The organism is Pseudoxanthomonas spadix BD-a59, assembly GCF_000233915.3.
Lineage (GTDB): Bacteria > Pseudomonadota > Gammaproteobacteria > Xanthomonadales > Xanthomonadaceae > Pseudoxanthomonas_A > Pseudoxanthomonas_A spadix.
On sequence record NC_016147.2, the window covers coordinates 2,384,073 to 2,499,415 of the forward strand.

94 protein-coding genes, 12 tRNA genes, 1 other RNA gene and 1 pseudogene (2 of these 108 cut by a window edge) are annotated in these 115,343 nt (G+C 66.5%); 36 read left to right on the forward strand and 72 right to left on the reverse strand.

Translation table 11 applies throughout. The annotated features are described in order from the left end of the window. The 3 genes in view from DSC_RS16165 to DSC_RS10765 are tightly spaced (each overlapping or abutting the next) and all read right to left on the reverse strand, a layout consistent with a single transcriptional unit that may run on beyond the window. Positions 1-1,197, reverse strand: the 5' portion of a protein-coding gene (locus DSC_RS16165) for a J domain-containing protein (RefSeq protein ID WP_083833546.1). 321 nt of this gene lie to the left of the window's left edge; 1,197 of the gene's 1,518 nt are visible here — the first part of the coding sequence; its start codon is at positions 1,195-1,197; the stop codon falls past the left edge of the window. Next, positions 1,181-2,659, reverse strand: coding sequence for a DUF2779 domain-containing protein (locus DSC_RS10760; protein WP_014161199.1), 1,479 nt, complete (start codon positions 2,657-2,659; stop codon positions 1,181-1,183). The genes DSC_RS16165 and DSC_RS10760 overlap by 17 nt, the downstream gene beginning before the upstream one ends. Further along, complete coding sequence (locus tag DSC_RS10765; RefSeq protein WP_014161200.1) at positions 2,656-3,471, reverse strand: hypothetical protein; 816 nt, start codon at positions 3,469-3,471, stop codon at positions 2,656-2,658. Before DSC_RS10765 ends, DSC_RS10760 begins: the two co-directional genes overlap by 4 nt. A gap of 868 nt (positions 3,472-4,339) precedes the next feature. Between DSC_RS10765 and DSC_RS16675 the strand changes: the two genes are divergently transcribed. Beyond that, entirely contained in the window at positions 4,340-7,492 is a 3,153-nt protein-coding gene (locus tag DSC_RS16675) for a hypothetical protein (protein ID WP_158308237.1), read from the forward strand. Between the two features lie 1,283 nt (positions 7,493-8,775). Further along, positions 8,776-8,851 (forward strand) — tRNA-Ile (locus DSC_RS10780). 368 nt (positions 8,852-9,219) lie between these two features. Here the strand turns inward: DSC_RS10780 and DSC_RS10785 are convergent. The 3 genes from DSC_RS10785 to DSC_RS10795 all read right to left on the reverse strand — a co-directional run bounded on the left by DSC_RS10785 (position 9,220) and on the right by DSC_RS10795 (position 12,602). Next, on the reverse strand, positions 9,220-10,044 hold the full coding sequence (locus DSC_RS10785; protein WP_014161203.1) for a Tle-like phospholipase domain-containing protein: 825 nt from the start codon (positions 10,042-10,044) through the stop codon (positions 9,220-9,222). Positions 10,045-10,198: 154 nt separating this feature from the next. Continuing rightward, on the reverse strand, positions 10,199-11,314 hold the full coding sequence (locus tag DSC_RS10790; RefSeq protein WP_238527737.1) for a hypothetical protein: 1,116 nt from the start codon (positions 11,312-11,314) through the stop codon (positions 10,199-10,201). A gap of 34 nt (positions 11,315-11,348) precedes the next feature. Then, complete coding sequence (locus tag DSC_RS10795; protein WP_014161205.1) at positions 11,349-12,602, reverse strand: tyrosine-type recombinase/integrase; 1,254 nt, start codon at positions 12,600-12,602, stop codon at positions 11,349-11,351. 418 nt (positions 12,603-13,020) lie between these two features. Between DSC_RS10795 and ffs the strand changes: the two genes are divergently transcribed. Then, positions 13,021-13,117: signal recognition particle sRNA small type (gene ffs, locus DSC_RS16170), an RNA gene on the forward strand. Positions 13,118-13,380: 263 nt separating this feature from the next. On the opposite strand, the gene DSC_RS10800 is transcribed toward ffs, so the two are convergent. Genes DSC_RS10800 through DSC_RS10825 form a run of 6 tightly spaced genes read right to left on the reverse strand, consistent with a single transcriptional unit; the run spans position 13,381 to position 17,082 of the window. Further along, on the reverse strand, positions 13,381-13,812 hold the full coding sequence (locus tag DSC_RS10800) for a molybdenum cofactor biosynthesis protein MoaE (protein WP_014161206.1): 432 nt from the start codon (positions 13,810-13,812) through the stop codon (positions 13,381-13,383). Then, positions 13,813-14,055, reverse strand: a complete 243-nt coding sequence (locus tag DSC_RS10805; protein ID WP_014161207.1) for a MoaD/ThiS family protein — start codon at positions 14,053-14,055, stop codon at positions 13,813-13,815. Next, positions 14,052-14,555 (reverse strand): cyclic pyranopterin monophosphate synthase MoaC, encoded by a 504-nt coding sequence (gene moaC, locus DSC_RS10810; protein ID WP_014161208.1) that lies wholly within the window; start codon positions 14,553-14,555, stop codon positions 14,052-14,054. Before moaC ends, DSC_RS10805 begins: the two co-directional genes overlap by 4 nt. Beyond that, positions 14,556-15,581: a GTP 3',8-cyclase MoaA gene (gene moaA, locus DSC_RS10815; protein ID WP_014161209.1), complete on the reverse strand. Its 1,026-nt coding sequence runs from the start codon at positions 15,579-15,581 to the stop codon at positions 14,556-14,558. Further along, positions 15,581-16,336, reverse strand: coding sequence for an MBL fold metallo-hydrolase (locus DSC_RS10820; RefSeq protein ID WP_014161210.1), 756 nt, complete (start codon positions 16,334-16,336; stop codon positions 15,581-15,583). The genes moaA and DSC_RS10820 overlap by 1 nt, the downstream gene beginning before the upstream one ends. Further along, positions 16,333-17,082, reverse strand: a complete 750-nt coding sequence (locus DSC_RS10825) for a 3-deoxy-D-manno-octulosonic acid kinase (RefSeq protein ID WP_014161211.1) — start codon at positions 17,080-17,082, stop codon at positions 16,333-16,335. The genes DSC_RS10820 and DSC_RS10825 overlap by 4 nt, the downstream gene beginning before the upstream one ends. A gap of 18 nt (positions 17,083-17,100) precedes the next feature. On the opposite strand from DSC_RS10825, the gene DSC_RS10830 reads away from it, so the two are divergent. Beyond that, positions 17,101-18,153, forward strand: coding sequence for a glycosyltransferase family 9 protein (locus DSC_RS10830; protein ID WP_014161212.1), 1,053 nt, complete (start codon positions 17,101-17,103; stop codon positions 18,151-18,153). Positions 18,154-18,211: 58 nt separating this feature from the next. On the opposite strand, the gene DSC_RS10835 is transcribed toward DSC_RS10830, so the two are convergent. From DSC_RS10835 to DSC_RS10845, 3 genes are all read right to left on the reverse strand, one after another. Then, entirely contained in the window at positions 18,212-18,622 is a 411-nt protein-coding gene (locus tag DSC_RS10835) for a DUF6165 family protein (RefSeq protein ID WP_014161213.1), read from the reverse strand. Positions 18,623-18,685: 63 nt separating this feature from the next. Continuing rightward, on the reverse strand, positions 18,686-19,498 hold the full coding sequence (locus tag DSC_RS10840) for an SDR family NAD(P)-dependent oxidoreductase (protein WP_014161214.1): 813 nt from the start codon (positions 19,496-19,498) through the stop codon (positions 18,686-18,688). After that, positions 19,495-20,481 carry an aldo/keto reductase gene (locus tag DSC_RS10845; RefSeq protein ID WP_043291267.1) on the reverse strand — a complete coding sequence of 329 codons (987 nt, stop codon included), beginning with the start codon at positions 20,479-20,481 and terminating at the stop codon, positions 19,495-19,497. The genes DSC_RS10840 and DSC_RS10845 overlap by 4 nt, the downstream gene beginning before the upstream one ends. Positions 20,482-20,864: 383 nt before the next feature. Here DSC_RS10845 and DSC_RS10850 point away from each other — a divergent pair, with 383 nt between their 5' ends. After that, positions 20,865-23,279, forward strand: coding sequence for a phosphoketolase family protein (locus DSC_RS10850; RefSeq protein WP_014161216.1), 2,415 nt, complete (start codon positions 20,865-20,867; stop codon positions 23,277-23,279). 138 nt (positions 23,280-23,417) lie between these two features. On the opposite strand, the gene DSC_RS10855 is transcribed toward DSC_RS10850, so the two are convergent. Beyond that, a tRNA-Ser gene (locus DSC_RS10855) sits at positions 23,418-23,507 on the reverse strand. A 253-nt stretch (positions 23,508-23,760) separates the two neighbouring features. Between DSC_RS10855 and DSC_RS10860 the strand changes: the two genes are divergently transcribed. Then, a complete protein-coding gene (locus DSC_RS10860; RefSeq protein WP_014161217.1) occupies positions 23,761-24,465 on the forward strand; it encodes a PP2C family protein-serine/threonine phosphatase in 705 nt (234 codons plus the stop codon). Between the two features lie 22 nt (positions 24,466-24,487). On the opposite strand, the gene dnaQ is transcribed toward DSC_RS10860, so the two are convergent. From dnaQ to DSC_RS10875, 3 genes are all read right to left on the reverse strand, one after another. After that, positions 24,488-25,237: a DNA polymerase III subunit epsilon gene (dnaQ, locus tag DSC_RS10865; RefSeq protein WP_014161218.1), complete on the reverse strand. Its 750-nt coding sequence runs from the start codon at positions 25,235-25,237 to the stop codon at positions 24,488-24,490. Positions 25,238-25,463: 226 nt separating this feature from the next. Continuing rightward, a complete protein-coding gene (gene rnhA, locus DSC_RS10870) occupies positions 25,464-25,922 on the reverse strand; it encodes a ribonuclease HI (protein WP_014161219.1) in 459 nt (152 codons plus the stop codon). A gap of 16 nt (positions 25,923-25,938) precedes the next feature. After that, entirely contained in the window at positions 25,939-26,577 is a 639-nt protein-coding gene (locus tag DSC_RS10875; protein ID WP_014161220.1) for a class I SAM-dependent methyltransferase, read from the reverse strand. Positions 26,578-26,623: 46 nt separating this feature from the next. Between DSC_RS10875 and gloB the strand changes: the two genes are divergently transcribed. Both gloB and DSC_RS10885 read left to right on the forward strand, forming a co-directional pair. Further along, on the forward strand, positions 26,624-27,400 hold the full coding sequence (gene gloB / locus DSC_RS10880) for a hydroxyacylglutathione hydrolase (RefSeq protein ID WP_014161221.1): 777 nt from the start codon (positions 26,624-26,626) through the stop codon (positions 27,398-27,400). After that, entirely contained in the window at positions 27,397-28,611 is a 1,215-nt protein-coding gene (locus tag DSC_RS10885; RefSeq protein ID WP_014161222.1) for a lytic transglycosylase domain-containing protein, read from the forward strand. Before gloB ends, DSC_RS10885 begins: the two co-directional genes overlap by 4 nt. Positions 28,612-28,986: 375 nt before the next feature. Here the strand turns inward: DSC_RS10885 and DSC_RS10890 are convergent, their stop codons facing one another. The 9 genes from DSC_RS10890 to tig form a co-directional block, all read right to left on the reverse strand. Next, positions 28,987-30,954, reverse strand: a complete 1,968-nt coding sequence (locus DSC_RS10890) for a SurA N-terminal domain-containing protein (RefSeq protein WP_014161224.1) — start codon at positions 30,952-30,954, stop codon at positions 28,987-28,989. Positions 30,955-31,095: 141 nt separating this feature from the next. Further along, positions 31,096-31,172: transfer RNA gene (locus DSC_RS10895), tRNA-Asp, on the reverse strand. 83 nt (positions 31,173-31,255) lie between these two features. Beyond that, a tRNA-Asp gene (locus DSC_RS10900) sits at positions 31,256-31,332 on the reverse strand. A gap of 24 nt (positions 31,333-31,356) precedes the next feature. Next, positions 31,357-31,431 (reverse strand) — tRNA-Val (locus DSC_RS10905). A gap of 11 nt (positions 31,432-31,442) precedes the next feature. Continuing rightward, positions 31,443-31,859 carry an HU family DNA-binding protein gene (locus DSC_RS10910; RefSeq protein WP_158308238.1) on the reverse strand — a complete coding sequence of 139 codons (417 nt, stop codon included), beginning with the start codon at positions 31,857-31,859 and terminating at the stop codon, positions 31,443-31,445. Between the two features lie 65 nt (positions 31,860-31,924). Then, positions 31,925-34,369, reverse strand: coding sequence for an endopeptidase La (gene lon / locus DSC_RS10915; protein ID WP_014161226.1), 2,445 nt, complete (start codon positions 34,367-34,369; stop codon positions 31,925-31,927). A gap of 141 nt (positions 34,370-34,510) precedes the next feature. Beyond that, complete coding sequence (clpX, locus tag DSC_RS10920; RefSeq protein ID WP_014161227.1) at positions 34,511-35,797, reverse strand: ATP-dependent Clp protease ATP-binding subunit ClpX; 1,287 nt, start codon at positions 35,795-35,797, stop codon at positions 34,511-34,513. A gap of 246 nt (positions 35,798-36,043) precedes the next feature. Beyond that, positions 36,044-36,670, reverse strand: a complete 627-nt coding sequence (gene clpP / locus DSC_RS10925) for an ATP-dependent Clp endopeptidase proteolytic subunit ClpP (RefSeq protein WP_014161228.1) — start codon at positions 36,668-36,670, stop codon at positions 36,044-36,046. 124 nt (positions 36,671-36,794) lie between these two features. Continuing rightward, complete coding sequence (tig, locus tag DSC_RS10930; RefSeq protein ID WP_014161229.1) at positions 36,795-38,087, reverse strand: trigger factor; 1,293 nt, start codon at positions 38,085-38,087, stop codon at positions 36,795-36,797. 250 nt (positions 38,088-38,337) lie between these two features. Between tig and DSC_RS10935 the strand changes: the two genes are divergently transcribed. The 4 genes from DSC_RS10935 (at position 38,338) to DSC_RS10950 (ending at position 38,803) form a co-directional block, all read left to right on the forward strand. After that, positions 38,338-38,414 (forward strand) — tRNA-Pro (locus tag DSC_RS10935). Between the two features lie 49 nt (positions 38,415-38,463). Beyond that, a tRNA-Arg gene (locus DSC_RS10940) sits at positions 38,464-38,540 on the forward strand. Between the two features lie 38 nt (positions 38,541-38,578). Next, positions 38,579-38,655 (forward strand) — tRNA-His (locus tag DSC_RS10945). Between the two features lie 72 nt (positions 38,656-38,727). Beyond that, positions 38,728-38,803: transfer RNA gene (locus DSC_RS10950), tRNA-Lys, on the forward strand. A 107-nt stretch (positions 38,804-38,910) separates the two neighbouring features. Here DSC_RS10950 and DSC_RS10955 read toward each other — a convergent pair. The 10 genes from DSC_RS10955 to DSC_RS11000 form a co-directional block, all read right to left on the reverse strand. Continuing rightward, the gene (locus tag DSC_RS10955) at positions 38,911-39,687 is read right to left on the reverse strand and encodes a Bax inhibitor-1/YccA family protein (RefSeq protein ID WP_014161230.1); all 777 of its coding nucleotides are present in this window, start codon (positions 39,685-39,687) and stop codon (positions 38,911-38,913) included. 27 nt (positions 39,688-39,714) lie between these two features. Then, positions 39,715-39,801, reverse strand: a tRNA-Leu gene (locus DSC_RS10960). Between the two features lie 71 nt (positions 39,802-39,872). Next, positions 39,873-41,705, reverse strand: a complete 1,833-nt coding sequence (locus DSC_RS10965; protein ID WP_014161231.1) for a hypothetical protein — start codon at positions 41,703-41,705, stop codon at positions 39,873-39,875. Then, positions 41,702-43,867, reverse strand: a complete 2,166-nt coding sequence (locus DSC_RS10970; RefSeq protein ID WP_014161232.1) for a hypothetical protein — start codon at positions 43,865-43,867, stop codon at positions 41,702-41,704. The genes DSC_RS10965 and DSC_RS10970 overlap by 4 nt, the downstream gene beginning before the upstream one ends. Beyond that, a complete protein-coding gene (locus DSC_RS10975) occupies positions 43,864-45,030 on the reverse strand; it encodes a BatA domain-containing protein (protein ID WP_014161233.1) in 1,167 nt (388 codons plus the stop codon). Before DSC_RS10975 ends, DSC_RS10970 begins: the two co-directional genes overlap by 4 nt. Further along, complete coding sequence (locus DSC_RS10980; protein ID WP_014161234.1) at positions 45,027-45,923, reverse strand: DUF58 domain-containing protein; 897 nt, start codon at positions 45,921-45,923, stop codon at positions 45,027-45,029. Before DSC_RS10980 ends, DSC_RS10975 begins: the two co-directional genes overlap by 4 nt. A 12-nt stretch (positions 45,924-45,935) precedes the next feature. Beyond that, positions 45,936-46,928, reverse strand: coding sequence for an AAA family ATPase (locus DSC_RS10985; RefSeq protein WP_014161235.1), 993 nt, complete (start codon positions 46,926-46,928; stop codon positions 45,936-45,938). Positions 46,929-47,049: 121 nt separating this feature from the next. Beyond that, entirely contained in the window at positions 47,050-47,754 is a 705-nt protein-coding gene (locus tag DSC_RS10990; protein WP_014161236.1) for a DUF4159 domain-containing protein, read from the reverse strand. Positions 47,755-47,809: 55 nt separating this feature from the next. Then, complete coding sequence (locus DSC_RS10995; RefSeq protein WP_014161237.1) at positions 47,810-49,144, reverse strand: TldD/PmbA family protein; 1,335 nt, start codon at positions 49,142-49,144, stop codon at positions 47,810-47,812. A gap of 18 nt (positions 49,145-49,162) precedes the next feature. Continuing rightward, the gene (locus DSC_RS11000) at positions 49,163-50,797 is read right to left on the reverse strand and encodes a TldD/PmbA family protein (protein ID WP_014161238.1); all 1,635 of its coding nucleotides are present in this window, start codon (positions 50,795-50,797) and stop codon (positions 49,163-49,165) included. Positions 50,798-51,313: 516 nt separating this feature from the next. On the opposite strand from DSC_RS11000, the pseudogene DSC_RS16175 reads away from it, so the two are divergent. Next, positions 51,314-51,493, forward strand: a pseudogene (locus tag DSC_RS16175) (IS4 family transposase); the annotation flags it as partial. Between the two features lie 143 nt (positions 51,494-51,636). On the opposite strand, the gene DSC_RS11010 reads toward DSC_RS16175, so the two are convergent. From DSC_RS11010 to grxC, 3 genes are all read right to left on the reverse strand, one after another. Next, on the reverse strand, positions 51,637-52,644 hold the full coding sequence (locus DSC_RS11010) for an isocitrate dehydrogenase (protein WP_014161240.1): 1,008 nt from the start codon (positions 52,642-52,644) through the stop codon (positions 51,637-51,639). Positions 52,645-52,886: 242 nt separating this feature from the next. Next, positions 52,887-53,285 carry a carboxymuconolactone decarboxylase family protein gene (locus DSC_RS11015; protein ID WP_014161241.1) on the reverse strand — a complete coding sequence of 133 codons (399 nt, stop codon included), beginning with the start codon at positions 53,283-53,285 and terminating at the stop codon, positions 52,887-52,889. Beyond that, positions 53,282-53,551 carry a glutaredoxin 3 gene (grxC, locus tag DSC_RS11020; protein ID WP_014161242.1) on the reverse strand — a complete coding sequence of 90 codons (270 nt, stop codon included), beginning with the start codon at positions 53,549-53,551 and terminating at the stop codon, positions 53,282-53,284. Before grxC ends, DSC_RS11015 begins: the two co-directional genes overlap by 4 nt. A gap of 167 nt (positions 53,552-53,718) precedes the next feature. On the opposite strand from grxC, the gene DSC_RS11025 reads away from it, so the two are divergent. The 7 genes from DSC_RS11025 (at position 53,719) to DSC_RS11055 (ending at position 63,199) form a co-directional block, all read left to right on the forward strand. Further along, positions 53,719-55,362, forward strand: coding sequence for a tetratricopeptide repeat protein (locus tag DSC_RS11025; protein ID WP_043291272.1), 1,644 nt, complete (start codon positions 53,719-53,721; stop codon positions 55,360-55,362). An 82-nt stretch (positions 55,363-55,444) separates the two neighbouring features. Continuing rightward, positions 55,445-56,134 carry a phosphate regulon transcriptional regulator PhoB gene (gene phoB, locus DSC_RS11030; protein ID WP_014161244.1) on the forward strand — a complete coding sequence of 230 codons (690 nt, stop codon included), beginning with the start codon at positions 55,445-55,447 and terminating at the stop codon, positions 56,132-56,134. A gap of 149 nt (positions 56,135-56,283) precedes the next feature. Next, on the forward strand, positions 56,284-57,618 hold the full coding sequence (gene phoR / locus DSC_RS11035; RefSeq protein WP_014161245.1) for a phosphate regulon sensor histidine kinase PhoR: 1,335 nt from the start codon (positions 56,284-56,286) through the stop codon (positions 57,616-57,618). Continuing rightward, positions 57,615-59,696: a polyphosphate kinase 1 gene (ppk1, locus tag DSC_RS11040; RefSeq protein WP_014161246.1), complete on the forward strand. Its 2,082-nt coding sequence runs from the start codon at positions 57,615-57,617 to the stop codon at positions 59,694-59,696. The genes phoR and ppk1 overlap by 4 nt, the downstream gene beginning before the upstream one ends. A gap of 62 nt (positions 59,697-59,758) precedes the next feature. Further along, a complete protein-coding gene (gene ppx / locus DSC_RS11045; RefSeq protein ID WP_014161247.1) occupies positions 59,759-61,279 on the forward strand; it encodes an exopolyphosphatase in 1,521 nt (506 codons plus the stop codon). Positions 61,280-61,521: 242 nt separating this feature from the next. Continuing rightward, on the forward strand, positions 61,522-62,670 hold the full coding sequence (locus tag DSC_RS11050; RefSeq protein WP_043291273.1) for a glycosyltransferase family 4 protein: 1,149 nt from the start codon (positions 61,522-61,524) through the stop codon (positions 62,668-62,670). Continuing rightward, positions 62,654-63,199: a phosphatase PAP2 family protein gene (locus tag DSC_RS11055; protein WP_014161249.1), complete on the forward strand. Its 546-nt coding sequence runs from the start codon at positions 62,654-62,656 to the stop codon at positions 63,197-63,199. The genes DSC_RS11050 and DSC_RS11055 overlap by 17 nt, the downstream gene beginning before the upstream one ends. Before the next feature lie 28 nt (positions 63,200-63,227). On the opposite strand, the gene DSC_RS11060 is transcribed toward DSC_RS11055, so the two are convergent. Both DSC_RS11060 and creD read right to left on the reverse strand, forming a co-directional pair. Beyond that, the gene (locus DSC_RS11060; RefSeq protein ID WP_014161250.1) at positions 63,228-64,811 is read right to left on the reverse strand and encodes a M20/M25/M40 family metallo-hydrolase; all 1,584 of its coding nucleotides are present in this window, start codon (positions 64,809-64,811) and stop codon (positions 63,228-63,230) included. Positions 64,812-65,060: 249 nt separating this feature from the next. Then, a complete protein-coding gene (creD, locus tag DSC_RS11065) occupies positions 65,061-66,383 on the reverse strand; it encodes a cell envelope integrity protein CreD (RefSeq protein ID WP_014161251.1) in 1,323 nt (440 codons plus the stop codon). Between the two features lie 133 nt (positions 66,384-66,516). Between creD and DSC_RS11070 the strand changes: the two genes are divergently transcribed. The 3 genes from DSC_RS11070 to pyrC all read left to right on the forward strand — a co-directional run bounded on the left by DSC_RS11070 (position 66,517) and on the right by pyrC (position 72,034). Next, entirely contained in the window at positions 66,517-67,812 is a 1,296-nt protein-coding gene (locus tag DSC_RS11070) for a DUF445 domain-containing protein (RefSeq protein ID WP_014161252.1), read from the forward strand. Between the two features lie 119 nt (positions 67,813-67,931). Continuing rightward, positions 67,932-70,604: a M1 family metallopeptidase gene (locus DSC_RS11075; RefSeq protein ID WP_014161253.1), complete on the forward strand. Its 2,673-nt coding sequence runs from the start codon at positions 67,932-67,934 to the stop codon at positions 70,602-70,604. A gap of 380 nt (positions 70,605-70,984) precedes the next feature. Then, positions 70,985-72,034 (forward strand): dihydroorotase, encoded by a 1,050-nt coding sequence (gene pyrC / locus DSC_RS11080; protein ID WP_014161254.1) that lies wholly within the window; start codon positions 70,985-70,987, stop codon positions 72,032-72,034. 235 nt (positions 72,035-72,269) lie between these two features. On the opposite strand, the gene DSC_RS11085 is transcribed toward pyrC, so the two are convergent. The 5 genes from DSC_RS11085 to DSC_RS11105 all read right to left on the reverse strand — a co-directional run bounded on the left by DSC_RS11085 (position 72,270) and on the right by DSC_RS11105 (position 78,735). Continuing rightward, entirely contained in the window at positions 72,270-72,725 is a 456-nt protein-coding gene (locus DSC_RS11085; protein ID WP_014161255.1) for a helix-turn-helix domain-containing protein, read from the reverse strand. 181 nt (positions 72,726-72,906) lie between these two features. Then, a complete protein-coding gene (locus DSC_RS11090; RefSeq protein ID WP_014161256.1) occupies positions 72,907-74,964 on the reverse strand; it encodes a DUF262 domain-containing protein in 2,058 nt (685 codons plus the stop codon). 530 nt (positions 74,965-75,494) lie between these two features. Continuing rightward, a complete protein-coding gene (gene rlmKL, locus DSC_RS11095) occupies positions 75,495-77,636 on the reverse strand; it encodes a bifunctional 23S rRNA (guanine(2069)-N(7))-methyltransferase RlmK/23S rRNA (guanine(2445)-N(2))-methyltransferase RlmL (protein WP_014161258.1) in 2,142 nt (713 codons plus the stop codon). An 83-nt stretch (positions 77,637-77,719) separates the two neighbouring features. Next, the gene (locus tag DSC_RS11100) at positions 77,720-78,247 is read right to left on the reverse strand and encodes an alpha/beta hydrolase (protein WP_014161259.1); all 528 of its coding nucleotides are present in this window, start codon (positions 78,245-78,247) and stop codon (positions 77,720-77,722) included. Next, on the reverse strand, positions 78,244-78,735 hold the full coding sequence (locus tag DSC_RS11105; RefSeq protein WP_014161260.1) for an MOSC domain-containing protein: 492 nt from the start codon (positions 78,733-78,735) through the stop codon (positions 78,244-78,246). The genes DSC_RS11100 and DSC_RS11105 overlap by 4 nt, the downstream gene beginning before the upstream one ends. Positions 78,736-78,835: 100 nt before the next feature. Between DSC_RS11105 and DSC_RS11110 the strand changes: the two genes are divergently transcribed. Further along, complete coding sequence (locus DSC_RS11110) at positions 78,836-79,423, forward strand: N-acetylmuramoyl-L-alanine amidase (RefSeq protein ID WP_014161261.1); 588 nt, start codon at positions 78,836-78,838, stop codon at positions 79,421-79,423. A gap of 150 nt (positions 79,424-79,573) precedes the next feature. Here the strand turns inward: DSC_RS11110 and hflX are convergent, their stop codons facing one another. The 4 genes from hflX to DSC_RS11130 all read right to left on the reverse strand — a co-directional run bounded on the left by hflX (position 79,574) and on the right by DSC_RS11130 (position 83,931). Then, a complete protein-coding gene (hflX, locus tag DSC_RS11115; RefSeq protein WP_014161262.1) occupies positions 79,574-80,932 on the reverse strand; it encodes a ribosome rescue GTPase HflX in 1,359 nt (452 codons plus the stop codon). A gap of 128 nt (positions 80,933-81,060) precedes the next feature. Further along, entirely contained in the window at positions 81,061-81,345 is a 285-nt protein-coding gene (gene hfq / locus DSC_RS11120) for an RNA chaperone Hfq (protein ID WP_014161263.1), read from the reverse strand. A gap of 133 nt (positions 81,346-81,478) precedes the next feature. Further along, positions 81,479-82,432, reverse strand: a complete 954-nt coding sequence (gene miaA, locus DSC_RS11125; RefSeq protein WP_014161264.1) for a tRNA (adenosine(37)-N6)-dimethylallyltransferase MiaA — start codon at positions 82,430-82,432, stop codon at positions 81,479-81,481. A 47-nt stretch (positions 82,433-82,479) separates the two neighbouring features. Then, the gene (locus tag DSC_RS11130) at positions 82,480-83,931 is read right to left on the reverse strand and encodes a bifunctional 2-methylcitrate dehydratase/aconitate hydratase (protein ID WP_014161265.1); all 1,452 of its coding nucleotides are present in this window, start codon (positions 83,929-83,931) and stop codon (positions 82,480-82,482) included. Between the two features lie 153 nt (positions 83,932-84,084). On the opposite strand from DSC_RS11130, the gene DSC_RS11135 reads away from it, so the two are divergent. The 3 genes from DSC_RS11135 to DSC_RS11145 all read left to right on the forward strand — a co-directional run bounded on the left by DSC_RS11135 (position 84,085) and on the right by DSC_RS11145 (position 87,089). Beyond that, a complete protein-coding gene (locus DSC_RS11135) occupies positions 84,085-85,767 on the forward strand; it encodes an electron transfer flavoprotein-ubiquinone oxidoreductase (RefSeq protein ID WP_014161266.1) in 1,683 nt (560 codons plus the stop codon). A gap of 255 nt (positions 85,768-86,022) precedes the next feature. Beyond that, positions 86,023-86,745, forward strand: a complete 723-nt coding sequence (locus DSC_RS11140; RefSeq protein WP_014161267.1) for a glycosyltransferase family 2 protein — start codon at positions 86,023-86,025, stop codon at positions 86,743-86,745. Positions 86,746-86,747: 2 nt separating this feature from the next. Next, on the forward strand, positions 86,748-87,089 hold the full coding sequence (locus DSC_RS11145; RefSeq protein WP_014161268.1) for a lipid-A-disaccharide synthase N-terminal domain-containing protein: 342 nt from the start codon (positions 86,748-86,750) through the stop codon (positions 87,087-87,089). Between the two features lie 289 nt (positions 87,090-87,378). Here DSC_RS11145 and DSC_RS11150 read toward each other — a convergent pair. Together DSC_RS11150 and uvrB are read right to left on the reverse strand one after the other, a co-directional pair. Then, positions 87,379-87,453 (reverse strand) — tRNA-Val (locus DSC_RS11150). A 113-nt stretch (positions 87,454-87,566) separates the two neighbouring features. Next, the gene (uvrB, locus tag DSC_RS11155) at positions 87,567-89,585 is read right to left on the reverse strand and encodes an excinuclease ABC subunit UvrB (RefSeq protein WP_014161269.1); all 2,019 of its coding nucleotides are present in this window, start codon (positions 89,583-89,585) and stop codon (positions 87,567-87,569) included. Between the two features lie 156 nt (positions 89,586-89,741). Between uvrB and DSC_RS11160 the strand changes: the two genes are divergently transcribed. Beyond that, the gene (locus DSC_RS11160; RefSeq protein WP_014161270.1) at positions 89,742-90,305 is read left to right on the forward strand and encodes a GspH/FimT family pseudopilin; all 564 of its coding nucleotides are present in this window, start codon (positions 89,742-89,744) and stop codon (positions 90,303-90,305) included. Positions 90,306-90,397: 92 nt separating this feature from the next. Here DSC_RS11160 and DSC_RS11165 read toward each other — a convergent pair. Beyond that, positions 90,398-90,474 (reverse strand) — tRNA-Asn (locus DSC_RS11165). A gap of 255 nt (positions 90,475-90,729) precedes the next feature. On the opposite strand from DSC_RS11165, the gene DSC_RS11170 reads away from it, so the two are divergent. Next, positions 90,730-91,263, forward strand: coding sequence for a GspH/FimT family pseudopilin (locus DSC_RS11170; RefSeq protein ID WP_014161271.1), 534 nt, complete (start codon positions 90,730-90,732; stop codon positions 91,261-91,263). 155 nt (positions 91,264-91,418) lie between these two features. On the opposite strand, the gene DSC_RS11175 is transcribed toward DSC_RS11170, so the two are convergent. Genes DSC_RS11175 through DSC_RS16180 form a run of 6 tightly spaced genes read right to left on the reverse strand, consistent with a single transcriptional unit; the run spans position 91,419 to position 98,051 of the window. Beyond that, complete coding sequence (locus tag DSC_RS11175) at positions 91,419-91,829, reverse strand: type IV pilin protein (RefSeq protein ID WP_014161272.1); 411 nt, start codon at positions 91,827-91,829, stop codon at positions 91,419-91,421. 20 nt (positions 91,830-91,849) lie between these two features. Beyond that, complete coding sequence (locus DSC_RS11180; protein ID WP_148268134.1) at positions 91,850-95,455, reverse strand: pilus assembly protein; 3,606 nt, start codon at positions 95,453-95,455, stop codon at positions 91,850-91,852. An 11-nt stretch (positions 95,456-95,466) separates the two neighbouring features. Continuing rightward, complete coding sequence (locus DSC_RS11185; RefSeq protein ID WP_014161275.1) at positions 95,467-96,006, reverse strand: pilus assembly PilX family protein; 540 nt, start codon at positions 96,004-96,006, stop codon at positions 95,467-95,469. Then, on the reverse strand, positions 96,003-97,040 hold the full coding sequence (locus DSC_RS11190; RefSeq protein WP_014161276.1) for a prepilin-type N-terminal cleavage/methylation domain-containing protein: 1,038 nt from the start codon (positions 97,038-97,040) through the stop codon (positions 96,003-96,005). The genes DSC_RS11185 and DSC_RS11190 overlap by 4 nt, the downstream gene beginning before the upstream one ends. Continuing rightward, a complete protein-coding gene (gene pilV, locus DSC_RS11195) occupies positions 97,037-97,486 on the reverse strand; it encodes a type IV pilus modification protein PilV (RefSeq protein WP_014161277.1) in 450 nt (149 codons plus the stop codon). The genes DSC_RS11190 and pilV overlap by 4 nt, the downstream gene beginning before the upstream one ends. 1 nt (position 97,487) lies before the next feature. Further along, positions 97,488-98,051, reverse strand: coding sequence for a GspH/FimT family pseudopilin (locus tag DSC_RS16180; protein ID WP_043290576.1), 564 nt, complete (start codon positions 98,049-98,051; stop codon positions 97,488-97,490). A gap of 192 nt (positions 98,052-98,243) precedes the next feature. Here DSC_RS16180 and DSC_RS11205 point away from each other — a divergent pair, with 192 nt between their 5' ends. Next, positions 98,244-99,293 carry a sensor histidine kinase gene (locus tag DSC_RS11205; RefSeq protein WP_043291284.1) on the forward strand — a complete coding sequence of 350 codons (1,050 nt, stop codon included), beginning with the start codon at positions 98,244-98,246 and terminating at the stop codon, positions 99,291-99,293. On the opposite strand, the gene ppnN is transcribed toward DSC_RS11205, so the two are convergent. The 5 genes from ppnN to grxD form a co-directional block, all read right to left on the reverse strand. Then, positions 99,275-100,657 (reverse strand): nucleotide 5'-monophosphate nucleosidase PpnN, encoded by a 1,383-nt coding sequence (ppnN, locus tag DSC_RS11210; protein WP_014161280.1) that lies wholly within the window; start codon positions 100,655-100,657, stop codon positions 99,275-99,277. The two genes, DSC_RS11205 and ppnN, sit on opposite strands and share 19 nt — an antisense overlap. 141 nt (positions 100,658-100,798) lie before the next feature. Beyond that, positions 100,799-104,038, reverse strand: coding sequence for a TonB-dependent receptor (locus DSC_RS11215; RefSeq protein WP_014161281.1), 3,240 nt, complete (start codon positions 104,036-104,038; stop codon positions 100,799-100,801). A gap of 430 nt (positions 104,039-104,468) precedes the next feature. Continuing rightward, positions 104,469-105,074 (reverse strand): MarC family protein, encoded by a 606-nt coding sequence (locus DSC_RS11220; protein WP_014161282.1) that lies wholly within the window; start codon positions 105,072-105,074, stop codon positions 104,469-104,471. Beyond that, positions 105,071-105,817, reverse strand: coding sequence for an SDR family NAD(P)-dependent oxidoreductase (locus DSC_RS11225; protein WP_014161283.1), 747 nt, complete (start codon positions 105,815-105,817; stop codon positions 105,071-105,073). The genes DSC_RS11220 and DSC_RS11225 overlap by 4 nt, the downstream gene beginning before the upstream one ends. Then, positions 105,814-106,134 carry a Grx4 family monothiol glutaredoxin gene (grxD, locus tag DSC_RS11230; RefSeq protein WP_014161284.1) on the reverse strand — a complete coding sequence of 107 codons (321 nt, stop codon included), beginning with the start codon at positions 106,132-106,134 and terminating at the stop codon, positions 105,814-105,816. The genes DSC_RS11225 and grxD overlap by 4 nt, the downstream gene beginning before the upstream one ends. 141 nt (positions 106,135-106,275) lie before the next feature. Between grxD and DSC_RS11235 the strand changes: the two genes are divergently transcribed. Then, positions 106,276-106,854, forward strand: a complete 579-nt coding sequence (locus DSC_RS11235; protein ID WP_014161285.1) for a superoxide dismutase — start codon at positions 106,276-106,278, stop codon at positions 106,852-106,854. Positions 106,855-107,071: 217 nt separating this feature from the next. Continuing rightward, a complete protein-coding gene (locus DSC_RS11240; RefSeq protein ID WP_238527642.1) occupies positions 107,072-107,467 on the forward strand; it encodes a hypothetical protein in 396 nt (131 codons plus the stop codon). Between the two features lie 191 nt (positions 107,468-107,658). Here DSC_RS11240 and DSC_RS11245 read toward each other — a convergent pair whose 3' ends face one another. Beyond that, the gene (locus DSC_RS11245; protein WP_014161287.1) at positions 107,659-108,819 is read right to left on the reverse strand and encodes a 5-(carboxyamino)imidazole ribonucleotide synthase; all 1,161 of its coding nucleotides are present in this window, start codon (positions 108,817-108,819) and stop codon (positions 107,659-107,661) included. A gap of 214 nt (positions 108,820-109,033) precedes the next feature. Then, positions 109,034-109,537, reverse strand: a complete 504-nt coding sequence (gene purE / locus DSC_RS11250) for a 5-(carboxyamino)imidazole ribonucleotide mutase (protein ID WP_014161288.1) — start codon at positions 109,535-109,537, stop codon at positions 109,034-109,036. A gap of 58 nt (positions 109,538-109,595) precedes the next feature. Between purE and DSC_RS11255 the strand changes: the two genes are divergently transcribed. The 4 genes from DSC_RS11255 to DSC_RS11270 all read left to right on the forward strand — a co-directional run bounded on the left by DSC_RS11255 (position 109,596) and on the right by DSC_RS11270 (position 112,278). Beyond that, complete coding sequence (locus tag DSC_RS11255; protein ID WP_014161289.1) at positions 109,596-109,862, forward strand: Trm112 family protein; 267 nt, start codon at positions 109,596-109,598, stop codon at positions 109,860-109,862. Then, positions 109,859-110,713: a carboxylating nicotinate-nucleotide diphosphorylase gene (gene nadC / locus DSC_RS11260; RefSeq protein ID WP_014161290.1), complete on the forward strand. Its 855-nt coding sequence runs from the start codon at positions 109,859-109,861 to the stop codon at positions 110,711-110,713. The genes DSC_RS11255 and nadC overlap by 4 nt, the downstream gene beginning before the upstream one ends. Positions 110,714-110,783: 70 nt before the next feature. Continuing rightward, positions 110,784-111,899: a DUF2272 domain-containing protein gene (locus DSC_RS11265; protein ID WP_014161291.1), complete on the forward strand. Its 1,116-nt coding sequence runs from the start codon at positions 110,784-110,786 to the stop codon at positions 111,897-111,899. Between the two features lie 55 nt (positions 111,900-111,954). After that, complete coding sequence (locus DSC_RS11270; protein ID WP_014161292.1) at positions 111,955-112,278, forward strand: DUF3301 domain-containing protein; 324 nt, start codon at positions 111,955-111,957, stop codon at positions 112,276-112,278. 254 nt (positions 112,279-112,532) lie between these two features. On the opposite strand, the gene DSC_RS11275 is transcribed toward DSC_RS11270, so the two are convergent. The 4 genes from DSC_RS11275 to DSC_RS11290 form a co-directional block, all read right to left on the reverse strand. Beyond that, a complete protein-coding gene (locus DSC_RS11275; RefSeq protein ID WP_043290580.1) occupies positions 112,533-112,982 on the reverse strand; it encodes a ClpXP protease specificity-enhancing factor in 450 nt (149 codons plus the stop codon). 94 nt (positions 112,983-113,076) lie between these two features. Next, positions 113,077-113,694: a glutathione S-transferase N-terminal domain-containing protein gene (locus DSC_RS11280; protein ID WP_014161294.1), complete on the reverse strand. Its 618-nt coding sequence runs from the start codon at positions 113,692-113,694 to the stop codon at positions 113,077-113,079. 169 nt (positions 113,695-113,863) lie between these two features. Beyond that, positions 113,864-114,628: a cytochrome c1 gene (locus DSC_RS11285; RefSeq protein WP_043290581.1), complete on the reverse strand. Its 765-nt coding sequence runs from the start codon at positions 114,626-114,628 to the stop codon at positions 113,864-113,866. Then, positions 114,621-115,343, reverse strand: partial view of a cytochrome b gene (locus DSC_RS11290; RefSeq protein ID WP_014161296.1) — the 3' portion only. Its footprint extends 543 nt past the window's final position; only the last 723 of its 1,266 coding nucleotides appear in the window; its start codon lies beyond the right edge, outside the window — the gene reads right to left on this strand; it ends in the stop codon at positions 114,621-114,623. The genes DSC_RS11285 and DSC_RS11290 overlap by 8 nt, the downstream gene beginning before the upstream one ends.

Below are 115,343 nucleotides of genomic sequence, written 5' to 3' on the forward strand. Positions count from 1 at the left end.
CTCACCAATGCCTTCGATCTCGATGATGTACGAGAACAGCATGCCCAGCGCCGCCGGCATCACGATCTCGGTCACCTGTTCCTCTTCCAGTCCCGCTTCCGTCTCCAGCAGGTGCCCGGTGAGCGCCATGCCATAGGTGAGCAATTCGAGGCGCAGCATGTCGCTGGACAAGAACGCGCGCTGCGGACTGGAAAGCCCACCCCCGTTGCTTCTTGTCCGCTCCGCCAAAGCCTTCGACACGGGCAGCAGCCCGCTGATCACGGCCAACGGCACCCACGCTTCCCTGCTCTGCGCTTCCCGCAGATCGCGCTGGATTGTCTCGTCTACCTGCGCGTAGAAGCCGTGCCGCAGTCCGGCAAACAAGCGCCCACCGGCGGACGCGCCCGGATCCTGCTGTTCGTTGCGGTTGGCTTGCGCAGGCGCAGCGGCCCCGCACTGCTTCAGATACTTGTCGAACAAGGCGAAGAACGCGCGAACTTCCTTGCTCTCGGGGATGTTCAACTTGGCGATCTCGCGTCCGTTGATGCACACGCGATTGCCTTCCGAGGAGATGTCGTGGATGTGCTCGATCTTGTAGATATCAGGCGACATGAAGAGCGCCTTGAACCGGAGCTCCGTCTCGGTGATCAGGAATCCCTCTTTCGCGCCACCAAAGACGGTGTCGTCGATCAGCGCCACGATCTCCTTCCAGTGGAGTCCATCTCCGTAGCTTTCGATCGCGCCACTGACTTTCTTCATCGGGATGTCGGGCGCGACGAAGATTTTCTCGAACGGCGCACTCGTGGGCTTGCATCCTTGCAGGAACTGCTTCAAGGAGACCACGCTCGCCTGTGAGGGCGCTTGCGGCGGCGGCGGTTGCGGCGGCGGAGATGCAGGGCGCGTCGTGCTGCCGTTGCGGCCGTGGTCTAAGCGAGTGCGCTCCGCCTCGTCCGTCAGGACGGCATAGGCCTCGTTGACTTCTTGCATCTTGCTCGTCGTCCAAGCCTGCGTCTCCGCATCCGACTGCTGGTAGCGGTCCGGGTGGTACTGACTGCGGCGACCCTTGTACGCCAGTTCGATCTCTTCGCGCCCCGCGTTGGGTCGCACACCCAGGATGTCGTAATAATCCTTTGCGGACACGTCTTTCCCCTCAAACTTCCGTTGCCATGTCCATTGCCGCGCCAACTTCGGCGGGCGTTTTTCAGTCGTCAAACGCATGCGCCAACCGCACCATCGCCCAGGTATCGCGATGGCAGTACGCCAGCAACCCTTCCCTCAGGCGCTCCCTTTCCAACGCGTCAGTCGCAGGATCGATGGCTCGCAGATAGGCCATCTGCGCGTCTTCGCCGCCCGCGACGTCGAGCTGAGCGTAATCCAGTTCCGACGCCACTGTGGGCAGCACGGACTTGATGGACCACGAGCCGCGCTGGTCGCGGTGGTAGTAGTGCTTTCGATACAGCGGCAGAAGGTCCACCATCCTGGCGACGATGGCGTTCAATGCGTCCGCATGCTGCGGGAACATCTCCGCGAGCTCGCGGAGGCGCGTTGCCTCGAAGGCCTGGTTGTAGACGATGATCGATGCAGCACCGTCGACGGCCGGGATCAGCGCCTCGACGAACGCCTGGAGGCACGAGTTGCCCGAGACGTCCAGGAACTCCTGGTGCGCGAAGACTCCCGGTTGCAGTTCCATGTGACACGAGAACTGGAACGGCAGCTGCTGGAACGGACGTGTGCCGAGCCAGCGCGGCACGACGAAGGCGATGGATTCGAAATCCAGGTACGCACGCGGATACGGAATGTCGGCAAGCAGCGCTGGCAGCTCCGGCGAGACGTACGTCTTGCCAGTGCGCGTGACCTCGGCGACGCGTTGGTGCGTCGGCGACAGGAGCGCGGCATCGGGCACGTCACGCAGGTCCGTGTATCCGGCATCGGCCAAACGGCCCGCGAACTTGCCGGCGCGTGGCAACAAGGTCACCGGGTATTCCGGACCCGGCGGTTCGCCGGCGCTGCAATGCGACTGGAAGGGGCAGCCGTAGGGCGTCGTGCAGTGCTCGCCCCTTGCGATCGCAGGTTGCGTGTCCTGGACGACGCGCTTGAGCGTGTCGACGATGCCCCGGATCTTCGGCTGCAGTGCGTCGACATGGCGCGTGATGTCCACCAGCGACAACAGGCCCGTGTAGTCGCCCGGCAAGCGATAGACGAAGCTGGAATCCACGTGCCCGAGTTGGATCCGCGCCACGCGGCGCCCTGCCCCGCGCGCTACCCAAGTCTGGATTGCGCAATCCCAGAGATGTTCTTCCTTGACCGACGTGGTCGACTTGATTTCGATCAGCGCGTCGCCTGCGGGATCGCATTCGAAGGCATCCACGCGCACGCGCACGCCATTGTGTGCGAAGGCGGGTTCGAACAGCCGCGGATTGTCAGTGCGCGCGTCGCCCAGTAGCGCGTTCGTTTGTGCAAGCGCTTCGTCCGCATGCAGATGATCCGCCGCGATGAGGTGCCCGCCTCCGAGCAGATCACGTGCGAGGTCGCCGAAGCGCGTGCCTTCATCCAGCCGCGCCTGCGCAGCGCCCGACCACTGCAGCGCATCGCGCTGGTGGATCTCCAGCCAGAGGCGCTTGTGGCATTGACGACCGGATTGGATGCGGGACTTGGAGAGCCAATGGCGCGGCGGGGTCATGCCTCGACCTTGGGCGACGTGAAAGCCTGCACGGTGGCTGACCTAGTGGAGCGCGTGTCGGTCAGTAGCACGGCGCCGTAAACCGCTTGCCACGACAGCTTCTTCCAGCCCTTGGGCGAGGCCTTCTTGGCGTTGGAGACCAGGACGAACTTCGCTCCGTCGTATCCAAGAAGGTTCTGAAAGATGCGCTGCTGCAGTTCCATCTGGCGCATCGTGAACGTCGTCGCCCCGACGGCGCTGTACTTGCCTTCGGGCGACTCCAGCTTCGCCTCGATGCAGACAATGCGATCGCAGCCGAGGTCCAGCACGAGGTCGGGCTTGGCGTTGAAGGCCCACTTCAGGGCGCAGGCGAGTTCGGCGAAGTTCCGCCCCTTTGCTTCCCACGCGCTGAAACGCCGATCGCTCCATCGCGACGGCATCTGAATGTCCGTTTTCGAAGCCGCGCGAGGCCGATCGCCGACGAAGAAGCGGTTGAACGCCTCGCAGTCGACGTCGATGCCAGGCAGGAACGTCGCATCCCCGAGCAGAGAAATGATGGCCTCGCGAAGGCGCGCGTTGTGCGCTGCCCGATCGTGTTCGCCCCGCTTCGAAGCGACCGCCCATAGGTCGCGCAGGCAGGCGTACTCGAAGTAGACGCGCACGTCGGAGGCGTCGACGTTGTCCTCGTCGATCAGCGCGAGGAAGCGCGCGAGGCAGGCGTCGTCCAACAACAGGTGGTACAGCACGGCCGCGAAGTTGCGCTCTTCGCGGCAGTAGTGAACGTAGGGATCATCGACGCCGAGCAAGGCGCGGATGTTGTGGCGTTTGTCCATGGGTCAGTTGCCCCGGCGCGGACGGGCCGGCGCTTGATTGCTGCACGTGATCTCGGCCATTTGTTCCCTCCCCCAAGGGCGAATTGGCTAGTTTGGGGACTTTAGGGGCGGCGGCGACGGCGTGTCCATGCGATAAATTCTGACTTCCAGACACGCGGTCACGGATGAAATTTGGTAGCAGGCCTGGCGATCTCCTGCTTCGCGTTACTCTTGTGCAGGGGAAATTCAACAGTGTCATCAAATCTGCCGACGACCAGTCGGCCACGATCGCCGAGCTCGAGCGAATCGCTGCATCGAAAGCGCCGGAAGCCAAACGCGCCGCGGAGGAACTGCGCATCCGCCAGGCGGGCATCAGGGGCGAGCGCGAGTCGGCCTACCTCATCGACTTCGAGTTTGCTTATCGCGCGACTGGGCGGTCATCCACGACCTCCGGATCGAATACGAAGGCCGCACGGCGCAGATCGCACGGCGCAGATGGGCGTTCAACCGCTCCACCTCGGGAGCCTGTGATTAGGTTCGAAGTGCGAAGATGTGTGGCTTTTCCGGCGGACTCTATCGCTTAGCGCCACGCCATATCGGCCGCGATGCGGAGCCGCTGCGCGGTGCTCTTCTGCGCCACGTCGGTTACGAGCGAGCGAGGTGGCGCGTGTTCAACAGATTCGGCGTTTTAAGTCGGCGAGTTCAACTGGATGTCCGCTTTGGGTCGAAAGCGGTCACTCGGCCGCGGCGCGGCAAATGGGGAGGCGTTCCGCTATCGGCCAAGAGCAGGCGTTCGGGAAGACTTAACGCTTCAGTAACTAGCGAGGCTGGCCGATCACCTGTGGAAAGGCCGTAGCGTTAGGAGACCTTTGTCTGCCGGGTAGAGGGAATGCGCACCCTTGGACTAGCGTTGATCTTGGCGGCTCTGGGACAGGTCTTATGTGTTCATGAGGCCGTGGCTCTGGAGCAGAGCAAAGCGAAAGCTTCAGAGGTACTTCAAGAGGCAGTTTGGCGAGCTCATTTCGTCGAACGCCTCGGCCGCGATCCGGCGCTTCTCGCAGAGAGCGTTCTGAATCGAGAAAGTTCAACCGCGTTTAATCGCGGATCGGCCGCCATTCGCGATTGGTATCCGTCCAGCGGAACTCGAGCCGTCGATTCGCACTTCATGAATGCGGTTCGGAAAGAGCTTGCCATTATCCCGGCGAGCGCTTCGCTAGATCGAGGAGCTATCGGGGTGGCTGTCGAGGGTGCACTACTCCGAAACCCGGAGTTGCTACCAACCGCTGTGACAAGCGCATGGGAGTTGGCAAGGACCAAGCCTATGGAATCAGTGGATTCCATGATGGGGGTCTTGTCGCCCGAATCGAAAGCCATGTTTGAACGCCTGATACCCGCGGGTCAACGTTCCGAATTGGGCTACATAGCTGCACTCGCAGCTACCTCCTACGCATCTTTCTCGGGTCGCGCAAATACGGTACTAACAGACTCGGTGGGGGCTGCTACGGAACGCCTCACGGCGGGGCGCGAGGGAGCAATCAACCAAGCGCACCGCGACGTAACCTCGCTGTATACCGCGTTCCAAGTGACCGCGACGTTGGCGCGATTTGTGGACCCGAAGCTGGCCCAGAACATCGCGGCGATGAGCAAGCCCGTGATGACAATCTATACAGAAGGCGCCTCGATGATTGCCGCCGGTGCCATTTCGGCGACCGGAGTGGGTGCGATCGCGATTGCCGCGCTGTCAATCGCCGACTCTTTCGGAAAAAAGGACGACTCCAATGAGCAGTTGATGGCTTTCATGCAGGCGGTGCTCCAATCGCTATCCGAAGTCTTGAAGCAAGTTGCAGAGCTGCGATCCGAAGTGGCCTCAGTGCACGCGGAAGTGAGTGCCTTGCGCTACCAAGTCGATCTGCTGTCGCGAAGCCAGGCCGCAGGTTTCGAAAGCATTCTGTCCGAGATAACTAGGCTGAGCTCGCAAATAGAGCAATTGGCCAAAAGCCAACAAGCGGGATTGCAAGGGGTCCTTCGCTACGACTTGGATAAGGAGATTGCCTTGTTGGCTGACTACTCCAGCGATCGAGCTCGAGGCGAGAGTGTAGACAGACGAGCAGTCCGCGATCGTCTAGTTGCAATTAAAACGTTCGCAAGCACCACGGTAACTCAGCCACCATTCACTGGCTATCAGTCGTTGGACGAATCTTGGGAGGGGACAATTTCCACCGGCCGAACCCTTTCTAGCGAAGAAGCTTGGCTTCATCTTAATGCAGCGAAAGACGTTCGCTATCGAACGAAGAATCCGATTCACAGCGCGGCGTTCATCGATGGAGTATGGGGATTCGTAGATTCTGCCATCGCACTAAAAGAGTTCGCTGGGGATACCAGCGCGGAGATCGATGCTATGTGCTCCGTTGCTCGCAGCGTATGTAGTGACAGAGTCAGGATTCGTGTCGCAACCCCGGCAATTCTCCGCGAATACTCTCAAGTTGCAAGAGATCTCAATGACGCAATCAACAGATTTCTGACGCCGTACCGAGAGGTGACCGCGCAGACTGGTCATTACTCAGCGCACCCTGGCTACCAGGTGCCAGAGGGAAACGTCCAGTTCATCAAGATGCTAGGTGATCACACCCGAGATCTTGTCGTCGCGAACGAAATCTATCCAGTAGGCGCAAGTTCCCCCAATTGTATGATTTGGCGACGCGTGGTTCGTCCGAGAATCCAGACCGACGGTGGGATCGAGGCGCCACAGTATTCGATTGACCCCGTTTTCAATATTCCCATTGTCGACAAATCTGTGTCAGAGAACAGCCGCGATCGATTGACTCATGCAGTCCATCTCCAAGGATCTGAGCCACGCGCTATAGAGGTCATCGGTGCTAAGCGACGCTGCCTGGATGTCCCTGTTGGCGATGCAGATTTGCATACGTTCGTCGAGACACCTGCCGAGCGAGCTAAATGGTTCGTTGTTTCAGACGATGCGAAAATATGGAATCCCGACGAGGCCGGAAACCGCGCTGCTCGCAAGGCTTTGAGCGAGCAGCTATTCGATGAAAGGCGCACAGACGCATTTATTTTGGGGGTGTTGCCATGGGAAGGCGGCAAGTCTGAATTTACCGACACGGGGGGAGAAAAGGTATTTGTTCGCCACGTTTCCACGGGATTCGGATCGGAGGCGGAGTACAGATTCGGCGGATGCATTTTTTGGCGCCACGGCTTTGGATGGGGTGAAAAGGCACTCCAGATGTTTCCTGGGCTAAACCCGAAAAGCGTTGCCCTTGCAACGGAATTTCGAATGGCGTGTGCGGACTGGCCAGAGGTCATAAACGCCGAGGCAAACGGTGAAAGTATATTTAGCTACGTGGAAGGCCACTCTTTTCTGCGCGAAGAGCCGCTCTACCCGAGCACGGTATCGGAGCTGTGGGAGCAGGACTCAGGAGGCTGGCTTGGCAGGAGCGTGAGTTCGCCAGGGTGGCGAGAGCTTTCGACTGATTCGAACGAGGATCGACAGCCGGAGAGGCTGGGCGCATTTCGCAATGTATTGGCTTCCAGGAACAGGCAGCTTTCGGATGAAATGATTGTTGCGTGGGCCAATGCGATCAGGTCGAAGGATTCAGGGCTTAAGAGTCTTCTCGATAGGTTGGATCACTTGGCGCCGATCGCAGGCGCAGCTTATGCCGCGAATTATCAGCAATGTGAGAATCGTGTAGAGGTTGAGCACCTTACTTCGGACGATGCCGAGCTCTTGCGTGCACCGCAATCAAGATCGAACGTATGGTGGGCCTTGCCAGGGCACGCCTTAGAAATTGCTGCCTCGTCTGACGAGCTGCTTGAGCTTAACGAACGGTTAGTAGTTGCTCACAAGGAGAGTTCGAGACTTGCGTCGAGCGCCGACGCGTGGAAGTCGAGCTGCGCTTTTGAGTCAGGACTTGAGGTCGTGTTTCAGCTACTAAGCGGGGCCGCCGAAAGGGAAGGACTGGCACCTAGATCGTGTGAGTGTGAACTTGATGTTGCGCCCCGTTCTCTGCAGAGCGGATCTCACTGACAGTGGCAGTATCGAACTGGAGAATTCACATGATTCGAATTTCAGCAGGAATCGCAGCTATCTTCTTTGCGACGAGTGGCGTTGCCTCGGAGCAGCAGGAGTACGTTGTCCGCTATACCCCCTCGGATGGCATCTGCTCGGTCGTGCGAACTGATGCATTGAAGATAGGCCAGGAACTAGTTGGTGCCGCAAATCTCGCGACAGCCTGCGAGCAGGCTCGAAGAAAACACAAGCCTGAGAAAACGGAGCCGTGCTCGGGGTACCTGCCGGACTCCCACGCGATCTGCAAGACTGTGCAGATCGAACTGCCAACGAGATCGCCAGCCCCCTAGCGTGTCCGCAGCTTCTTGCACGGGCCAGACCTCAAGCGCCAGCCCCCTATCGCCAAGCCGACACCGCTTCGCAGTGCGGCTTACTCAGAGGGCTGGGCCCAAGTCCGCTTTGGGTCGTTGGCGGTCAGGCGGGACTACGCAAGCAAGGCCATGACCTAGTGATCGGTCTTCCGATCAAGTAACGCTCTCGCGGCGTCCTCTAGACTCTTCGCCCACGCCTTGATTTCTGAGTGAGGAATGATCCTGCCGGCTCGAACATCGTCCAGGCCCGCCTTGATTCGCAGGTGCCTGTCTTTCTCGGCCTCTGGTTGGAACACCTCGTTCATCGCGTCCCGTCTTATTTGTAGCGAGCAGCCTACATCCGGTGGACGTACGGAGCACTGGGTCCGCTTCCGGCCATCAGCGGACTCCTGAAAAAAGCCGATCTGTAAGCCGTAAGTTCGACGGCTAGCGCCTCAATTGGGCGATCAAAGCCTGAATCTCCTCCACTCGCCACATAGCGATCCCGCCGTGCTTGATAGCCTTCGGGAAGCGTCCCGATTTAACTCCGACGTACCAGGTTGCCCTGCTGACGGGGATAATTCCGGGGATAGCTGGCCGCCCTTTCGCGGCTTTTCGGCCAAGTATGTCCCAGATGCGTACGTAGCCGTCTGCGGGCAACCCACTAGTGACCGGGGCGGTGGGAGCAGGCGCGGGTACCTGTGGAGAGACTGCTGGCTGTAGCTGATTCGCATGTAGCCGCGCGCCAGCCTGCTGCAGAGCGGTGCCGAAGGCTACTAGGGCCGTTCCTAGGTCAATCAAGACGTCCCCGGGAGTGTTCCCTGCCTCCGTGGGCCCGCTTGGACTCAGTCGCGCGCTCCGCATCGCCATTCCCTTTTCTTGCCCTGTTTTTCAAATGGGAACGCAACTTCATTGCTCACACAAGGCCCGCACTCGCTAAACTTGCGGCGCGGGCCTATAGCTCAATGGTTAGAGCAGAGGACTCATAATCCTTTGGTTCCAGGTTCGAGTCCTGGTGGGCCCACCATCTGCTGTCCTTCTTCGCGCGTGACCTGTCGCGTAGTGTGTTCGAACGTTCCGGGGCTCGCCGCTTTCCGCGACTGGCTGTCCTACGAGCCAAGGAAGTGCCCCCCTGCGAACGAGTTTGTCGGGCGCGTTGGATAGGGGGCATTGCCCCTGCCAAAGCGCGAGGCCGAACATCTGCGTTTGCCGCGCCCGCGTTGGGTCGTGAGCGGACGCTTGGATCGTGGCATCGCCTATCTCGAGGTACTGCCGAACCCGCTCAATACAGCTGCGTCAGTCAACGCTTACTCGTCATGGCAAAGCTGCTCAGTTCTACAGCCGACCGGCAAGTCCAGGGACGCCGCCTCCCTGCGTTAAAGCGCTGTTGAGGTGTTACAGGACGAGAGTATGCGTCTGCGGATCGATCCGCCGGCGGGGCGTGAGGCGATTCAATTCCAGGCTCGTCTGCGCCTGCGCCGACTCCCATGCCGCCACATGCGTGAGGCATTCAGCGATGACGCGGATCGAATGCCTGCCGATCGCGCCGGCCTTGTGGCAGCCGAGCGTCGTGTACTCGCCAGGACCGTTCGGCAGGATCTTTCGCACGCCGGCAAGCACTTCCGCGTACTGGGAGATGCCGTTGACGGTTTCCACGGAGCCATACGGGCCGGACGTCGCCACGAGCGAGGGGTTGAACACGTACGCCACGACATCGGGCAGGCGCGTGGCTGCGTACTTGCTGATCCCGCCTCCCAGCGAATGTCCGACAAGCACGAATTTTCGGGTCGGGTACTTCTGCTGCAGACGCCTGAGAAGGGCCAGTCCCTGCCGCCCTTGCGTCTGGAAGGGATTAAAATTGCCGAAGACCCAGTCACCCAAGCCCTCGGTTCCAGCATAGGCGATGACGATGTACGGCGCGCCGGAAGGTGGCGCGACGTTGAAGGCCTGCGCCTTGAACCCCGACCAGAGGGTGATCGGGTCAGTCTCGGGCGTAACGTGGTCCGGCAGGGCGAACTTGCGCTCGTCGCCATAGGCGGTGCTGGCCAACTGTGCGTAGAGCCACATCTCTGAGGCCGCTTCCCGAATCTCGATGGATGCCCCGGAGGGATGTCCGTCGAACGTGACTTCACGCTGAGTGACTGTCGTGCACCCTGCGACGGCTACGAGCGCGAGACCCAACGCGAGCCGCTCTATCGAACCTTTGAAACCGATATCCATGCCTGGCCCCTTTTATTAGCAGGGCGATCAAACCATCCCTGCCGTAGATAATCAACGCTCGGCAAGCGGGGCCGACCGGCCGATGTCCGCTTCGGGTCGGACGCCGACATCGCAAGCACGCTACCGATATCGGCATCAGAACGCGCGACTGCCTTTAGCTTCTGTCCCCACGAGCATCCCTAAAGTCGGTATCAGGCGGCCTTCTTGGGACTAGCTCGCCCACAATAAAGTAGACCATTCTCTGCACCGGATCATTTTCATCGGCGTCACGGAACCCGAGACCCCGAAGGAGATCTACAAGCTTCATCGGGTCTTGCCCAAGCAAGGGCTCCTTACGATCACCCCAACAACAGGCAGCATACAAAAGCTTCTTAAGCCCCTCATTGATAAAATCCTGGTCAAGAAACTTGTCTGGCTGAATCGTCACAGGCTCCGGAAGGGGTTCCCTCAACTTTGGAGGTTTCTTCAAGTACGCATAGGTTGGGTTGGCGAGATTCGCCGCGAAGTCATGTCGCCCGTTGTTGAATGGCATGGGATTCTTCGCGTACTTGTAATTCAGTTGCTTGAACTCCGCAGCAAGCATCGAAGCTTCAATCTCCTTTTTAGGCTTACCTCGATTTTGATAGGCCTTGCAGAGGATCTCGTATACCAGGGGCGACGACTCTTTCAGTCCATGGGGGTCATCCGGCAGATCTTCACGGACTGACACAGGCACAGCCTTAGCCGCCCGCATCCTGTCCAATACCTCATCCAGCGCAGATTCTTCAACGAAAATATCCTTGAAGCTGACTCCGTGGAGAACGTACGAATGCTGGCTTCTGTTGCGATTCAACGTCTTCACGACCATTGGAACACCTGAGCTGGCATCGAACTCGCTCGGCACCCTGTCGGCGATGGCTCTTTCGGTGGGCAACAGCGCACCGGGCAAGCCCCTTCGATAGGTGAAGTCGATTGGAAGAAGGCCTTCGCGCTGCAACGCAGACTCCAGACCTCCCCCACTTAGTTCGTGCAAGGCGATTGGGGGATATTCGATGAGATCACGCAACTGGGATGTATCTAGCTGCACATACCGGACCTGGGACTGATTTCCATCGGGCCGGACGGGCTCTTGTGCTGGCTGCCAGATCCCGAGAAGCTGATACCCGGGAGGATACGGATCAATCGGGAAAATACTGACCCGAAATCCCTTCGGGACCTTGACGTAAAACCGGTCGTATCCGGCTTCAAAGAGGCTGTGAACAAACTCACGAGGGTCGTTCCCGTCGAGCACGCTGATCAACTGTCGAACTCGGATGGGTGGCGATTCAGAAGTCATGCGGCGAGGCATCCCTCTTGGGCTTCTTCGCGAATGGGTGAACAAAGTCGGACCAGGCCTGCATCATCGGACGACGTTGCTCCAAGAGGTCTGTGCGGTGGTAGGCCGCCTCGACCTTGTCCTTTACCGTGTGCGCTAACGCCCGCTCCGCGAGGTCACGTGCATAGCCTTTCTCGCTACACCAGTCTCGGAAGCTCGACCGGAATCCATGAGCGGTCGCGACACGGCCGGGCGTATCGCTTGCGGCGTTCACCCTCCGCAGTAAGGCCGTAAGTGTCATGTCGGACATGATGGAGCGGGCTTGCACAGAGGGGAAGACGAGCTCGACGTGGAGCCCCTCCAAGCGCTTAAGCAACTCAACGGACTGATCTGACAAGGGCACTCGATGAGCCTGCTTGGCCTTCATTCGTGCGGCCGGAATGGTCCACTGCTTTACGCGCAGGTTGACCTCATTCCAGGTCATCCCGCGGACTTCGCCGGAACGACTAGCGTTCAGGATCAGGAATAGCAAGGCGATCCGCGTGACCTCGAGATCGCCAGCACCGGCGAGCTCCGTCTGCACAAAGGATGGAACCGTCGCCCACGGCATTGCCGGCTGATGCTCCTGACGCACTGCCTTGCCAGGCTGCAGTGGCAGCAGGTGCGTGACCACGCCGACCGGATTGGCTTGATTGAATCCATGCGCCCACCCCCACGCCATTACGGCGTGCAGACGCTGCTTCACGCGGCTCGCGGTCTCTGCCTTCTCCAGCCAGATGGGGCGGAGGACGTCTGCGATATGTCGAGGCTGAATCTCATCGATTGGAAGCGACCCGACCCTCGGAAATGCATAGTCAGCCAGCGTGTTGAGCCATTGCTGAGCGTGCTTGGGATTCTTCCAGCCGGGCTTCAATTCACCATGGAGCTGCTCTGCAGCTTCCTGGAACGTCGGGGTCTTAGGCTTGGCTCGGTTCGCCGCCTTGGTCTCCAGCGGATCGCGACCTGCGGCAATCTGCTCGCGCATCTCGCGAGCCAACCTGCCCGCCGAGGCGATTCCCACCTGCGGGTAGCTGCCTAACCCAGCGTTCCGCCGCTTACCAGTCACGGGACTGACGAATCGCAGGACCCACTTGCCCTGCCCCTTCTGCGTAGCCGACGGAAGCAGCGTGAGACCGGTCACGCCCCCGTGAGGGACAGCCTGCCCGCCGCAGCCCGTGCTGCGAGCCTTAGCATCGGTAATCAATGGCATGCCGCGCCTCCCCATCGCGATCTTTGGTATGCCATCCAGTATGCCATTTGGCGTTTGCTCTCCTTGGGTCCCGTTGAGGACGGTTGGCACTGAAAAGTGGCTAAGCCACTGAGCCCCGTGCTAAAATTTTTTGGCGTTGAGATCGATTGGGTTTCGTTCGGTACGGCCGAGGCAGTCCCTCTCTCCGCCAATTTTGAAAGTGTTGAGTAGGCTCCAGACGCGTGAGTTTCGCCGGCGTCTTGGTGAGGGGGTGAGAACCCCCGGTTCGACGAATCAGCAGGAGCTGATTCGCACGGCGAAGCCGCCCGCAGGGCGAGGCACAGGGACGTGCCGAGTGAATCCCCCTCTCTCCGCCAGTTTTGGTCATTGCTTTCCACAATGATGCAGCAAACCCGGGCCGCGCCTTAAGGTGCGGCCCGCGTCCATGGTGGCCCCGTCGGCCCCTCGCGACGCTAGGTCGAAAACTCCGCCAGGGCCGGAAGGCAGCAACGGTATTGACTGATGCGGGCGCCGAGGTCAGCCGGCGGGGCCGCCACCTTTTTGGGGATTGGTTGTTTTGGTCACGGCAAGCGCAGCCCTGTCTCTGCGGGCTGCTTCTGCGCGCCCGGCAGACGATGCCTCGCGCGTTGATTTTGATTTTGCTGTCAGCTTCACCTGACCGAGCCGTCAAGCGAGCCGAGCAGTGAAGGCGCGCCGCGAAGCGGCGTGGCTTTCAACGGCCAAGCCGGTCGAGCCTTTGATCCGACTTCAGGGAAGCGCGCGAACCATCCAGGCGACCCAGGAGCGAGTCGGATCAATCCACGCCCGGCCCCGGCGGATGCAGCCATTGGTCGGCGCCACTGCTGTAGTGCTCCTGCTTCCAGATCGGTACCCGCGCCTTGGTCTGATCGATGATCCAGCGACAGGCGGCAAAGGCGCCATCGCGGTGCCCAGCCGACACCCCGACCCACACCGCCATCTCGCCGATCGCCAGCGCGCCGGTGCGGTGCACGCAGCGCGCATCGAGGATGTCGAACTTCGCCAGTGCCTCTTCGATGACCTTCTCGCCCTCGGCCTGGGCCAGTGCGGCATAGGCCTGGTACTGCAGCCCGCGCACGGACTGACCCTGGTTGTGGTCGCGCACCCAGCCTTCGAAGCTGGCGAAGGCACCGGCGCGCGCATCCAGCAACTGACCGCGCAGCGAAGCGGTCTCGATCGGATCGGCGGTGAGGGAAAAACGCGGCATTCAGCCTCCGCTGACCGGCGGGATGAAGGCGACCTGCGCGCCTTCGGCGAGCGCATCGTCCCAGCGCGCAAACGCGCCGTCCACCGCCACGCGCAGATGCGGCATCTCCCAGTTGAAGCCGTGGCGCGCGCGCAGCTCGGCATACAACCCGGCCAGGTCGGCCGCGGTGGTCTGCACGGCTTCGGCGTCCACGCCGGCGGCCTGGCGCAGGCTGGCGAAATACAGCACCTGCACGCCGGTCACGCGCCCACTCCGAAATCGCGCTTGCCGCCGTGCTTGCCCAGCAACTGCGCAGGCCCGACCACGATGGCGTGCGAGAGCGCCTTGCACATGTCGTAGACGGTCAGCGCGGCCACGGTCGCCCCGGTCATCGCCTCCATTTCCACGCCGGTGCGGTGGGTGGTGCGCACGCTGCATTCGATCCGCAGGGTGTCATCGCCGTGCCAGTCGATCGCCAGCCGGCAACCATCGATGGGCAGCGGATGGCAGAACGGGATCAGTTCGTGGGTGCGCTTGACCGCCATCGTGCCGGCGATCACGGCGGTCTCGACGATACCGCCCTTGGCGCTGCGCAAGGCGTCGCGCCGCAGCTGGGCGGCCACCTCCGTGGGAAACACCACCAGGCACTGCGCCGTGGCCTGGCGCGCGCTCACGGCCTTGTCCGACACATCGACCATCGCCGGCTGCCCGGCGGCGTCCAGATGGGTCAATCCACCGACCAGACGTGCTTGCTCAACCATCATTCAACCCCCGATCAGGAACATTTCCACGCGCTTGCGCGGTGGCTGCGCGGCCTGGCCGCGGATTTCGCTGTAGCGGTCGCCGCGCCGCGACCACAGGCCGGACAGGCGCTGCGCTAGGGCGCTCTCGCCCTGGGCCAGCGCCGGGCGCAGGTCGGTGCCGGTGCCGGAGAACAGGCAGGTGTACAGATGTCCGTCGGCCGACACGCGCGCCCGGTGACAATCCCCGCAGAACGGCGCGGTCACCGAACTGACAAAGCCGATCTCCCCTGCCCCGTCGTGGAAGGCATGGCGTTCGGCCACTTCACCGCGATAGTGCGCATCCAAGGCATGCAGCGGCCAGCGTGCGTGGATGCGCGCGTGCAGTTCCCGCGAGGGCACCACCTGGTCGGCGCGCCAGGCGTTGCAGGTCCCCACATCCATGAACTCGATGAAGCGCAGCACGTGGCCACTGCTGCGGAAGTGCTCGACCAGCGGCAGCACCTGGTCCTCGTTGGCCCCGCGCTGGACCACGCAGTTGAGCTTGAGCGAGGAGAACCCCGCGCGCTCGGCCGCGGCGATGCCATGCAGGACCGGCTCGATGTCACCGCGCCCGCCGGACATGGCCTGGAAGCGCGCCGGTTCCAGCGCATCCAGGCTGATGGTGAGGCGACGCAGGCCGGCATCGCGCAGCGCCTGGGCGTGATGGGCCAGCAGCGAACCATTGGTGGTCATGGCCAGGTCGTCGATGCCTTCGATCCGTGCCAGCCGTTCGACCAGCCTGGGCAGATCCTTGCGCAGCAGCGGCTCGCCGCCGGTCAGGCGCAGCTTGTTGACGCCCACCCGCGCAAAGCCGCGGACCAGGGTCTCGATCTGGTCGAAGGACAGGCGCGACGCCGCATCCAGCCCGTAGTCGTCGGGCACCCTGTCGGCCGGCATGCAATAGCCGCAGCGGAAGTTGCAGGCTTCGATCACCGACAGGCGCAGGTCGCGCAGCGGCCGGCCGCGCTGGTCCAGCGGCAGTTCGGGCATGCGCACGATGGCGTTCATCAGCTGGAAGTATGGGGCGTCATCGGATTGGGCAACGCTAGCAGCTGGCCCGGCAAGGCCACGTGGTGGCCGCGTGCAGCCAGGGCCTGGGCGTCGCGCATGCTGGCGTGGTGGTACAGCACGCAGCGGGCCAGCAGCTGCGGGGGGTATTCGCGTTCCAGATCGTCGATGCCGCTGTGCGAGGGATTGCCGTGCACGGCGCAGTCGTGGGCGATCACCTCGTCGGCATCGGCATAGCAGGCCAGCATCTCCGGAATCGGCCGGGTGTCTCCGGTCCACACCAGCGAGCCGGGCAGGCGCAGGCCGAAGGCGGTCTGCGGCCAGTGATGGCGCACCGGGAACACCTCCAGCCGCACCCGGTCATGCCAGAACGCCTCGCCCACCGGCACCAGCCGGAACGCATCCCAGAAGTTGCCCCCGCCTTCGGCCAGCACGTTGGGATACTCGGCCACGCGCTGGTGCAGCAGCGGCACGATCGGCGCCGGCACGTACAGCGGCAGCTGCCCGCGCCGGGCCGGGTCGAAATAGACGCTGCCAAACAACCGTTCGAACCCGCCGACATGGTCCAGATGGGCATGGGTGACGAACACCGCCGATGGCACCTGTCCATAGTGGGCGATGAAGGCATCCAGCCCCGCGTTGCCGCAGTCGATGGTCAGCCACGGCGCACCGTCGCGCTCGATCGTGGCCATCGCCGAGCCCAGCGCCACCGCCGAGGCATTGCCCACGCCCTGGAACCGCAGCGCCCAGCTCAAAAGCCGCGCTCCCAGGCCTGGTCATAGGCCCGGCGCAGGCGGGCGTAGTCGGCTTCCACGTCCTGCACGCTGCGCTGGCCGCGCAGCTTGAGCAGCGAACGCTTGAGCCGGGCCAGATTGGCCTGGCGCCAGCGCGTGGCCGGGATGCGCAGCACGCCGCGGTCGAAATCGATCAGCCAGCCGCGGCCCTGCGCGTCGAACAGGATGTTGTGCGCATTGAGGTCGGCATGGTCCAGGCCGGCGCGATGAAAGCGCGCGATGAGCCGGCCGGTTTCCTCCAGCGGCGCGTCGCTGCCGGCCACCTGCACACGGTCGGCCAGCGAGCGCACTTCGGACAACCGCTCCACCAGGATCGCAGCGCGGTAGCCCAGGCCTGAGTGCAGGTAGCTGGCCACGTACGGACGCGGCACCGGCAGGCCCTTGGCCAGCAGCGCGCGGGTCAGGCGGAATTCGGCAAAACTGCGGGTGCGGTTGGCACCGCGCCACAGGTAGCGGTCGGTGCTGACGCGGGCGGCCAGGCCGCCGCGCTTGTACAGGCGCAGCAGGCTGGGACCGAACGGCGCATCGATGAACCACGCGCCACCGCGCCCGCCACTGTCCACCGGACGCGCGCGTTCGCCCCAGTAGCCGGGGTCCATCCATTGCGCCTCGGCTTGCCGAAGGCGCTGGCGGTCGAACAGAATCGCCCCGTCGCCGCCCTGATCGGCGTACGGCACCAGCACTTCCGTCGCGTCAAAAGCGGCCATCGCGCGAGTCTAACAACTTTGTCCAACGCCCCTGAGTCCCTGTGTCTGCTGCGCCTGTCGGCGCTGGGCGATGTCACCCACGTGGTGCCGCTGGTACATACCCTTCAGCGCGCGTGGCCGCAGCTGGACCTGCACTGGATCATCGACGGCGCCGGCCACAGGCTGCTCGATGGCCTGCCCGGCGTGCACTTTCACCCCTATGACAAGCGCACCGGCCTGGCCGGTATGCGCGCGCTGCGCCGCACGCTGCCCGGACGCTTCGATGCGCTGCTGCAGATGCAGGTGGCATTGCGCGCCAATGTGCTGTCGGCGTTCGTGCCGGCGCGGCGCCGGATCGGCTACGACCGCAGCCGCGCCAAGGACCTGCACGGGCTTTTCATCAACGAACGCATCCCCGATCGCCCCGGCATCCATGTGCTCGATGCGATCGGCAGCTTCTGCGAGCCGCTGGGCCTGAAGCAGGACACGGTGCACTGGGACCTGCCGGTGCCGCAGGCCGCGTTCGACTGGGCCGGCGCGCAATGGCCCGACGATGGTCGGCCGGTGCTGATGATCTCGCCATGCTCCAGCCACGTGCACCGCAACTGGTATCCGGACCGCTACGCCGCCCTGGCCGACCACGCCGCCGCGCGAGGCTGGCGCATCGTGCTGTGCGGCGGGCGCAGCGCGCTGGAGCGCCACAGCGCCGATGCCATCGCCGCGCAGATGGGCGCCCCGGTGCTGGACCTGGTCGGCAAGGACACGCTCAAGCAGCTGCCCGCACTGCTGGCCCGCGCCACCCTGGTGGTCACCCCGGATTCTGGCCCGATGCACATCGCCAATGCGATGGGCACCAAGGTGTTGGGCCTGCATGCGGCCAGCAATCCGCGGCGCAGCGGGCCGTATTCGGACCTGCGCTATTGCGTGGACCGCTACGACGCGGCCGCGCGCAGGTTCCTGCGCAAGCCGGCGACCGAGCTCAAGTGGGGCACCAAGATCGAATTGGACGGAGTCATGGCCCTGGTGACCACCGAGGATGCCATCGCCGCATTCGAGCGCTATCGGGCCGACCATCCCGCGCTGAGCTGGTGATTCCTGGAAAGCGAGAAGGAGCGCAGCGGCGGCCTTTCAGGATTGACCGCTGGATCGATCAGGGACTTGCAGCCTCGGATGAATAATCCTCGTAGGATTTTTCTTCCACATACGCCGAGCCCAGCGCCAGGTTGATGTCCTTCTTGATCCGCGCGCGGGTGTCGTTTTCGAAGTACACGCTGCGGGCCAGACCGATGAATTCCTCGTCGAAGGCCTGGGCCTTCTCCTTGCGGCGGATGTCATCCTCGATCACCCACAGGCGCTCGTTGACCGCCTTCAACTCGGCGCGCAGCCTGGCCACGTCCTTGACTGCGGCCGGGTGGGCCATCCAGGTCTGTTCCAACGCCGACAGTTCCCTGCGCACGTTGGCCAGCTTGGCCGCATCGGTGATGCGCTCGGACTTGATCTGCAGGATGGAGATCTTGTCCAGCAATTCGCCAAAGGATACGGGGATCAGGATCTCGGACATGGTGCGCGCCGACGGTGAGAAGGCATCCAGTTTAACCGGCGATCCGGCGGCACCATGCCCGGCTCAGGTGATGGACCAGCCTGCCTGGTCCCATGCCGCACTGGCGGCCTCGGCCTCGGGCAGGTCGGTCTTCCAGCGGGAGGCGTCCAGCCGGCGTCCGGTCACTCCGTCCGAGTCCTGCGAGGCAAGCCAGAGCAGCGGCCGGACCATGATCGCCGGATCGAGCAGGCCGGCCCGCGCCGCTTGCGGCAGGCCTTGCGGAATCATGCCGGTGGCCGTCGCGCCGCCCGGCAGCAGTGCGTTCACCGTCACCCCGGTGCCGTCCAGGTCCTGGGCCCAGATGATGGTCTCCGATTCCAGGGCCGCCTTGGACGGGCCGTAGGGTGAGAAGCCGCGCCGGCGCATGGTGGCGTGGTTCATCGTAATGTTGACGATGCGTCCGCGGCCTGCCGCGATCATCATCGGCACCGCCGCCCGCGCCATCAGGAAGGGTCCGTTGACGTTGGTGTCGATCACCATGCGCCACACGTCCGGGTCGGTTTCCCAGAACCGCGTCGGCTCGGTCAGGAAGCGCTCGCTGACATACTTCATTCCGCGACCGGCGTTGTTGACCAGGATGTCCAGGCGGCCAAAGCGATCAGCCGCCATGGCCGCCACGCGCGCGCAGTCTTGTTCGCGCGTGACATCGGCCAGCACCGGAATCACCCGCTCGTTCCCTGCCTGGCGGGCGACGGCCTCCACTTCGCTGGACTCGCGCGATGCGGTGGTGATGACCTGCGCACCTTCTGCCGCAAGGCCCAGCACCATGGCCCGGCCCAGGCCGCGCCCGCCACCGGTGACGATGGCAACCTTGCCCGCGAGCCGCCCACCGCTCAACGGTTCAGCGCCTGCATCTGAGGGGCGGCATAGCGCGTGCCTGCGGCCGCACCGGGCGGCAGGATCGCATCGATCCGGGCGCGGTCCTCGGCGGTGATCCGCACCTGGAGCGCCCCGACGTTTTCCTCCAGCCGGGCGCGCTTCTTGGTTCCCGGGATCGGCACGATGTCCTCGCCCTGGGCCAGAAGCCAGGCCAGCGCCAGCTGGGCCGGCGTGCAACCCTTCTCCTGCGCCATCTTTTCGATCTCGGTCACCAGATCCAGGTTCTTCTGGAAGTTCTCGCCCTGGAAGCGCGGCGAGTGCCGGCGATAGTCATCCTCGGCCAGGTCCTCGATGCGGCGGATCTGTCCGGTGAGAAAACCGCGCCCGAGCGGGCTGTAGGCGACATAGCCGATGCCCAGTTCGCGCACCGTGGGCAGGATCTGTTCCTCCGGCTCACGGCTCCAGAGCGAATATTCGGTCTGCAGCGCCGAGATCGGGTGAACGGCATGGGCGCGGCGGATGGTGTCCGGCGCGGCCTCGGACAGCCCCAGGTAGCGCACCTTGCCGGCCTTCACCAGCTCGCCCATGGCGCCCACCGTTTCCTCGATCGGCGTGTTCGGGTCGACCCGATGCTGGTAATACAGATCGATGTGATCGACCCCGAGCCGCTTGAGCGAGGCGTCGCAGGCCTGACGCACGTACGGCGCATCGCCGCGAATGCCCAGGTATTCACCCTTCTCGCTGCGGACATTGGCGAATTTTGTCGCAAGCACGACCTGGTCGCGGCGATCGGCGATCGCCTTGCCGACCAGAACCTCGTTGGTGAACGGCCCATACATGTCGGCGGTGTCCAGGAAGGTGACACCCAGCTCGAGCGCGCGGTGGATGGTGGCAATCGCCTCGGCCTCGTCGCGGCCGCTGTAAAAGTCCGACATGCCCATGCAGCCAAGGCCCAATGCCGAAACCTGTAGCCCCTGCGAGCCCAGCTTGCGTGTTTGAATCTGCATCACGTGCTCCTAAAAAAAGTGCCTTGTGACGGGGCAAGGCCCCCTTTTTGATGTGGCTCCCGCTGCGATACGGTCCGTCAGCGGCCATGCCAGACGGTGGATCCACGGTCGTATGACCGGATCACCTGCAGCCGAGCGGGATCCCGATAATTTTCGCGCGCCGGGTGTTAAGGCACGGCGTTTGCGGTCGCAGCATTGTCCGCTGCGTCCGCCAGCTGCCGGTTGACTGAGGTCACCGCATCCTGATCACGGGCTTGCGACAATCATCGCGGCAACTGCGTTGACGGTGCGCCAGGCGCCGTCACTACCGTGCGTTGCAGGCCCGCGCAAGGCAGTCTCTCATTCCCGTACAAGCCACAAGCCTCCAGGAGCCCACCATGGCCAGCAACCTCGCCGCACCGCGTGAACCCGACCGACTGCCGGAACAGGAACTGCGTCGGCTCGATGCCTGGTGGCGGGCCGCCAACTACCTCACCGTCGGCCAGATCTACCTGCTCGACAATCCGCTGCTGCGCGAGCCGCTGCGCATCGAGCACGTCAAGCCCAGGTTGCTGGGGCATTGGGGCACATCGCCCGGGCTGAGCTTCATCTATGCCCATCTGAACCGGGTCATCCGGATGCAGGACGCGAACCTCATCTATGTCTGTGGGCCCGGCCACGGCGGTCCGGCAATGGTCGCCAACACCTACCTGGAAGGCACCTACAGTGAGTTGAACCCGGAGGTTTCGCTGGACGAGGACGGGATGCGCAAGCTGTTCCGGCAATTCTCGTTTCCCGGCGGCATTCCCAGCCACGCCGCGCCCGACGTGCCCGGCTCGATTCACGAAGGCGGCGAGCTGGGCTACGCGCTGGCGCATGCATTCGGCGCGGCCTTCGACAACCCCGACCTGGTCGTGGCCTGCGTGGTCGGCGACGGCGAGGCCGAGACCGGCCCGCTGGCCACGGCCTGGCACTCCAACAAGTTCCTGAACCCAAGCCGCGATGGCGCGGTGTTGCCGATCCTGCATCTGAACGGCTACAAGATCGCCAACCCCACGATCCTGGCGCGCATTCCCGACGAGGAACTGCGCGCACTGTTCATCGGCTATGGCTACGAGCCGCTGCTGGTGGAAGGCCACGAGCCGGACGCCATGCACCAGCGCATGGCCACCGTGCTGGACCAGGCCATGGCGCAGATCCGCAACATCCAGGCCGCCGCCCGTGCGCAGCAGCCCGGTGCGCAGGCGCGTCCGCGCTGGCCGATGATCATTCTGCGCAGCCCCAAGGGCTGGACCGGGCCCAAACAGGTCGATGGCCTGAAGACCGAAGGGTTCTGGCGTTCGCACCAGGTCCCGCTGTCCGGCCTGGCTGACAACCCCGAGCACCTGAAACTGCTGGAGGACTGGCTGCGCAGCTATCGGCCGCACGAGCTGTTCGACGCGGCCGGTGCGCCGGTGGCCGAGATCCGCGCCACCGCCCCGGTTGGTGCGCGGCGCATGAGCGCCAGTCCGCATGCCAACGGCGGCCTGCTGCGCAAGGCGCTGCAGATGCCCGAGCTGGGCGAACATGCAGTGGCCTTCTCGCAGCCCGGTGCAGTCAAGGCCGAGGCCACCCGCGTGATGGGCGATTTCCTGCGCGCGGTGATGCAGGCCAATGCCCAGGCGCGCAACTTCCGCATCGTCGGCCCGGACGAGACCGCATCAAACCGGCTGCAGGATGTGTTCAAGGCCACCGGGCGGGCGTGGATGGAGACGATCCTGGAGGAGGACACCTTCCTGGCCCGCGATGGCCGGGTGCTTGAAATCCTGTCCGAGCACACCTGCCAAGGCTGGCTGGAAGGCTACCTGCTCACCGGCAGGCACGGCCTGTTCTCCTGCTACGAAGCCTTCATCCACATCATCGACTCGATGTTCAACCAGCATGCCAAATGGCTGGACGCCAGCCGCGAAATCCCCTGGCGGCAGCCGATCGCCTCGCTCAACTACCTGCTGACCAGCCACGTCTGGCATCAGGAACACAACGGCTTCAGCCACCAGGACCCGGGTTTCATCGATGTGGCGCTCAACAAGAAGGCCGACATCGTGCGGGTCTACCTGCCGCCGGACGCCAACACCCTGCTGTGGGTGACCGACCACGTGCTCCGGACCTGGGACCGCATCAACATCATCGTCGCCGGCAAGCCGCCGCTGTGGCAGTGGCTGCCGATGGAACAGGCCGCGCGCCACTGCCAGGCCGGACTGGGCGTGTGGGAGTGGGCCTCAAACTGCGGCGACAGCGAGCCTGACGTGGTGATGGCCTGCGCCGGCGACGCGCCGACCCTGGAGACGCTGGCCGCCGTGGCGCTGCTGCGCCAGCACCTGCCGCAACTGAAGGTGCGCGTGGTCAACGTGGTCGATCTGATGGCCCTGCAGCCCAGCCAGGTCCATCCGCATGGCGTGTCCGACGCCCGGTTCGATGCGCTGTTCACCATCGACAAGCCGGTCATCTTTGCCTACCACGGCTACCCGTGGACGATCCACCGGCTGAGCTACCGCCGCACCAATCACCGCAACATCCACGTGCGGGGTTACAACGAGGAAGGCACCACGACCACGCCCTTCGACATGACCGTGCTCAACGGGCTGGACCGGTTCCATCTGGTGCAGAGCGTGATCGAGTGGGTGCCGCAGGTCGGGGCCGAGGGCGCGGCGCTGCACCGGCTGATGCAGGACAAGCTCGCCGAACACACCGCCTACGTCCGGGTCCACGGTCAGGACATGCCGGAGATCCGCGACTGGCGCTGGAACGCCATCGACCAGGGCGCACTGGAATAGCGGGCCTCGCTTGTGCCGGCGCCGGCACTGCGTTTTCATCACCTCCCGCGGCGCGCCCCGGCGCCAAGGGGGCCATGGGCCGCAGCCATGAACAGGGGCCTGCGCTTGCACGCAGACCCCTGTTCTCAATATCAAAACTGGCGGAGAGGGTGGGATTCGAACCCACGGTACGCTTGCACGTACGCCTGATTTCGAGTCAGGTACATTCGACCACTCTGCCACCTCTCCGGGTGTCGCACCGCCACTGAGGGCGATCCCGCGGGTCGTTACGGGGCTGGGCATGATACGGGCCACGCCAGCTGCGGACAAGCGCCGGCTATCGCCATCCCGGGTGCGCGCAACGGTCCGCTCCAACACAGGCAACCGATCACAGCATCGCGCTCGCCGCTGCCCGATCGATGCGCCGTTGCTTGTGGGCTGTCCGCTTGGACGTGATCATGCCGTTTTTCAAAGAGCGAAACAGGCCATGTTAGGGTCGCCCATGATCGAGTTTGGACACCTCAGCCATGTTGGCTTGCGGCGCGCCCTCAACGAAGACACGTACTACGGCGACAGCGAGCTGGGCCTGTGGCTGGTGGCTGACGGGATGGGCGGGCATGCCTGTGGCGAGGTCGCCAGTGCACTGGCCCGCGAGACCATCGTCCGCGAGATCCTCGCCGGCACCTCGCTCGGCCAGGCCATCCGCCTGGCCGACGAGGAAATCATCCGCAGCTCGCGCCGGCGCAACGACTCGCTGCCAATGGGTACCACGGTGGTGGCCGCGCGCGTTCAGGGCAACCGCTTCGAGGTGGCCTGGGTCGGCGACAGCCGCGCCTATCTGTGGCGCGATGGCCAGCTGGCCCAGCTCAGCCAGGACCACAGCTACGTTCAGGAATTGATTGCCCAGGGCGCGCTGACCAGCGAACAGGCCCGCTCGCATCCGCATCGCAACGTCGTCACCCAGGCGCTGGGCGTGACCGATCCCAACCAGCTCAATGTCGAGACCCTCACCGGCGAACTGCGCCCTGGCATGCAGCTGCTGTTGTGCAGCGATGGCCTGACCGAGGAAGTGGATGACCGCGACATCGCCGCGGCCCTGCGCCAGGAGGACTGCAGCGCGCAGGAAACGGTCGACACACTGATCGCCGCAGCCCTGGACGGCGGCGGCTCGGACAACGTCACCGCGATCCTGGTGCGCTGCAGCTGAGCCGTCCCGGTCCGCCTGCGGGTCAGGCGCTCGCGGCTTCTTCCACCGGCGCCGGCGGCGTCTCCACCAGGTCCCACAGGCAGCTGCCGCCGCTGTTGGAACGCAGCTTTTCCAGGCGCCTGGCGTGGGCTTCAAGCTCGCCCGGCGTGGGCAGCACGCGTGCGCGCAGGCCGAGGTTGCTGGCATCGAAGGCATGGCGCACGCTGCCGGTCGCGCTGCCGTTGTCTTCCATCGCGCCAAAGCCGATCTCTTCCTGGCCCGAGGTCAGGGCGATATAGACATCGGCCAGGATCTGCGCATCGAGCAGGCCGCCGTGCAGGTGGCGATGGGTGTTGTCCACGCCCAGGCGCCTGCACAGCGCGTCGAGCGAATTGCGCTGACCGGGGAAGCGCACCCGCGCCATGGCCAGGGTGTCGATGACCGTGCAGTGGTCGGCCAGGCGGCCATAGTGATCGCCAAGACGCGCCAGCTCGCTATCCAGAAAGCCCACGTCGAAGGCCGCGTTGTGGATGATCACCTCGGCGCCGCGGATGTACGCCAGGAACTCCTCCACCACCTCCTCGAAGCCCGGCTTGTCGGCCAGGAACTCCAGGGTCAGGCCGGTGACTTCCTGCGCGCCGGCCTCGAACTCGCAGTCCGGCTTGAGGTACCTGTGGAAGTTGCGGCCGCTGGGACGGCGCTCGATCAGCTCCACGCAGCCGATCTCGACCACGCGGTTGCCCTTCTTCCACTCCAGGCCGGTGGTTTCGGTGTCCAGGATGATCTGGCGCATGGCTTTCAGGCGTCCTTGTGCAAATTCGGGGGAAAACGAGCTGCGGGGCGTGCTCGACACCAGGGGCGTGGTCATTGTCCCAAACCCCGGGCGCCTGGCCAGGACCATCTCGAATGCGCGGTGGCGGGGTTCGTATGAGGTCGGGGTGCAGCGCCGCCAGCATCAGCGCCGCCTCGCCGTCGCTGGCAGACGCGACGTGCACGGCGCAATGCTCGCCCGGCCTGGCTCATGCCACTGGGGCCGGGGCGCCGTTGCGCACCGCGATGGCCTGATCGCGGGCCAGCAGGTCCACCCGCTCGTTGTCCGGATCGCCCGAATGCCCCTTGACCCAGCGCCAGTCGATCTGGTGGCGCAGCGTGGCCGCCTGCAGCCGCTCCCACAGCTCGCGGTTCTTGACCGCGCCGCCGCCGGCGGTCCTCCAGTTCTTGCGGATCCAGCCGGGCAGCCATTCGCTGATGCCCTGGCGCACGTACTGCGAGTCGCTGATCAGGGTGACCTGGCAGGGTTCGGTCAGGGCCTCCAGCGCCATGATGGCGGCCATCAGTTCCATGCGGTTGTTGGTGGTATGGGCTTCGCCGCCGGAGAGCTCGCGCTCGATCGCGCCGTAGCGCAGCAACGCCGCCCAGCCGCCGGGCCCGGGGTTGCCCAGGCAGGAGCCGTCGGCATGGATGGTGATCTGTTTCATGGAGTCCTGAAGCGGGTCATGCGGGAACGGCGCCGCCCTGCCATCGGGCCGGGCGCGCGGGAATGAGGGTCAGGTCGGGGCCACGCTTGCTGGCCTGCAGCAGGCAGATCGCGCGCATCATCTCCGGGCCGCGGCCGGCGGCGCTGCGCCAGGCCGGACCGAGCCATTGCGGGGGGTGTTCGCTGCAGTCCAGGCCGGCGTCCTGCAGATGCCGGCGCCAGCGCCCCGGGCCGCGGATCGACAGCCCGGTGCGCCGCCAGCGCAGCCGGTAGGGGCTGACCGGATTGAGCGCAAACAGCCACAGCCTGCCGCCTGGTTCGAGCACCCGCGCGCACTCGGCCAGCAGTGCGCGGCCGCCGTTTTCCGGCACATGCTGCAGCACCACCGCGCTGAAGCTGTCCGAGGCCAGCGGCAGCGCCGGGCCGCAGCGCAGAGGCCCGTCGAAACCGCTTGCGCTGGCCCGCAGCGCCACGTCGGCGGCGACCACCGACACGCCTGCGCCAGCGCCCGGATGCAGCCACAGCGTGGGCGCAGCGGCCCGCGCGGCCAGGATCTGGGCGATGTATACGCGCTCGGCTGCCAGCACGCGCTGGCCATCGGCGGTGCCGAACCATGCCAGCGGCTCGGGTTGACGGTTGGAGGCGGCGGCAGGCATGGTTGGGAATTGTAGAGGACACTCCCGCGTCTGCCGACCGAACTTCATGACAAGCCTTTCCGCACTGACCGCCTTCGACGACAACTACATCTGGGTGCTGACCAGCGACGAAGGCGAGGCGGTGATCGTGGACCCTGGCGATGCCGCGCCCGTCCTGGCTGCCGCCCGTGACGGCCTCAGGCCCGCCGCGATCCTGCTGACCCATCACCACGACGACCACATCGGCGGGGTGGCCGGCCTGCTGGCGCAGTGGCCGCACCTGCCGGTGATCAGCGCCGACGACGCGCGCATCACCGCCGCCACCCACAAGGTGGCTGACGGCGAGGCGTTCGAGGTGGCCGGGATGGCGTTCAGGGCCATCTTCGTCGCCGGCCACACCCGCAGCCACGTGGCCTTCCACCGCCAGGCGCCCGGGGGCGAGCTGTTCTCGGGCGATACCTTGTTCAGCCTGGGCTGCGGGCGCCTGTTCGAAGGCACCCCGGCGCAGATGCTGGCCTCGCTGGATGCCCTGTCCGCGCTGCCCGACGACACGCCGGTGTGCTGCGGCCACGAATACACCCAGTCCAATGCCGCCTTCGCCCTGACGGTGGAACCGGACAACCGGGCCCTGCAGCAGCGCACCGCACAGGTGCGAAGCCTGCGCGCCGACGGTCTTGCGACCGTCCCGGTGGACCTGGCCACCGAGCGGGCGACCAACCCGTTCCTGCGCGTGGAGGTGCCCGAAGTGGCCCGTTCGGTCGATACCTGGCTGGGCCATGCCGCCGCGGACCGGGTCGAGGCCTTCGCGGCCCTGCGCCGCTGGAAGGACGGCTTCCGCGCATGACCCGCATCACGCCGGCGCTGTGCCTGCTGGCCCTGGCCAGCGCCATGGCCACGGGGCGAGCGCAGGCCGAAGTGACCCTCGCCCCAGCCCTGGACAGCCCGGCCGCGCAGCCTGCCGCGGCGCCCGGTTCGCTGGCAACGCCGCCGGCGCTGCCGCCGGACATGCGCGACGGGGTGGAGATCTACCAGCAGTTCCGAGACGGCCTGGCCGACCCCGACTGCCAGCCGCAGGCCACCGACGCGCGATGGCAGCGCCGTTTCAGCCATGCGCCGGCGCGCCTGGCCGACCGCCGGGACGACATCCTGCCGCTGTTCGGCTATGTGGTCGGCGCGATCCGCGATGCCGGGCTGCCGACCGAGTTTGCGCTGATCCCGTTCGTGGAAAGCGGCTACCGCCCGGCCGCCAGCAACCGCGCCGGTCCGGCCGGACTGTGGCAGTTCGTCCCGCTGACCGCGCGCAACCACGGTGTGCGCGTGCGCCGCGGCTACGACGGGCGCCTGTCGCCGGTGGACTCGACCCAGGCCGCGATGCGCTACCTCAAGACCTTGCATGGCATGTTCGGCGGCAACTGGCGGCTGGCGGTGATGGCCTACAACGCCGGCGAGAACCGCGTGCTGCAGGCCGTGCGCAGGGGCGGCACCGGCACGGCAGACGCGCACCCATCGCGGCTGCCTGGGCTCTCGCGCGCCACCTACACCTATGTGCAGAAGCTGCACGCCCTGGCCTGCAGCCTGGAGCAGGCCGGCGAGCGTCCCGACTGGCTGGCCAGCCTGGACCGTCCGGTACCCCGCCTGCAGCCGCTGCAACTGCCGTCCGATTTTGGCGACCTCTCGTCCTGGGCGCTGCGCGAAGGCCACGACGCTGACCAGCTGGCCGGCCTGAACCCTGCGCTGGCCCCACTGCACAGCGCCCCGGCCGGCGGTCCGCTGTGGGTGTTGGCACCGGCCGCCGAAGGCGCCAGCCTTCCGATCGGCGCCGCCGACCTGATCGCGTCCAACGACGATCCCGCGCCGCTGCCCACCGGCAGCAGCGACGAGGATCGCGACCGGGACCTGGCCACCTCCTACACCGTGGCACGCGGCGACACGCTCTGGTCCATCGCCAGGCGCCATGGCACGCGCACCGCGCAGCTGCAGCGCTGGAACAAGCTGGGCCCGCGCAGCACGCTCAAGCCGGGCATGGTGCTGCAGTTGGTCGAACCGGCGCCCTGACGGCCGCGTCCCCAAAGCCTGGCTGCATGTGCGATGGCACATCTGTCTGGGCTGATCCACCCCGGCAGCAAGGCGCCCCGATAGAGGTCTCTGCACGGCAGGCGCGCGCCGACTGCCGGTATCGCCTCGAACCGTTCCAGCCTGGGGCATCGCCGAAGCGACCTCTGGCGACGGCGCCGAACGTGCTGGTCCATGCGATCGGCTTCCCGTGCTCGACCTGGCCACCGCCATCACCGGCGACATCTCCTGCCTCGGCGCCGGCTACAACATCGGCGGGCATGACCGCCATCGGCGCCGACTGGGCAGGATGGTCATGGGTCCCGAAGAAGAACCACCCCGTCCCGGTGCGGTTCTTCTTCGGGCCACGGCCTGCGATTAGAGCCGGTCTTCGTGCACGTCCACCTTGAACTGCTTGCGCGTGCGGGTCACGTAATCCTGCACGTCGGCGCTGGCGTAGACCTGGGCCAACTGCTGGCGGAACTGCTCGCGCTGGGTTTCGGGCATCTTGCTCGCGTCGCCCGGATTGATCTTGTCCACGGTGAACACCACCAGGGTGCCGTCTTCCAGCTTGACCTTGCCCACGGCGACCTTGCCCTTGGCCGGCGCCGGCAGGGCGAACAGCGCGGCATTGCCCTTCTGCGAGGGCAGTGGCGCACCGCGCGGCAGGGCCGGGATCTGCACGGACTGCAAGGTCTCCGCGTCGGCGATGGCCTTGAGCCCCTCGCCCTTGTTGACGCGCGCCACGATCGCATCGGCCCGGGCCGCGGCGGCCTTTTCGGCGCGGTCGGCCCGCACCGCGGCGATGACCTGTTCCTTCACCGCTTGCAGCGGCTGGTCCTGCGCCGGGCTGTGGTCGGTGACGCGCACGATGAGGCTGTGCGTGTCGTCGATCTTGATCAGCGGGCTGGCGGTGCGATCGGCGACCTGCTGTTCGTCGAACACGTTGCGCAGCACCGCCGGATTGGCCAGCAGGCCCGGTGCGGTCCGCGCCGAGAACGGGCCGGCCTTCTGCACCTGCAGCCCGGCCGCCTGCGCGGCGGCGGCGAGCGAGTCGGGATTGTCCAGCGTGGCGCTGACCAGCTTGCCGGCGATGTCGTTGTAGTGGCGGGTTGCCGCTTCCCTGTTGGCTTCATTGGCCAGCTGTTCGCGGACCTCTTCGAACGACTTGCCAGCCTGGCCCTTGATCTGGTTCAACCTGATCACGTGATAGCCGAACTCGGTCCTGATCGGGCCGACCACATCGCCGGGTTTGGCGATGGCAAACAGCGCATCCTCGAACGGACCGACCATCGTTCCGCGGCTGACCCAGCCCAGCTCGCCGCCATTGGCAGCCGAGCCGGGATCCTTGGAATGGGCCCTGGCCAGCGCGGCAAAGTCGGCCCCTGGCGCCCTGGCCTGCTCGGCCAGCCTGGCGGCCTGCGCCTCGGCCGCCTGCTGCGCGGCCGCATCGGCGCCTGCCGCCAGCGGGATCAGGATGTGCGAGGCCAGGCGCTGCTCGGTGGAGAAACGACCCTTGTCGGCTTCGTAGCGCTTGCGCAGTTCAGCCTCGTCCACCGCCGGCGGCGGCAGCTTGCTGGCATCGACCTCCACGTATTCGACGCTGACCTGCTCGGGCTTGCGAAAATCGCTGCGGTGCGCCTGGTACCAAGCCTGGGCCTGGGCATCGGTGACCGGCGCGGTGTCCGGCGCCGGGCGCGGCAGCATGGCCAGGGTGACATCGCGGGTTTCGAAGATGGCGCTGACGACCTGTTCGAACTCCTTGTCGGTGACGAATTCGGCCTGGGCCAGGCCCTGCGGCACCAGTGCGATGGTCATGTCCTCGCGCAGTCGCTGCTGGTAGGTCGTCGGTGTCAGGCCTTGCTGGCGCAACAGCGCCGAATAGGTGGCGCCGTCGAACTTGCCGTTGACCTGGAAGCTCGGATCCGCGGCAATCGCCTCGCGCAACGCTTCGTCGCTCACCGCCACACCACTGCGTCTGGCGGCCAGTTCAACCACCTTGCGATCGATCAGGTCCTCGAGCACCTTGCGCTTGTTGTCGATCGCATCGAACTGGCGCGCATCGAACGCCTCGCCCTGCTGCGCCTGCTGGCTCTGACGCTCGTTGCGCAGGGCCATCTGGAAATCCTGCACGCTGATGTCCTCGTGCTGCCAGGCCATCGACACCGGCCACCATGCCGGCGCCGAGGTCCACCAGCGAGGCGGCGCCTTGACCGTGGCCACCGAGGTGGCCGGGCCGCCGCTCATGTATTCGTTCACGCCTACGAAGGCGAACGGAATGATCAACAGGCCCATCACCACGGTGGCGATCCAGCCTGAAGTCTTTTCGCGAAGTGTCTGCAGCATCGAGTCGTTGGGTCTGGTTCGGCAAGCCGCGCAGTTTAGCGCAGGTTCCACGCCCGATTCGATGCCGGTGCTGCGTACGGCACATGACGGCAATGCTAAAAAAAACGCCCGCCGGCAGGGCCGACGGGCGTCTTGAACAATTGGCGGAGTGGACGGGACTCGAACCCGCGACCTCCGGCGTGACAGGCCAGCATTCTAACCGACTGAACTACCACTCCGCATTTTGGAACACGTTGCAAAACTTGTGCTTTCTCCGTTGGGGGAAAGCAAAGCCCCTGATTTCTCAGGGGCTTGGTGACACTGGCGGAGCGGACGGGACTCGAACCCGCGACCTCCGGCGTGACAGGCCAGCATTCTAACCGACTGAACTACCGCTCCGCACTGAACCGTTGCGCTGGTGCATGGTGGGTGCTGAGGGTTTCGAACCCCCGACCCTCTCCGTGTAAAGGAGACGCTCTACCGCTGAGCTAAGCACCCTAGCGAGCAAATTAGTTTACGGCGTCCTTCAGGGCTTTACCAGCCTTGAATGCAGGATTCTTCGAGGCAGCGATGTCGATGTTCTCGCCGGTTTTCGGGTTGCGGCCGGTACGCGCAGCGCGGCCGCGCACCTGGAAGGTGCCGAAGCCCACGATGGTGACCGAGTCACCGCCCTTGAGGGCCTCGGTGATGCTGGCGATGACGGCGTCGACGGCGCGGGTGGAATCAGCCTTGCTCAGGTCGGAACGGCCGGCAACGGCCTCGATCAATTCGGCTTTGTTCATTGAATAACTCCGTGTGCGGTCTGCAACCGCTGAATGAGTGACCGGCCCGGGGCTTGCGCCACTTCGGGCCGGCTGGATCCCGCACACGGCACCTTGGCAAGTGCCCGCGGGGGTGCGGCTTTTATACCAGCCACACCCCCGCATCGCAACCAAAAACCCAATAACGGCGCGGGTTTCAGCGTTTTTTGGGGTTCATGAACCTCACCCGATCAATGTTTGACATCAGGCTGAGTGGCGGTCTTGGAAGATTTGGGCACGGCCACTTTCTTGCCACCGTCCCCCTCGCCCACCGGCCCGACCGGACGCTCCAGCGCCAGGTCCAGCACCTCATCGATCCACTTGACCGGGACGATCTTCATGCCCTTGGTGACGGCCTCGGGGATCTCAGCCAGGTCCTTGCGATTCTCCTCGGGAATGATCACGGTGGTGATGCCGCCGCGCATGGCCGCCAGCAGCTTTTCCTTCAGGCCGCCGATGGCCGAGACGCGACCACGCAAGGTGATTTCGCCGGTCATCGCCACCTCTGCCTTGACCGGGTTGCGGGTCAGGGTCGAGACCAGTGCGGTGACCATCGCGATACCGGCGCTGGGACCATCCTTGGGGGTGGCACCATCGGGGACGTGCAGGTGCACGTCCTGCTTCTGCAGGAAGTTGGTGTCGATGCCCAGGCTCTCGGCGCGCGCGCGCACCACCGACAGCGCGGCCGATGCCGATTCCTTCATCACATCGCCCAGCTGCCCGGTCAGGGTCATGCCGCCCTTGCCCGGGACCAGGGTGACTTCGATCTGCAGCAGGTCACCGCCGACTTCGGTCCAGGCCAGGCCGGTGACCAGGCCGATCTCGTTGGCTTCCTCGGCACGGCCGTAGTCGAAGCGACGCACGCCCTGGTACTTCTCCAGGTTCTTCTCGCTCACGACCACGCGCGCAGCGCCGTTCCTGCCCTTCTTCCTTTCCGGCTGCGGACCGGCCAGGGCGATCTCCTTGACGACCTTGCGGCAGATCTTGGCGATCTCGCGTTCCAGGTTGCGCACCCCCGATTCGCGCGTGTAGTAGCGCACGATGTCGCGCACCGCGCTTTCCTCGATCTTCAGCTCATCGGGCTTGAGCCCGTTGGCCTTGAGCTGCTTGGGAACCAGATACCGCTGGGCGATGTTGAGCTTTTCCTCCTCGGTGTAGCCGGGAATGCGGATGACTTCCATGCGGTCCAGCAGCGGGCCGGGGATGTTGAGCGAGTTGGAGGTCGCCACGAACATCACGTCGGACAGGTCCAGGTCCACTTCCAGGTAGTGGTCGTTGAAGGTGTGGTTCTGCTCGGGGTCCAGCACTTCCAGCAGCGCCGAGGACGGATCGCCGCGGAAGTCCATCGACATCTTGTCGATCTCATCCAGCACGAACAGCGGGTTGCGGGTACCGACCTTGTTGAGGTTCTGCACGATCCGCCCCGGCATCGAACCGACATAGGTACGGCGATGGCCACGGATCTCGGCCTCGTCGCGCACCCCGCCCAGCGACATGCGCACGAACTTGCGGTTGGTCGCCTTGGCGATGGACTGGCCCAGTGAGGTCTTGCCCACGCCGGGCGGGCCGACCAGGCACAGGATCGGGCCCTTCATCTGCTTGACCCGCGACTGCACCGCCAGGTACTCCAGGATGCGTTCCTTGACCTTTTCCAGACCGTAATGGTCGGCATCCAGGGTTTCCTGGGCGGCCTTGAGGTCCTTGCGCACCTTGCTGCGCTTGTTCCACGGCACGCCCAGCAGCCAGTCCAGGTAGTTGCGCACCACCGCGGCCTCGGCCGACATCGGCGACATCTGCTTGAGCTTGTTGAGCTCGTTCTTCGCCTTGGTCTCCACCGGCTTGGGCATGCCCGCCCCGGCGATCTTGCGCGCAAGGTCCTCCAGTTCGTTGGGCGCATCGTCCATCTCGCCCAGCTCCTTCTGGATGGCCTTCATCTGCTCGTTGAGGTAGTACTCGCGCTGGCTTTTTTCCATCTGCGACTTGACCCGGCCGCGGATGCGCTTTTCCAGCTGCTGGACGTCGATCTCGCCGTCGACCAGGCCCACCAGCAGCTCCAGGCGCTCGCCCACGGGAATGGTTTCCAGCAGCTTCTGCTTGTCGCTCAGGCGCACGCCCAGGTGTGCGGCGATGGTATCGGCCAGACGGCCTGGCTCATCGATGCCCGACAGGGTCTGCAGCAGTTCCGGCGGCAGCTTGCGGTTGGTCTTGACGTACTGCTCGAACAGGCTCATCAGCGAGCGCGCCACCGCCTCGATCTCGCGCGATTCGGCGGCCTCGTCCACGTCGATTTCCTCACCCTGGCCGTACAGCGCGTTCTCGCGGTCGACAATGTCGGTCACGTTGACGCGCGAGACACCTTCCACCAGCACCTTGATGGTGCCGTCGGGCAACTTCAGCAGCTGCAGGACCTGGGCCAGCGTGCCGATCTGGTAGAGGTCGGCGGAGGCGGGATCGTCGGTCTCGGCCGACTTCTGCGCGACCAGCAGGATGCGCTTGTCGGCCACCATTGCCTGCTCGAGCGCGCGCATCGACTTGTCGCGGCCGACAAACAGCGGGATGACCATGTGCGGGAAGACGACCACGTCGCGCAGGGGCAGGACGGGCAGGTTCAGGATCTGGGGTTCGGAACGGGCCATGGGGGGCTCCAGGAAGCGTACGGGAGGGCAAATCTTCTGGACACCAGATGATGTCGCAAGAACGCCAATGGCCCCGTTATGGGGCCATTGGCGGGGCGATGCAAGCAGGAAACTGAACCTCTCGCGATCAGGATCCTGTCCTCATTCGGCCGAGGCGACCTTCGGCGGTGCAGGCGGATTCTGGTAGATCAGGTAGGGCTCGGACTTGTGCTCGATCACCGACTCGTCCACCACCACCTTGCCGACGTTTTCCAGCGACGGCAGGTCATACATGGTGTCCAGCAGCACCGCCTCGACGATGGTGCGCAGGCCACGGGCACCGGTCTTGCGCTTGAGCGCCTTCCTGGCGATGGCCGACAGCGCGTCGGGACGGAATTCCAGCTCCACCCCTTCCATGTCGAACAGGCGCTTGAACTGCTTGGTGATGGCGTTCCTGGGCTCGGTCAGGATCCTGATCAGGGCCGGCTCGTCCAGCTCCTCCAGCGTTGCCACCACCGGCAGGCGACCGACGAACTCGGGAATCAGGCCGAACTTGATCAGGTCCTCGGGCTCGACCTCGGACAACACCTTGCCGATTTCCGGCTTCTTGGCCGAGGACTTCACCTTGGCGCCGAAGCCAATGCCGCTCTGCTCGGTGGACCGGGCCTGGATGATCTTGTCCAGCCCGGCGAACGCACCACCGCAGATGAACAGGATGTTCCTGGTGTCCACCTGCAGGAATTCCTGCTGCGGATGCTTGCGCCCGCCCTGCGGCGGGACGCTGGCCACGGTGCCTTCAATCAGCTTCAGCAGGGCCTGCTGTACGCCTTCACCGGAGACATCGCGGGTGATCGAGGGGTTTTCGCTCTTGCGCGAGATCTTGTCGATCTCGTCGATGTAGACGATGCCCTGCTGGGCCTTGTCCACGTCGTAGTCGCACTTCTGCAGCAGCTTCTGGATGATGTTTTCCACGTCCTCGCCCACATAGCCGGCCTCGGTCAGCGTGGTGGCATCGGCAATGGTGAACGGCACGTTCAGCAGGCGTGCGAGGGTCTCGGCCAGCAGCGTCTTGCCCGACCCGGTGGGGCCGACCAGCAGGATGTTGGACTTGGCCAGTTCGACGTCGTCGCTCTTCTGCCGGCTCTCGATGCGCTTGTAGTGGTTGTAGACGGCCACCGCGAGGGTGCGCTTGGCGCGCTGCTGGCCGATCACGTACTGGTCGAGCACCTCGAGGATCTCGCGCGGCTTGGGCAGCGAACTGCGCGCCGACTGCGCTTTTTCCTCGAGTTCCTCACGGATGATGTCGTTGCACAGCTCCACGCACTCATCGCAGATGAACACGCTTGGCCCTGCGATCAGCTTGCGGACCTCGTGCTGGCTTTTGCCGCAGAACGAGCAGTACAGGATCTTGTTACTGTCGCCCGAACGGCCTTGGCGGTCTTCGCTCATGCTTGTTTTACCCACTCACTGCGGCCCCCGCGGGGGCATTCGATTTCGAGAATAACACCGGTTCGGCGCCGATGGCGCCCAGCCGCCGGGACGCTGGAGGATGACAGCGGAACGCTGGCCAGCAACCATGCACGCGCCCGGCGGACAAGCACCTGGACGCCGGTCACGCCTGAACCACAGCGCGCCTGGACGTTGCCGCCCGGCGCCTGCACGCCGGCGGGACCGACCGCAGCCGCCCCGCCACGTTCAGGCCGACTGGATCGACTCGTCCGGACGGCGCTCGAGCACCTCATCCACCAGGCCGTAGGCCTTGGAGTCGAACGCGCTCTTGAAGTTGTCGCGCTCGGTATCACGGGCGATGGTTTCCAGCGTCTGCCCGGTGTGCCTGGCCAGGATCTCGTTGAGCTTGTGGCGCAGGGTCAGGATTTCACGGGCGTGGATGTCGATGTCGGTGGCCTGGCCCTGGAAGCCGCCCAGAGGCTGGTGGATCATCACCCGCGAGTTGGGCAGCGCGTAACGCTTGCCGGCCGCGCCGGCGGCCAGCAGCAGCGCACCCATCGAGGCGGCCTGGCCGATGCAGATGGTGCTCACGTCCGGCTTGATGTACTGCATGGTGTCGTAGATGGCCATGCCGGCGGTGACCACGCCGCCGGGCGAGTTGATGTACAGGCTGATGTCCTTCTCGGGGTTTTCGGCCTCCAGGAACAGCATCTGCGCCACGATCACGTTGGCCACATGGTCATCGACGCCGCCCACCAGGAAGATGACCCGTTCCTTGAGCAGGCGGGAGTAGATGTCGTAGGCGCGCTCGCCGCGGCTGGTCTGCTCGACCACCATCGGAACGAGGTTCAAGGCCTTGGTCTGGTTATCCATGGAATGAGGCACCTTTTTTGTTGTTGGATCCGCACCGAAAGTGCGTGGTAATGCGCTGGATCCCGCCTCATCTCACTGGTCCGGCCCCGTGGCGGGACCGGAGCGATGGCGAAACCATACGCCGTTATTGCCGGATGGCGTCCTGGAAGGACAGTGCCTGTTCCTGGTGCTGGGCGCGCTCGGCGATCCAGTCGATCACCTGCTCCTCCATCACGCGGGACTGCAGCCCGGACATCATCTGGGGATCGTTGCGGTACAACTCAATGACCTGCTCGGGCTCTTCATAGGTCGAGGCGATCAGGCGCAGGGTGTCCTGCACGCGCTTGGGGTCCAGGCGCAACTGGTTGCGGCGGGCGACCTCGCCCACCAGCAGCCCGACCAGCACGCGCTTGCGGGCGGCATCCATGAACGCCTGGTGCGCACCTTCCGGCGGCTGAACATCCTGGCCCTGGCGCCGGGCCTGGTCGACCTGCTGGGCCAGCATGGCGCGGGCTTCATTCTCGACCAGGCGCTCGGGCATCTCCACCGATGCGTAGGCGGCGATCAGCTGCTCGCCCACTTCGCGGCGCAGACGATTGGCCAGCGCGCCCTTGAGCTCACGCTCCAGGTTGATGCGGATGTCGGCGCGGAACTGGCCTTCGTCCCCGGTCTTGACGCCGAAGCTCTTGATGAAGTCCTTGTCCACCGGCGGCAACACCGGCTCGGACACCTCGGTGACCTTCAGGTGCACCTGGGCACGCTGGCCAGCCAGTTGCGGCACGCGCCAGGTGGCCGGGAAATCGACGGTGATTTCCTTCTCCTCGCCCTTGGTCATGCCGACCAGGGCCTGCTCGATCCCGGCGAACATCACGCCCGAACCGATCAGGGTGGCGCCGGTCTCGATGCCCTCGGCGGGCAGACGCGCCTCGCCGGCCTGCGACCAGGTTTCCAGGGTCACCCGGTCGCCCTCGGCGGCGGCGCGCTCGACCGGCTGGAAGGCGCGCCGCTGCAGGCGCAGGTTCTCGATCATCTGGTCGACGTCGGCGTCGGTCACTTCGGCGGTGTGACGGACGACGCTGAGCCCGGACACGTCGATGTCGCCAAAGTCCGGCACCACTTCAAAGGTGGCCACCCACTCCAGCTCGCCCTCGCCGACCGGCTCCAGGCGCGGGGTGCCGGCCAGTTGCAGGGCCTGCTCGCGCACGGCCGAATCGAAGGTCTCGCGCAGCAGGCCATCCAGGGCCTCGGCGCGGACCTGCTTGCCGAAACGCTGCTCGATCACCTTGGGCGGCACCTTGCCGGGGCGGAAGCCCTTGATCCGCACGGTGCGGCTGAGCTCGCGCAGGCGGCCACCGATGTGGCTGTCCAGGCGTTCGGCCGGCAGCGAGAAACTCATGCGGCGCTCGAGGCTGCCGGTCGATTCGACGGAAACGTTCATGTCACTGGCTCCTGCAACCGCGGCGCTCGAGGCCGCGGGTCATCGTTGAGAAAGGGATTGGCTTGCGTGCGGGGCGTCCAGAAGCCGCCTTCACCCTTGCCGAACGCGCTAGTTTGGCCGATCAGCCACGGTTTGACCACTGAAGCGACGGTTTTCGTTGACAGTTCGACCCGCGATCCAGACAATACCCATCCTTTCCGGCGCCAGCCGTCGGCAAGGACCGGCGACCTGCCGGCCCGCTCAAGGTTTCCGGGGTATAGCGCAGTCTGGTAGCGCGCCTGCTTTGGGAGCAGGATGTCGGGGGTTCGAATCCCTCTACCCCGACCATCGATCGCAGTGGGCCAGACAGGTCAGGTCCGGGTGCAGTTCCAGCCGGGCGCCCGTAGCTCAACTGGATAGAGCACCGGCCTTCTAAGCCGGCGGTTACAGGTTCGATTCCTGTCGGGCGCGCCAATCCAGTGGCGGCAAGGCTGGTGTAGTGCGGTTCACTGGTGGCTGTAGCTCAGTTGGTTAGAGTACTGGATTGTGATTCCAGATGTCGGGGGTTCGAGTCCCCTCAGCCACCCCAATCCGCGTAGATTTGCCCCAAATGGGGTTTGCAAATCCGAAGCCCTCGCGTACACTGCGCGACCAGTTTTCGGGGCCGTTAGCTCAGTTGGTAGAGCAGTTGACTCTTAATCAATAGGTCCAAGGTTCGAATCCTTGACGGCCCACCAAACAAAAAGGCACCCAGCGATGGGTGCCTTTTTTATGCTTGAATCGGTGCCGCATGCCGACGCCGGAGCTCGCCTGCGCCGTGCATCCGGCGCAGGCGGCAGCTTCTTCAGTTGCGCGACTGCAGCTTGGACAGCAGGCGCAGGAACTCGATGTACAGCCACACCAGCGTGACCATCAGGCCGAAGGCGCCATACCACTCCATGTACTTGGGTGCGCCCTGCTCGATTCCATTCTCGATGAAGTCAAAATCCAGCACCAGATTGAGCGCGGCAATGACCACCACGAACAGGCTGAAGCCGATGCCGACCAGGCCGGATTCATGGATGAAGGGGATATTCACATTGAAGAAGCCCAGGATCATCGTCGCCAGGTAGACCAGGAAGATGCCGCCGGTCGCCGCCGCCACCCCCAGCTTGAAGTTCTCGGTGGCGCGGATCAGACCGCTGCGGTAGGCGAACAGCAGCGCGAACAGCGTGCCGAAGGTCAGCAGCACAGCCTGAAACACGATGCCGTTGAAGCGGAACTCGTACATGGCCGAGATCGAGCCCAGGAAAAAGCCCTCCACCAGCGCATACAGCGGCGCCGTGATCGGCGCCCAGGTCTTCTTGAAAATGGTGATCAACGCCAGGATGAAGCCGCCGATGGCGCCGCCGATCATGTAACCGGCCACGCCCTGGGCGATCGCCGCCTGGCCGTCGGCGCCGGTGACGATGGACTGGCTCCAGGCAAAGGCCGCGGTAAGCACCGTGAGCAGCAACAGCAAGCCGGTCTTGTTGACGGTTCCGCTGAGGGTCATGGCGCCCGCGTCGCGTGCGACCACCGCGCCGGAGCTCAGGTCGAGGAAGGTGGACTGCTTGAGAGCAGGATTGCCGCTACGAACCATGGATGTGTCCCGTCGTTGTTGAGATGCTGGTGCGAAAGGCGGGACTCGAACCCGCACGAACTTGCGTCCGCTGGAACCTAAATCCAGTGCGTCTACCAGTTCCGCCACTCTCGCAAGGTGAGCCATTCTAGCCGGCTGGATGCCGGACCGCGATGAGGGCCGCCCGGCTTGCAGGCGCCGGAGCGCTAGCGTGCAGCAGGATCTGGAAGGTGCAGGCGGGCGCGCTCCAGCCACCACAGCGCCGCCGCGCAGGCCAGCAGGCCCAGCAGCCACGGCCAGGCACGCCCGCGCCTGGCCGGCACCGTCTCCGCCGGGGGCCGGGAGCCGGCGGCGCCCGCAAACATCGCCAGTTGCCGGGTCGCCAGCGCCTGTCCGGCGGCCTTCAAGGCCCGTCCTTGCGCTGCCTGATGGACGTGGAAGGGCTGGGTGCCGCCTGCGTGGGCCAACTGGTGCCAACCAGGTTGGCGTGGCCAATAGCCGGCGCAGTGACCGGCCCGCGGGTCCGGGACCAGGGAGGTCGGCTGGCCATCGGGCGCGGTCACCTGCGCAGGACCGGTCAGGCCGCACAGGGTGATGCGCTCGCCCGGCCAGGCATGGGCGTCGACGGTCGCCAGAGTCTGGCCAGGGCGGGCCAGGATCGCCAGCGCCCTGCTCCACATCTGCGCATGCAGGTCCGGATGCCCGGCCAGGACCAGGCGGAAGCTGTCCAGTGGCGTCCACAGGCCGACGCGACCGCGGCCGTGGGCGCGCCAGGCCGCAAGCAGCTGGCCGCCCTGGGCGTTCAACAGCGGCGCCGCATCGAGCCCTGCCAGCCCGAGCTTGCGGTAGCTGACGTCCGGCGGCTTCGATGCCTGCGCCGGGGGTTGGGCAGCGCCGGGGGCAGCGCTCGCCGACGCCGTGACTTCGCCCAGGTCCGGGCGCGGGAAGACCACCGCGGCCGTGCCGGTCTCGCGCCCGGCCTGTCGCAGCTGGAAGCCGAGCCTGCGCAGGTCCGCGCGCAGCGCGGCATCCGGTGCGGTGTCGGCGCGCAGCAGCACACCCAGACCGCCGCGGACTGCTTCCAGCAAGGCCTGCCGCTGCCCGGCGCCCAACCCGGACCATGCGCGGGCGTCGAGGATCACCACGTCCAGCTGGCCCAGGTCGGCGGCCGTGAGCGAAGCCGGACCGGACCGCAGCTGCACGCCGCCGCCGATGCCGATGCGCGCATCGGCCTGCATGCCGGCGTCGGCGATCCAGCGCCGCAGGTATTTCAGTTCCGGGCCCGCAGCGCCGGCCAGGACCAGCACGCGCGGCGGCCGGGTCTGCGCGATCCACACCGGCACCGCCAGCTGCTCGACCCGACCCCCGGCCGCATCCAGCAGCTGCAGCGAAAACTGCACCGTCCCGGGCACGCGTACGCTGCCGGCCAGCTGGAATCGGCCCGAAGCCGGCAGGCTCTGCGCGTCCACACGCAGCCCGGCCGGATCGCGCAGCTCCACCCGCCCCCCTGGCACGCCATTGGCACGTCCGTGCACCGCGAACGCGCCACCGGCAGGCACCTGCGCCGGGCTGGCCAGCTGCACGATGCCGCGCGGGAGATCGGCGGCGACAAAATCCACCGGCAGCGCGCCGGCCGCGTCCTGGTCGCGCCCGACCAGCCCGGCGCCGACCACACGCAGGCCGCTGGTGCCGGGGCGCTGACGCAGGGCGGTGGCCAGGTCGGGAACGCGCACGGCCGACGGCAGCGGCGGCGCCTCCGGCAGGGCAACCAGGCTGCCGCCGGCGCTGCGGCGAAGTTGGCTTTCCGTGGCGTCTGCCGTGGCCACCACCAGCGTGTCAGCCTTCCCGGGAAGCGGCGGCGGCAGCATCGTCAGGTACAGCAGCCCGGCAAGCGCTGGCTGTCCGATCAGCTGCAGGACCAGGCGCCAGCGTGGTCCGCGCGCTTCGGCGGCCAGGCGCCGCTGCCGCCACAGCAGGCGCGCGATCGCCAGCAGCGTGGCGATGCCCAGGATCACGGCCACCGAGGTTGCAGGATTCATGGCCGCGCCTCGCGCGCCGCTTCGAGCGCGTCCAGGTAGCGCTGCCCGACCTGATCGGCGGGCGGCCGCCGCTGCACCTGCGCCGATGGGCGCGCCAGCGCGGCCCACAGCAACGCCCGCAGGTGCCCCCGGCAGGCTGCGCAGGCAGGTTCATTGCGGACCCGGTCAAGCGCTGCGGCGAAGGCGAGCGGGTCCTCGACCTCCATCGGGTGATCGCCCAGCCAGCGCTGCAGCTGCTGCAGCAGGTCCGCATCGGCGGTGGCGCCCGGATGGTCGCCCAGCGCCTGCCAGGCGCGCACCGGGGCCGGATCCGGCACGGTCGCCGCCGAGACCTTGATCTGGGCGGGGCTCAGGCCGGTGCGGTCGCCACGCAGGCGGCGGCCGGGATCGATCGGCGGCAGCTCCGTCCCGACGCGCGCCAGGTACACGCGTTCTGCCTGCTGCACCTGCTTGATCAATTCCAGCGCCTTGTACGCGAAGGGCAGCGCCAGCTCCGGCTGGCCCTGGCGCAGGTGCAGCTCCGACTGCCACATCTGGTCCAGCGCGGCCTTCAGGGTGGCGCGTGTCTGCGGGTCCAGCAGCGTGGCCGCCTCGGCCTGGTCGTGGGTGTGGCCAAACTCGGCCAGCACATCGGCCTGGCGACCAAGGCCGGCCGCGGGTGCGGCCGGTTCGCTGGCGTGATCGTCGTGCGCCTGCCGGTCGGAGGCAGCCGCCGTGGCGGGCGCGGAACTGTCGGCCGTGGCGGAGGTCGGCGCCGGGGGCGGCTTGGGCGCACCTTCGGCCTCCTCCCCCAGGAATTGCCCGTAGCGCAGCCGCAGGATGCGCTGGTCCACGCCAATCGCGTCCGAGCGCGTGACGAAGCCCTGCGCCGGCAGTCGCCGCTTCTGCTCCAGCAGTGCCTGGGCATCGATGATGATCTGGCGCTGGCTGCGGAAGTAGGCCGGCAGCGCCTTCTTGACGATGCCGTCCAGCCCGCCCGCCTGGCTGCCAAGGTCCGGGGGCCAGCGCAGGATCAGGCTGGCGCTGCGTGCCTGCTGCGGGACGGGGTGGCGGTTGTCGCGCACGATCAGCTGCACGATCAGGTCATCACCCACTGCCATGCCCAGCGCGAGCGGATCAAGCGTCCGGCCGAAGCGCCGGGCGCTGGCCGGGCCGCTGCCGGTCAGGGTCAGCAAGCTCTCCCTGAAGGCGATGTTCTCGCCACTGCCCTGGGCCAGGACCACGCGCAATTGGGCGGCGGCAGCCACGCCGTAGTCGTCGTGCACGGCGAACGCCAGCGGCCATCGCGTCTGCCCTTCCTGCAGCAGGGTCAGGCTTTGCTCGGGCTGCAGCACGCGCACCTGCGGCGGGCGATCGGCGATCGCGTCCAGCCGATGGGCCCGGCGCTGCTGCAGCGGCGGCGCGTCTTGGAGCGCGATCCGGTACAGCACCGAGTGCTGCAGGACATGGCTGCCGCGCCAGTCCTCACCCTCGCGCCGCAACGCCACCCGGCGCCCATCGTGGAACACCAGCGCTGCGCCGCGCGGCTGCGGAGCGAAGCGCAGCGTCCATTGCAGTTGCGTCCCCACCGCAGCGCGGGCATCCAGCGCTGGAGTCTCGCGCGCAGCCTGCCCGGTGTAGGCCGGTGGGCGCAGCTGCAGGCGCTGGGCGCTGATGACCGTGAACCCGGCAGGTTGTGCGCGCGGCGATTGCACCGTTGCCGGGCGGACCGTGGCCGCCGGCCGCGCCGGCCACCACACCAACGCCGCGCCCGCCGCCGCAGCCAACAGCAACGACGCCAGCAGCCGTGGCCAGCGCCACGGCAGCGCCAGCCGGGGTGCAGACGCGCACAGCCGTTGCTGCAGCCGTGCCTGCTGCAGACGCTGCAGCGGCGTCAGGCCCTGCGGCAGGGCGAACAGCAGATCGGCGCTGTCCTCCATGTCCGCGCGCGCGTCGAGCCGACCAACCACCCACGCCCGGTCCAACGATCTGCTCGCCGAAGCGGCCGCCACGGCCATCACGACGATCGCGATGGCCAGGACCGCCAGCGCCGCCGCCGCGCCGGCCAGTCGCCAGGTCAGCGCACAGGCCACCGCCGCCCACGGCGCCAGCAGGACCAGCCATTCCAGCAAGCGCTGGGTGCGTGCGCGTTGCCACGCCTTGTGCAGGACCCCGGTGCTCATGCAGCCACCTTCCGGCGCGGCGAGGTGGCCAGCCAGCGCTCGCACAGGAACAGCAAGGCGATGGCCAGCTGCAGCCAGGGCTGCAGCTGGCGCGGGCTTGGCGCCCACGCCGGCGCACCGGCCTGCGGGGCATGGTCGGGAGCAAGGCCGCGGGAAGGCGGCGGCGGTGGCCGCTCCAGCAGCGCTCGCAGCCGCTGCGGGAAATCGGCCTGGAGCAGCTGCGGCATCTGCGCCGGCGCCAGCGCGCGGGTGAAGCGCAGCACTCGGCCCTGGCCGTGGGCCACCCCTTCCACCAGCGCCTCGCCGCGGTCATCGCTCCACAGCGGCAACATCGGCGACTGGGGGGGCCAGGGGCTGCGCGCGTCGAGCAGGGCGGTGCCGCCCGCCGCGACCCACCGCTGCGCCGCCGACGGCAGCGGCTCCGGCGCCAGCCACACCAGGGTCTGGGCCGCGCCCAGTGGAGCCAACGCCTGTCCTTCGGGCGCGGTTGGCAACGGCGCTGCAGCGCCGCCGGACCACGCCACATGCGCAGCGCGCAGATAGCGCAGGGCCGGCGCGCTGTCGGCTGCATGGTGCACGACCAGCTGCGGCGCAGGCCGTGCCGCAACGGCGGCCGGTCCCGCCGCTGCGCCGGCAAGCACATGCCAGGCCACCGTGCGCGAAAGCCGCACGCGCTGCGCGTCCAGGCCGTCGAGTTGCGCCGGCGCGACCACCGTCAATGTCGCGCCCGCGGGCAGTTCGGCATCGAGCTCGCGCAGCAGGCTGGACACCGGCACCGGGCCGCGGGGTGCCGGCTCCTCCACGGCCGGGAAGCCGGGCGCCAGCCAGTGCCATCGGGCATCGGGGGCCTCCACCACCCCGCGCGCCGCCTGCACCGGCACCCCCGGCACCAGCACCACCCATGGCGTGTCGGCGGCCGCGCCGTACAGCGCCGGCCGCGCCAGCAGCAGCGCCAGCAGTGCCAGCAGTGCCAGCCGCAGCAACAACAGCGGCCATTCATCCAAGCGCACCCGGCTGCGGGGCCTGGGCCGTGCACGCAGCCAGCGCAGTGCGGCAAACGGGGTAGGACGCTGCTCGCCGCGCCGCGCCAGGTGGATCAACAACGGCAGCAGCAAGGCCGCCAATGCGGCCAGCCCCGCCGGCAGGAGCAGCACCAGGTTCATCGCGCGCCGGCTGGTGCTTGCAGCAGCTGGCGCAGCGATGCATCCAGCGGCTGGTCGAGGTAATGCACGGCCTGGCGGATGCCGGCCACCTGCAGCCGCGCTGCCAGCGCCCGTTGGGCGGCGCCGAAACGCGCCAGGTACTGGCCGCGCAACGCGGCGCCATCGCCCAGCAGTTCCTCGCCGGTTTCCGGATCGACAAAGCGGCGCCCGCCGCGGAACGGAAAGTCGCGTTCGTCGGTGGTCAATACCTGCAGGTGCAGGACCTCGCGGCGCGCGGCGGCGAGCTGTTCGGCCAGGGCGATGCCGGCTTCATCGAAGCCGTCGCCGATCATCAGCACCAGGTCGTTGGCCGCCACGCGTTCCCACAGCGGGCGCAGGCCCTGCAGCGGCGGCCAGGCCCCGCCGGCGTCCAGCGCATGCAGCTCCAGCCACAGGCGGTCACGCTGGCGGGCGCCGATGGCGGCCGGCATCAGCCGCAGGCGGTCGCCCTGGACGGCGACCATGCCGAACGCATCGTCCTGGCGCAGCGCAAGTTCGGCCACGCACGCGGCCAGGGCCTTGATCGCATCCAGCCGCGAGCCGCCGGTGCCGTCACCATCGGCCTGGCCGGCCGACGCGGTGGCGTCGAGCAGCAGCCACACTGTCAGCGGGCTTTCGCGCTCGGATTCGCGCACGAAGAAACGGTCGCTGCGCGCGTACAGCTTCCAGTCCACCTGGCGCAGCTCGTCACCCTGCTCGTAACTGCGGTACTGGGCGAATTCCATGCCGGCGCCGCGGCTGCGGCTGGCGTGCAGGCCGATGCCGCGTGCGCCGGTGGAGCGCCGCGACAACAGCTGCAGCCCGCGCAGCCGGCTGCGCACGTCCGCCGGGATCGGGTCGAAGGCCGCGCCCATTCGTGCGGCCGGTCAGCCAGCCAGCGGCACGCGCTGCAGCAGCACAGCCACCACCTCGTCGGCACCCTTCTGCTCGGCTTCGGCGGCGAAGGACAGCAGCAGGCGATGGCGCATGACCGGGGCGGCCAGGGCGGCGACGTCCTCGCGGGTGGCGGCCAGGCGCCCGTGCAGCAGTGCGCGTGCCTTGCACGCCAGCACCAGCGACTGCCCGGCGCGTGGTCCGGCGCCCCACTTGACCCATTGCCGGATCTGCGCCGGCGCGTGTTCGCCCGGGCGGCTGGCGCGTACCAGCCGGGTGATCCAGGCCAGCAGGTCTTGGCCCAGGTGGACCTGGCGCACGCGTGCCTGCAGCGCCAACACCTGGGCTGCGTCCATCACTGGCGGCACTTCGCCGAGGTGGGTGCCGGTGGTCTGGGCCAGGATGTCGCGCTCCTCCTGCTCGCTGGGGTAATCCACCCGCACGTGCAGCAGGAAGCGGTCCAGCTGCGCCTCGGGCAGAGGATAGGTGCCGGCCTGTTCGATCGGGTTCTGGGTGGCCAGCACGAAGAACGGCGCCGGCAGCGAATAGGTGGTGCCGGCGTAGCTGACGGTGCGTTCCTGCATCGCCTCCAGCAGCGCGGCCTGGGTCTTGGGCGGGGTGCGGTTGAGTTCGTCGGCCAGCAGCAGGTTGGTGAAGATCGGACCGGGTTGGAAGCGGAAGCGGCGGTGGCCGGTGCCGTGGTCTTCCTCCAGCAGCTCGGTGCCCAGGATGTCGCTGGGCATCAGGTCCGGGGTGAACTGCACGCGCCGGAACTGCAGTTCCAGCGCCTGTCCCAGCGACCGTACCAGCAGGGTCTTGCCCAGCCCGGGCGCGCCTTCCAGCAGGCAATGGCCGCCGGCCAGCAGGCCGATCAGCAGCTGTTCGACCACATCGTGCTGACCGACCACGGCCTGGGCCAGCGCGCGGCGCAATTGATCCAGCCTGGCCAGTTCGGTCTGCACGTCGGTTTCGGTGAGGGTGTTCATGAGGACAGGCCAATGCAATGGGGCGAAACGGATGTGGACGGGGCGGGTTTCGACGCCCCACCGGGATTCCCGCGGGCCTGCGCAAGGCGGGTCGAGATCCGCCCTACGTTGAAAGCGGTGGTCATGAGGTCAACGCATACATGGCGATGTTGACCGCGAACCGGGTATTGTCCTCGGCCAGGAACCGCTTGTTGCGCCAGTCGTAGTCCCATTCGCAGCCATAGTCCTTGTTGCTGTACAGCAGGCCCAGCCGGCCGTCGATCTCGATCCCGCTCAGCCATTCGTGCACCAGGTCGTCGCCCCAGCCATTCAACTCGAACGCGGTGGCCGGCGGTCCGTCCGGGAACCGGAAGAAGCTGCGGTACAGCCGGTGGTCGTTGCCCAGCCTGTTCAGCGCCCGGGGTCCGAAAATGGCCGCCATCTGTGCCTCGAATGACCTGGCGAACAGGCCGTCGATGTCGTGGTTGCAGTCGTCCACCAGCACGAAGCCGCCATTGCGCACGTAGCGCTCGAAGTGGCGGCGTTCGAGCGGGTTGAATTCGACCAGCTTGTGCCCGGCCAGGTAGCAGAACGGGGCGGTGAGCATCGCCGGGTCCGACAGCGCCAGCACGTGCTCCTTCGGGTCCACGCGCAGGTTGGTGTAGTCAATCAGTGAGGTAATCAGGTTCGACGGCATGCGCGCGTCCACGTCCCAGTCGCCGGAGTCGTAACGCAACCGCGTGAACCAGAAGTCGTAGTCGGCCGTGGCGCCGCGTGCAGCGCGCCATGGCAGCAGCGCGCCGGCCGCGGCGCCCAGCATCAGGCGCAGGAACGCGTTGCGGTTCATCGCTCGCGCGGGCAGGCGCCCGACAGCGCGGCCGGCGCGTCCACCCTGGCCATGCCTACACTGCGTCCGACAGCGAGGTGAAGGTGAAATCGCGCAGTTTCAGCGGCGGGATCAGCATCGATCCGGAAAGCTCGTCGCCGCTCAGCAGCACCGGCTTGCCGATCTCGTCGATGTTGTTGAGCATGATCACCGGCGATTCATTGAAACGGAAGTTCTTCACCGGGTAGCGGATCTGCCCGTTCTCGATGTAGAACGTGCCATCGCGCGTCAGCCCGGTCAGCAGCACCGTCTGCGGGTCGACCATGCGGATGTACCAGGTCCGCGTGACCAGGATGCCCTTCTGGGTCTCGCGCACCAGGTCGGCGGTGCTCTTGCCGCTGCCGGCCATGATCAGGTTGCCGGGCGCGGCCTGTGCGGCCTTGCCGTTCTTCTGCGCCCAGTAGCGCGAATAGTCCAGCGCCTGAACCTTGCCGTCCTTGACGTACTCCAGCTTGCCGCGCGGCAGGCCCTGGTCGTCCCATGGCAGGGCCGGGGCCTCCGGATGGGCGGGATCGGCATAGATGTGCACGCGCGGGTCGTAGACCTGCTCGCCCAGCTTGTTGCCGCCGCCCTTCCTGGACAGGAAACTGCGGCCCTCATCGGCCTGGCGCGCATCGAACATGCGCATCATGAAGCCGATCAGGCCGGCGGCGGCGGCCGGCTCCAGGATCACCGTGTACTTGCCCGGTTCCAGCGCCCTGGCAGCGGCCGAGTCACGCGCCTTCTGCATGGCCACGCGCACATCCCGCCCGACGTCGAAGGCACTGGCGTCGGCCAGCGTGCGACCCACCCAGCCCGACCCGCGACCATCGTCGGTGCGCACGGTGCAGGTGTAGTTGAAGCCGGTGGCCTGCTGGTAGCCGAAATTGCCGTTGCTGTTGGCGATCGCAGCAAAGCTGTGGCCGTCCTGCAGGAAGCCGGCGGCAACCATGTTTGCCGCCTTGCACGGGGCGATGGAATCGGCCGCGGCCTTGGCCCTGAACTCCGGGGTGATCGCCGCCGTGGCCGCGTTGAAGGTGGGCGTGGCGGTGTAGGCCTGCTTGCCCACGGCCGGCACGAATTCGGGGTTCTCCGGCGCCAGCCGCGCCAGGTCCTCGGCCCGGCGCACCACCCGCTCGAGCGCGGCATCGTCGAACTCGTTGATGGTGGCAGTACCCACGCGCTTGCCAAAGGCGACCTGCACCGCGAGCTCGGCATTGTTGACGATGCCGCTGGTGGAGATGTCGTTCAGCGCGAAGCGGATGTTGCCCTCGCGCGCGCCGGTGAGGCTGGCACTGCATTCATCGGCCTTGCTCAGGGCGATGACCTTGTCGAGGATGGCCCTGGCCTGCGCTTCGGTGAAGATGGTCATTGCAGATCTCCTTGCCGGTCAGCCGAGGCTGCGCGCGGTGTTGATGACGTTGATGCCGTCGAAGCGCGCGGTCGATGACCCGTGCGACACCGCCGAGATCTGTGGCGGCTGGCCCTTGCCGTCGAAGAACGAGCCCCCCATGCGATAGTCGCTGCTGTCGGCCACGGCGCTGCACGCGTTCCAGAACTCCGGCGTGCGGATCTGGTAGGCCACGTCTTCCAGCATGCGGGTGATCCGGCCCTGCTTGATCTCGTAGAACAGCTGCCCGCCAAACTGCGCGTTGTAGCGCTGCTGGTCGATCGAGAACGAGCCGTCGCCGATGATGTAGATGCCGTTGTCCACGTCCTTGATCAGCTCGGCCACGCTCAGCGGGGTCTTGCCCGGGGCCAGCGACACGTTGGCCATGCGCTGGAACTGCACGCTGGACCAGGAATCGGCATAGCAGCAGCCATCCGACTCCTGCTTGCCCAGGATATGGGCCTGGTCGCGGATGGCCTGGTAGTCCACCAGGATGCCGTCCCGGATCAGGTCCCACTGCTTGGTCTTGACCCCTTCGTCGTCGTAGGCGACTGCGCCCAGGCTGCCCGGCTGCACCTTGTCGGCGAAGATGCTGACCTTGTCGCTGCCGTACTGGAAGCCCGACTGGCGCTTGTCCAGCGTGGCAAAGCTGGTGCCGGCATAGTTGGCCTCGTAGCCCAGCACGCGGTCCAGCTCGGTGGCGTGGCCCACCGACTCGTGGATGGTGAGCCAGGTGTGCGAGGGATCCAGCACCAGATCGTACTTGCCGGGCTTGACCGAAGGCGCCTTGAGCTTTTCCTGCGCCTGTCTGGCCGCCGCGATGGCGTCCTCGCGCATGTCATAGGACAGGCCGTAGTTGACCACCCCGTTGGGCGAGACGAACTTGCCCGAGGCATCGCCGTCCAGATATTCGAAGCCCAGCCCCATCGGCGCCGACAGCCCGTCGCGGGTGCGGAACTTGCCGCTGGCCTTGTCGATGGCGGTGACCGTGAACGGTGCCCAGATGCGGTGAACGTCCTGGTCGATGTAGGAACCATCGGTGGAGGCGAAGTACTTCTGCTCGTTGACCGAGAACAACATGGACCGCACGAAGTCGGCCCCGGCATTGATGGCCGCTGCGTTCACCCCCAGCAGCAGGTCCACCTTGTCCTTGACCGGCACCTCCATCGCGTTCTTCCTGATCGGCGTGCGCCAGCTGACTTCGCCGGCGCCGGGCGCGGGCGCCAGTTGTACCGGTGCGCTCTGGTTGCCGGCGTTGGCCCTGGCGATGGCCGCGGCCTGGCGCGCGGCAGCGGCGACGCTGTCGGCGGCCAGTTCGTTGGTGGCGGCAAAACCCCAGGCACCGTTGACGATGACCCGCACGCCGACCCCGGAGGATTCGGTGTTGACCACGTTCTGCACCTTGTCCTCGCGGGTGGTGATGAACTGGCGCAGGTAGCGGCCGATGCGGACATCGCAGTAGCTGGCGCCGGCCTGACGCGCGGCGGCCAGGGCGACATCGGCCAGGCGTTTCTTCAACCCGGTGTCCATTGCCGACTGCAGCTGCTCGGCGGCGATGGCCTTGCCGAAGAAAGCGGGCAACATCAGGCCGCCCAGGCTCAGGCCGCTGGCGGCCAGGAAATCACGTCGATGCATGGCTGTCCTTCCCCGGCCGCACGGCGCAGGGGCCGCCGGCGTGCTGTGGCGATGAGGCTTGCACCGAAGGCGCAGGCACGCCCGATTCTTGCCTCAGCGGCAAGCCAGGGTCAAGAATGACCTTTGGCACAGATGCCGCGCGCGCGGCAACGACGGTGCCCGGACCGGGGCGGGCATCGGCGACGACCGGCCTGGCCAGACGGTCTGGCCGCTAGCAGCCTGTCGGGCTTTGGTGGTCGAGGCGAGAATTCGGCTGTGCGAGGTCAGATTTTCGACGGTTCGCCGGCCCATAGTGGTGCTATGGGCCAAGAAGCGGCGGAAAGATGGACCGCACAGGCGGATTCGCAGCCCGGCCGGCCAAAGTCCGACAGACTGCTAGACCCAATACTGTTCAGATAGAAAGAGATCATTGACAATCCATGTCCATCGAAGCTTCGGTGGACATGGACAATGGCGAGAACCCGCAAGACCCTCCCGGCGAGGGCGGACGTCGCGCATCTGATCAGCGCAGGCGTGCTGGCCAGGCGGGTCAAGTCCAACCTCAAGCTGCCGGTCGAGCAGTTGCTGGCCGACGGCTCGTACCTGAGCCGCGTCTTCGACAGCGCCGACAGGCATCGCAGTGCGGGCCAGATCGTGCGCGTCATCGACTACACCCTGCAGGACTCGGCCACGCCGCCCCAGGACAGCTACCGGCTGGGCGCTGTGTCAGCAGTCGCGGGCGCTTCAACCCGCGTGGCGTCAAACGCAAGATGAGCAACTTCCATGTGCGCCATCGCGGCGAACTGCTTCACCAGCGGCATCAGCCTACGCCGGTGTTGCGTATCTGAACAGTATTGCTGCTAGACCCGGCTGGCGATCGCCTTGGCAAAGCCCATGGTATTGCCGGTGCCGCCCAAGTCCGGGGTGACCGAATCCCGGGCTTCCAGGGTGGCCACGATGGCCTTGCGCAGGCGGGTGGCGTTGTCCGGCTGGCCGATGTGGTCCAGCATCTGCGCGGCGGCCAGCAGCAGCGCGCACGGATTGGCCTTGCCCTGGCCGGCGATGTCCGGGGCCGAGCCGTGCACCGCTTCGAAGATCGCAGCCTCAGTGCCGATGTTGGCACCCGGGGCCAGGCCCAGGCCGCCGACCAGGCCGGCGCACAGGTCGGACAGGATGTCGCCGAACAGATTGGTGGTCACGATGATGTCGAATTGCTCCGGGCGCATCACCAGCTGCATGCAGGCGTTGTCCACGATCATCTCGTTGCATTCGATGTCCGGGTACTGCGCGGCCACTTCGCGACCGACCTTGAGAAACAGGCCCGAGGTCGACTTGATGATGTTGGCCTTGTGCACCAGGGTGACCTTCTTGCGGCCGGTGGCGCGGGCCAGGTCGAAGGCATAGCGGACGATGCGCTCGGACCCCTTGCGGGTCACCCGGGTCATCGAAATGGCGGTCTCGCCGTCGGCCGACACTTCCTGGCCTTCGCTCAGGTAGGCCCCTTCGGTGTTCTCGCGCACCGTGATCAGGTCCACCCCGGTGCCGAAGCGCGATTTGGTGTTGGGGAAGGAGATCGCCGGACGCACGTTGGCGTACAGGTCGAAATGGCGGCGCATGGTCACATTGATCGAGGTGAAGCCCTCACCCACCGGCGTGGTCAGCGGGCTCTTGAGTGCGACCTTGTTCTTCTTGATCGAGGCAAGCGTCTGGGCGGGCAGCAGGTCGCCGTGCTTTTCCAGCGCGACCAGGCCGGCGTCGGCTTCCTCGTAGACCAGTCCGGCCTTGAGGGCATCGAGCACATAGAGGGTGGCGTCCATGATTTCCGGGCCGATGCCGTCGCCGCGGATGACCGTGATCGTTTGCGTCATGAGTGTGTCCAAAACTGGGGCGCAGCGCCGCAACGGCATGCGCGAAGGGGAGGAGGTGGTCGGGCAAGTATGCCCGATCCGACCAGGGGCTCCCAAGCGGCCTGCGGGCCAGGATGCATGAACCGCGGAAAAGGCCATGCAAGATCTGCGATCTTGCAGCTAAATTTCAATGAAACGGCAGTACGTACATTCAGGTATGCATGAAGAAGACATACCCGGCCGCGACCCCCGCGGCGCGCGGATCAGTCATGCGCGTGTTGCGCCGGTGCCGCGGCGCCGGCTTCCAGCCGGTCCAGGAAATCCACCGCCCGGCGCAGGTGCGGGATCACGATCGACCCGCCCACCACCAGCCCGACCGAGAAGGTCTCGAAGAACTCCTCGCGGGTGACGCCGACCTCCTTGCACTGGGCCACGTGGTAACTGACACAGTCGTCGCAGCGCAGCACCAGCGAGGCCACCAGGCCCAGCAGTTCCTTGGTCTTCACCTCCAGCGCACCGGCCTGGTAGGTCTGCGTGTCCAGGGCGAAGAAGCGGCGCACGACCTGGTTGGGCTCGGCCAGGATCCGTTGGTTCATGCGCTGGCGGAAGTCGGTGAAGGCCTTGACCCGGTCCTGTTCGGTCTCGGCGCCGGGCTGGCTCACGCGGCGCCACCTTGCAACAGCGGCTCCAGGCCGCCGGCGCGGTGCAGGGCCATCAGGTCGTCATAGCCACCGACGTGGGTGTCGCCGATGAAGATCTGCGGCACGCTGGTGCGGCGGGTCCTGGCCATCATCTTCTCGCGCTCGGCCGGATCGGTGTCGATGCGCACTTCGGTCCAGGTCTGGCCCCTGGACTTGAGGAAATTCTTGGCGGCCACGCAGTACGGGCACACGGCGGTGGAATAAATGGTGATCTGGGCTGTGCTCATGGGGAATTCTCTGCACCTTGGATGGTCTGAGATGCATCATGGTGGCATGGTCGCGGGGAACCAGAGGTCGTAATGCAACGCTGCGGATTAACCACCGATTCACCCGCTGGCCAGCGCGCCCGGCGATGCTGCGCCGGTTTGCCCCTCGGCCCGGATCGATCCTGCGCGTGCGCCTGACCCTGCTTGCCACTGCCCTGACCCTGCTGGTCGCCGCGCCGCCTGCCTGCGCGCAGGCCGATCGCCTGCCCGACATCGGCTCCTCGGCCGGCGAGCTGCTCAACCCGGTCAAGCAGCAGCTCTACGGGGCGATGACCAAGCGCGAGCTGCGCAACTACGGCTACCTGCTGGACGATCCGCTGATCGACGACTGGCTCGACCGGGTCGGCCAGGGGCTGGCCGCCAACAGCGACACGCCGAGCCAGCCGTTCACCTTCTTCATGCTGCGCGACCGGCAGATCAACGCCTTCGCCACCCTGGGCGGTTATATCGCGGTCAACTCCGGACTGGTGCTGACCGCCGAGCGCGAGGACGAAGTGGCCGCAGTGCTGTCCCACGAGATCGCACACGTCACCCAGCAGCACGTGCTGCGTGCGGTGGAGCGCGCCCAGCGCGACCAGATGCCGATCCTGCTGGGCATCCTGGGCGCGATCGTGGCGGCGCAGGCGGCCGGCGGCAGTTCCAGCGGCGACGCCTCGCAGGCAGCGCTGATCAGCGGCATGGGCTTGATGCAGCAGCGCCAGATCGACTACACCCGCTCCAACGAAAGCGAAGCCGACCGCATCGGCATCCATACCCTGGCGCGGGCCGGCTACGACCCCGACGCCATGGCCGGCTTCTTCAACCGCATGGACCAGGTGATGCGCGCCAACCGCGGCGGCGAACGCGAACGCACGCCCGATTACCTGCAGACCCACCCGGTCACCACCTCGCGCATCAGTGAGGCGCACGAGCGCGCTGAGCGCATCAAGCGCGAGAACAACGTGGTCACCACCGTGTCCACCCCCACCGGCAAGGTGACCGAAAGCACCCCGCGCGAAGGCAACTACGCCGCCGGCCTGCGCAGCAACAACCCGCTGCTGCCCTTCCAGGTGAACCTGCCGGCCTCGAGCCTGGACAATGGCGCCACCGGCCTGTTCCTGTGGGCGCGCGAACGCCTGCGCGTGCTCAGCGCCAACACCGCCGACGAAGCGGTCCGCGAATATGAAAGCATCCGCCGCAGCACCGGCGAGCTCACGCCCCCCCAGCGCTACGGCCTGGCCCTGGCCCAGATGCGCGGCACCCAGCCGGCGGTGGCCGCCAACGCCTTTGCCCAGCTGCTGCAGGAACTGCCCGGCAACCTGTGGCTGGAACTGGCCCTGGCCCAGGCCCAGGCGCGCATCGGCGATGTGGCCCAGTCCAGGGCCCGGCTGCAGGCGCTGCTCAAGCGCACCCCCAACAGCCGCCCGGTCGTCCTGAGCTTCGCCCAGGTGCTCAACGACCAGGGCAGCAAGGCCGCCGGCCAGCAGGCGCGCCAGGTGCTGCAGCCGCTGCTGGGCGCCAGCGGCGATGACCCCGTGTTCCAGCAGGCCTACGCCCGCGCCTGCGAACTGGCCGGCGACAGCGTCAAGGCCGGCGAGGCCTACGCGCAGGTGGCCTATCTGAATGGGCGGCCCGAACAGGCCCTGACCCAGCTGCAGAACCTCAAGCGCGACCAGGCCCTGGATTACTACGCCCGCGCCCGGGTCGAGGCCAGGATCACCGCCATCACCCCGGAAGTGCTGGAACTGCGCGATGCCGGCGTGCGCGACCCGGACCTGGACAGCAACCGCTGAGCCAGCCGCCCTCGACGGGTGTCACAATCGAGTCATAAAATTGTCGTCTACTGGGCACTGTCTCCATCGTCCGGCCAGACCCGTGCAAAAACGCATCCTCATCGTCGACGACGAGCCGGCCATCCGCGACATGGTCGCCTTTGCCCTGCGCAAGGGCGAGTTCGAGCCGATCCACGCCGGTGACGCACGCGAAGCCCAGGGCGCCATCGCCGACAAGGTGCCTGACCTGATCCTGCTGGACTGGATGCTGCCGGGCACCAGCGGCCTGGACCTGGCCCGGCGCTGGCGCAGGGACGCCCTGACCCGCGAGGTGCCGATCATCATGCTCACCGCCCGCGGCGAGGAGAACGACCGGGTCGGCGGCCTGGAAGCCGGCGTCGACGACTACGTGGTCAAGCCGTTTTCCTCGCGCGAGCTGCTGGCGCGCATCCGCGCGGTCATGCGCCGGACCCGCGAGGACGAGGAAGACGGCAGCATCTCGGTGGGCGCGCTGCGCATCGACGGCGCCGCCCACCGCGTGTTCGCCCAAGACCAGCCGGTGCCGATCGGCCCGACCGAATACCGCCTGCTGCATTTCTTCATGACCCATCCCGAACGCGTCTACAGCCGCACCCAGCTGCTGGACCACGTGTGGGGCGGCAGCGTGTACGTTGAGGAGCGCACCGTGGATGTCCACATCCGCCGCCTGCGCAAGACCCTGGAGCCACACAACGTGGACAACATGGTCCAGACTGTGCGCGGCTCCGGCTACCGGTTCTCGGTGTCCACCTGAGCCGCGCCGCGGCCCGGCCCGACATCCTGCGGATCGCTTCCCGCCACACAGCGGTCATGCCGGCGTCGTGGGATGGTCGTTTTCCCGACGCCTGCCCGCCACGTGCCGTTCCGTACCCTGGCCGGCAACCGCTCTGACACAATCGCCTCATGCCCAAACACCTGCGCTCGGCCTGGAACCGCACCCTGTTCCGCCTCGCCACCCTGCTCGTCATTGCCGCGCTCGGAGGCTGGCTGGTGGGCGCGTTCTGGCAGGTACTGGCGATCGGCGCGCTGTGCGTGGTGGCCTGGCAGTTCTGGCGCCTGCGCGCGGTATTGCGCCGGCTGACCGCACGCGCGCGCCTGCAGCCGGCCCAGGGCGATGGCGTGTGGAACGAGCTTGACCGTCTGCTGCACCGCGGCCAGCTGGGCATGCGCACCCGCAAGCGCAGGCTGCTGGCGATGCTGCGCGCCTATCGCGCCGCGACCGCTGCCCTGCCCGACGCGTTGGTGGTGATCGACCGCAGCACCCAGCGCGTGCAATGGTTCAACAAGGCAGCCACCACGCTGCTGGGACTGCGCCACCCGACCGACCTCAATGCGCCGGTGAACCAGTGCCTGCAGCCGCTGCCCATGTCGCACTGGCTCAGTGCCGGACGCAACGCCGAGCCGATGCTCGATGCGACCTCGCCTGCCAACCCGGACCTGCGCCTGAACCTGCGCCTGATCCCGTATTCGGACCAGTACTGGCTGCTGGTGGCGCGCGATGTCAGCAAGCTGCTGCGCCTGGAGGAGATGCGCCGCGACTTCGTGGCCAACGTCTCGCACGAACTGCGCACGCCACTGACCGTGGTCCACGGCTACCTGGACATGCTGGACGCCGACGAATTCCCGGAGTGGAAGCCGATCCTGGAGGAGATGCAGAAGCAGTCCAACCGCATGACCCAGCTGGTCGAGGACCTGCTCACGCTCTCGCGCCTGGAGGTGCAGGACAGCCTGACCGACGAGCACATCGCGATGGGCTCGATGCTGGCCACCCTGCGGCGCGAGGCCGAGGCGCTGAGCCGCAAGCGCCAGACCATCCTGGTGGAGGACTGCGGCGACATCGACCTGTGGGGATCGAACAAGGAACTGCACAGCGCGTTTTCCAACCTGGTCAGCAACGCGGTGCGCTATACGCCGGTTGGTGGCACCATCACCATTGCCTTCGCCCGCGAAGGCGATGGCGCCGTGCTCAGTGTGCGCGACACCGGCTATGGCATTCCCGCCTCGCACCTGCCGCGCATCACCGAGCGCTTCTACCGGGTCTCCACCAGCCGCTCGCGCGAGAGCGGCGGCACCGGGCTTGGGCTGTCCATCGTCAAGCACGTGCTGAACCTGCACCAGGCGCGCCTGGAGATCGACAGCGCCGTCGGCCAGGGCAGCACGTTCTCGGTGCACTTCGGCCCGGCGCGGGTCCATCGGCGCGAATCCGCCCTTCCGCTTCCGCAGAGCCTGACCGCATGAATGCCGCCGCCGACCTCACCTCCGATCCTGTCGATCCGCTGCGTGAGCCGGCGCTGTACTTCAACCGCGAGCTGTCCCAGCTGGACTTCAACTTCCGGGTGCTGGCCCAGGCGCAGGACGCCTCGGTGCCGTTGCTGGAACGGCTGCGCTTCTTGTGCATCAGCTGCACCAACCTGGACGAGTTCTTCGAGATCCGCGCGGCCACCGTGCGCCACGCACAGGACTTCGGCCTGCCGCCCGGCCCGGACGGATTGACCCCGGCCACGGTGCTCACGCGCATCCACGACCGTGCCGCCGAACTGGTCGAGGCCCAGTACAGGTGCTGGAACCAGGTCCTGCGTCCGGCCATGGACGCTGCCGGCGTGCGCGTATTGAGCCAGTCGGTGTGGAACGCGCGCCAGCGGCGCTGGCTGCGCGCCTACTTCCGCAACGAGATCGTGCCGGTGCTCTCGCCACTGGGCCTGGACCCGTCGCACCCGTTCCCGCAGATCCTCAACAAGTCGCTCAACGTGGTGGTGGTACTGAAGGGCAAGGACGCCTTCGGCCGGGCCGGGCACCTGGCAATCGTGCGCGCGCCGCGTTCGCTCTCGCGCATCATCCACATACCCCAGCGCGTATCCGGCGGCGAGGACGACTATGTGCTGTTGTCCAGTGTGCTGACCGCGTTCGTCGATGACCTGTTCCCGGGCATGGAGGTCAAGGGCGCCTACCAGTTCCGGGTGACCCGCAACTCCGAGCTGGTGCTGGACGAGGAGGAAGTGGAAAATCTCGCCCTGGCCCTGCGCGACGAGCTGGCCGGTCGCGGCTATCGTCCGGCGGTGCGCCTGGAGATCGCCCACGACTGCCCCAAGGCCATCGTCGGCACGCTGCTGGACAATTTCGACCTGACCGAGAATGCGGTGTATCGGATCGAAGGCGCGGTCAACCTGAACCGGGTCAGCCAGATCTACGACCTGGTCCAGCGCCCGGAACTGAAGTACCCGCCGTTCACCCCGCGCCTGCTGCGCGATGGCGACGCGATGTTCGAGACCGTCGCCGACGGCGACGTGCTGCTGAGCCATCCCTTCGATGCATTCACCCCGGTGCTGGAGCTGCTCAGGCAGGCGGCCACCGATCCCAATGTGCTGGCGATCAAGCAGACCCTGTACCGCACCGGCAAGGACTCGGCGATCGTTGACGCGCTGGTGCTGGCCGCACGCAACGGCAAGGACGTCACCGTGGTGGTCGAGTTGCGCGCGCGCTTCGACGAGGAAGCCAACCTTGGCCAGGCCGATCGCCTGCAGGCCGCCGGCGTGCAGGTGGTGTACGGCGTGGTCGGCTTCAAGACCCACGCCAAGATGCTGCTGATCGTGCGCCGCGAGGGCAAGAAGCTGCGCCGCTACGTGCACCTGGGCACCGGCAACTACCACGCCGGCACCGCGCGCGCGTACACCGATCTGGGCCTGATCACCGCCAACCAGGACATCGGCAACGACGTGCACCTGCTGTTCCAGCAGCTCTCCGGGCTGGCGCCCACGACCAAGCTCAAGTGCCTGCTGCAGGCGCCCTTCACCCTGCATCCGGCCCTGATCAAGAAGATCGAACGCGAGGCGCGCCTGGCCCGTACCGGCCGCCCGGCACGGATCATCGTCAAGGTCAACGCGATCAACGAGCCGCGCGTGATCCGGGCGCTCTACGCGGCCTCTCGGGATGGCGTGCAGATCGATCTGATCGTGCGCGGCGCCTGCACCCTGCGGCCCGGCGTGCCGGGCGTGTCCGAGAACATCCGGGTGCGCTCGATCGTCGGCCGCTTCCTGGAACACAGCCGCGTGTACTGGTTCGGCAACGACGGCGACCCGGAGCTGTACTGCGCCAGCGCCGACTGGCTCGAACGCAACCTGCTGCACCGGGTGGAAACCTGCTTCCCGATCCTGGACGATAAGCTGGCCGCGCGCGTGTTCCGCGACCACCTGCAGAACTACCTGGACGACAACTGCAACGCCTGGGAACTGGACAGCGAAGGGCGCTACCACAAGCTGGTGCCGGGCCCGGAAGAGCTGCCGCACTCGGCGCAGGGGACGCTGCTGGCCAGGCTGTGAGGCGGGCCTGTCGGCACCTGCGCAACGGGCGCTGAATGCGGCTTCGGATATCATCGCGCACCATGCCCCAGACCTTCTCCCTGCCGCTGCAGGACAACGACCAGCTGGCAGCGGTGGACCTGGGATCCAACAGCTTCCACATGGTCGTGGCCCGCTACACCATGGGCCAGCTGCGCGTGATCGACCGCCTGCGCGAAACCGTGCGCATGGCCGATGGCCTGGACGAGCGCGGCGGACTATCCGCAGAAGCCCACGCCCGCGCGATCGACTGCCTGGCCCGTTTTGGCCAGCGCATCCGCGACCTTCCGGACTCGCGCGTGCGCGCGCTGGCCACCAATACCGTGCGCCAGCTGGCACTGCCGCGCAACTTCCTGGTCCCGGCCGAAGCCGCGCTCGGCCATGGCATCGAAGTGGTCGCCGGCCGCGAGGAGGCACGCCTGATCTACCTGGGTGTGGCCCACGCGCAGCCGCCCAAGCCCGGCACGCGCCGGCTGGTGATCGACATCGGCGGCGGCTCGACCGAATTCATCATTGGCAGCGGCCTGCAGACGCTGGAGCGCGAAAGCGTCCAGGTCGGCTGCATCGCCAGCACCCGGCGCTTCTTCGCCGGCGGCAAGCTGTCCAGGAAGCGCTGGAATTCGGCGCTGACCGAGGTCACCGCCGAGCTGCAGCAGTTCGCCAAGCCGTACCGGGCGCTGGGCTGGCAGGAGGCGATCGGCTCGTCCGGCACGGCCAAGGCCATCGGCGAGATCTGCGCGGCGATGAAGCTCAGCAAGGGCGCCATCACCGCCGAAGCCCTGCCGCAGATGCGCGATCGGCTGCTGCAGGCAGAGAGGATCGAGGACATCGACCTGCCCGGCCTCAGCAAGGACCGCCAGCCGATCATCGCCGGCGGGGTGCTGGTGATGGAGGCCGCGTTCCAGGCACTGGGCATCGAGCGGATGATGGTGAGCAAGGCGGCCATGCGCGAGGGCATCCTCTACGACATGCTGGGCCGCCGCGGCGGCGACGACCCGCGCGAGCAGTCGGTGGCGATCATGATGCAGCGCTACGGCGTGGACCCGGCCCAGGCCGAGCGCGTGGAGCAGACCGCGCAGCGCCTGTTCGACCAGGTCGCCGATGCCTGGCAGCTGGAAGCCGACGACGCACGCGTGCTGTCCTGGGCCGCGCGCCTGCACGAGATCGGCCTGACCGTGGCGCACAGCCAGTACCACGTGCATGGCGCCTACCTGCTGGAATATTCGGACATCGCCGGCTTCTCGCGCCAGGAACAGCTGATGCTGGCCGCGCTGGTGCGCACCCATCGCCGCGGGATCCCCAGGACCGCCTTCGACGCCCTGCCCGACCGCCGCATCCCGGCCGCCAAGCACATCGCCGCCCTGCTGCGCCTGGCCGTGCTGCTGCACCGCGCCCATGACGCCGAACCGATCCCGACCCTGGAGCTGATGGCCCAGAACGAAGAACTGCACCTCCTGCTGGACAAGGAGTGGATCGACGCGCGGCCGCTGCTGCGCGCCGACCTGATCGGCGAAGCCAATGACATGCCAGGCCTGGGCATCGCGTTCAAGCCATTCGTGACCTGAGCAGAAAGCCGGGAACGGGGATCCAGGCACGTAGGGCGGGTCTTGACCCGCCATTGCCATGCATCCGCCGCCCACACATGCATGGATCAAGGGCGTCTTGGCGGGTCAAGAGCGGCGGGTCAAGACCCGCCCTACGTTTCTGATCGCGATTCGAGCGGCAATCGGCTTCATCAAACTGCCATCGCACTGACATGCGCGCTGCATCGCGCGCGCCCACGCTGTCGCAAACGTGGGAGTCCGACATGCGCTACGCGATCGTCACCGAGACCTACCCGCCGGACATCAACGGCGTCGCCCTGACGGTCCAGGGGCTGGAAGAGGGCCTGCGCCAGCGTGGCCATGAAATCAGTCTGGTACGCCCGCACCAGCCCAGCGACACGCACGCCCCGGCCCGTCACGACACCCTGCTGGTGCGTGGCGTACGGCTGCCGCACTATCCTGGCCTGCGCTTCGGCCTGCCGGCGCCCCTGGCCTTGCGCGAACACTTGCGCCATTTCGCGCCCGATGCGATCTACGTGGCCACCGAAGGCCCCTTGGGCTGGTCGGCGCTGCGCGCGGCCAGGCGCCTGGGCATCCCGGTGGCAACCGGCTTCCATACCCGTTTCGATCACTACATGGGCGACTACGGCATGCCGTGGCTGCGCCCGGTGGCGCTGCGCTGGATGCGGCGCTTCCACAACGGCGGCGATGCCACGCTGGTGCCCACGCGCGAGCTGGCCGACTGGCTGGGACAGACGGCCTTCGCCAAGGTCCAGCGGCTGGCGCGCGCGGTGGATACCAGCCAGTTCCATCCCCGCTTCCGCGACCAGGCCCTGCGCCAGCAATGGCAGGCCGGTGAGCAGGCGCCGGCGCTGCTGTCGGTGGGCCGCATCGCCGCCGAAAAGAACCTGCGTCTGGCGGTCCAATCCTTCCGCCGCCTGCAGCAGCAGTGCCCGCAGGCGCGCATGGTGTGGGTGGGCGACGGCCCCGAGCGCGCGGCGCTGCAGGCAGCCAATCCCGACTTCATCTTCTGCGGCATGCAGCGCGGCGAAGACCTGGCCCGGCACTACGCCAGCGCCGACCTGTTCGTGTTTCCCAGCCGCAGCGAGACCTTCGGCAATGTGACCCTGGAAGCGATGGCCAGCGGCCTGGCCACGGTGGCGTTCGATTCCGGCGCCGCGCGCGAGCACCTGCGCAGCGGCCTGCACGGTGCCGCAGTGGCAGACGATGCCGGGTTCATCGAGGCGGTCGTCGATCTTGGCGGCGATGGACCGCGGCGCCGGGCCATGGGCGCCAGCGCGCACCTTGCCGTCCAGGCGCTGCAGCCGGCCCAGGTCGCGGCCGACTTCGACGTGCTGCTGTCCCGACTGGCCCAGCAACGCAAGGAACCTGCCCATGCCATCCCGGCGTGAAATGCCGCTGCCCCGGGAATCCCGGGTCTGCCTGTTTGCCAACCGCTTCGGCCGGCGCCATGACCTGCGCCGGTTCTTCGCGCTGGTCAGCCGCCTGGGCGATGGCGTGTTCTGGTACGTGCTGATGGCCGCGATGATCGTGTTCGACGGCTGGCAGGGCCTGGCCGCCGCCGCGCACCTGGCTGCCACCGGTGCAGTGGCCCTGGTGCTCTACAAGGGCCTCAAGCGCTGGACCCGGCGGCCGCGCCCATTCGCCTCGGATGTGCGCATCCAGGCGTGGATCGCGCCGCTGGACGAGTTCTCCTTCCCCTCCGGCCATACCCTGCATGCGGTGGCCTTCACCCTGGTGGCGCTGGCGCACTACCCGGCCCTGGCGCCCTTGTTGCTGCCCTTCACCGCCTGCGTGGCAGCTTCGCGGGTGGTGCTGGGGCTGCACTATCCCAGCGACGTGCTGGCGGCGACGGTGATCGGGTCTGGACTGGCGGGGATGGCGGTGTGGGGCGTGCCGGGGGTGAGCTTGCTGGGGTGAGCGGCGGTTGCACTCGCACGACCGCGGCTCAATCCTGCAGCACGTCCTTCCTCGGCAGGGCCTGGTCCCGCATCGCGGCCTGGTAGGCGAATGCGGCGATGATCGCCGCCGCCTGCTTCAGGTCATCCGGTGATGCGTGATCGTAGGTATCCAGGTCGCTGTGATGCACCTGGGTGCCATAGTCCAGGCGATCCTGGACAAACTGGAAACCCGGCAGCCCGACCCGGTCGAACGGGATGTGGTCGGTGCTGCCGGTGTTGCGGCTGGTGACGATGCTCGCACCCAGATCGTTGAACGGCGCCAGCCAGGCCTTGAAGATCGGCATCACCGCCTGGTTTTCCTGCGCATAGATGCCGCGGATCCTGCCCGAGCCGTTGTCCAGGTTGAAGTACGCCGAGAACCTGCCGTAGTCCCTGGTTTTCTGCAGCGCGCCGGTGGCATCACGCAGGTAGGGCGGCAACGCCTTCTGCGCCGGGTCGGTCGGCTCGGGATAGGTGGCGAAGTGGCGCGAGACGTAATCGGTCGAGCCGACCAGGCCCTGCTCCTCGCCGCTCCACAGCGCCACGCGGATGGTGCGCCTGGGTTTGGCGCCGACCGCCTTGAGGATGCGCATGGCTTCCATCATCACCGCCACGCCCGCGCCGTTGTCCGAGGCGCCGGTGCCGGCGTGCCAGGAGTCCATGTGCGCGCCCAGCATCACCACTTCGTCGGCCTTGCCGCTGACCTTGAGCTCGGCGACGGTGTTGTAGCCGGGGTCGTTGGCCTGGCTGGTGAAGCGCGCATCGGAATTGACGCGCAGGCGCACGATCTGCTTGCGGTCCAGCGCGCGCAGCAACGGGTTGTAGTGCTCGGCCGCGACCACCAGCTCGGGCACGCCGACCGCTTCACCGACCTTGCGCGAGCCGCCACCCCCGACCCGCAGGATGCCGTCATCCCAGCCGCTGATGCTCAGCGCGGCCACCGCACCTTCGTCGATGAGGAACTGGTTGGTGGCCTTGGCCAGCTCGGTGCGCTCGCGGTATTCCTTGACCCGCTTGGCCTTTGCCTCGGCGCCCCCTGCGGGCATGGGGAAATTGAGCAGCTCGCCCAGGCCGGCCTGGTCATAGCGCCTGGAGGACGGCTCGGTGCCCGGCTTGTATTCGCGCGTCTCGCTCAGCAGCACGATCTTGCCGCGCAGCTTGCCCTTGTACTTGTCCAGGTCGGCCTTGGTCTTGAGGGTGAGCGCAATGGCTTCGCCCTCGACCGGGCCGCCGGTGCCCGGCGTCCAAGCCTTGGGCACCGCATGCAACGGCGCGGTGCGCGGGGTCAGCAGCTCCAGGCTGGCACTGCTGAATTCCCAGCCGCGGCCGAAGTCGGCGAACGCCTCGTCATGCACGTTGGCCAGGCCCCATTCGGTGAACCTGGCCTTGGTCCAGGCGTTGGCCTTGGCCATGTTGGGCGAGTTGGTCAGGCGCGGACCGATCTGCTCGGTCAGGTGCTGCAAGGTGTCGGCCACCTGCGAGCGATGGAGCGCTTCCTGCCGGATCTTGCCGACCATCACCAGATCGACCGCTTCCTCGGCCTGTGCCGACAAGGCCAGGCCCAGGCCTGCGACCAGCGCAGCCCACTTCATCCGCCTCATGCGTGCTTCCCCATCGTGATGGATCGAGGTATCGAGTCTGCCAGTGCAATGTGCGGCTGCAGCAGGTCATCGGTCATGGCTTGAGATGACAGAATCGTCATTTTTGAGCGGCACCAGCCGCGCGCGCGGTCGCCGCAGCAGCGGCAACGGGGGGCCACTTCATCCACGCCGTACGCGCCGGCGCGTACGGCAGCCGGCGTGCGGCATGGCGCTCGCGCCCCGCCCTACCCTGCTGCTGCATCAGCGCAGCTCCGCCGACAACGCGTACCAGTCCACGCGCCGGGTCACCCACATGATCAGCGCCAGGACGCCGAACAGCAGCAGCGCGCCCATCAGCAGCGCGTTGTCTTCGGAAACCAGCAGGCCGTACAGCGCGCCGTACAGGGCCGTCAGCCCCGTCGCAAAACCCGCCGCACGTGCCCAGCTGCGCAGCACGCCCGACAGGTACACCAGCTGCACGCCGATGCACGCCAGCGCAGACACCACATAGGCAATCCAGAACGCGACGTGCTCACTCAGGCTGAGCAGCAACAGGAAGAACATCGCCAGCGCAAGTCCGACCAGCAGGTACTGCAGCGGATGGATCGGCAGGCGCCTGATCAGCTCGAACAGGCCAAAGCCGACGAAGGTCAACACCACGAACAGGATCCCGTACTTGCTGGCGCGATCGGCCAGCGTGTAGACATCGACCGGATCGATCAGCTCCACCCGCAGCGCATCCAGCCGCGTGTCGGCGGTCTTGAGCTGCTGCAGCTGGGTCTGCGCCTGGCTGGCCAGCGAGGACACCGCCCACTGCGCATCGAACCCGTCCGCGCGCACGCTGCGCTGCACCGGCAGGAAATCGCCGGTGAAGCTTGGATGCGGCCAGGCCGAGGCGATCTGCACCCGTGTGTCGTCGGCCACCGGCACCACCTCCAGTCCCTGCGTGCCGGCCAGGGTGAAGGACAGCTGCACCCTGCGTCCCGGGATCACCTCACCTGCGATTGCCGGCAGCGACGCGCTGACCCCGGCCAGGCGTCCGTTGAAGGCGCGTGTGCCCGGCTGGAAGCGCAACGGCTGCCCATCGACCTGCAGCTGCGGCACGCCCAGCAGGCCACGCACGTCGCTCAGGCCCAGCACCAGGTACGGCACGCCGTAGCGGCGCGTGTTGCCGGCCGGCACCGCGGGCAGCGCCGTGCCGAAGCGCGCGGCCAGCCTGGCATCCCACTTGTAGGTGGGCACTTCGAACAGGCCGACCTTGCGCAGCTCCGGCGTGAGCCGGCCATGCACTTCCAGCGCCAGCGGGGTCTGCAGCAGCACGCCTTCCTCGCGCACCTCGCGGGTGCGGGACACGCCGGTGTCGTCGACCCACGCCTCCTGGCGCAGATCGAGATAAGGCACCGCGCGCAGCGGACCGACCAGCCGCTGCGCCCCGGCGGTGCTGCGCGCGATGCGCTGCACGGCCTGCTCGCGAAAAGCCGCGCGCTCGGCGATCTTGCCGCCGATCATGCTCAAGGGAATCAGCAGCGCCAGCACCAACGCGCCGACGATGGCAAAACGCAACGCCAGTTTCAGGGATTTCATGGACCGCTCCATCGCAGGGTGATGGCATCCAGCCTGCGCGGCCCGCGTGGGCGGGGTTTGCGCCCTGTTTGAAGCCAGGGTGAAGTGCGCACCGATGCGGCTGCCTCACCTGGGCTGGGTAGACTTGCAGGCCATGCAGACCTCGCCCCAGCCCATCGACCCCCGCCGCCTGCGCCTGCGCCGCATGAAACTGGCCGCCTCCGGCCTGCTGGTGCTGATGCTGGCCGGCTTCGCGCTGAGTCATGCGATGGGCCTGCGCGGCGGCTGGGCCTGGCTGGCCGCGTTCTGCGAGGCCGCCGCGGTCGGCGCGCTGGCCGACTGGTTCGCGGTGGTGGCGCTGTTCCGCCGGCCGCTGGGCCTGCCGATCCCGCACACGGCGATCGTGCCGCGCAGCAAGGACCGCCTGGCCAACAGCCTGGCGGTGTTCGTGCGCGACCATTTCCTGGCCCCCGAGTCGCTGCTGGAAAAGCTGCGCGTGTTCGACCCCGCCGCGCGCCTGGGCCAATGGCTGGCCGAGCCCGAACAGGCCCGCAGGCTGGCCGGCATGGCCCGCGGCTGGGCGCTGCAGGCGCTGGACCTGCTGGATGAATCGGCCGTGCGGGTGGCAATCCAGCAGTTCGTGGTGGGGCGCCTGCGCAGCTGGAACGCGGCCGGCACCGCCGGCGAAGTGCTCGGCATCCTCACCGCCGACGGCCGCCACCAGGAACTGCTGGATGAAGCGCTCAAGCGCATCGGCCGCTGGCTGGACAACCCCGCGGTCAAGGCCCGCGCCTCGGCGCTGATCGTGCGCTACGCGCGGCGCGAGTGGCCCAAGCTGATGGGCACGGTGGACCTGATCAAGCCGGTGGAGGAGATCGGCGATTCGCTGGCCCAGCGCATCGCCGCCGCGGCGCTGGAAGAACTGCAGCTGGTGCTGTCCACGCCCGGCCATCGGCTGCGCAAGGATTACGAAGAGTGGTTATCCGGCTATGTGGTGCGCCTGCGCAGCGATCCGGACCTGGCCGCGCGCGTGGAGGAGATCAAGCAGAACCTGATCGACCACCCCGCCGTGCAGGACTACGTGCGCGGGCTGTGGGACCAGGTCCATGCCACGCTGCGCACCAACCTGGAGACGCCCGATTCCACCCTGGCCCGGCACCTGGAGCGCTCGCTGCAGGCACTGGGCGAAGCGCTCGGCCGTGATCCATCCCTGCGCGAGGCCCTCAACACCCACCTGACCAGCGCCGCCGAAAGCCTCACCACCCGCCTGCGCAGCGGGGTCACCGACCACATCGCCCAGACCATGAAGAACTGGGACGAGCGCCAACTCACCGAGATCGTCGAACTGGCCGTCGGCCGCGACCTGCAGTACATCCGCTTCAACGGCACCCTGGTCGGCGGGTTGATCGGGCTGGTGCTGCATGCGCTGGTGGTGCTGACCCCGCTGTAGAGCAGCCGACGGGGGTCGGGCCGAGCCGGCGCACCTCCCCATGCCTTGTGGCACTGGCCGGGCGGCTTGGGCTGGGGGCACCTTACCCGTCAGATTCCCGCCACCGGAGAGCCGCCCCGATGCCCCGTCTTGCCCGCCCGTTGCTGACCCTGGCGCTGGCTGCCTGCTGCGCCAGCGCCCATGCCGCCGAACAAACCCCGACCGGCCGCCTGCCCACCTGGGCCCAGCCGCAGGATTACGCGCTGGACCTGAAGATCGACCCGGCGCAGGACACCTTCAGCGGCACCACCACGATCAAGGTCAAGCTGACCCAGGCCAGCGACCACCTGTGGATCGACGGCAAGGAACTGACCGTCGAGAAGGTCACCGTGGCCGCCGGCGGCGGCAAGCCCAAGCCGGCCAGGTACGTGCAGGCCGATGAAAAGAACGGCGTGGCCCGGATCGATTTCGGCACCACCCTGCAGCCGCAGGACCTGGTCCTGACCATTGCCTACAGCGCGCCGTTCAACGGCGAGCTGGAAGGGCTCTACAAGGTCACCTACGAAGGCAAGCCCTACGCGATGACGCAGATGGAGCCGATCAGCGCGCGCTTTGCCTTCCCCAGCTTCGACGAGCCTTCCTTCAAGACCCCCTACGACATCAGGCTGACCATTCCGGCCGACCTGCAGGGCGTGGCCAATACCGCCCAGGTCAAGCAAACCCCGGCCGGCAAGGGCTTCAAGACGCTGACCTTCTCGCGCACCCTGCCGCTGCCGACCTACCTGGTCGCCTTTGCGGTGGGCCCGTGGGATGTGGTGGACGGCCCCGGCATCACCGCCACCTCGCAGCGCGCCGGCACCCTGCCGCTGCGCGGTGTCGCGCCGCACGGCAAGGGTCCGCGCATGAAGATCGCCTTGGATTCCACCCCGGTGATCATCCACACGCTCGAGGACTACTACGACTTCGGCTATCCGTGGGACAAGCTGGACCAGCTGGCCGCGCCGGACTTCTCGGCCGGCGCGATGGAAAACGCAGGGCTTGTGACCTATCGCGACTTCCTGCTGCTGCTGGATGAAGACTCGGCCACCCGCTACAAGCGCGCCTCGTTCAACGTGATCGCCCACGAACTGGCCCACCAGTGGACCGGCGACACGGTGACCATGGCCTGGTGGGACGACCTGTGGCTCAACGAGTCCTTCGCCACCTGGATGCAGCAGAAGGTCACCATGAAGGTGCACCCGGAGTACCGCGCCGACCTGGACCGCGTGCTGGGTGCGCAGGGCGCCATGTCCGGCGACGGCCTGGTGGCCACGCGCAAGATCCGCCAGGAGATCACCGGCAACGGCGACATCGAGAACGCCTTCGACGGCATCACCTACCAGAAGGGCGCCTCGGTGCTGGGCATGTTCGAGTCCTATGTGGGCCAGGACGTGTTCCAGAAAGGCATGCGCCAGTACATCCAGGACCACAAGTTCGCCAATGCCACCGCCGACGATCTGGTCAGCGCGATCGCCACGGCCGCAGGCAAGGGACCAGAGTTCACTGCCGCGTTCAACAGCTTCCTGGACCAGCCGGGCGTGCCCTACGTGCACACCGAAGTCACCGATGCCAAGGGCCAGGTCGTGCTGAAGCTGACCCAGAAGCGCTACCTGCCGCTGGGCAGCACCGGCGACCCGGCCAAGACCTGGGGCGTGCCGGTGTGCGTGCGTTACCAGACCACCGCCGGCAGCGACAACGCCTGCACCCTGCTGACCGCCGCCAGCGGTCAGCTGGCCCTGCCCGGCGCCCAAAAGGGCGGCTGGGTGATGCCCAACGCCGGCGCTGCCGGTTACTACCGCATCGGCCTGGACGCCACGGCGCTCAAGACCCTCACCGCCAACCTGCCCCAGCTCAGCGACACCGAGCAGCTGGCCTACAACGATGGCGTGGACGCCTCCTTCCGCCTGGGCGAGATCAACCCGGCCCAGCTGCTGGCCGCGCTCAAGCCGCTGACCGCGTCCAAGGTCCCGGAAGTGGCCGACAAGCCGATCGGCAACGTGAGCTGGCTCTATCACTCCCTGGCCAGGACCGACGCCCAGCGCGCCGCGCTGAGCACCTGGGCGCAGCAGGTCTACCTGCCGCGCATGCAGCAGCTGGGCTACGTGCGCAAGGATGGCGAGGAAGGCAGCGACGCCCTGCAACGCGCCGAATTGGCCGGGTTTCTGGGCCTGACCATGAAGGTGCCTGCAGTGCGTGCCGAACTGCTCAAGCAGGGTGACGCGGTCCTGGCCGGCGGCAAGACGCTGGCCTTCGACCAGGCCAATCCGGACCTGCTGCAGAGCGCGCTGGGCGTGAGCGTGCAGGAACACGGCGCCGCGGCCGTGGACCAGCTGATGGCCGCCCTGCCCGGCGTGATCGACCCGGCCCACCGCAATGCCATGCTCGGCGCACTGGCCAGCGTCGAGGACCCGGCCCTGGCGGCCAAGGTGCGCAGTTTCGGTTTGAGCAAGGACGTCAAGGTGGGCGAAATGCGCTACGTGCTGACCGCCGGCGAGCGCGCCACCCTCGCCGACCGTGACGCCCAGTGGAACTGGTTCACCGCCAACTACCAGGCCATCCACGACCGCATCGGCGCCTTTGCCGGCGGCTCGCTGCCGCGCATCGCCGCTGCCGGCGCCTGCACCCCGGCCGAGTCCGAGCGCCTGCAGGCGTTCTTCGAGCCGCGCCTGAAGGACCTGCCCGGCGCCGTGCGCGGCCTGCAGCAGGCGCGCGAAAGCATCGCCCTGTGCAGCGCCCTGACCGCCAGGCAGGATCCGGCCACCCTGGTGAAGTGATCGCACGGGGCCATTGCCTGCGCCCGACGCCGCCGCAGGCAACTGCGGCGGCGTCATTGTGTGCGGCGCCACGCCGACTGACCGACGGATCTTCAGGCGAGCGCACCTGCGACCGAAGTCTGCCTGCGGCTGCCGACGGTGCCGGCCAGGGCTGCAGGCGAAGTCGCTCTCAAGGGCCTTGGCGATCCGATCGGGCCGGTTCGCGCGGCCCGGCGCTCGCCGCTGCATCGGTTGCGGCACCAAGGTGCCCGGAGCGCGATGGGATACGATGTCGCCCCGCCGCGCGCGCCGACAGATGGCCGGCCAGCTGTGCCCCCGACGGCGCTTGCTGACTTGCCTGGCGCGGTCCTGCACCGGCTGATGACCCCAACCTGCCCCTCATGACCCCCACGCGCATCGACCTCACTGCCCCCGACGACTGGCATCTGCATCTTCGCGATGGCGAGGCGCTGGCGTCGGTGATCGGCCATACCGCCGAGCGCTTTGCCCGCGCCATCGTCATGCCCAACCTCAAGCCGCCGGTGGCCACCGTGGCCCAGGCAGAGGCCTACCGCCAGCGGATCCTGGCGTGCCTGCCGCCCGGCGCGCGCTTTCAGCCCCTGATGACGCTGTACCTCACCGAGCAAACCTCGCCCGAAGAGATCGCCCTGGCCAAGGCCAGCGACAGCGTGCTGGCAGTGAAGTACTACCCGACCGGCGCCACCACCAACTCGCAGTCCGGGGTGCGCGATCTGGCCCGCGTGCATGCCGTGCTCGAGGCCATGGAACGGCATGAACTGCCGCTGCTGCTGCATGGCGAGGTGACCGATCCGGACATCGATATCTTCGACCGCGAGCGGGTCTTCATCGAGCGGCACCTGCTGCCGTTGCAGGCCAGATTCCCCGCGCTGCGCATGGTGCTCGAGCACATCACCACCGCCGATGCGGTGGAGTTCGTCACCGGCGCGCCGGCGCACGTGGCCGCCACCATCACCGCCCACCACCTGCTGCTCAACCGCAACGCGCTGTTCGAAGGTGGCATCCGCCCGCACCACTACTGCGCGCCGATCCTCAAGCGGCAGACCCACCGCGCCGCGCTGCTGCAGGCGGCGACCAGCGGCGACAGCCATTTTTTCCTCGGCACCGACAGCGCCCCGCATGCGCGGGAAACCAAGGAGACCGCGTGCGGCTGCGCCGGCCTCTATACCGCCCACGCCGCCATCGAACTGTACGCCGAGGCCTTCGAGCAGGTCGGCCGGCTGGATCGGCTGGAAGCCTTCGCCAGCTTCCACGGCCCGGACTTCTACCGCCTGCCCCGCAATCAGGAGCGCATCACCCTGGAACGCACGCCGTGGGTGGTCCCGCCCAGCTATCGGCTGGCCACCTCGACCTGCGTCCCGATGCGTGCAGGCGAATCGGTCGCCTGGTCGCTGGTGCGGCAGGGCTCCTGACGCGGCGGCAGCGCATCGCGCCCTGCTTGCATAGCTTGCTGCCCCGCGACAGGCCACCATGGTCTGCGACTGCAAACAAGATCCGGCCGATGGGATTGTGCCGGCACCGCCCGACCCCGGTCACCGTCAGCGGCACGGCGACCTGTCATCGGATCACCGCGCTGAGCCAGCGGATGGCAAGTTCACCGTTGAGCAGGCCAGCGCAGGCGTCATAACAACACAACGAAACCCGCCATCAGTAAAAGCCTTGTTCCTGGGCTTGCTGGGCCAGTTCGGTCAGCCGCGCCTTGCTGTTGGCGAGCTGGGCACTCATGTAGGTCATCAGGTCGCGGAAGTACACGCGCCGATGCGTGCCCACCTTGTGGTGGGGCAGTTCGCCGCGTTCCAGCAACCCGACCACGTGCGGGCGCGACACATTGAGGAAGTCGGCGGTTTGCTGGGTCGTCAATTCGGCATGGATGGGCACCAGGCTGACTGCGTTGCCGGCGGCCATATTGTTCAGAATGTCGACCAGCATCCGCAGCGCCTGGACCGGCACCTCGATTTCACCGTCGCTGTCGATCACACGCAGTCGCGCGGTCTTGCCGCGGCCAATGCACGCAGCAAGCAGCCGGCTGCTTTCGCGCGCAAGCTCCGATTCTTCGGGAGTGGCTGGGGGCGTGATGAGTGGTTCGTTCGTCAGGGTGGACATGGTGGTTAGGCCCTCGCCAAGCCTTCTCTTGAGTGGGCAAGTCTAACTTATAAACGAAACGATCGAAACATACGAAATAAGAGAAAGAAGGGAATGAAGACCCGCAGGGCCATAGTGCGCGCGCCGCCTGGTCACCCAGGGCTTAATGATTACCGACTGGTATCGCGCCCATGGATTCGGCCTACCATTTGGTATCTGCCCCGGAAAGCTTGCGTGCAACCGAGGTTGGCGTCACGGCACCTGACGCCGGGCGTGACCACACCAACATCGCAGCGTCATACAAGGCTCCGGCACGGGCTGCGATACTTTCCTCGTCCCAGTTGTCCAAATCTTTCTGGCCGAAATACGTGTTCATGAGCAGCGCGCTTTGCCCTAGTTTCGAGCGTTTACCCTCCACCGTCTGCCCGGATGCGTCCTGCCAGTCATTGAACGGTCCGTTGCTGACTGAGCTATTGAGGGGTTGAGTCAGCAGCGTGAGGTTGCCAAAGCCATGAACGGCCATATCGCGCACTACCCGCTGGGCATCTGTCATGCCGCCCACCTGGTAACTGGGCACAACCGCCCAGCTTTGCGGCATGACATGTTCAACGGTGAGAGCGGACTGCACCGGGACATGATTGCTGCCCTGCATGGTTCCGCGTGCGGCATATTCGAGCGCGCGCAGGATGCCGCATACCCTTGCCGGCTTCATGGCGAAATACACGGGCCGATGTAGCCACTGCTCCTGGAATGCCCCATCGCTCGGCCACAGCTCGCTGTCAGCCGTTGCCTCCAGCAATACCTTGCGCAGCGCAAGGTGTGGCTCACTTTGGGCAGCCGCGACCGCCTGCAAGAGCCGCATGAAGAAACGGTTGTAGCCCTTGGTGGTCATGTTGCATACGGAACGCCGCGTCAGATAGGAGGCTAGATCGCTCAGGGCCTGCCGCAGTTCCTGGCTGTCATCGGCCAGCCGTTCGCGCAGGGTGAGGTACACCGGCGTAATGGTGCCAACGTCCAGCGCCTTCACCAGGCGCGCGAACTCGGCCAGGTAACTGGTTCCGTCAGGCGAGACCAATTCCCTGAAATGACCACTGGCGCTGACAATGCGTTGGAGTTCCTGTTCCAGTTCGCGCGGCTCCTTTTGCCACCACGTCTTGAACGCCTCGAACACATGCCCGACGAGAGTCGTTTCTCGGCTGCGCAACACGGTGTAACTGTAGAAGAACAGGTCGATGCGCGGGTAGGTCAGGCGACCTTGCCGTTCTTTTTCTACCCAGTAGCGGTTGCTGGTCACACCCTTGCTGCCGGCAAGCGCCAAATCGAACGGGCTCCAGAACTTTGCATACAACGCGCTGACCGGTTTTCCGGAACGCGCGGCATCAAGAAACACGAAGTTGCGGATCAAGTCGGAGGCCAGCAGGGGTTCGCCGCGCGCATTGAGGGTCTCGAAGATTACCTGGGGGTCATCCTCCGTCTCCAGTTGCAGCGTCATGATTTGCACGTTCTCTGCCAGCGCCATGTACAACGCCTGCGCACGTTTGGGGTCGAATTCAGTCGTGGCATCCAACGGAACCACGTCATTGCCTCCACGAATCCGCTTGACCAACTCGTCGCTGGGTGTGTGTTCGTCCGCTTCGCCCGTACCCGCGACGTCGACGCCTTGGAGGTAGGCTAGGCAGGCAAAGTAGAAGTACAGGAACGTCTGCACCAGCAGCGGCCGTTCGACCTTTTTCTGGCCAGCGCGAGCCGGATACTGCGCGCAGATGTCCTCGACCTGCTGGGCCCCGTAGAGGAACCGCATCTCGTCCTGACCAGCCTCAGTGGGCCAGACTTTGTGGTAGTCGGTGTCCGTCGTGTACGGGCCGGGGTTGCGGACGAGCGTGTCCAGCATCTTGGGCAGTTGGCTGTCGCCGACTCGCCGCGCGGCGTCCCGGAACGCCAACAGAAGCAGCTGCAAGGTGGTGGAACGCTGCTGCCCGTCGATGACCTCGTAGGCCGGCACGCGCCCGAACGGTGGCGTCACCGGGGTCAGCACCAGCGAGCCAAGGAAGTGCTTTTGCAGCGGCTTGAGTGCCGCAGCGCCCACGCTCTGCTGTGCCTGGTCACGTTCCAGCCGCGCGTCTGCACGATCCTGGATATCGGCCCACAGCGGCACCACCTGTTTGTCCAGCGTCCAGACATAACCGCGCTGGAAGATCGGAATCTGGTACTGATACGGCGAGTTGAATAATCCGGTGACGGTCGTCTTGCTTGGTTGCATGTACTTCCCCCTGTATTGGTTGCATGTACTTCCCCCTGTATTTGCGGCCATCTACACGCCGCCGTCAGCGCGACTATCCTTGCTTATGATTCAAGGCCTAAAGCGGGCGACCCGCTCCGGTCATTGCTTCCACTACATCGCGCGTTCCGTCGACAACTCCGTCTGCCGAAGAACGAGCTGCGTCGCCCCTTCCGCAAGGTAGGGAGAGTAGCGGTACGTGGCCAGCAGGCGCCGCACGTCGTGCATCATCCCATTGTGCCACGCCGGACACCATGACTGCGACCGGGCCTTTTGAGCCCAAATCCGTGCGTGCAGTCGCCCATATCCCTCATGCCCGAAAGGCGACGCTACCGCCGCCGAACGCGAAGTGCCAAGGCGCTAGGAGCCTGTCGGACTTTCCAAAAGATGAGCCACGTACGTGAATTCTGGAAGACTTCGCGCCCTATAAATCTATTTCATGCACGTACACGGACGATTTTGGCGATTTTTTGACCAATTTCCGGCCCGCCCATCGAAAGTCCGACAGGCTCCTAGGCGCGGGTCAACCGCCAGGCGCGGTGGATCCGCGTGTTGCGCTCGAAATCCGGCGGGATGGTCTGGGCGCTGATCTCCTCGCACACGGCGAACTCGGCCACCCGTTCGGCGTCCAGCCTGAAGCGTCGGAAGTTGTTGGAAAAATACAGCACCCCGCCCTGCGACAGCCGCGCGATGCATGCGCGCAGCAGGCGCACGTGGTCGCGCTGCACCTCGAAATCCTCCGCGCGCGCGGAGTTGGAGAACGTCGGCGGGTCGCAGAAGATCAGGTCGTACTGGCCGCGGTCGGCTTCCAGCCAGGCCAGCGCGTCGGCCTGCACCAGCTGGTGCTGCTGACCGCCCAGGCCGTTTTCCTGCAGGTTGTCCTGGCACCACTGCAGGTAGGTGCCGGACAGGTCGACGCTGGTGGTGCTGGCCGCGCCGGCCACCGCCGCTTCCACGCTGGCCACGCCGGTGTAGCTGAAAAGGTTGAGGAAGCGCCGGCCGCGCGCAGCGTGCGCCATCTGCCCACGCAAGGGGCGATGGTCCAGGAACAGGCCGGTATCCAGGTAATCGAACAGGTTCACCCGCAGGCGTGCGCCGTGCTCGCGCACCACGATCACCTCGCTTCCCGCGCCCAGTCGGCCGTACTTGCTGCCGCCCTTGCCGCGCGCGCGCGACTTGATCGCGACCTGCTCGTGCGGCACGGCAAACACATTGCGCACCGCAGCCAGCAGCTCGTTGAAACGGCGCAGCGTATCGGCTTCGGGGATGCTGGCCGGGGCGGCATATTCCTGCACGTGCAGGAAGGTGCGGCGCGCGCCGTCGGCTTCTTCGTACACGTCCACTGCGGCGGCGTACTCGGGCAGGTCGGCATCGTAGACGCGGTAGCAGGTCACGTCCTCGCGCTGGCGCCAGCTCTTGAACTTCCTGATGTTCTTGCGCAGGCGGTTGGCCACCATCTGTGCCCCGACGTTCAATTCGGCGGGCGCGTCAGGCACCACGCGCTGCGGCGGCGCGATCGGATCGACGAAGATCAGCGCGCACTCGATGGCGCCGTTGAACAGCTGGTATTTCTTCTGCGCGCGCAGGCCGGTGGCCATGGCCAGCTCGGCGCTGCCGCACAAAAGGCTCGCCCGCCAGTCCGGCACCGCCCGACGCAGGCCATCGCCCAGCGCCCGGTACAGCGCCGCATCGGCGGCCAGGCGCTCGTCGTAGGGCGGGTTGCAGACCACCACGCCACGGCGGATCGGCGGCGCCGGCAACTTGGCCACATCGCAGACCTGCAGGACGATGGCGTGCTCCACGCCGGCCTCGCGCGCGCTTTCGCGGGCGGCCTCGATCGCGCGCGGATCGATGTCGCTGCCGAAGGCGACCTGCGCCGGCAACGCGGCGCGGCCGGCGGTTTCGCGCTCGCGCGCCTGCTCGCGCAGGCCTTGCCAGTGCGCCATGTCGAAGCCCAGCCAGCGCGTCGGCGGCAGGCTGCCGTGGCGTTGCAGGCCTGGCGCCACATCGGCGGCCATCAACACTCCTTCGATCAGCAGCGTGCCGCTGCCGCACATCGGATCGAGCAGGCCGCCACCGCCGGCGTAGGACTGGCTCCAGCCACCGCGCATCAGCACCGCCGCGGCCAGGTTTTCCTTCAGCGGCGCATCATTGCGCACCCGGCGCCAGCCACGGCGATGCAGCGGCCCGCCACCAAGGTCGATCGAGAGCGTGGCCCGGCCCTTGCGCAGCGAGAAGTTGATGCGCACGTCCGGATCGTCCACGTCCACCGACGGGCGCTCCAGGCCCTGGCTGCGCAGGTGATCGACCACCGCGTCCTTGACCCGCTGCGCGGCAAAGCGCGCGTGGGTGATGACCTCGCCGGACACGTGCGCGTCCACCGCCAGGGTGTGTTCGGGCTTCAGGTGCCCGGTCCACGGCAGCGCATGAACGCCCTCGTACAGCGCGTCCTGGTCCAGGCATTCGAACGCGCCGATCGGCCACAGCACGCGGCTGGCCAGGCGCGACCACAACACCAGGCGCTGGGCATCGTGCAGGCTGCCTTCGACATTCACGCCGGACACGGTGGCCGTGGCGCTTGCGGCGCCCAGCGCCAGCACCTCCTCGACCAGCAGGTACTCCAGGCCCTTGGCGCAGGAAACGTAGAACTTCACTTGAAACCTCGAATGGGAAATGACGCCTGCGCGGGTGCGCAAGCGCGATGGCAGCACGCCGGTGCAACCGGCGCCGGCTGGAATTACAGCCCGGCCAGCAGCTGGGCGAAGGCCTGCGCGGCCGCGTCCACGTGATGGGACAGGCGATGGTCGTCATCGACCAGCAGCAGCCGCGCCCGACGCGCCTGCGCCCAGTCGATGACGTGCCTGACCGGGATCAGTTCGTCGTCCCAGCCGTGGATGATCGACACCGGCACCTGCGCGGCGTCCAGCGCCGGCAGCGAGCCCATCGCCGTGGGCGGGGCCATCAGGAACAGGGCATGCACCGGCACCAGCAGCGAGACCTGGGCCGAGATGTAGGCGCCCAGGCTGGAACCGGCCAGCACCAGCGGGCCCTTCCTGGCCGCGGCCTCGGCCAGGGTGCGCAGGCGCATCAGGCGCGCGCCGACATCGCCCAGCTGGCCGACCCCGGTCATGGCGTCCAGGTCGGTGTAGTCCGGGCGCTCGTGGCTCCAGCCGGCGGCCTGGGCCACCTGCGCCAGGGCGGTGACCTTGGTCGCTTCCGGGCCGCTTTCGAAGCCGTGCGAGAGGATCACGTGGCCGCGGATCACAGCGGCACCACCGCATCGCCGACGGCAAAGGTGCCGCCCTGGATGATCCGTGCGCACAGCCCGCCGTGGCCGCGCATGGCGTTGTAGCCGCCGGCGCCCAACGCGGTTTCCATGCGCGAGCATGGATCGCAGGGGTCGGTGCCTTCCAGCACGACATCGCCGATGCGGAAGCGGCGCTGCTTCAGCGCGATCAGCGCAATGCCCGAGACCACCACGTTGCGGCGCAGGGTTGCGGCGCTGACCGCCTCCAGCCCGGCCAGCGCGGCGATCACCGGCAGGTGCTCGGACTGGATCAGGGTCAGCCCGCGCTTGCCGCTGCCGCCCTGGTAGCGGTCACCGGTCAGCCCGGCGCCGGCCTTGGCCTGCACGCGCTCGGCGGCGACCATCGGCACCTCGCGCGCGGGCCGCACGCCGATCCATTCCACCGCGCCAGCGCGCGGCAGGGTGGCCATCAGCCGGGCCAGCGGGGACTCGGGGTTCAAGGGCATGGGCGGCACACGACGACGGCGCGGAACGCCGGGGCACGCAGTTTACCGCGCGCCCGCCCTGCGCCCGCCCTGCGCCCGCGGCGCGTGTAGCATCGCCGGCATGTCGCACCCATCCCGGACCACGCCGCCGGCACCCCTGCAGGTCAAGGCCGCCCCGCTGCCCTACGTGTCCCTGCTGGAGCCTCGTCTGCTCACGCAGATCGACCTGGTGGTCATCCACTGCACCGAGCTGCCGGACCTGGCGATGGCGCGGGAATTTGCCGAAACCGTCCGCTATGCCTCGGGCACCGGCAACAGTGGCCACTGGTACATCGACCGCGATGGCCACACCCAGGCGTGGGTCCCGCCCGAGCGCATCGCCCACCACGTGCGTGGCTGGAACCTGCGCAGCGTCGGCATCGAACTGGTCAACCGCGGCCGCCATCCGCACTGGCTGCATGCCAGACACCAGGCAATGGACGTGCCCTACCCGGATGCGCAGATCGCCGCGCTGGTGGCCCTGCTGCAGGACCTGCAGGCGCGGCTGCCGGCGCTGCGCTTGATCGCCGGGCACCAGGACCTGGATACCGAGCAGGTGCCGGCCGAGGATGATCCCGGCGTGCTGGTTGCCCGCAAGCAGGATCCGGGGCCGCTGTTCCCGTGGGAGAGGGTGCTGGCGCAGGTGGGGTTGGAGCGGCTGGTCCCGTGATTCATGGTTTGCTACGCACGCCTGTGCGTAGCCAGACCCGGCACGACAAAACAAAGGCTGCCGGGCCGCAAAGCAGGGCCAAAGCCCTGTCTTTTCATCGATTCACAGAGCGCACCGCAGTCCCGATAAAGACGACGAAGAACAGAAGACCTACGCCTCCCACTGCTCCACTTCCACCGCCGGCAGCAGCACCCGCAGCGCATCGCCGCCTGGCTGCGACAGCAGCTTCTCGGCATCGGTGCGGGCCATGTCCAGGGTCAGGCGCCAGCCGGCCTCGTCGTGTCCTTCGCTGCGCACGGCTTCCAGCGCATGCAGGCGTGCGCGCAGGCGGCCGGCGGTCGGCGGCAACACCACTTCACCGCAGATGCGCTGCAAGCCAAGGCGCCGGGCCAGGGCTTCCTGCAGCAGGTCCAGGCCGACGCCGTCGCGGGCGGAAATCCACACCCGCTCGCGCGCCAGGCCCAACGTGCCGGGCTCGGTGTCGCCGTCCAGATCGCCTTCCGGTGCGTCGTGGCGCGGCTGCGCGCCTTCGATGCGGTCGATCTTGTTGAACACCAGCAGCTGCGGGATGTCGCCGGCGCCGATCTCGGTCAGGACCAGGTCGACCTGGGCGATGCGTTCGGCGTGCAGCGGGTCGGCCGCATCGACCACGTGCAGCAGCAGGTCGGCTTCGCGCGCCTCGGACAGGGTGGAACGGAATGCCGCCACCAGCTCATGCGGCAAGTCGCGCACGAAGCCGACCGTGTCGGCCAGCACCACGTGGCCCCCGGCCAGGTTCACCCGGCGCACGGTCGGGTCCAGGGTGGCGAACAGCTGGTCGGCCGCATAGGCCTGGGCGCCGGTGAGGGCGTTGAACAGGGTCGACTTGCCGGCATTGGTGTAGCCCACCAGGGCCACCCGCGGCAGCTCGCTGCGCACGCGCGCGCGGCGCATCTGGGTGTGCTGCACCTCGACTTTCTCCAGCCGCTTCTGCAGCTGGTCCACGCGCTTCTGCAGCAGCCGGCGGTCGGTTTCAAGCTGGGTTTCACCCGGACCGCGCAGGCCGATGGAACCGCCGCGCTGGCGCTCCAGGTGGGTCCAGCCGCGGACCAGGCGGGTGGCCATGTGCCGCAGCTGGGCCAGTTCGACCTGCAGCTTGCCCTCATGGCTGCGGGCGCGCTGGGCGAAGATGTCCAGGATCAGCCCGGTGCGGTCCAGCACGCGCCGCTCCAGGGCTTTTTCCAGGTTGCGTTCCTGGCCCGGGGTCAGCGCATGATTGACCAGGATCAGATCGGCGCCGGTGGCGTCGGCCGCGGCCTTGACCTCGTCCAGCTTGCCACTGCCGATGAAGGTCGACGGGCTGGGCTTGTCGGTCCGGGCGGTGACCAGCGCGGCGATGCTCGCACCGGCGGAGCGGGCAAGCTCGGTGAATTCCTCGGCGGCATCCTCATCGCCGGTCACGGCGGCGGCGCCACCGCGCACGGGCTGGATCAGCAAGGCGTGCTCACCCTTGCGGGAACGTTCGAACAACTCGGTCGGCATCTTTCACGGGGTCGGTAAATACGTCCCACCAGCATGGTGACGGCAAGACCCGGGTTCAACCGCCCGGCCGCGGAAAAACGCAACCAATGGGCGTTTGCGCGCGCCGGCAGCGACGCTCAGTCGTCGTCTTCGGCCTCGTCAGGGCCGCTTTCACCGCCATCGGCGTTCTGGACATAGCCGCCGCCCGGGCCCACGCGCACGTTGCGCGCCGGGACCACGGTGGAAATGGCGTGCTTGTAGACCATCTGGCTGACGGTATTGCGCAGCAGCACCACGAACTGGTCGAACGACTCGATCGTGCCCTGCAGCTTGATGCCGTTGACCAGGTAGACCGAGACCGGCACCCGCTCGCGCCGCAGCGCGTTGAGAAAAGGATCCTGCAGGGATTGCCCCTTGGACATGCAAAAACTCCTGCCCATTCTTCGATGGGACTGTTCTTCTAATGGGCCGGCGCGGCCACCGTTTCCCCGAACCGCGCCGGTGAACCGATATTACACAAGCAACGCGGATTGACCAGCCACGCCGTCGCGGTTTTCAGCGGCCCAGGAACAGCGCCAGCGCCTGCTCCAGTCCGGCGCGCTGGCTGACCGGGTCGAACCAGCGCAGATCGGGCCGCCCGCGCAGCCAGGTCAGCTGGCGCTTGGCCAGCTGGCGGGTGGCGGCGATGGCGCGCTCGCGAAAGGCCGCCGCATCGCCCTGCCCGTCCAGCCATTCCCAGGCCTGCCGGTAGCCGACCGCGCGCACGGCGGGCAGGTCCAGCGGCGCGGCCACCGCCTGCATCTGCGGCATCGCGCGCAGCGCCCGCACTTCATCCAGAAAGCCAGCGGCGAGCATCGCCTCGAAACGTCGGGCGATGCGTTGGTGCAGCACCGCGCGGTCGGCCGGCGCCAGCACCAGCTTGAGCAGCCGCACCGGCAGGCGCTGGCGCAGCGGCGCGCGTTGCCAGGCGCTGATGGGACGGCCACTGAGGCGGAACACTTCCAGCGCGCGCTGGATGCGCTGCGGGTCGGTCGGCTTGATCCTGGCCGCGGCCACCGGATCGACCCGGGCCAGCTCGGCATGCAGCGCCGGCCAGCCGCGCACGGCGGCATCGGCGGTGATTTCGGCCCGCAGGCCGGGATCGGCTTCTGGCATCTCGGCCAAGCCCTGGCTCAGCGCCTGGAAATACAGGCCGGTGCCGCCGGCCAGGATCGGGATGCGGCCGCGGGCAAGGATCTGTTCGATGGCCAGGCGCGCGGCGGCGGCGAATTCGGCCGCCGAATAGACCTGCCACGGATCGCGCACGTCGATCAGATGATGTGGCACCTGCGCCAGTTCATCGCGCGAGGGCTTGGCCGCGCCGATGTCCAGGTGCCGGTAGACCAGGGCCGAATCGACGCTGACGATCTCCCCGCCCAGGCGCTGGGCCCATTCCAGCGCCAGCGCGGACTTGCCCGAGGCGGTGGGCCCGAGCAGGGCAATGGCCGGCGGCAACAGCAGGTTGGACATGGCGGCAGTGTGGCCGCCGCTGCATCTGCCGCCAAGCGCGGCAGGTCCTACGGCACGTACAGATCCACGTAATCGTGCACGGCCATGGCTTCCAGCGCAGGCCGGTCCAGCGATGCCTCCAGGATCTTCTGCTGCTGCTCGCGGCCAAAGCGCCGCGCCAGATTGGCCTTGAACTTCTCCACCAGCAGCGGCATGCCTTCGGCACGGCGGCGGCGATGACCGATCGGGTACTCGACCACCACCTCGTCCAGCCGGCTGCCATCGTTGAACACCACCATCAGCGCGTTGGGAATGCTGCGCTTGTCCGGGTCGTGGTAGTCGGCGGTGAACTGCGGGTCCTCGACGCAGGTGATCTTCGCCCGCAGCGCGTCGATGCGCGGGTCGGCCGCCACCGCGTCTTCGTAGTCGGCCGCGGTCAGCCGGCCGAAGATCAACGGCACGGCGACCATGTACTGGACACAGTGGTCGCGATCGGCCGGATTGTTCAGCGGCCCCTGCTTGTCGATGATGCGGATGCAGGCGGCGTGGGTGCGGATGGTGATCGCGGCGATGTCCTCCACGCTGCGCCCCAGCGCGGCCAGCTGCGCATGCAGCGTCATCGCCGCCTCCACGGCGGTCTGGGCGTGGAATTCGGCCGGAAAGCTGATCTTGAACAGCACGTTCTCCATCACGTAACTGCCATAGGGCCGCTGGAAGCGGAACGGCTGGCCCTTGAACGACACGTCGTAGAAGCCCCAGGTCCTGGCGGTCAGCGCCGACGGATACCCCATCTCGCCGGTGGCGGCGATCAGCGCCAGCCGCACCCCGCGGCTGGTGGCATCGCCGGCGGCCCAGCTCTTGCGGCTGCCGGTGTTGGGCGCATGCCGATAGGTCCGCAGGCTTTGCCCGTCCACCCAGACCAGCGAGATGGCATTGATGAGCTGTGCGCGGTCCAGGCCCAGCAGCTGGCCCACCACCGCGGTGGTGGCGGCCTTGACCAGCACCACGTGGTCCAGGCCGACCTGGTTGAAGGAATTCTCCAGCGCGATGCAGCCCTGGATCTCGTGCGCCTTGATCATCGCGTTCAGCACCGCGCGCATGGGCAGCGGCGGCCGGCCCTGGGCCACGGCCGCGCGGCTGAGCCAGTCGGCGGTGGCCAGGATGCCGCCCAGGTTGTCGGAGGGATGGCCCCATTCGGCCGCCAGCCAGGTGTCGTTGAAATCCAGCCAGCGGATCATCGCGCCCAGGTTGAAGGCGGCCTGGACCGGGTCCAGCTGGTAGGGGGTGCCCGGCACCCTGGCCCCGTTGGGCACCACGGTGCCCGGCACGATCGGCCCGAGCAGCTTGGTACAGGCCGGATACTCCAGCGCCTCCAGCCCGCAGCCGAGGGTATCGATCAGGCAGTAACTGGCGGTCTCGAACGCCAGGGCCGAGTCGATCTGGTAGTCGAGCACGTAATCGGCAATGTCGACCATGACCTGGTCCGGCGCCGGACGGACGTTGGTGATGTGCTGGGACACGGGCAGCCCTGATGCTGCAGAGGGGCCTGAAATGCTAGCGCCGCACCGCGCCGGCCATGTCAACCCGACGTGAGCGCCTGCGCCGACCTGGCCCATACGGCGCCGTCCGGTATCATGGAATGCCCTTCTGTTACCCCATCGCGGAGCCAGCCCATGACCCCGGAAGCGCTGTTGAACCAATACGGCCCTCGTGAATCGATGGAGTACGACGTGGTGGTGGTGGGCGCCGGCCCGGGCGGCCTGGCCAGCGCCATCCGCCTCAAGCAGCTGGCCGCCGGGGCCGGTCGCGAGGTGTCGGTGTGCGTGCTGGAGAAGGGCTCCGAGCCCGGCGCGCACATCCTGTCCGGGGCGATCATGGATCCGCGCGCGCTGACCGAGCTGTTCCCCGATTGGAAGGAACTCGGCGCCCCGCTCAAGCAGGCCGTGACCGAAGATCAGTTCCTGTTCCTGAGCGAAACCGGCGCCAGGGCGACCCCGCAGGCACTGCTGCCCGAGTGCTTCCAGAACCACGGCAACTACATCATCAGCCTGGGCGCGCTGACCCGCTGGTTGGCGCAGCAGGCCGAAAGCCAGGGCGTGGAGATCTTCCCGGGCTTTGCCGCGGCCGAGCTTCTGTATTCGGACACCGGTGCGGTGCGCGGGGTGGCCACCGGCAACCTGGGTCTGGACAAAAACGGCGAGCCGACCGCCGAGTTCCAGCTGGGCATGGAGCTGCACGCCAAGTACACGCTCTTCGCCGAAGGCTCGCGCGGCCAGCTCGGTCGCCAGCTCATCGCCAAGTATTCGCTGGATGCCGGCAAGGATCCGCAGGCCTACGGCCTGGGGATCAAGGAGCTGTGGCAGGCCGATCCGGCCAGGCATCAGCCTGGCCTGGTGGTGCACACCGCCGGCTGGCCGCTGGATGAGGACACCTACGGTGGCTCGTTCATCTACCACGCCGAGGACGGCAAGATCGCCATCGGCCTGGTCGTGGGGCTGGATTACAGGAACCCCTGGCTGAGTCCCTTTGAAGAGTTCCAGCGCTTCAAGACTCACCCGACCATCCGCAAGCATCTGGAAGGCGGCACGCGCATCGGTTACGGCGCCCGTTCGATCACCGCCGGCGGCCTGCTCTCGCTGCCCAAGCTGGTCTTCCCCGGCGGGGCGCTGGTTGGCTGCGAGGCCGGCACGCTCAACGCCAGCCGGATCAAGGGCAGCCATGCCGCGATCAAGACCGGCATGCTGGCAGCCGAGGCCGCCTTCCAGGCCCTGGGCGAGGGCCGCAGCGGCGACGAGCTCACTGCCTACCCCGCCGCATTCGAAGCCAGCTGGCTGCACGCCGAGCTCGAGCAATCCAAGAACTTCAAGCAGTGGTTCAAGAAGGGCCGCCGCCTGGCCACGCTGATGACCGGCATCGAGCAATGGCTGCTGCCCAAGCTGGGCATGCGCAATCCGCCCTGGACGATCCACCGCACCACGCCGGATCATGCCTGCCTGGAGCCGGCCGACCGGCACCAGAAGATCGCCTACCCCAAGCCGGACGGGCAGCTGACCTTCGACCGGCTGTCCTCGGTATTCCTGTCCAGCACCAACCACGCCGAAGACCAGCCGGCGCACCTGACCCTCAAGGACCCGTCGGTGCCGGTGAACATCAACCTGGCCACCTACGCCGGGCCCGAGGCGCGCTACTGCCCGGCCGGGGTGTACGAGTTCATCGGCGAGGGCCAGGCCACGCGCCTGCAGATCAATGCCCAGAACTGCGTGCACTGCAAGACCTGCGACATCAAGGACCCCACCCAGAACATCGTCTGGGTGGCCCCGCAGGGCGGCGGCGGGCCGAACTACGCGGGGATGTGACGCCACGCTGTTGATGCAGCGGGCATTGGCTGCCGGCTTGCGCTGGCGAGCCAGCCGGCGCCGACTTCACCCGGCGCTGTCTGGCAGGCAGCATCAGCGCCTCCGGCCGGCCTCATACGACATTCCGACCCCGACCCCGGCCCAATGCCGAGGTTTTTGTCGTGCCAGCGCCCGCCTCGCACGCGGATTGATTGGCGGCTCCAGATCTGGCTTGCCCTCGTTCACCTGAACCGAAACATCGGATAATGCGCGCCTATGCAGAACCCAGCCCTGTCCGTTGTCGTCCCGGTCTTCAACGAGCGTGACAATGTCGCCCCCCTGATTTCCGAGATCCTCGCCGCCCTGCGGGGGGTGACGGCCTTCGAAATCGTCTACGTCGATGACCAGTCGCGCGATGACACCGCCGCCGTCCTGCAGTCGCTCAAGGCCGCCACCCCGGAGTTGCGCATCCTCCAGCACGCGATCCAAAGCGGGCAGAGCACCGCCATCCGCACCGGCGTCAAGGCCGCGCGCGGTGCATGGATTGCCACCCTCGATGGCGACGGCCAGAACGACCCGGCCGACCTGCCCAGGTTGTTGACAGCCCGCGACAGCGGCGATCCATCGGTCAAACTGTATGCGGGATGGCGCGTCAACCGCCAAGACAGCGGCAGCAAGCGCTGGGCCTCCAAGTACGCCAACGCCATCCGCGCCCGCATGCTCCACGATGACACGCCCGATACCGGCTGCGGCACCAAGCTGTTCGAACGCGAGGCGTTCCTGGACCTGCCTTATTTCGACCACATGCATCGCTACCTGCCGGCGCTGATGCAGCGCTCGGGCTGGAAGACGATCAGCATCCCGGTCAACCATCGCCCGCGTGGCGCCGGAGTGTCCAAGTACAACAACCTGCAGCGCGCCCTGGTCGGTATCCGCGACCTGATGGGCGTGGCTTGGCTGATCGTGCGCAGCAAGCGCACGGCAGTGCGGGAGCTTTGAGCATGGAGATCCACTGGCTGGACCAGCCGATCGAAGCACTGTACTGGACCGGCCTGCATGTCACCGGCTGGAAGATTATCGGCTACACCGGCGCGCTGATGTTCGGCGGCCGCTGGCTGGTCCAGTTCGTGGCTTCCAAACGCGCCGGCAAGCCGGTGATCCCGCGCCTGTTCTGGTACATGAGCGTCATCGGCAGCGCCATGACCCTCAGCTATTTCGTGTTCTCGGCCAAACAGGACTCCGTCGGCGTCCTGCAAAACCTCTTCCCCGCCTTCACCGCCGCCTACAGCCTGTACCTTGACATCAAGCACCGCGGCTGGAAGCGGGACCGGGCAACGCATTAGCCCCTGTATCCCGTCATACCGGTCCCTGGCGCCGCACGCGGATCAGTGACCACGATCTGGACGACCACGTCGCCGAGCGTGGCCGGATCGGAATCGCAAACACGGCCCGCGCCCTGATAGCTCCGCTTGTGCAGCATGTTGGGATGACAGGGCAGCGCACCCTCACCGGTCAGACCGGCTCACCGCAAGCCAAACGGCCCACCGCAAGCTGCCACCCATGCCGAGGCGTGCGCAGAATCGATAAGGGGTTGGGAATAGATCCACCGGCCCGGCCGTGCCGGAAACCGCGTGGTGGGCGGTACAGGGTTCGAACCTGTGACCCCTACCATGTCAAGGTAGTGCTCTACCGCTGAGCTAACCGCCCGAAGCAACTGAGGTTGCCGCGCCCTCGATGAGGGGCGCGCATCATACCATCCGGATCCGTCGGCGGGAACTCTCACCCGGCGGCTGTTTTCCTGCCGGTCGGTGCGGCCCCGGTCAGACCACCAGGGCGGCGGTCTTCAGCTTGTGGATCTCGTCGCGCAGGCGCGCGGCGTCCTCGAACTCCAGATCGCGCGCGTGCTGGTACATGCGTGTCTCCAGGGCCTTGAGCCTGGCCGCGATCTGCGCCTGGCTCAGGCTGCGGTAATCCTCGACCGGCTCGGCGACACGGCGGCCCTTGCCGCGCCTGGTTGGCTCGTCGTTGGCGGCGTCACGCGCGCCTTCCAGGATGTCCACGATCGGCCGCACGGTGGACCGGGGCACGATGCCGTGTTCGGCGTTGTATTCAACCTGCTTGGCGCGGCGGCGGTCGGTTTCCTCGATGGCTGCCTGCATCGAACGGGTCACCCGGTCGGCATACAGGATCGCCTTGCCGCGCAGGTTGCGGGCGGCGCGGCCAATGGTCTGGATCAGCGAGCCGGTCGAACGCAGGAAGCCCTCCTTGTCCGCATCCAGGATCGCCACCAGCGACACCTCGGGCATGTCCAGGCCCTCGCGCAGCAGGTTGATGCCCACCAGCACGTCGAACTTGCCCAGGCGCAGGTCGCGAATGATCTCCACCCGCTCCACGGTGTCCACGTCCGAATGCAGGTAGCGCACCTTGACGCCGTGCTCGCCCAGGTATTCGGTCAGGTTCTCGGCCATGCGCTTGGTCAGGGTGGTGACCAGCACGCGGTCGCCCCAGGCCACCCGTTCGTTGATCTGCGAGAGCAGGTCGTCGACCTGGGTGGCGACCGGCCGGATCTCGATGTCCGGGTCGATCAGGCCGGTGGGGCGCACCACCAGCTCGATGATCTCGCCACCGGACTCGCGCAGTTCGTACGGGCCCGGGGTGGCCGAGACGTAGATGCTGCGCGGCGAACGCGCCTCCCATTCCTCGAAGCGCAGCGGCCGGTTGTCCAGCGCCGAAGGCAGGCGGAAACCGAACTCCACCAGCGTCTCCTTGCGCGAGCGATCGCCCTTGTACATCGCCCCGATCTGCGGAATGGTCACGTGCGATTCGTCGACCACCAGCAGTGCATCGGCGGGCAGGTAGTCGAACAGGGTCGGCGGCGGCTCGCCCGGCGCCTTGCCGGTCAGGTGCCGCGAGTAGTTCTCGATGCCCGAGCAGAACCCCACCTCGGCCATCATTTCCAGGTCGAACTGGGTGCGCTGGGCCAGGCGCTGGGCTTCGACCAGCTTGTTCTGCTGGTACAGCTGCTCCAGCCGTTCCTTCAGCTCGATCTTGATCGAGTCCACCGCGCTCAACGTGCGCTCGCGGGTGGTGGCGTAATGGGTCTTGGGATAGACGGTGAAGCGCGGCACCTTGCGCAGGGTCTCACCGGTGAGCGGGTCGAACAGGGTCAGGTTTTCCACCTCGCCATCGAACAGCTCGATGCGCAACGCTTCCACGTCGCTTTCGGCCGGGTGCACGTCGATTACCTCGCCGCGCACGCGGAAGGCGCCGCGCTGCAGCTCATATTCGTTGCGCGTGTACTGCAGGTCGGTGAGGTGGCGGATCAGCTGGCGCTGGTCGATGTGCTCGCCGCGCGAGAGGATCAGGCGCAGCGACAGGTAGTCCTCCGGCGCGCCCAGGCCGTAGATCGCCGAGACGGTGGCCACCACGATCGCATCGCGCCGCGACAGCAGGGTCTTGGTCGCGGCCAGGCGCATCTGCTCGATGTGCTCGTTGATCGAGCTGTCCTTCTCGATGAAGGTGTCCGAAGCGGCCACGTAGGCCTCGGGCTGGTAGTAGTCGTAATAGCTGACGAAGTACTCGACCGCGTTGTGCGGGAAGAACGCCTTGAACTCGCCATACAGCTGCGCGGCCAGGGTCTTGTTCGGCGCCATCACCAGGGTCGGCTTCTGGATGCGCTCGATCACGTTGGCGATGGTGTAGGTCTTGCCCGAGCCGGTCACCCCCAGCAGGGTCTGCTTGGCCAGGCCCGACTCGAAATTCCCGGTCAGCCTTTCGATGGCGGCCGGCTGGTCGCCCGAGGGCGAATACGGCGAAACAAGCTGGAAGCGTTCAGTCATGGCACCTGCCTGGAAAGCACAAAAAAGTATAGCCCCGGCGCGCAGGACGGCCGGTGCAGAGAATTCCTACGGCGCGGCGCGGCGGCCGCCGATGTCACCGGCGCAGGCCAACGCCCACGCTGTCGGCACACCTGACCCGGACAAAGGAATGCCCCGATGGACACTCGCCCTGCCCGCTCGAACCGCCGCATTTGCCCGCGCCGCGCCGGCGGCTTCAGCCTGATCGAGGCCACCGTGGCCATGGCCGTGGCCAGCATCGGGCTGGCGATCGGCCTGCCGTCCTACACGAGCGTGATCGAGCACCAGCGCGAAAGCGCCGCTAGCCACCTGCTCAGCGCGTTCATGGCTTCGGCGCGCAGCACCGCCATCACCGACCGCAAGCCGACCGTGGTCTGCCCCAACGATGGCCACAACCAATGTCGGGACGACAGCGACTGGACACAAGGCTGGATCATGTTCCGAGACGCCGACGGCAACCATCGCCCGGACAACGCCGATGACCTGCTGCGCGTGGAGGCGGCTCCCCGCGATGCGGAGCTGCGCATCGTCTCCACCAGCGGCCGTCCCAAGGTCACCTTCCTGGCCAACGGCAGCGCCGCCGGCAGCAACCTGACCATCCGGCTGTGCCGCGGCGGCGTGGCCAAGGCGGCGGTGATCGTCAACCGCAGCGGCCGCACGCGGGTCGAACAGCCTGACGGCCCGGCGGGCTGCGATGCCTGAGGCGCCGGCTTGGCCTGACCAGGCACGGCGCTTCCTCGGCGGACCTCAACAAAGCAAAGGCCTGCATCGCTGCAGGCCTTTGCTGGTGTAACTGGCGCCCGAAGTTGGACTCGAACCAACGACCCCCTGATTAACAGTCAAGTGCTCTAACCGGCTGAGCTATTCGGGCGGGGTGCGCATTGTAGCGATCTACCCGTGAAGCTCGCAAGCTTGCGGCGGACCTTGGCGGGAGGCGAAAGCGAGCTTTCGAGCTTGCAAGAATGCCTGGCAACATGGCTCCACGCACCTGGCGCTCCTGTAACACGCACGCCCAACTCCCATGTGATTTCAGGATTTTTCCTACCTTTTCTGGCAACCATTCCCGGTTTCAAAGCCAATCCGAGGGACCTAGCCTAGCTGGCATCATCGCCAAGGAGTGGCCACAATGAAAAGCACGAATGCGGGATTGACCCTGGTTGAAATTTTGGTGGTGCTGGTCATTTTAGCGATCGCCGTGTCCTTGGGGGCGCCTACCTTCTCGATCCTCCTGCAGCACAGCCGCGAATCGAACACCTACCATCTCCTCACCGCCTCGCTTGCCGCAGCCCGGCTCGCGGCTGTCGAGAGCGGAGCCCCCGTCACCGCGTGCCCGAGCGGCGACGGGATCACTTGCCGCAACGACGGAATGTGGGAGTCTGGGTGGCTTGTCTACGCAGACCCCGGGCGCGCGGACCAGCCTGCTGACCTCAGCGCCGTGTTGCAGCATATCGACGCCAGGGGCGGGGGGCTGCAGTTGCGGAGCACCACTGGCCGCCCACGGGTGCGGTTCTCACCCGATGGGTGGTCGTACGGCAGTAATGTCACGATCCGCCTGTGCGCCCCCGGCGGAAAATTCCTGGGCCAGGTCGTCGTGAACAATGCAGGCAGACCACGGACCGAACGCTACACGACTCCCGGCCTCTGCCCTTTCCAATCATGACCCAGACAAGTGGACAGCGGCATCGCTGCTGGCGGCCGGATGCAGGAATAAATTGGAGCTGCGCAACCGAGGACGGAAAATCAATAGGCGGGAGCTCCAACAAGGCCGAGCTAATGGACCGAGCATGCGAGCTATGGTGCACGCTCAGGACTTGGTTACCAGCACTCGCCCGCAGTAGCTGCCGACCCAGTCTCGGTCTTGGTCCCAGCCTGGTTGATTGACAACGTCCCGCACTTGGTGTCCCGCGCGGCTTGTGTGCCCTCAGGCACGGCTTCAATGGTATAGCTCGTTGCGAGGGGAGCGGCCGACAACTGGATCGTGTAGCTGCCGGCAAGCTCGTTCATGCATTGCGTCTGTGGTAGCACCGCATTGAGGTAAGTCATCCTGGTCGTGTAGTGGCGCTCCATGTATTGCGCCGCTTCCATCGCACAAGCGGCACCGGCGGCGCGCTTTGTCCTGGTGACGTAACTGATATAGCTGGGATAGGCGATGCCCGCCAAGATGGCGATGATTGCCACCACGATCATCAACTCGATCAGGGTGAATCCTCTTGTGTGTGTTTTCATGGCGATTGCGCCCTCTGCGTTCAATTGGTCGGGATCACTTCGCGCCAATTGACGCGGCCCGCGTCGCCACCCGGCGCGACTTCCAGTTCGGTACTTGTGGTGTTGCCCTCCCCGCCACCCTCAGTTGTGAACGCTCCCGTGCCGACGGTCGCCAGGCCGCTGGTCACATTGGCCTCCGTCGGCATGCCGCCGTTGACGCCCAAGCCGCCGATGGTTCCGCGATTTCCCTGTGCATCCGTGACGGTGCCGCTGTTGCTAAAATACCCGCCCGAGGACGGGCTGGTGCCCGTGAAAAGGTTGATGGCATTCAGGAATCCACTGCCGACGGCACCCGCGCAATCGCTGCCCGTGGCGGGGATGACGGACGACAGGATCATTGCCGTGCCATAGATCGTTGGCGCTGAAATGACCCGCTCAGGCACGGGCAGGTCGATGTACCAACCCTTTTTGTCTGCGTTCAGCGCCGAATAATTCTCGAAGCCCCTGGCCACTGCACCCGAGGCGGTGGTGCCCGAAAACGGGATGGTACGTGGCTGCAGATCGCTGCGGCTGGCGATCGGGGAGTTCTCGTCCTTGATCCCGTAGATGGACTGCACCTGTTGCGCGCTGACCCCAGGCATGTCGCTGCTCGAAATGAAGCGGCCGGTGCCGAAGCCCAGGAAGATGTTGCCGGAAGCATCCCGACCCACACCGATGCCGCCAGTAATGGGCTGGGCAGTGCCACTGCTGTTCTTAGCCTGGAACAGCTTGACCGCAGTCGTCGGCGGGGTGGCGGCGCTGAAATCCCAGCGATACACGTTGCCCTTCAAGTCGCCACCATAAACCACGTCCACGTTGCCGTCGGCGTTCAGGTCGGCCATGCCCAGCGACATCAGGCCATTGCCGCCGCCGGCATCCGCCACCAGCTCGGTGGGCGCGCCGACAATCGCGCCACTCGTACCGAGCTCATAGACGAACAGAGTGGCCGAGCCGTTCGGGCTGTCGATGCCGTTGGGCACAAAGGCATAGGTCTTGCCTCCATTCCCGCTGCGGATCCGCACCGCGCCCAGTACGTAACCCATGTTGCGGTTGGTGGTGCCATCCTGAGTGGTGTTGTCCCACAGTACGTCGTTCACGCGCATCGAGTCGGGATCGGTCACGTCCAGTGCAAACACGCCACGACCCCCGCGGCCCAGCGCGCCTATCAGGATATTCTTGCCGTTGCCCTGATCGCCCTGGCCGATCACCTCGATCTGGCCATCCACGAAATAGCGGTGGTCATAGGACGTAGCGCTCAGGTTGGCCATGGCGGCGAAGTCGATACCCTTGGGCACGTAGGAGAACAGCACCTCACCGGTGTCGGTGTCGATGCCGTGCAGCATGCCGTCGTTGGCTCCGACATACACGGTTTTGGTGTCTTCCACGTAGGCGGGTGAGGAGTCAACGATGTCGCCGATCGGCCAGGCGCGCTTGCGCAAGGTTCCGTTGGTCTGTCCCTGTTCCTTGCTCTGATCGCCCTTCAGGTAGGCAATGTTGTCTTCCGCCGTCACCGCATCGGCCAAGCCGGTGCGTACCCCGAAATCACTCGCGCCAGCCATGGCAGTGTCGAACAGGGAAACGCTGCCGCCCTTCATCGTCAGCACGGTGCGGCTGGCGAAATTTGCGTTGACATTGGCGTAGGTATTGTCGGTATCGGCGACACCGGGGAAGGTCTTGGACAGGATCCACTTCGGCTGGGTGGAAACGCCCGACAGGGCCGCATTGAAGGGGCTGGCAATCAGGTCGCCGGTCCAGTTGCCGGAGGTAAAGCCGGCCACGAAAGTCAGCGTGGTGGTGTCGGTCTTGGTGGAACTGGAGGCGATATTGGAGCCGGACGCGCTGCGCGAGTCGATGGTGGCCAACGCATTGGCCAGGGCCGAGGCGAACTTGTCGCTGTCATTGGCCACCACGAACTTGCCGCGGCCATTGAGGGCGGCATGCCAGAGGTCGTCGATGCGTTTGGCGCTCTCACCGCCGGTCGTCGGATCCACGTTCCACGGCGACGGTGGTGGGTTGTCTGGATTGAGCGTGCCCTGTAGACCGATGGACACGCCAAAGGTCACCATGTGCTGCCAGTCGGCCGGATCCACCGCACTGGTCAGGACGTTGTTGGCCATCCCAGTACGCAGGTCCGTGCTCCAGTACTTGTAGGCCACGTCGGCAAGGGTGTCCGAATAGGTATCCGGGTACTGCGGAGCGTTGCCGTCGACATCTTTTGCTGTTGCGGCATCGGCATTGCCCACAGCGGTATAGCCGGAATTGTTGTTCCAGTAACCGTCAGTGGTGAGGATGGCGTAGTTCTGCCGGCAGGTCAGCTCATCCCCGTTGGAATCCTTCCAGGGATCATCCGTCGTGAAATACCGCGCGGCGCGCTGCAGTGCACCCTTGAGCGGCGTACCATCGCTTGCGCCAGCACCTTGAAGCCTGCTGTAGAAAGTCGTGCGGTTCGTGCTTTTGAACAGGCCGCCATCCGTTGCATATGGAATCGGATATGCGGGTATGGAACCTGCCGTACTGGCACCACTACCGCCACGATTCCAGATGGTGTCGAAACCCACCCGATAGTTCTCGCCCAACCGCCCGAACGCCTCCGAGGCGCCGGCCTTGGCCATCTTGTTGCGTGTGCGGTGGTACTGGTACCAGTTGGCGAAGTTCTGCAATTCATCCTTTTGGCTGCGCGCCGAAGGAGTCGCGTCCACCCAGTTGTAGCTCCCGGTTACCGTATAGCTGACGGAGACACTTTTGTTATTCCCATAAACTGCAAAGTGAATCGTGGCTGGCGGCGAAGATATTGTCAATGATTTGGTGTTGCCGTTCTGTCCGACGGTCGACTCGAGATTGCCTGAAGAGCAATCACTCGAGGAATATGCGCCAAGATCAGCCTTGTTATCTCCGCTGACCGTGATCGCAACGCTGCTCGCGCCGCTGGTCGAGACGGAGATGCAACTTGAATAGACATTTTTTCCGGCTGAGACAGTACCACTCAACAGGCTCACGCTTGCCGATTCCTGCCTCTGGACCACCCCTCCGTTATAACTGTTTGCCGAACTGGAGGTCGTAATCCGATATTTGTCGTAATTACTCGCGCTCGTTCCCGGGCTTGAAACCCCCGGTTTCGGGACATAGAAATAGGAATCCGGCACATTATTGGGGTTGGTCGAGCTGCCAAGATTGGTTGTTGAAGTCCTTAGATCCACCGGCGAGCCCGTGGGACTGGTCGGGCTTTTTGCCGCCGCCTTGAAATCGGCAGGAGCGAGTCGCACGCTCAAATCGGTGCTGGCTGTGCGCCAGGGGAGGTAGGTCGTCGCGGGGTTGTAGTACAGCGAATTGTTCACGTACGAGCGATCCGTGACCGTATCAGCGGTACCGCTACTGGTGTCCTTGTCCGCCCACATCCACGAACGCTCCATCGACCCCGAGTCGTCCAGGATCAGCATGATGTTCGGCGGGATGGCGTTGCCGCCGGTCAGCAAGGGATAGTTTGGGAACGATGTGGCGGCATGCACCGGCAACCCGCTCAGCGTTACCAATGCGGTCATGCCGACCACTGCCATGGTTTGCAGCAGGGTGGGCTTCCTGGACAGCAGATCTGCTTTCTTAGTCTTCATGATGCGCTCCATCAGCGCCGGTACAGCGACTGGAGGATCACCTCGGCGCCGTTGGGCGTCTTGGCGTAGGCGGTAACTCGATAAACGTTCTGCGACGCACTGCTAATGCAGGGCTTGGACAAGTCGATGCAGCTGGGCGCGCCAAGCGCGGAAGTCTTGCCAAAGTCCTCGATGATGAACCTGGGCCGGAGCGAGGTGTCCCCGATCGGCACCTCTGCACCGGTTTGGTAGCCGTTTTGTCCATCATCCCAGAAGTCATTGATGGACTCCCAGCCGGAAGCTTTCGCACAGCGGCCCGCCGTGCAGCCGGAGCCCGGGAAGGTGACCGTGCCGTCGCGTGCGATGAGTTCCGCCTGGCGCAGGCCGGCTTCTGCCACCTGGAACGACATTCCGCGGGTTGCGACATTGGCAGCCATGCGTTCCTGCATGATGCTCTCGCGCAGGGAAGCGATGCCCAGCAAGGTCAGGAGAAGCAGCACCATCAGCACGACCAGCAGCGCCGCGCCCAGCTGGTTGCCGCGTGGACTGCCGATGAAAGGAGTCGACTTCATTGGATATCCTGGTGGTTCCGGAGCAGGATGTAGTCGTCCAGCGAACGAGTAAGAACCGCGTTGTCAGTTCCCAGCACATCGCCCTTTGTCAGCGCGCCGCGCACCGCATGAAAGGTGAGTTGCGCATGCACCGCCATGACCTGTTTCCAGGCCAGGCCGGCGGCGGCATCGAGGTAAGCGGGATCAGTTCCGATCTTGTAGGAGATCTGCATGTTGGTCACCCCTTCCGCAATTTCGGCGGGCGTTTCCGGGGCCGCGCCGCCATTGGTGACCACCTGCCGGTACAGCGAAGTGCCGCCGCGGGTATTATTGGCCACATACCACCTCACGGCGAAGGGCGTGACCACCTGCGCCGGAGAGCCACTGGGCGGGTTGAGGCAGTTCGGATTGGCGCCAGTTGCCGGAGGCAGAAAGCAATAGCCGGTCTGGGCAGCGGTATTACTGTCAAAAGTCGCTTGGTCGATCTGGAAGGGCTTCTCGAGGTTTCCCGGATTGCCGGTGCCAGCATTGTGGCCGACCTTGCCGCTAGCCACATTGGTAACCTGGAAAATCGAAGCGACCTCGGCGTTGCAAACCATCAGGATGTCACCAGTCGTGATATCGCCGACACTGGAAAGACCGAGTTCGGCGCTTGGGTTATCGCTTTCGGTCACCGTAATGGACGCGCCATTGGCCAGACTCAGGGTAATCTCGTCGGAGCCATTCGGGCCTGTACCGTTATTGCCGGACACGCCGTTACTCCAGCCGGCGAAGTAGCTGCCGCCGGGCTTGGAGGTATCCAGCATGTTGACGATGTTGCGGGTGCATGGGTTGCCCCCCGCCTCGCGGATGTCACGCGCCAGCAGCTCAAAGGCGATGCGCTGGTTTTCCTGGATCCGATTGATCGAGGCAGTGGTCCCGTAGACCCTGCGATTCGACAAGAACAGGCCGCCCGCGGCGGCCACCACCAGCAGGCCCAACATCAAGGCGACCATCAATTCGATCAATGTGAAACCGCGCTGCGCATCCTTCAGTGTGAGTGGCGTGTGCGTCATAGCTGGCTCGTGATATTGATTTCGGATGGTGCGGCGGTATCACCAGTGGTGCGTTCATCGATCCACTGCACGCCCACGCTGCAGGTCATGGTATCGGCAACGCAGACCACCTTGCCCTTGGCGTCCGGTGCCACTGTCGTCTGCAGCCCGTCCAGCCAACCCATCAGCGTGCCAGGCTGGCCGGTGCCGTCGCCGACGGCGTAGATATTGGTGTTGTAGCTGCCGATGTTGTCGCGATTGGCGCGGATGATGTCCATCATTGAATAGGTCTGGATCGCGGCCTGAGTGCGTCTGGCGGAGCCGCCGGAGTTCTTCAGCGCCACGGTCTGCAGGGCGGCAAGGCCGAGCGCACCGATCGCCAGGATCAAAACAGATACCATCACCTCGATCAGGCCGACGCCCAGCTGGGACTGGCGCGCCACGACCCGCGCATGCTTGCAAGTCATGTCAGTTGTCTCCGGGTACGGTACAGGCAGCAGTGGCTGCGCGCTGCGCGGTACTGATCCGTCCAGCACTTGCACTGACATCGATGCCGTTGTTCCCGGGCAAATTATTCACGCAGAGCCCCAACACACCGCTGGCGGCGGCTCCGGTTGCGGAAAGTCCGACTGGCGTGAACGTGAAGGTGTTGCTGGCGCCTGAGAGGTTGGCGCTGGCACGGACCACGATGGACGGATGCAAGGTGGTGTCTCTGAGGATCGTGCTGACGCCGTTTTTTGTCATCCGGGCAATCCAGCGGTTACCCAACACGGCTGCGCAGTTCGCACCATCGGCGCTCGGACAGACCGAACTACTGGCGCGGCTGCTGATGGCGGCGGTGCGCGCGCTCTGCAGCAGTGCCACCATCTCATTGGCCGACGAGGTCAGCCGACTGCTGCGTACCAGATTGGTGAAGCTGGGCAGGGCGATTGCGGTGATGATCGCGAGGAGCGCCACTGTCACCATCAGCTCTACCAGGGTGAACCCCGGCGTGGCGGAAGGTCCCGCCCCTGTTGGGCCGCGTTGCAGCATGACATCTCCCAAAAGTTTGGCAATGAACCTTAACGGACGTCCACGATGACCTCCATCTGCGTCCGACAGGCGGGCGCTTTCCGGGGGCATGCGGTCTTTGCGTTGGGACTCCCACGGGCGATTGCAGTTCCGGGTCCGCATGACGCGCCTATGATCGCGAGGAGGACACGACGCATTTTTTGGGAGCGCGACATGCCTGATCATCAAGCCCTGGATGCCCTGTTTCGCCCGCCCGCGCTGGTCACCGTGGTTCTGGCTGGCGAAGCGCTGGCGCTGATGCTTGCGCTGGCACCGGGACAGGCGGGGGCGCGGATGCTGCAGTTCGGGCTGGCGTCGCTGGGCATCCAATGGATCGCACTGGGCACTCTGTGCACGCTATACCTGCTGCGCCGTCCGCTCTCGCGCCTGCCGCCCTCCGGACTGGCCTGGGCCTGCCTGGGACTGTTGCTCGCGATGACCTTGCTGGTGGCGTCGGCGGCATGGGCACTGCTTGACCTGCGTGATGAGCCAGCCCAGGGCGCCCTGCCCTTCATGTTTCGCATGCTGGGCATCGCCTTGGTGGTGGGCCTGCTGGCGCTGCTGGCGTTTCAGAACTATTCTCAGGCTACGCGGCTTGCGTTACGCACCAAACAGCTTGAGCTGGAAGCACTGCGCGCGCGCGTGCGGCCGCATTTCTTGTTCAATACGTTAAATAGCGGGGTAATGCTGGTACGCCAGCAACCAGAGCAGGCTGAGCAATTGTTACTAGGCTTGTCGGACCTGTTTCGCGCCGCTTTGGATAACCCACATGACATCGAACTTGTCGAGGAGCTGGCGTTGACACAGCGCTATCTGGAGATCGAGGCAATTCGATTTGGCCCGCGGTTGCAAATAAGGTGGGACCTGCCCGAGCCGATTCCTTCAGTTAAGGTACCAGCGCTTTCGATCCAGCCTTTGGTCGAAAACGCGGTGCGGCACGGCATCGAGCGACTGCCCGGGGGCGGTCGGATCGACATCGCTGTGGCGATACGCGACAACACAGTGATGGTGACGATCCGCAACCCGATCCAGGCAGACTTAGATGGCATGGCGCAGCACGGCCATTCCATCGGAATCAAAGCGACCCATGCCCGCCTGCAGGGCAGCACAGAAGGGCGAGGAACCTTGACAACGTCGCGAAGCGGCAATGAGTACATCGCCGAGATGAGGCTGCCGTTATCGCGGCCTACGCAGTCGACTGCCGCTCAAGTCACCACCCGATAGCAAGGCCTGTAGTCCCCGGCGATCTTCATCCGGCGCTGGGCGACGAAGGCCTGCAGCAGGGCATCCAGGGCGGCCATGATGTCGGGGTCGCCGTTGATTTCGAACGGGCCGAACTGCTCGATCCGGCGCATGCCCTCTTCCTTCACGTTGCCGGCGACGATGCCGGAGAAGGCGCGGCGCAGGTCGGCGGCGATGGCGTGCGGGGCGCGGCCGTGGTGCAGGTCCAGTTGGGCCATGGCCTCGTGGGTGGGCTGGAACGGCTGCTGGAAGGCCAGCGGGATGTCGATGGACCAGTTGAAGTAGTAGGCGTCCTTGGCCGCCTTGCGATGCTCGCGCACCTGGCCGATGCCGGCCTTCATGGCCTTGGCCACGGCCAGCGGGTCGCCGATGATGATCTGGTAGCGCGCGGCGGCCGCCTGGCCCAGGGTCATGCGGATGAAGTGATCGATCTGCTCGAAGTACGGCGCGGCCACGACTGGCCCGGTGAGGATCAGCGGGAACGGCAGGTGGGCGTTTTGCTCGCGCAGCAGGATGCCGAGCAGGTACAGGATTTCCTCGGCCGTGCCCACGCCGCCGGGGAACACGATGATGCCGTGGCCGATGCGGACGAAGGCCTCCAGGCGCTTCTCGATGTCCGGCATGATCACCAGATGGTTGACGATCGGGTTGGGCGACTCGGCGGCGATGATGCCCGGCTCGGTCACCCCGATGTAGCGCACCTGCTTCTGGCGCTGCTTGGCATGGCCGATGGTGGCGCCCTTCATCGGGCCCTTCATCGCGCCCGGGCCGCAGCCGGTGCAGATGTCCAGGCCGCGCAGGCCCAGCTCGTAGCCCACCTCCTTGGTGTAGAGGTACTCCTCGCGCGAGATCGAATGCCCGCCCCAGCACACCACCAGGTTGGGCTCCTGCGGCTTGATCAGGCGCGCGTTGCGCAGCTGGCCGAACACCGCATCGGTGATGCCGGCCGAGGTTTCCAGGTCGGCCGCGTATTGCGGGCCAAGCTCGATGGCCATGTAGGCCAGGTCGCGGACCACGGCGAACAGCAGTTCGGCCACGCCGCGGATGATCTCGCCATCGACGAAGGCCATCGCCGGCGCATTGACCAGCTCGATGCGCAGGCCACGGTCGCGCTGCAGCACCTGGATGTCGAAATCCGGATACAGGTCGCGTGCCGCACGCGGGTCATCGGAGGCGCTGCCGCTGGTCATCACCGCCAGCGCGCAGCGGCGCAGCAGGTCGTGCATGCCGCCGGCCGAGGCATCGCGCAGGCGCGCCACCTCGTTGCGCGACAGCACATCCAGGCCGCCGCGTGGATAGATCCGGGTGCTCACCACTGGCAACGCCCTGGTTACCACTTCACTCATCACTTCTTCCTGCTCGTCCGTCAACTTGACCGCAGACTGTAGCGCAGCGGGCGTGGCCGGGGCATGCCGACGCATGGACAAAAAGCAAACGGCCGGGTTGCCCCGGCCGTTGGTGTTGCGTCCTGCGTGGATCAACCGCGATCAAAAATCGTAGCGGAACCCCAGGTTGAGCGACCACTGCGACACGCCAACGTTGAAGCCGTCGGCATCGGCGTTCGCCGGGGTCGGCTCGCTGGTGTAGCTGTAGTTGTAGACGTACTTGCCCTGATAGATGCCCTGCAGCGTCGCCACCGAAGCATCCGCGAAAAAGCCGTAGTCGTAAATGTGGCCCCAGTCCTCGTTGATCAGGTTGCCCACGTTCTGGACGTCAAGCCAGATCTCGGACTTGTGGCCCTTCATGAAGCCCGGCAGCTGCTGGCTGATGCGGACGTCAAAGGTGTTGATGAAGTCGCTGCGGAAGCCATTGGCCGGGGCGTAGCTGCCAGCATAACGGGCCACTTCCGGGTTGGCCTTGAGCCAGTCGAAAAATGCCGTTTCGGCTGCCGCATTGGGAGTGAAGACGCCGGCGGAGTTGAGGGTACCGAACAGCACCTCGCCCGGTGCCTTGGGCACATACAGCAGGTCGTTGTAGCTACGGCCGTCGCCATTGGCATCGCCAACATAGACATAGCTGTACGGACGGCCGCTGCGGCCTTCATAGAACAGGCCCACGTGGGTTTCGTAATCGCCAAAGAAGGCGTGCTTCCAGTTCAAGGAGCCGGAGATGCGGTCCTTGATCTCGTAGCGCGAGGTGTTTTCGGTCTCGCTGTTGGCGTTGAAGGTGTACTGGTAGCCCCAGCCCGAGCTGGCGGTGGAGCTGGTCAGCGGGCCCACTTCGGTGGCGTGGGTGTAGGTGTAGCCCAGGTCCCACGACCAGTCGCTGGTTTCGCTCCAGGGCTTGCTCAGGCTGACGGTGAACTGCTGGGTCTTGCCCTTGTCGGTGTTCTCGATCAGGTAGACGTCGCCGTAGGCGAAATCGCGATTGAACCGATTGTTGCCAGTTGCCCAGGCGCGGCCGGTCTGCGCTGGGTTCCAATACAGCGCGCGACCATCCGGACCGTAGTAGGCAGGCGTCGGATCTTCTCCAGGCGCATTGATCTTGCCGATGTTCAGGCTCTTGTAATACAGGCCATCCTTGACCTTGGTGACCAGCAATTCGGCCGATGCGACGATGCCGTACCAGGGCAGCTCATGATCGAAAGCGATGTTGGCCTTCCACAGCGACGGCAACTTGAAGTCGTTGCCGACGAAATTCGGAGACTGGGTCGCCGAGCCGGGAGTAGTGGGAACCGGCTGGTTGCTGCCGTCAGCGCTGAACGGCAGGTCCGGACGATAGGAGGTGAAGCTGTAAGCCGTATAATTCAGGCCGGTGTTGGAATAGCTGTTGCCGATCCACACCTGCGGCGCATCACCCTGGAACAGGCCCACGCCGCCACGCAACTGAGTCGGGCGCTCGCGATCGAAGGTGTAGTTGAAGCCGAAGCGCGGCTGGATCAGGAACTCGCTTTCGAACACCTCGCTGTTGTCATAGCCGAACTTGGCAGAGGCGGTGGGGTTGTAGGTCGGATCCGGGCTGACATCCGGGCGATCGCCACGCACGCCCAGGGTCAAGGTCAGTTGCGGGGTGGCATACCAGGTGTCCTGCACAAACAGGCCCAGGTTGTTGTTCTCGTAATCGGCGGCAATGGAACCCGGCGCGTTTTCCTTGCTGAGCTGATAGCTGGAATAGATGCCGTTCTGGAAATTTTCCAGGCCGTAGAACGTGTAAACGCCCCAGGTGTTGCGGCCGTACAGGTTGTAGATCTCGTTGTTGCTGTAGTCCACGCCGAACTTCAGGTCGTGGTCGCCCAGCGTCCAGGTGCCCGCCGCGTAATAGTTCCAGGTCTTGGTCTCGAGGATGTTGCCCTGCGAGTTGGTCTCGGTGCCCAGATACAGCACGTCGCCACTCGGAGCAGCCCGGGAGCCACCGAAGTAGATGGCGATGCTGGGTGCGTTGGTTGGCACGACGCGCACAGCCGAATAGTCGCGGTAGGACGCCTTGAACTCGGTGGAGAAGTTGTCGGTCCAGTCGGAGAACAGCTGGCCGACATAGCTTTCCACCGTCTTCTCGTGCTGGTACCAGTACGAGCTCAGCGAAGCCTGGTTGGAGTTGCCGGCGCCGTTGATGCGCAGCTTGGACTGGTCCAACTTGCTGTAGCGCAAGCTGGCGCGGTGGGCGTCGGTGATGTTCCAGTCCAGCTTCAGAGCGTACTCTTCCAGATCGGTGTTGCCGTCGCTTTCCAGGCCGCCGGCGTCGAACCCATAGCCCTGCGCAATCTGCTGGGCACGCGCGACCTCATCCATGCCGTACAACGCATTGGGCTTGCCCAGTGCGGTACTGGCGATGTCCACGCCCGGCGCCTCCTGCTTGAACTTCTCGTAGTTGGCGAAGAAGAACAACTTGTCCTTGATGATCGGGCCGCCGATGGTGGCGCCGTAGGTCTCTTCCTTGGTAAAGCCGTTGAACTCGTTGCCTTCCGGATCATCACCAAACCAGTCACCGTCACGCATGTAGCCGTAGACCGAGCCATGAAACTCATTGGTACCGGACTTGGTCACCGCGTTGACGGTGGCGCCCGCGGCACTGGCCATGCTGGCGTCGTAGTTGGACAGGTTGATATCGATTGCGGCAATGGCCTCCATGGACACCGGCTGACGGCGGGTCGGCATGTTGTTGCCTTCCAGGCCGAAGGTGTCACTGGCTGAGACGCCGTCGATGGCGATGGAGTTGTAGCGGGGGTTCTGACCGCCGGCCGAAATGGTGCCCGAGGCCCGGTCAATGAACGTTATACGCGGGTCAAGGCGCATGTAGTCCTGGATGTTGCCGTTGACCGAGGGCAGATCTTCGATCTTCTGCTGGTCGATGCTGGTGCCCGAGCCCATCTTGGTGGCGCTGAACACTTCCGAGCCGCCGCTGTAGCCGATGGCCTGCACCTGACCCAGATTGGTCACGTCGCCGGTCAGGGCGGCATCGACGGTGTTGACCTGATTCAGGGTGAGGTAGACGCCGTCCTCGGTCTTGGTGCCTTCGCCGGGCTTGGTAATGGTGATGGTGTACGGGCCACCCACGCGCAGGCCGCGTGCGGTGTAGCGACCGGACGCGTCGGTGGTGGCGCGGCTGACGGTGCCTGATTCGACGTGGGTGATGGTCACTTCGGCGCCGGAAACCGGCGCGCCGCCCGAGCCGATCACGGTGCCGCCGACACCGGCGGAGGTGCTCTGCGCCATGGCGGGAGCGGCGGCCAGTGCGGCCAGGAGGCCCAGGGCCAGTTTGGAAGTCCGGATACGGCGGTGTTGGGTCATTGCGTCTGCCTCGAGGTTGGGCGGTCAGAAAAAAACCGTGCTGGCCGGCCGCGCTTCATGCGCGACTCTCATGGACTTGCTAAGAAGATGTGCCCCTGGAACCCAGACGAGCACGACCGCCGTGGGTTAACGACAGGTTAACACGGTAGATGCGCTTTGTGACGGGACCGTGACGATTTTCTCGCGATGCAGCACGCGGTACATTACACCGGAATAAAATCAATATTGATCAATCACTTGCAAGATTTTTTTGCCACCCAGGCCAGCCTTGCAACAGGGCCCGCGCAACCGCTGTCACCCGCTTTGTGACAGCGGCGCCCTGGCCCTCACGCCGGCGGATGGGTCACTGCAAACCCCTGCCTGCCACTGTGAAGCGACCACGCCCGTGCGTACGCGCGGCTTCCGTCGCGGTCACGGCCATCCCCGGCGCTCAGGTGCCGCGCGGCGGCAGCGCACCCAGGTAAGTGCCGATGCCATCGAGCAGCATCTGCACCGAGATGGCCACCAGCAACATGCCCATCAGGCGCTCGACCGCGGTCAGGGTGCGCATGCCCAGCCACTTGTAGACCAGGGTGGCCGAAAACAGGATCACCGCGGTGCCCAGCCAGGCGATGCCCAGCGCCAGGCTCCAGCCAAGCAGGCGCTCGGGTTCGTTGCTGCCCATCAGCATCACCGCGGCCATGCCGGAGGGGCCTGCAACCAGCGGAATGGCCAGCGGCACGATGAAGGGTTCGCCGCCGGGGATCTCGCCCATCAGGCCTTCGGGCCTGGGGAAGATCATGCGGATGCCGATCAGGAACAGGACCAAGCCGCCAGCGATCTGCACCGACTCCTGGCGCAGGTGCATCCACTCCAGGAAAAACTTGCCGCCCCACAGGAACCCCATCAGCACGGCCAGCGCGATCAGCATCTCGCGCAGCAGCACGATGCGCTGGCGCTGGGGCGGCAGCGGCCGCAGCACCGACAGGAACACCGGGATGTTGCCCAGCGGATCCAGGATCAGGAACAGCAGCAGCGCCGCAGACAGGATGGTCATGGGCCGGGATTCCAGACCTGTCCGCGCCGGTCGGCACCGGCAGGCGACAGCAGGCTGACGCAATGGCGTGCGTACTCGGACGCATCGGCCAGCGACGGATCGGGGTCTTCGGCGTAGGCGCGTGCGCGCAGCGTGGTGCGCATCGGCCCGGGCTGCAGCGCGCTGACCCGGACCGAGGTGCTGGCAAGTTCGGCATGCAGCATGTGCACCAGCGCCCGCAGCCCGTGCTGGGCCACGCCGTAGCCGCCCCAGTACGGCTGGCCGACACGCTGCGGGTCATCCAGCGTGAACACCAGCGCGCCGTCGGTTGCGGCTTTGAGTAATGGCAGGCAGGCCTGGCTGAGCCACCAGGCGGCGGTGAGGTTGACGTGCAGGGCGCGCGCGAACGCTGCCGGGTCGGTGTGTTCCAGCGGGGTCAGGCCGCGGAAGTCGGCCGCGCAGTGCAGCAGGCCGTCCAGGCGCCCCACCTCGGTGCCGATGCGCCGGGCCAGCTCGGCATAGTCATCCGGCGCGGCGCCTTCCAGGTCCAGCGGGTAGAGCAAGGGTTCTGGTCCGAGCCTGGCACAGGCGTCGTAAACGCGGTTGAGCCTGGCCGGCCGACGGCCCAGCAACACCACCGTGGCGCCAGCCTGTGCGCAGGCGCGGGCACTGGCTTGGCCCAGGCCGCCGTGGGCGCCGCTGACCAACACCACCCGCGCGGCCAGCGATTGCGGCGCGCGCGCGGGGACCTGCAGCAGGCTCACTTCGGCAGGGCCTCGGCCACGATCCGCGCCAGCTCGCCCGATTCGTGCAGTTCCAGCGTGATGTCGCAGCCGCCGATCAGCTCGCCATGGATGAAAAGCTGCGGGAAGGTCGGCCAGTTGGAAAAGCGCGGCAGATTGGCGCGGATCTCCGGCTCTTCCAGCACGTTGATCGCGCGCAGGCCGTCGGCGCCGGCTGCAAGCAGGGCGTGCACGGCCTGGCTGGAATAGCCGCACATCGGATATTCCGGCGTGCCCTTCATGAAGAGCACCATCGGATGGGCGTCCAGTTCAGCTTGGATACGTTCCAGCACCAGCATGTTGCGTTCTCCTGCCTTGACGGGATGCAAACCGTCGTCGAGTAAACTTCCGGCGCTCTCCATCGCCGCCGGCAACGCGCAATTGTAAGGCTTCGCGCCGCTGCGCCGGCACCGACATCACGCCAAGCCCGAGGAATTGCCATGGCCATCGAACTGCCCGCCCTGCCCTACGACCGCACCGCACTGGAACCGCACATCTCCGGCGAGACCATCGATTACCACTACGGCAAGCACCACAAGACCTACGTGGACAACCTCAACAAGCTGATCGAGGGCACCGAGTTCGCCGCGCTGTCGCTGGAGGAGATCATCAGGAAGTCCCAGGGTGGCATGTTCAACAACGCCGCCCAGGTCTGGAACCACACCTTCTACTGGAACGGCCTTTCGCCCAAGGGCGGCGGTGCGCCGACCGGCAAGCTGGCCGAGCTGATCAACGCCGCCTTCGGCGATTTCGACAAGTTCAAGGAAGAGTTCACCAAGACCGCCGTCGGCACCTTCGGCTCGGGCTGGGGCTGGCTGGTGCAGAAGAAGGACGGCAGCCTGGGCCTGGTGAGCACCTCCAACGCCGCCACCCCGCTGACCGGCGAGGACACCCCGCTGCTGACCATCGACGTGTGGGAGCACGCCTACTACATCGATTACCGCAACGCCCGGCCGAAGTACGTCGAGTCCTTCTGGTCGCTGGTGAACTGGGACTTCGTGGCCAAGAACCTGGCCTGATCTTCCACGCAGGCGCGCAAAAGAGGTCGGCGCAAGCCGGCCTTTTTTGTTGCTCGTCCGATCGAGCGCTCGTCCATTGGGTGGCTGACTTTCAGCCGAACGAAAGCGACCCGACAGGGCAAGGCCGGGGCCACCAATGGGGCGGTCCGTGGCATCTTGACGTCCGAGCCCACCCCCGGAGTCCGCTATGCACAAAGCCGCACGCTGGATCGTACCCATGCTGCTGCCTGCCTTGGTCGTCACCGGCAATGTCGCAGCCCAGCACCGCGATCGGGACCACAACCGTCCTGGCCCCGCTGGCGGGCCAGGCACCAACTGGGAAAATCCGCCGGGCTGGCGCGGCGGGCCCGGCGCCTCGCCCGACCGACGCTACTACCGCCACGACGGCGTGCGTTACGAGTTCAAGATCGTCGATGGCGGCTATTACTACAGCCCCCGCTACGGCTACTGGCATCCACGTTACGGCCTGTGGAACCAGGCGCGCCGCTGCTGGATGGATATCGACGACAACCCACCGGGCCCTGCCGGAAGCCGCGGCACCAACTGGGAAAATCCGCCTGGCTGGCGCGGCGGCCCTGGTGCCTCGCCGGACCGGTTCGGGCGCTGCCCCTGAAGATCCTGGCCTCGGCCGGTACCTGTAAAAACGGGGCCTGGCGGCCCCGTTTCCTCTTAACCTGACGCACCCAGCGAACGCCAGGCACGTTTGCCTGGATCGGCAGGCGCCACGCCGCTTGCTCGTGCCGCGCCGCTGGCCATCGCCGGCAAGGGCCGCGCACGGTTTCACCGGCAAGAAGTTTCACCAGGTCAATCGCCGCCGACCCCGTTTTCATTCAAGCGGGCGATCACCGGCTGCACCTGATCCGGCCGCGACAGCGCCGCCCCCACGTCGGCCAACGCGCAGGACAGCGCCGTCGCCTCCTCAGCCCGCAGGGTGGCGTGGCCGACCTTGCGCCCGGCGCGCGCGGATTTGCCGTAGTCGTGCCAATGTCCGCCGGCCTGCGACAGCACGGCCGTCGCATCGGGCATCTGGCCCAGCCAGTTGAGCATGCAGGCCATGCCGCGCATGGCCGGTTCGCCCAGCGGCAGCCCGAGCACGGCACGCAGGTGGTTCTCGAACTGCGAAATCTCCGCCCCTTCGATGGTCCAATGCCCGGAGTTGTGCACGCGCGGGGCCATTTCGTTGGCCAGCAGCGTTTGACCCTGGCAGAACAGCTCCAGCGCGAACACGCCGACATAGTCGGTTGCTTCGGCCACGCGACGTGCGTAGTCGATCGCCTGGGCCCGCAGCGCCTGCGAAGCACGCGCCGGCGCCAGGCTGGCCGAGAGCACGCCGTCGACATGCCAGTTTTCGGTCAGCGGGAAGGCCTTGAACTGCCCATCGCGGCTGCGTGCGGCCACCACCGACAGTTCGCGGTCGAAGGCGACGAAACCTTCGACGATCAGACCGACCGAGCCGGCCTGCGCGCCCAGCGCGTCCCAGGCCGCCTCGGCATCGGCCAGCGACCTGATCCGGAACTGGCCCTTGCCGTCGTAGCCGAAGCGGCGGGTCTTCATGATGCAGGGCACGCCGATCCTGGCCAGCGCGGCATCGAGCTGCGCGCGGGTGGACACGGCTTGAAACGCCGGCACCGGGATGCCCAGCTCGCCGAACAGCGACTTCTCCGACAGGCGGTCCTGGGCGATGGCCAGCGCGCGCGGACCGGGAAACACCGGCACGCGCTGCGCCAGCCACTGCGCGCTGGCGGCCGGCACGTTCTCGAAATCGAAGGTCACCACGTCCACCTGGTCGGCAAAACGCGCCAGTGCGGCCTGGTCATCGAACGCGCCGACCTGCAGCGGTGCACACTGGCCGGCGCAGGCGTCTGCCGACGGGTCCAGCACCAGAAACCGCAGCCCCAGCGGCACACCGGCCAAGGCCAGCATGCGGGCCAGTTGACCGCCGCCCAAAATACCGACGGTGGTCATGCCCCGGCCTGCTCCGCAAACGCGTCGTGCCCGCCAGCGCAAACCGGCATGACACCGGCTGGCCCTCTCCCGCCTGCGGGGTGAGGGCAACCTGCTTGCGCGGCATTGCCGCACAGGTTGGCCGAACGCCCGGCGCGCTGCGCCGGGCCGGGCCGTGGATGCGGTGAGGCAGGCAGGTCTGCGCCCAACGCAGGCTTGCCGATGCCGGCCGCGGTCATTGGCGCGGATCGTCCCGGTCCATCACTTCCCGGGTCTGCCGGGCGCGGAACTCATCCAGCGCCGCAGCGATGGCCGGATCGTCCAGGGCCAGCATCGCCGCGGCGAACAGCGCCGCATTGGCCGCACCGGCATTGCCGATGGCGAAGGTGGCCACCGGAATGCCGGCCGGCATCTGCACGATCGACAGCAGCGAATCCATGCCGTTGAGCGCCTTGGACTGGACCGGCACGCCGAGCACCGGCACTGGGGTCTTGGCGGCGATCATGCCCGGCAGGTGGGCCGCGCCGCCGGCGCCGGCGATGATCGCGCGCAGGCCGCGGCCCTGTGCCTGTTCGGCATAGGCAAACAGCACATCCGGGGTGCGATGGGCCGAGACGACCTTGACTTCGTAGGCCACGCCCAGGGCGTCCAGTTTCTGCGCGGCGTGCTGCATGGTCTCCCAGTCGGAGCGCGAGCCCATCACGATGCCCACGCACGGGCTCTGAAGATTGGCGGTCATTGGCCGTCCGTAGAGCTAAAGCGATATTCTAGCGGTCTTGATTGCCAACGGACCTTCCATGGACCGCAAACTGCTCGACATCCTGTGCTGCCCGGTCTCACGCCAGCCGCTGGGGCCCCTGGAGGCCCGCGGCCTGGAGGCGCTCAACCGTGCCATCGCCGCCGGCACGCTCAAGCGCGTGGACGACACCGTGCAGGTCGAGCCGCTCAAGGAAGCCCTGGTCACCCGCGATCGCAAGATCGTCTACCGCATCGATGACGGCATCCCGGTGCTGCTGGCCGAAGAAGGCATTGCCACCGTGCAGGTCGCCGACTTCCCGGCGTGAACACCGCCCTCCTGCTGCCAGAATCGGCCGTGCGCGAGGACGTGCACCGCGCCCTGGCCGAGGACATCGGCAGCGGCGATGTCAGCGCAGCCCTGCTGCCGGACGTGGCCGACACCGCCTACCTGCTGTGCAAGCAGGATCAGGTGGTGGTGTGCGGGCGGCCGTGGTTCGACGCCTGCCACCGGGCCCTGGACCCGGAGGTGGCCATCGACTGGCGGGTGAGCGAAGGCCAGCGCGTGGACGCCGGCACCGTGCTGGCCACCCTGTCCGGACGCGCCCGCAGCCTGGTCAGCGCCGAGCGTACCTCGCTCAATTTCCTGCAGACCTTGAGCGGCACGGCCACCATCACCGCCGCCTACGTCCAGGCCGTGCGCGGCACCGGTGCGCGGATCCTGGATACGCGCAAGACCCTGCCCGGCCTGCGCCTGGCGCAAAAGTACGCGGTGCGCTGCGGCGGCGGCGAGAATCACCGCATCGGCCTGTTCGACATGGTCCTGCTCAAGGAGAACCACATCCGCGCCGCCGGCGGCATCGCCGCGGCAGTGGCCGCCGCACGGGCGCTGCATCCTGAGCTGCCACTGGTGGTGGAAGTGGAAACCCTGGACGAACTGCGCCAGGCGCTGGCCCTGGATTGCACCCGGATCATGCTCGATGACTTCGACCCGGTGATGCGCCGGGAAGCGGCGCGCATCGCCGCCGGGCGGGTGCCGCTGGAGGTTTCCGGCATGGTGGATCTGTCCAGCGTGCGCGCGGTGGCCGAGGACGGCGTGGCCTGCATCTCCATCGGCGCGCTGACCAAGCACGTGCACGCGGTGGACGTCTCGCTCAAGTTGGGCGCGCCGCCAGGCTGATTTCACGGGCCCTGGCCGCCGGCTCTGCCAGCGTGCAACCTGTCCTTGCCCCCACAGGAACACGCTGCAGATGCCGATCCGCTGGTTGTTCGCCCTCGGGGTGGCGTTGTCGAGCCTGGCCTTCAAGGCCCACGCCATCGAGGTCTGCGATGCGCCGCCGCGCTTTGGCCTGAGCCCGGCCGCCATCGCCATCGTGCGCACTGCCTGCGAAGAACACCGGCAATGGATGCGGCCTTTCATCGACCGACGCGGCCGCCTGGCCAGCCTGCGGGTGACCGAGGCCGAAAGCGGCAACCTGGCCGACCATGGCCTGGTGCCCTGGCAGCGGGTGGCCATGTACTGGCGCGACAGCGGGACGCTGGTCATGGTCGGGGACGAACCCGGCGCCAGCAGCTGCCTGGTGCCACCGGGCAATCGCTACACCGACAGCGACTGCCGCGCCTTCATCATTGATACCCCATGGTCGGCCGCGTTCGTCTCGTGGGTGATGGCCAGGGCGGGCATCGTGGGTTTCCAGCGTTCGCCGCGGCACATCGACTACATCCGCGCGGCCTGGAAGGACGGCGGCAACGGCGGTCCCTATCGCTACGCCGACCCTGCGGTGGAAAAGCCCGCACCGGGCGACCTGCTCTGCTACATCCGCAACCGCGACCAGGTGCTGGGCCATGCGGGGCTGACGTCGAGCCTGACCGGATCGGGCCGCATCCCGAAAGAGTCGCACTGCGACATCGTGGTGGCCGCCAACGTCGGTGGCGATCGCACCCTGCATCTGATCGGCGGCAACGTGCTCAATGCGGTGACCATGCGCCAGCTGGACCTGGACCGCAGCGGCCACGTGCTGCTGCCGGTTCCCAGCGCCCTCGCAGAGGAGGGGCAAGATGGCAATGACCCGGGGCGCGAGTGCACGCCGGCGCAGCAGGACCTGTGCGATTTCAACCGCCAGGACTGGGCCGTGCTGCTGAAACTGCAGGCGACCGGGCCGCTGCCGGCGTTGCCCGCGGCACCGGCACCGCCGATCGGTGTGCCTGCGCCGGGACTGCCGCCGATGCCGGCTGCGTTGACGCCAACCCCTTCCGGCACCGGCTTGCAGCCCCCAGCGCCAACGCAGGTGCCTGTGCCCCTGCCAGCTGCCGAGGCCGCCGTGCCAGCCGAGTCCGGCGCCGCCCCGCTCCGCCCAGGGCCTTGACTTGAAAAGACACAGGCGCATCCACGCCCGCCGCGCTTGCCGCTACAGTCGCACCATGACTCCGATCCTGCTCCTGATTGCCGGCGCCGCCGTGTTCTTCTGGTGGAACGCCGCCCGTGCCGCGGCCGAACGTGCGACCCAGCTCGGCCGCAACGCCTGCGAGGCAGCCGGCGTGATCTGGCTGGACCAGAGCGTGCAGGCCACCGGCCTGCGCCTGCGCCGCGATGGCCAGGGCCGGTTGGGTTTCGAGCGCAGCTTCCGCTTCGACTATTCCTACGATGGCGTCCAACGCCATACCGGCAAGCTGGTCCTGCACGGTGCACGGCTGGTGTCCCTGGCCGGACCGACCAGGCCGGACCCGATCGTTTCGCTGCACTGATGCCGCTTGCACCCTGTCGCAGCAGGACCGCGGGGTCGCAGGAGGACCGCCGGGCACCGCGCCGCTCCTTCTCCCCCGCTTGCGGGGGAGAAGGGGACACAGCTGCGCGTCTTGTCGCAGCAAGACTGCCGGGCGCTGGGCTGCTCCTTCTCCCCCGCTTGCGGGCGGGGGAGAAGGGGACACAGCCGTCAAGCGCGCGTCATGCTCACATGCTCGCTGTGCGATGGCGCCCGGTCACTACGGGGCGAGGGCGCCTACTTCACCACCCGCAGGTGCGGGCGCCTGGACGGCGGCGGCGCGGGTTCGTGCGGGGTCGGGGCGTCGGGCGAAGGCGGCTCGTTGTCGTCATGCGGACCGGGGCCCGTGCCGGTCCCGATGTCTTCCGGCAGGGCCATGCCCTGCCCGGTCTCGCGCGCGTAGATCGCCAGCACCGCCGAGATCGGCACGTTGACCGGGTAGCTGACCCCGCCGAAGCGGGCGCTGAAACTCACCGTCAGGTTGTCGATCACCAGGTGGGCCACCGCGCGGGTGGCGATGTTCAGCACCACCCGGCCTTCCTTGACCGCGCTGGCCGGGACCTGCACCCCGGCCTGGGTGGCGTCCACCAGCAGGTGCGGGGTCATGTCGTTGTCGGCGATCCATTCGGCCAGCGCCCGCAGCAGGTACGGGCGGTGGCTGGTCATCGGTGGCACGTCATCTGTCATGTGTGCCAGTCTAACCGGCCGGCGCAGCTGGCGGCCGTGCATTGGCTGAAGGCCAATGCCGGCTTGCCCGCACCAGTCCGGCCCTGCAACAGGCTCAGGCCGGCAGCTCGCGCAGCTTCTTTTCCTGCTCGGTCAGGCTGCGCACGAAGCCCGGGTTGCGGAAGATGCGGTTGCCGTAATCCTCGATCGACTTGCCGTCCTTGGGCAGGCCCACGTCCAGCGATTGCAGGCGCCAGATGATCGGGGCCATGGCGCAGTCGGCCAGGCTCATCTCGGGATTGAGGAAAAACTTGCTGGCCTTGAACAGTGGCACCGAAGCAGTCAGCAGCTCCTTCAGGCGCTTGCGGCCGGCATCGGCCTGGGCCTTGTTGCCCAGCTGGATGGCCTGGACCTGCGGCACCCAGTCCACCTCGATGCGCAGCATCGCCAGGCGCAGGCGTGCACGGGAAAGCGGATCGACCGGCATCAGCGGTGGATGCGGGTAGCGCTCGTCCAGATATTCGCTGACCACCGAGGCCGCATACAGGGTCAGGTCGCGCTCCACCAGGGTGGGCACCGAATGGTAGGGGTTGAGATCGATCAGGTCTTCCGGCGGATTCTGCGGATCGACCGGCACCAGGTCATAGCTGACGCCCTTGGCGGCGAGCACCAGCCGCACGCGGTGGCACAGCACATCGTCAACGGAAGAAAACAGCGTCAGGGTGTTTCGCATGCGGGCACTCGTCACCTTATCGGTCTGATCAAGCAACCGGGGCCTGCCGGTTGCGCCAACTCGCACAGGCCTCTGGCCTGGCCGCCATGTGGGCTAGATGAACAGGGCGGCGAGGATGAACATAGCAGCTGGCCGCCGCTTTGCGCACCCCTGCCGGAGGTCACCTGGGTCAGTGAACGTCCTTCCAGAACTCTTTTTTCAGCAGGAACGCCAGGAAGGTGAAAAACGCCAGGAACAGCAGCACCCACACGCCCATGCTCTGACGCTTGAGCGCGGCCGGTTCGCTGGCGTACTCGAGGAAATTGGTGATGTCGCGCACCGAGCGGTCGAACTCGACCGGGCTCTCGGCGCCGGGCGTGGCCAGCTTGAGCGCAGCGACGGTCTTGTCCTTGGTTGCCGGGTCCGGCGGGCCGTATTCGGCGTGCTGCAGGCCCTGCAGCTCCCACAGCGGATTGGGCATGGACGCATTGGGAAACAGGGTGTTGTTCCAGCCCACCGGCCGCGTCTCGTCCAGGTAGAACGACTTCAGGTAGGTATAGATCCAGTCCGGGCCGCGCACGCGCGCGATCAGGCTCAGGTCCGGGGGTGCCTTGCCAAACCACTTGGTGGCCGCCTCGTCCGGCATCGCCACCTGGATCTGCTCGCCCACCGCCGCGCCGGTGAAGTTGAGGTTGGCCATGACGTCTTCTTCGCTCAGACCCAGGTCTTCGGCCATGCGTGAATAACGCAGGTACTTGAGCGAATGGCAACCCGAGCAGTAGCCCATGAACAGCTTGGCGCCGCGCTGCAGCGAAGCCTTGTCCGACAGGTCGTTGCCCGCCTGCAGGATGGCGCCACCTTCGGCCGCCTGCAGGGACCCACTCAGGATCAGCCCGGCGGCGAACACGGCCAGGCGCGGCAGCACGCGCCTGATGGAAGACAGGCGCTTAGTCATGCGTGCTCACCCGCTCGGGCACCGGCTTGGTGCGTTCCAGTCCGAAGAACGTATAGACCCACAGGAAGACGAAGAACCCGAAGTAGCAGACCGTCAGCACACGGCCGATGTAGGTCTCGGTCTGGTCGGTGCCCGGGCCCGAGCCGATCTTGCCCAGGTAGATGAAGCTGAAGGCAAAGATGCCCAGCGCGATCTTGTAGCTCAGCCCGCGGTACTTGATCGAGCGCACCTTGCCGCGGTCCAGCCACGGCACGGTGAACAGCACCGCGATCGCCGAGAACATCACCAGCACGCCACCGAGCTTGTCGGGCACCACCCGCAACATCGCGTAGTACGGGGTGTAGTACCAGACCGGCTTGATGTGCGCGGGCGTCACCAGGCGGTTGGCCTCGGTGAAGTTGTCGTGCTCCAGGAACAGCCCGCCGAAGGCCGGCGCGAAGAAGATCACGAACGCCCCGATGATCAGCAGGAAGCCCACGCCCACCAGGTCCTTGACCGTGTAGTACGGGTGGAACGGGATGGTGTCGGTCGGCGCGGTCTTGCTCCAGCGGTTGCCCTTGGGCCCGTGCTTGGTGTCCACGCCTTCGGGGTTGTTGGAGCCGACCTCGTGCAGCGCGCCCAGGTGCAGCACCACCAGCAGCAGCAGCACCAGCGGCAGCGCGATCACGTGCAGGGCGAAGAAGCGGTTGAGGGTGGCGTCGCTGGGCAGGTAGTC

Coding starts and splice junctions, on each gene's coding strand:
- ppnN (WP_014161280.1), bottom strand. CDS start 100,657: ATGAGTGAAGTGGTAACCAGGGCGTTGCCAGTGGTGAGCACCCGGATC.
- uvrB (WP_014161269.1), bottom strand. CDS start 89,585: ATGACTGAACGCTTCCAGCTTGTTTCGCCGTATTCGCCCTCGGGCGAC.
- purE (WP_014161288.1), bottom strand. CDS start 109,537: ATGACCGCCAATCTTCAGAGCCCGTGCGTGGGCATCGTGATGGGCTCG.
- DSC_RS10795 (WP_014161205.1), bottom strand. CDS start 12,602: ATGGGGAGGCGCGGCATGCCATTGATTACCGATGCTAAGGCTCGCAGC.
- DSC_RS11175 (WP_014161272.1), bottom strand. CDS start 91,829: ATGAAAACACACACAAGAGGATTCACCCTGATCGAGTTGATGATCGTG.
- tig (WP_014161229.1), bottom strand. CDS start 38,087: ATGAACGTTTCCGTCGAATCGACCGGCAGCCTCGAGCGCCGCATGAGT.
- DSC_RS11240 (WP_238527642.1), top strand. CDS start 107,072: ATGCTGCTGCCTGCCTTGGTCGTCACCGGCAATGTCGCAGCCCAGCAC.
- DSC_RS10970 (WP_014161232.1), bottom strand. CDS start 43,867: ATGAGCACCGGGGTCCTGCACAAGGCGTGGCAACGCGCACGCACCCAG.
- DSC_RS11060 (WP_014161250.1), bottom strand. CDS start 64,811: ATGAAGTGGGCTGCGCTGGTCGCAGGCCTGGGCCTGGCCTTGTCGGCA.
- DSC_RS10995 (WP_014161237.1), bottom strand. CDS start 49,144: ATGACCATCTTCACCGAAGCGCAGGCCAGGGCCATCCTCGACAAGGTC.
- hfq (WP_014161263.1), bottom strand. CDS start 81,345: ATGTCCAAGGGGCAATCCCTGCAGGATCCTTTTCTCAACGCGCTGCGG.
- DSC_RS11160 (WP_014161270.1), top strand. CDS start 89,742: ATGGACACTCGCCCTGCCCGCTCGAACCGCCGCATTTGCCCGCGCCGC.
- DSC_RS11180 (WP_148268134.1), bottom strand. CDS start 95,455: ATGAAGACTAAGAAAGCAGATCTGCTGTCCAGGAAGCCCACCCTGCTG.
- DSC_RS11075 (WP_014161253.1), top strand. CDS start 67,932: ATGCCCCGTCTTGCCCGCCCGTTGCTGACCCTGGCGCTGGCTGCCTGC.
- DSC_RS11220 (WP_014161282.1), bottom strand. CDS start 105,074: ATGACCATCCTGTCTGCGGCGCTGCTGCTGTTCCTGATCCTGGATCCG.
- clpX (WP_014161227.1), bottom strand. CDS start 35,797: ATGAGCGAAGACCGCCAAGGCCGTTCGGGCGACAGTAACAAGATCCTG.
- DSC_RS16675 (WP_158308237.1), top strand. CDS start 4,340: ATGCGCACCCTTGGACTAGCGTTGATCTTGGCGGCTCTGGGACAGGTC.
- DSC_RS10825 (WP_014161211.1), bottom strand. CDS start 17,082: ATGGCCGCTTTTGACGCGACGGAAGTGCTGGTGCCGTACGCCGATCAG.
- DSC_RS11190 (WP_014161276.1), bottom strand. CDS start 97,040: ATGACGCACACGCCACTCACACTGAAGGATGCGCAGCGCGGTTTCACA.
- grxD (WP_014161284.1), bottom strand. CDS start 106,134: ATGCTGGTGCTGGAACGTATCCAAGCTGAACTGGACGCCCATCCGATG.
- DSC_RS10800 (WP_014161206.1), bottom strand. CDS start 13,812: ATGCCGCGTTTTTCCCTCACCGCCGATCCGATCGAGACCGCTTCGCTG.
- pilV (WP_014161277.1), bottom strand. CDS start 97,486: ATGACTTGCAAGCATGCGCGGGTCGTGGCGCGCCAGTCCCAGCTGGGC.
- DSC_RS10890 (WP_014161224.1), bottom strand. CDS start 30,954: ATGCTGCAGACACTTCGCGAAAAGACTTCAGGCTGGATCGCCACCGTG.
- DSC_RS11135 (WP_014161266.1), top strand. CDS start 84,085: ATGACCCCGGAAGCGCTGTTGAACCAATACGGCCCTCGTGAATCGATG.
- DSC_RS11255 (WP_014161289.1), top strand. CDS start 109,596: ATGGACCGCAAACTGCTCGACATCCTGTGCTGCCCGGTCTCACGCCAG.
- moaA (WP_014161209.1), bottom strand. CDS start 15,581: ATGAACGCCATCGTGCGCATGCCCGAACTGCCGCTGGACCAGCGCGGC.
- DSC_RS11280 (WP_014161294.1), bottom strand. CDS start 113,694: ATGCGAAACACCCTGACGCTGTTTTCTTCCGTTGACGATGTGCTGTGC.
- DSC_RS11050 (WP_043291273.1), top strand. CDS start 61,522: ATGCGCTACGCGATCGTCACCGAGACCTACCCGCCGGACATCAACGGC.
- DSC_RS11185 (WP_014161275.1), bottom strand. CDS start 96,006: ATGAAGTCGACTCCTTTCATCGGCAGTCCACGCGGCAACCAGCTGGGC.
- pyrC (WP_014161254.1), top strand. CDS start 70,985: ATGACCCCCACGCGCATCGACCTCACTGCCCCCGACGACTGGCATCTG.
- DSC_RS10910 (WP_158308238.1), bottom strand. CDS start 31,859: ATGCGGGGGTGTGGCTGGTATAAAAGCCGCACCCCCGCGGGCACTTGC.
- DSC_RS11265 (WP_014161291.1), top strand. CDS start 110,784: ATGCCGATCCGCTGGTTGTTCGCCCTCGGGGTGGCGTTGTCGAGCCTG.
- phoR (WP_014161245.1), top strand. CDS start 56,284: ATGCCCAAACACCTGCGCTCGGCCTGGAACCGCACCCTGTTCCGCCTC.
- DSC_RS10760 (WP_014161199.1), bottom strand. CDS start 2,659: ATGACCCCGCCGCGCCATTGGCTCTCCAAGTCCCGCATCCAATCCGGT.
- DSC_RS11215 (WP_014161281.1), bottom strand. CDS start 104,038: ATGACCCAACACCGCCGTATCCGGACTTCCAAACTGGCCCTGGGCCTC.
- DSC_RS11000 (WP_014161238.1), bottom strand. CDS start 50,797: ATGCATCGACGTGATTTCCTGGCCGCCAGCGGCCTGAGCCTGGGCGGC.
- DSC_RS11285 (WP_043290581.1), bottom strand. CDS start 114,628: ATGACTAAGCGCCTGTCTTCCATCAGGCGCGTGCTGCCGCGCCTGGCC.
- DSC_RS10875 (WP_014161220.1), bottom strand. CDS start 26,577: ATGCCTGCCGCCGCCTCCAACCGTCAACCCGAGCCGCTGGCATGGTTC.
- DSC_RS11145 (WP_014161268.1), top strand. CDS start 86,748: ATGGAGATCCACTGGCTGGACCAGCCGATCGAAGCACTGTACTGGACC.
- ppx (WP_014161247.1), top strand. CDS start 59,759: ATGCCCCAGACCTTCTCCCTGCCGCTGCAGGACAACGACCAGCTGGCA.
- DSC_RS11235 (WP_014161285.1), top strand. CDS start 106,276: ATGGCCATCGAACTGCCCGCCCTGCCCTACGACCGCACCGCACTGGAA.
- gloB (WP_014161221.1), top strand. CDS start 26,624: ATGACAAGCCTTTCCGCACTGACCGCCTTCGACGACAACTACATCTGG.
- DSC_RS11070 (WP_014161252.1), top strand. CDS start 66,517: ATGCAGACCTCGCCCCAGCCCATCGACCCCCGCCGCCTGCGCCTGCGC.
- DSC_RS10980 (WP_014161234.1), bottom strand. CDS start 45,923: ATGGGCGCGGCCTTCGACCCGATCCCGGCGGACGTGCGCAGCCGGCTG.
- DSC_RS10885 (WP_014161222.1), top strand. CDS start 27,397: ATGACCCGCATCACGCCGGCGCTGTGCCTGCTGGCCCTGGCCAGCGCC.
- moaC (WP_014161208.1), bottom strand. CDS start 14,555: ATGATGGTTGAGCAAGCACGTCTGGTCGGTGGATTGACCCATCTGGAC.
- clpP (WP_014161228.1), bottom strand. CDS start 36,670: ATGGATAACCAGACCAAGGCCTTGAACCTCGTTCCGATGGTGGTCGAG.
- DSC_RS11275 (WP_043290580.1), bottom strand. CDS start 112,982: ATGACAGATGACGTGCCACCGATGACCAGCCACCGCCCGTACCTGCTG.
- grxC (WP_014161242.1), bottom strand. CDS start 53,551: ATGAGCACAGCCCAGATCACCATTTATTCCACCGCCGTGTGCCCGTAC.
- DSC_RS11085 (WP_014161255.1), bottom strand. CDS start 72,725: ATGTCCACCCTGACGAACGAACCACTCATCACGCCCCCAGCCACTCCC.
- lon (WP_014161226.1), bottom strand. CDS start 34,369: ATGGCCCGTTCCGAACCCCAGATCCTGAACCTGCCCGTCCTGCCCCTG.
- DSC_RS11205 (WP_043291284.1), top strand. CDS start 98,244: ATGCCTGATCATCAAGCCCTGGATGCCCTGTTTCGCCCGCCCGCGCTG.
- rnhA (WP_014161219.1), bottom strand. CDS start 25,922: ATGAAACAGATCACCATCCATGCCGACGGCTCCTGCCTGGGCAACCCC.
- DSC_RS11110 (WP_014161261.1), top strand. CDS start 78,836: ATGTCGCACCCATCCCGGACCACGCCGCCGGCACCCCTGCAGGTCAAG.
- DSC_RS11055 (WP_014161249.1), top strand. CDS start 62,654: ATGCCATCCCGGCGTGAAATGCCGCTGCCCCGGGAATCCCGGGTCTGC.
- DSC_RS11140 (WP_014161267.1), top strand. CDS start 86,023: ATGCAGAACCCAGCCCTGTCCGTTGTCGTCCCGGTCTTCAACGAGCGT.
- DSC_RS10955 (WP_014161230.1), bottom strand. CDS start 39,687: ATGGTTCGTAGCGGCAATCCTGCTCTCAAGCAGTCCACCTTCCTCGAC.
- DSC_RS10975 (WP_014161233.1), bottom strand. CDS start 45,030: ATGAACCTGGTGCTGCTCCTGCCGGCGGGGCTGGCCGCATTGGCGGCC.
- DSC_RS10785 (WP_014161203.1), bottom strand. CDS start 10,044: ATGGATATCGGTTTCAAAGGTTCGATAGAGCGGCTCGCGTTGGGTCTC.
- DSC_RS11270 (WP_014161292.1), top strand. CDS start 111,955: ATGACTCCGATCCTGCTCCTGATTGCCGGCGCCGCCGTGTTCTTCTGG.
- creD (WP_014161251.1), bottom strand. CDS start 66,383: ATGAAATCCCTGAAACTGGCGTTGCGTTTTGCCATCGTCGGCGCGTTG.
- DSC_RS11170 (WP_014161271.1), top strand. CDS start 90,730: ATGAAAAGCACGAATGCGGGATTGACCCTGGTTGAAATTTTGGTGGTG.
- dnaQ (WP_014161218.1), bottom strand. CDS start 25,237: ATGCGCCAGATCATCCTGGACACCGAAACCACCGGCCTGGAGTGGAAG.
- miaA (WP_014161264.1), bottom strand. CDS start 82,432: ATGTCCAACCTGCTGTTGCCGCCGGCCATTGCCCTGCTCGGGCCCACC.
- DSC_RS10985 (WP_014161235.1), bottom strand. CDS start 46,928: ATGAACACCCTCACCGAAACCGACGTGCAGACCGAACTGGCCAGGCTG.
- DSC_RS10965 (WP_014161231.1), bottom strand. CDS start 41,705: ATGAATCCTGCAACCTCGGTGGCCGTGATCCTGGGCATCGCCACGCTG.
- ppk1 (WP_014161246.1), top strand. CDS start 57,615: ATGAATGCCGCCGCCGACCTCACCTCCGATCCTGTCGATCCGCTGCGT.
- DSC_RS10990 (WP_014161236.1), bottom strand. CDS start 47,754: ATGAACCGCAACGCGTTCCTGCGCCTGATGCTGGGCGCCGCGGCCGGC.
- DSC_RS10860 (WP_014161217.1), top strand. CDS start 23,761: ATGATCGAGTTTGGACACCTCAGCCATGTTGGCTTGCGGCGCGCCCTC.
- DSC_RS11245 (WP_014161287.1), bottom strand. CDS start 108,819: ATGACCACCGTCGGTATTTTGGGCGGCGGTCAACTGGCCCGCATGCTG.
- DSC_RS10850 (WP_014161216.1), top strand. CDS start 20,865: ATGGCCAGCAACCTCGCCGCACCGCGTGAACCCGACCGACTGCCGGAA.
- DSC_RS11010 (WP_014161240.1), bottom strand. CDS start 52,644: ATGACGCAAACGATCACGGTCATCCGCGGCGACGGCATCGGCCCGGAA.
- DSC_RS11090 (WP_014161256.1), bottom strand. CDS start 74,964: ATGCAACCAAGCAAGACGACCGTCACCGGATTATTCAACTCGCCGTAT.
- DSC_RS11105 (WP_014161260.1), bottom strand. CDS start 78,735: ATGCCCTTGAACCCCGAGTCCCCGCTGGCCCGGCTGATGGCCACCCTG.
- DSC_RS10765 (WP_014161200.1), bottom strand. CDS start 3,471: ATGGACAAACGCCACAACATCCGCGCCTTGCTCGGCGTCGATGATCCC.
- DSC_RS10835 (WP_014161213.1), bottom strand. CDS start 18,622: ATGTCCGAGATCCTGATCCCCGTATCCTTTGGCGAATTGCTGGACAAG.
- DSC_RS16180 (WP_043290576.1), bottom strand. CDS start 98,051: ATGCTGCAACGCGGCCCAACAGGGGCGGGACCTTCCGCCACGCCGGGG.